We start from the raw sequence: 104,861 nt of genomic DNA on the forward strand, positions 1-104,861 counted from the left end.
CGAATCCGGGCTGCGCGTGCCGTTCCGCCGCATCGAGCTGACCAACGGTGAACACCTCGACGTCTACGACACGTCAGGGCCGTACACCGACGAAAACGCCACTGTGGACGTCCACAGTGGACTTCCTCGAACGCGAGCGGGATGGCGCGACGGACGGGAGCACAACACCCAGCTGGGCTGGGCGAAGGCGGGCGCGATCACCCGCGAGATGGAGTACATCGCGCACCGCGAAGGGGTTTCGCCGGAGTTCGTGCGCGACGAGGTCGCCTCGGGCCGCGCGGTGATCCCGGCGAACCGGTGCCACCCGGAGAGCGAGCCGATGATCATCGGCAAGAACTTCCTGGTCAAGGTCAACGCCAACATCGGCAACTCCGCGGTCACCTCCTCGGTCGAGGAGGAGGTGGAGAAGATGGTGTGGGCGACCCGCTGGGGCGGCGACACCGTGATGGACCTGTCCACCGGCAAGCGCATCCACGAGACCCGCGAGCGCATCCTGCGCAACTCCCCCGTGCCGATCGGGACCGTGCCGATCTACCAGGCGCTGGAGAAGGTCGACGGCGATCCGGCCTCGCTGACCTGGGAGATCTACCGGGACACCGTGATCGAGCAGTGCGAGCAGGGCGTGGACTACATGACCGTGCACGCGGGCGTGCTGCTGCGCTACGTTCCGCTGACCGCCCAGCGCGTGACCGGGATCGTCTCGCGCGGCGGGTCGATCATGGCGGCCTGGTGCCTGGCGCACCACCGGGAGAGCTTCCTCTACACCCACTACAGCGAGCTGTGCGAGATCCTGCGCGCCTACGACGTGACGTTCTCGCTGGGCGACGGCCTGCGTCCGGGCTCGATCGCCGACGCCAACGACCGCGCCCAGTTCGCCGAGCTGGAAACCCTCGGCGAGCTCACCCACATCGCCCGCGAGCACGACGTGCAGGTGATGATCGAGGGACCCGGCCACGTGCCGATGCACAAGATCGCGGAGAACGTGCGGCTGGAGGAGGAGCTGTGCGGTGAGGCGCCGTTCTACACGCTCGGCCCGCTGACCACCGACATCGCACCCGCCTACGACCACATCACCTCCGGCATCGGCGCGGCGATGATCGCCCAGGCCGGCACCGCGATGCTCTGCTACGTCACCCCCAAGGAGCACCTCGGCCTGCCCAACCGGGACGACGTCAAGACCGGCGTGATCACCTACAAGATCGCCGCGCACGCCGCCGACCTGGCGAAGGGACATCCCCGCGCCCAGGAGCGGGACGACGCGCTGTCCACCGCCCGCTTCGAGTTCCGCTGGACCGACCAGTTCAACCTGTCGCTGGACCCGGACACCGCACGCGCCTTCCACGACGAGACGCTGCCCGCGGAACCGGCGAAGACGGCCCACTTCTGCTCCATGTGCGGCCCGAAGTTCTGCTCGATGAAGATCACCCAGGACGTCCGCAAGTACGCCGAGGAGCACGGCCTGACCAGCGTCGAAGCCATCGAGGCCGGCATGGCGGAGAAGTCCGAGGAGTTCACCCGCACCGGCGGCGAGGTCTACCTGCCGCTCGCGGCCAACGACTGATCGCGAGGGCCGGGGCGGCTCCAACCGAGCCGCCCCGGCCACTCAGAAGTCGTCGGTGGAGGTGCTCAGGCCGAACGGCGCGGGGAGTTCTTGCGATCTGCCTGGTCACGAGCCTGTCCGGAAACGACCGAGGAGTCAGCAGCTGCGCGATCGGAGGCGATCACGCGGCACGTAGCATTCTGGGAATGCACGACGAGACCGCTCCGCCCACCGCGCTGACCATCGCCGGATCGGACTCCGGCGGAAGTGCGGGCATGCACGCCGACCTGCGGACCTTCTTCGCCTGCGGGGTGCACGGCATGACCGCCGTGACGGCGGTGACCGTGCAGAACACCGTCGGCGTGACCGGCCTGGTGGAGATCCCGCCGGAGACCGTGGCCGCGCAGATCGACGCGGTGGCCTCCGACATCGGCGTCGGCGCGGCCAAGACCGGGGTGCTCGCCTCCGCCGCCACCATCGACGCCGTCCTGGACGCCTGCGACCGGCACGGGATCGGCCGCGGCGGCCGGACGCCGTTCGTGGTGGATCCGGTGGCCGCGTCGCGCAGCGGCGAACCGCTGCTGCGGCCGGACGCGCTCGACGCGCTGCGCCACCGGGCGTTCCCCCGGGCCACGCTGGTCACCCCGAACCTCGACGAGGTGCGGCTGCTCACCGGCATCGACGCGCGCACCCGCGAGGACCTGCTGGACGCGGCCAAGGCGATCCACGCCTTCGGACCGGAGTGGGTGCTGATCAAGAGCGGGCACCTGCCCGACGACCCCGAGTGCGTCGATCTGCTCTTCGACGGCACGGAGTCCATCGAGCTGCCGGGCCCGCGCTACGCCACCGAGCACACCCACGGCGCCGGCGACGTGTTCGCCTCGGCGATCACCGCCGCGCTGGCCAAGGGCGCCTCGATGCCGGACGCGGTGCGCGGCGGCAAGCGGTTCGTCACGCGCAGCGTCGCCGACGCCTACCCCCTCGGCTCCGGCGTGGGACCGGTCTCCACCTTCTGGCGGATCAGCCCTCGCTCGTACTGACCAATCATTTGAGTGATTCTCGTCGGCATCCTGTAACCCGATAGGTGCTACTCGTCGACATAGGTCGGAGAGGGGCGTAATTCCAGGCGCGGAACCTGGAGGGCGCGGCGAGGGACGACAGGGGTTTGCGAGAGCGTGGCTAGAGCGGTGTTGACAAGGGCACGGGGATGGATGGCCACCGAGGCGGGTGCGCCGGATCCTCGGCAGCGCCAATACGTGCTGCTGGTGGTGCTCGCCGTGATCGCCGGAACGTTCGCGGGCTGGTTCTTCGAGCTGCAGACCCCGGTGCTGCTGGGAGCGCTGACCACCGTGCTGGCGCTGACCGCCACCAGCGGTCAGGCGCTGCGCTCCGATCTGCGCAGGTTCATGTGGCTGACGCCGGCGCTGGTGCTGATGATGGCCGTCGGGCCGATGCTGACCAAGGTGCCGGTGCTGGCCGGGCTCGCCGTCGCGGTGGTCGTGTTCGGCACCGGGATGCTGCCCGCGCTGGGTGAGCACTACCGCATCGGCGGGCAGATCTTCGCCGCCGCGACCCTGGTGACCACCACGACCGGGATCGGCAACGACCAGCCGTTCCTGATCCTGCTGGCCTCGACCATCGCGGGCGGGCTGTTCGCGCTGCTGCTGCGGGTGATCACCGGGGTCGCCGACCCCGGGCACGCGACCCGCGTCGCGGTGGCCCGGACGCTGCTGACACCCGGCCCCGGCGTGCTCGAATCAGCCGCTGCCGCGTGGCGCGCCGACGGTTCCAGCACCTGGCTCGGACAGGTCCTGGCGGGTTCGGCCCGGTTCCGCGCCGCCCGCGAGACGCTGCTCGCGCAGGCTCAGCAGAGCGACCGGATCGAGGCCGAACGGCTCCGCGAGATCGTCGCCGAGGCCGACCAGGTCGCCGCCGAGCTCGCCCGCGCGATCCGCTCCCGCGCCTGCACCGGGCTGCCGATGGCCGCCCGCCGCGACCCCGCCCAGGCCGTCATCGCCCGGGGCGGGCGGCAGGACGTGCCCGACGCCGTCGGCGGCGTGAACCAGGGCCTGGACCGGATCCGCGCCGCCGTGGTCAGCCGCGACGAGAGCCCGGTGCCGCCCGCCGAGGACGGCGCCCTGCGGGAACGGCTGCTGGGCGCGGTGCGCGCCCACCTGTCGTTCCGGTCCTCGCTGTTCCGGCACGCGCTGCGCTGCACGCTGGCGGTCGCGGTCGGCATGGTGATCGTGCTGCTGCTGCGCGACCCGTCGGCGTCGAGCCTGCTGCTCGCGCTGTACGTGGTGCTGGCTCCCGCGGCCCGCGACAGCATGACCGGCGCGCTGGAACGCACAGGTGGCGCGGTGCTGGGCGTGACCGCCCTGGCCATCCTGATCACCCTGCTGCCGGGCGCCTACCTGCTGGTCCCGCTGGTCATCGGCGGGATGCTGCTGAACATGCCGAGGCTGCGCGCCGAGTACCAGGTGGTGCTGGGCTGCCTGATCGTGATCACCGTGGTGGATCAGGCGATGGCGCTGGACCGCCCGCTGGTCAACGTCGGGATCAGCTTCGCCGCCAACACGGCCGTGGGCGCGGCGATCGCGCTGATCGTCGGCTACGTGAGCTACCTGGTGCTGCCGAGCAGCATCGTCCCGGACGTGCGCGGCGCGGTCCGCTCCACCGTCTGGTCCGTCTCGGAGCTGCTGCGCAGCGTCCGGGCCTCCGGCCAGGGCGCCGATCTCCCGACGGCGCTGCAGGCGGCGAACGTGCTGGCGCTGCGCCGCACCCAGGACCTGCTGGGCATGCCCGCGCTGCTGGACGGCACCGGCGAGGAGACCGACGACAACCACGCCACCCGCGCCGCGGCGATCGCGCTCGACGCGCTCCGCCAGGACGTCGCCACGCTGGCCTTCCGCCCCGCCGAGGAGCGCAAGGTCGCGGTCCCGGCGCTGCGCGCGGTCGACGACCTGCTGGGCGGCAAGGCCACGGCGAAGATCCCCGACATCCCGGCGGGCGGCGCCCCGGCCTCGGAGCTCCTGGCGAGCTCGCTGGTCGAGAACGCCCTCCACGCCCGCCAGGCCATCGACCGGACCTTCGGCTACGACAACCCCTGGAAGAGCTACACGATCAGCTTCGTCCGCCCCGAACGCCTCCACATCCGCTGAGGCCGGGTTTTTCGAATTTCGCGCGAAATTCGAACGCCGACGTTCCGACTCGAATTTCGCGCGAAATTCGAATACGGCCCGAAACTTCGGGCTTTGACCTGGGAAGACACGCCCGGGCGCGGGGGCCCGTTCGAATTTCGCGCGAAGTTCGAAGGCTGCGCCCGGGCTCGGGAGTGCTGTCGGGGTGGGTGTAGGGGTGTCAGCCCATCGGGGTGCCGGGGCTTGAGGCTTGGGCCCAGAAGCGTTGGGCGATTCTTCCCGCTTGCGAGGCCAGGCGGCCCGCTTCGACGGCGCTGCGCATCGCCGTGGCCATGCGCTCGGGGTCCTGGGCGCGGGTGACGGCGGTGGCCAGGAGGACCGCCGAGCAGCCGAGCTCCATCGCCAGGGCCGCGTCGGAGGCCGTGCCGATGCCCGCGTCGAGGACGATCGGGACGGTGGCGCGGGAGACGATCATCTCGATGTTGTGCGGGTTGCGGATGCCCAGTCCGGTGCCGATCGGCGAGCCCAGCGGCATGACCGCCGCGCAACCGACCTCCTCCAGCTTCAGCGCCAGGACCGGGTCGTCGTTGGTGTAGGCCAGGACGACGAAACCCTGGTCCACCAGCTGCTCCGCCGCGTCCATGAGCTCGATCGGGTCGGGCAGGAGGGTGTCCTCGTCGGCCACCACCTCCAGCTTGACCCAGTTGGTCCCCAGGGCTTCGCGGGCGAGCTGCGCGGTGAGCACCGCTTCGGCCGCGGTGCGGCAGCCCGCGGTGTTGGGCAGCGCCTCGATGCCGAGCTTGCGCAGCAGGTCGAGGACACCGGTGCCGCCACCTGCGTCGGCGCGGCGCATCGCGACGGTCGTCAGCTCGGTTCCGGAGGCGATCAGCGCGCGCTCCAGCACGGCGAGGTTGTTCGCCCCGCCGGTCCCGGTGATCAGGCGCGAACCGAACTCGCGGCCGGCGATCAGCAATGGGTCGTCCACGGTCACCCTCCTTGCACTGCGGTGAGGACTTCGATGGTGGCGTCGGCGTGCAGCGCCGTGGCGGGCCACGACGCGCGCGGCACCACCGCGCCGTCCAGCGCCACGGCCACGCCTCGTTCCGGCACGCCGAAGTCGTCCAGCACTGACGCGAGGGTGGCGCCCGCGGCGACCTCCCGCGCGTCGCCGTTGATCACGACGTTCACTGCTGTCCTCCCAAACGGCTCGGATCGGTGGCCTTGATCAGCGGTTCCGGTTCTTCGCCGCGCAGCAGCGCCAGCACGGCGTCGACGGTGACCGGCGTGAGCAGGAACCCGCCTCGGTGGTGCCCGGTGGCGGCGAGCACTCCCGGCTCCAGCCAGCCGATCACCGGCAGGTTGTCGGTGGTGCTCGGGCGCAGCCCGGCGGTGGCCTCGACCAGCGCGTACTCGGCGATGCCCGGCATCACGGTCTCGGCGTTGGCGAGCAGGTCGCGGACGCCCCCGACGGTGACCTCGGTGTCGAAGCCGACCTCGTGCTGGGTGGCGCCGAGCACCACTCCCCCGTCGTCGCGCGGCACCAGGTAGCAGGGCCTGCCGCGCACCGGGCCGCGCACGGTGCGGGTCGGCGGTGGCAGCGCGGTGGCGCGTCGCCGCAGCCGCAGGATCTCGCCCTTGACCGGGCGGATCCGGTCGGCGAGCGCCGGGTGCAGCGAACCCGAGTGCGCACCTGCGGAGATCACCGCGACATCGCACTCCACAGTGGACTCGGCGAGCTCGACCGCGCCCTGCCGGACCGCCTCGGCGCGTTCGGCGATGAACTCCACGCCCGCGGCTTCCGCCGCCGCCCGCAGCGCGGTCAGCGCGAGCCGGTTGTCCACCGCGAGATCACCGGGCACTTCCAGACCACCGCGTACCGCGGGACCCAACGAGGGCTCTCGCCTGCGCAGTTCGCGGCCCGTCAGCCGAGTGACGCTGCGGCCCAGTCCGGCCAGGTATCCGGCGACGTTGTCGAGCTCTTCGCGGTCGGCGCCGTCGACGCCGAACATCAGCGTTCCCTCGGTGCGCAGCCCGGACGGCAGACCGGCCGCGCGGCTGAGCTCGTCGGCGAAGTCCGGCCAGCGGTTCAGCGACGTCGAGCCCAGTTCGAGGAGTTCTTCCTCGCCGGGCCAGGCCTCGGCGAGAGGTGCGAGCATCCCGCCCGCGACGTACGAGGCACCCGAGGCGGGGGCCGGATCGACCAGGCTCACCCGGTTGCCGGCCGCGGCAGCGCGCCAAGCCACCGACAGGCCGACGACTCCGCCGCCCACCACGACGACATGATCGGTTCGTTTCTCAGACAACTCCACGCTCCCTGCGCCGGCATGACCCGGATCAGGTTCGACGGTCGGAGCCCTGCGCTCCCTCTCAGCCCGGTCCGCCGGGCTCCCGTGCTCACCGCCATCCACAGTACCCGCCCGCAGATCGCAACGTCAGCGCCTGGTACGGGATCTCTTGAGGGGGATCACCCCGCTCAGCGGCGCGGGAGGCGCTGCCCGTTGCGGTGCGAGCTGAGTCCCTCACCTGAAACAGCGGCTACGCCGCATTTTCGCAACGGCTAGGGTGGGGGACATGCCTGGATTGGACGGCTTCGGGATTCGCGCGCGCCTCGCCGAGGCGAAGTTGTACCTGTGCACCGACGCTCGCAGCGAGCGAGGTGACCTCGCGGAGTTCGCCGACGCCGCGCTCGCCGGAGGTGTCGACATCATCCAGCTGCGCGACAAGGGCCCGGGCGGCGCTCCGCTGGAGGCCCGCCACGAGCTCGCCGCGCTGGAGGTGCTGGCCGAGGCCTGCGTGCGGCACGGCGCCCTGCTGGCGGTCAACGACCGCGCGGACGTCGCGATGGCGGCGGAGGCCGATGTCCTGCACCTGGGCCAGGACGACCTGCCGGTGGACATCGCCCGCCGCGTGGTCGGCGACCAGGTGGTAATCGGCCGCTCCACGCACGACATCGCCCAGGCCGACTCGGCGGCGACCGAGCCGGGCGTGGACTACTTCTGCACCGGACCGGTGTGGACGACCCCGACCAAGCCCGGCCGTCCCGCCGCGGGCATCGACCTGGTCCGGCACACCGCCGAGCACCGGGGGCACGGCCGTCCGTGGTTCGCCATCGGCGGCATCGGCCCGGAGAACCTCGACGAGGCCATCGAGGCGGGTGCCGAGCGCATCGTGGTGGTCCGCGCGATCACCGCCGCCGACGACCCCGAAGCCGCCGCCCGCGACCTCCGGGCACGGCTCGCCTGACCTGACGACGAACGACCCCCGGGAATCCCGGGGGTCGTCGTGCGTGAAGTGGTGTCAGCGGGAGCCGCTGTCACAGATCACTGGGTCAGCAGGGAGACGCCGTAGGCCGAGAGGGCCTCGTTGACCGGCTGGAAGTAGGTCGTGCCACCGCTGGTGCAGTCGCCCGAGCCACCCGAGGTCATGCCCTGGGCCTGGTCGCCCGAGATGAACGAGCCACCGGAGTCGCCCGGCTCGGCGCAGACGTCGGTGCGGGTCAGGCCCTCGACGGTGCCCTGCTCGTACTGAACGGACTGGTTCTTGGCCTCCAGCGTGCCGCAGTGCCAGCCGGTGGTGGAACCGGAGCGGCAGATCGACGCGCCCTCCGAGGCCTCCGTGGAACCGGCCACGGCAACCGTGCCGCCGTTGTAATCGTTCACCGCGGCCTGCGGGCTGTCGTCGGTGCCGACGGAGATGAAGGAGTGGTCATCACCGGGGAAGGACGAGCCCTCGAAGGTGCCGCTGGGCTCGGTGGTGGTGTCGCCGGTGCCGCCGCAGTGGCCGGCGGAGACGAACCCGCCCTCCACGGCGAAACCGACGGAGCAGCGAGCGCCGCTGCCGATGTAGTAAGCGTTGCCGCCCACCACGTCCATCAGCGTCCGGGGCTGCTCCTGCGACTCGACGACCTTCACGGCCTCGGCGGGCACGCCCGCGTCCTGCGCGAACTGCGCGGCCTCGGCCGCGGCACCCGGCTTGGCGGTGACGACGACGGCGTTCTGCTTGTTGCTCGCGTACCAGCCGGTGACGCTCTTCGGCGCCTGGGCCTTGCCCGCGTTGAGACCGTCGACGACCCCGTTGAGCTGCTTCGTGCTGAAGGCGACCTGGCGGACCTCGGCACCGGCGGCGCGGACCTGCTCGGAGCGGGCCGCGCCGGTCACGCCGACGACGAGCTTGCCGGTGGCGGAGTCGAAGTAGGCACCGCCGAAGGAGTCGGCCAACGCGCCGCGCAGGGTGCTCTCGGTGCGCTGAGCGGCGGATTCGAGCTGAAGCCGACCGAGGGCCTGCTGCTCGGTGAGGCCGAGGTCGCGCTGCATCGCCTGGAGCAGCGTGCCCGCCACCGGGACGGCGGTGGGTGCGGTGGCGGTGGCCGGCATGGTCAGCGCGGCGACCGTGCCCGCGGTGACCAGAACGGTCCCGGCGATGCGAGCCGCGAGTCTACGTTTCATCTCGTGTCTCCCTTGTAATGACCTGATCTCTCAAGGCCCCGTCGCCGGTCCAGTATCAGATTTTCTCAGGGGAATCACATCCAGCTTTTAGCGCAATGTGCGGAAAACAACTCCGATTGTTCCTTGATCAGCACCGGAATCAGGATCATTTCACCGTTTTTCGCAGTTATCGGAGCGGCAGTCCTGGAGCGATCGACTCGGAGGTCGGTTCGGTGGTCGAGGATTGCGTTGTGGGCGAACCGGTTTCGCTCGGCTGCTGCGTCGGCGGCCCGCTCGGGGCGGGTGGCTGCGAGCTGGTCGGCGGAGCGGATGGTTCCGGCGACGGCGTCTCGCTGGTCGGCGCCGGTTCGCTGGTCGTGGGCGCGACGGGCGCGGTCTTGACCGGAGCTCGCGGCGCAGGCTGGAACACCTTCCCGAGCGTCGTGCCGTCACCGCCCGACAGCGGGCGGCCGGTGAGTCCCTCGAAGCCGGTCACCAGCAGCATGCTCACCGCGAACACCGCCGCGCAGGTCGCGCCGACCAGGGTCCAGCGTCCCCACCTGCGGCGCGGCACCGGCGGGGAGAGCACGGCCCGGGTGCCGGAGCTCTCGGCGGAGGACTCCTCGACGGCTTCGCCACCCGGCCACTGCAAGCCCGTGACCTGGATCTTCCGGGTCGCTTCCTCGGTGCCCGTGACCTGGGCGGACTGGGTTCGGCGCTGCCGCAGCACCGAGGCGCGCGCGGCGGCGACCACCGCCTTCTCCCTGGTCTTCTCGATCGACCGCTGGTAGAGCGCGCCGCCGATCGTGATGATCACGCTGGTCAGGCCCGCGCCCACGACGGTTCCCGCGACCCCGAGCCGCGAGCCCAGGAACGCCGCCGTCACCGACGCCAGCGCCGCGCCACCGACCTGCGCCGGTGACACCTGCGTCTTCTTCTCGCTCTGCTTCTCCGGCTGATCTTCAGCCGAATCCGCTCCGCCCCTCGCCATTTCCCTCACACACGCAATTGGAGTCGCACATCTGCATCACCAACGCGCGTGCCGGGCCGGATTTCTCCGCCTCGGCGGCTTTCGTGAGGACTCCCACGACGTGTAACGAAAAGCGGTGTCACTGCGCGAAAACGCGATTGCGCACAGTTATGGAATCAGGCCGGAGGGTTGAGTCGCGCGACGAACTTGTACCGGTCACCGCGGTAGATGGAGCGGACCCATTCGACCGGGCGGCCCTCGGTGTCGAACGAGTGCCGGGACAGCAGCAGCATCGGCAGGCCGACGTCGGAGCCGAGCAGTTCGGCCTCCTCCGGGCTGGCCAGGGCGGTCTCGATGGTCTCCTCGGCGTGCCCGAGCTCGACCTCGAAGGTCTCCCGCAGCACCTGGTAAAGCGACCCGCCCGACTCCAGCTTCGCGGTCAGGCCGCGGAAGCGGGCCAGCGGCAGGTGCGTGGTCTCGATCGCCATCGGTTCGGCGTCGGCCAGCCGCAGCCTGCGCAGCCGCAGCACGGCGGAACCGGCCTTGGTGCCCAGCAGGACGGCGAGCTCCTCGTCGGCGGCCTCCTCGACGACCTCCAGCAGCCGGGAGGTCGGCTGCCTGCCCTGGGCCCGCATGTCCTCGGTGTAGGAGGACAGCTGGAGCCGCTGGGCGACCTTGGGCTTGGCGGCGAAGGTGCCCTTGCCCTGCACGCGGAGCAGCCGGCCTTCGACGGTCAGCTCGGCCAGCGCCTGGCGGACGGTAGTGCGCGAGACGTCGAACTCGGAGGCCAGCGAGCGCTCGGTCGGAATCGGTGAACCGGGCGGCATCGACCGGAGCAGGTCGAGCAGGTGCTGCTTGAGCCCCCAGTACTTCGGTTCCCGTGGTGCGCGGCCCTGCGAATCCGCCCCGCCGGACACGGTCGTGTCGAGCATCGTTCCTCCTACCCGCCGCAGCCTGACCTCCGAGCATGCCCGACTGCGCGGCCCCGCGAAACGCGTCTCCGGCAGATCGTTCGCACTGATCAATTCAGACTTTGGTGTGCGTGCACACTAACGCCGATTCCTGTTGACAATGAGTGTCGCTCACCACAATCCGTGACGCTCCAGCGGCCGTGCTGAAGCCGACCATCGGACGAACGATGCTGCTCTCCGGTTCCGGACCGGGTAGAATTGGTCTGGACCTTATGGAAGGGATGGGCCGAGATGTCCGCCACCCCCGGCACCCACATGAAGCACGAGATCGGCCAGCAGCCCGCGATCTTCGCGGACCTGCTGGCCGGGCAGGCGCAGTTCGCCGAGGTCGCGGCGGTCGTCGCCGAACGCCGCCCGCGCTTCGCGCTGCTCGCGGCGCGCGGCTCCAGCGACCACGCCGCGCTCTACGCGAAGTACCTGATCGAGGTGCTCCTGCAACTGCCCGTCGGCCTGACCTCGCCCTCGACCACCACGCTCTACGGCGCGCGACCCGACCTCACCGACGTGCTGCTGCTGACCGTCAGCCAGAGCGGCGGTTCACCTGACCTGGTCGCGGTCACCGAGTCCGGCCGGGCCAGCGGTGCGCTCACCGTGGCGGTCACCAACACCACCGACTCCCCGCTGGCCTCGGCGGCTGAGCTCTCGCTGAACATCGGCGCCGGCGCGGAGCAGGCGGTAGCCGCAACGAAGACCTACAGCGCCACGCTGCTCGCGCTCTACCTGCTCGTCGATGCCATTCGCGGCGGAGACGCCACCCTGGTCCGAACCCTCCCGGACCTCGCGGCCACCACCCTCGCCGACGCGGCCGACCCGGTCGAGGAGGCCGTGCAGCGGTACCGCTTCGCCGGCCGGATGGTCACCACCGGACGCGGGTACTCGCTGGCCACGGCGCACGAGACCGCGCTGAAGCTGGCCGAGACCAGCTACCTGTCGGCCCGCTCCTACAGCGGCGCGGACCTGCTGCACGGACCGGTCGCCGCCATCGACGCCGAGACCGCGGTGCTCGCGCTGTGCAGCGCGGGTCTGGGCGGCGAGTCGACGCGCGAGGTCGTCGAGGCCGTGCACCAGCGCGGCGCCGACATCTGCGCGATCGGCTCGGCGGCGTCGAAAACCCCGGCCGCGCACCGGATCCCGGTCCCGGAATCGGCCGAGGAGGTCGCTCCGATCCTGGAGATCCTGCCCGCCCAGCAACTCGCCCTGGGCCTGGCGCTGGCCAGGGGCATCGACCCCGACAACCCCCGCGGCCTGCAGAAGGTCACCAAGACGACGTGACCCCCGAGGATCAGAGGTTGTAGATCTCGCGGGCGGTGGTGTCGAAGACCGCCGCCCGCTCCGCATCGCTGAGCCCGGCGGTGAGCTCCTTGGCCACACCGAGGACCTCGGTGTAGGAGGCGGCCAGCAGGCAGACCGGCCAGTCGGAGCCGAAGATGATCCGGCTCGGTCCGAACGCCTCCAGCACCACCTCGGCGTAGGCGCGCAGCCGGGACGGATCCGGCTGCGCCGCCCAGTCATCCTGGGTGACCAGCCCCGACAGCTTGCAGACGACGTTCGGGTGCGCGGCCAGCGCGCGGATCCGGCTCGCCCACGGTTCGAGCTCTCCGGCGGCCACGTCCGGTTTCGCGCAGTGGTCGAGCACGAACGTCATCTGCGGGAACTGCCCGGCGACCTTGATCGCGGCGGGCAGCTGGTGCGGGCGGACGAGCAGCTCGTAGAGCAGCCCGGAGTCCTCCACCGCACCGAGCCCGGCCAGCACGTCCGGCCTGATCAGCCAGTCCGGGTCGGGCTCGTCCTCGACCTGGTGCCGGATGCCGCGCAACCAGCCGCCGGAGGGATGGGTCTGCAACCGGCCGATCCGCTCGCGGGCGTCCTTGGCGGTGAGGTCCACCCAGCCGACGACCGCGGCCACCCGGTCGACGGTCTCGGCCAGCACCAGCATCTCGGGGGTCTCGTCCGGATCGGCGACCGTCTGCACCAGCACGGTCGCGTCCACCGAGGTCCCGCGCATCGCGGCCTGCAGGTCGGCCGGCCGGAAGTCGCAGCGCAGCGGATCCATCTCCGAGCCGGTCATCCAAGGCTGGTCGCGGACGTCGAGATCCCACAGGTGATGGTGGGTGTCCACGGTCATCGAGCGCCTCCGCGAATGTCCACAGCAGACCGAACGCGGCAGGCGCTCGTACAGGAGTCGCCCATGTTTTCTCTTCTCCCCGACGGATGAAACGACGTGTCGATGTATAGCTGCTCACCGCTTCGGAGACCAGGGCTCGAATTGGCCACTTCCCGTCGCGGCGCCCGCCGATCGCGCCGCGCGAGAGTACAAAGAGCCCATGCACGGTGATGACAGGGCCCTCGTCCTCGGTCTGGACGTCGGCGGCACCAGCAGTCGCGCGCTGATCAGCGACCTGACCGGCCGGGCGCTGGGCACCGGTGAAGCGGCGGGCGGCAACCCGAACTCGCACCCCGCGCCCGACGCGGTCGCGCAGATGGCCGCCGCCGCCCGCGAGGCGCTGGGCGGCCACGACCCGGCCGCAGTGCGCGGATGCGTGCTCGGCATGGCCGGGGTGAGCAGAATGGCCGATCCCGCGTTCGGCGAGTTCTTCCGCAGCGAGTGGGCCCGCCTCGGGCTGGGCTGCGAGACCACGCCCGTCAGCGACGGCGTGGTCGCCTTCGCCGCGGGGACCCCGGAGCCGAGGGGCACGGTGCTCATCGCCGGCACCGGCGCGGTCGCCGAACGCGTCGAGGACCACCGCACGGCGGCCACCATCGGCGGCTGGGGCTGGTTGCTGGGCGACGAGGGCTCGGCCTACTGGCTGGGCCGCGAAGCCGTTCGCGCCACCCTGCGCGCGCTGGAGCGCGGTGCTCCCGTGGAGGGGCTGGTCGCAGCGGTGTGCGGCCACCTCGGCGTTGCTCCGGAGCGCAAGGCGGTGATCGTGGCGGCCAACGCGAGCGAGCCGATCCACCTCGCCGAGCTCGCACCGCTGGTCACGGGCGCGGAGGACGACGCGGCCGAGGACATCGTGCACCGCGCCGCCGTCCTGCTGGCCGACACCGCGGCGACGGCTCGGCCCGATCAGCACTCCCCGGTGGTCCTGGCCGGTGGCCTGCTCCACCCGGACAACCGCATCGGTCAGGCCCTGCGCGCCGAGCTCGAAGCCCGCTCCTGGCCGGAACCCCGCACCGCGGGCCCCGGCGCAGCTGCCGCAGCCTGGCTAGCCGCCCTCCCCCTCGCACAAGACCCCATCACCCTCCACAAAACCCTCCTCCCCCAAGCCTGACCAACCCGGATTACGGCGGTAATCAGGTACCCGATTACGGCGGTAATACGGGTTGGTCACCGAACACCCCGGTAATCGGGTCCCTGATCACGGGGTGTTCCGGGGCACCAGACGGACACGGTCGATCACGCCTGGGGCGGCGTCGGGGTTGGGGCGGGTTGGAGTTCGGTCAGAGGAGGCCGACCTCGGCGAGGGCGTTGCGGATGACCTGGAGTTCGGACTCGTCCGCTTCGACCAGGGGGAGGCGCGGGGCTCCCACCTCGTGGCCGAGTAGGTTGAGGGCCGCCTTGACCGGGATGGGGTTGGTGGTGACGCTCAGAGCCGAGTAGAGCGGCTTGAGGGAGGCGTCGATCTCGGAGCGGCGGGCCGGGTCGGTGACCATCTGCTTCATCCGGGGGCCGACCAGGTGGCTGGCGACGAGGATGCCGCCGACGGCGCCCAGGTCCAGGGCCTGCGCCAGGCCGTCGTCGTTGCCCGCGTAGAGGCCGAGGCCGTCGATCTGCGCCAGGGCGTCGTTGTCGGCCTGCTTGACGTAGTCGAGGTTGTCGATCTGGCCGAGCTCGGTGAGCAGGTCGTGATCGAGCGACAGGCCGATCCGCGACGGGACGTTGTAGAGCACCACCGGCTTGTCGGTGGCCTTGCCGATCTCGGTGAAGTGCCGGACGAGTCCGCGCCGGTTGGGCTTGTTGTAGTACGGGGTCACCGACAGGATGCCGTCGGCGCCGATCTCGGTGGCGCGCTCGGTCATCCAGCAGGCGTGCGCGGTGTTGTTGGAGCCCGTCGAGGCGATCACCGTGACACCTTCGGGACGTTCACCGACGGCCAGCTCCACCAGCCGCAGGTGCTCGGCGTCCGACAGCGTCGGCGCCTCGCCGGTGGTGCCGCACACCACGATTCCGTCGGAGCCGTTGGCCAGCAGGTGTCGGAACAGGTTCAGGAACGCTTCTTCGTCGACCTTCTGCCGGTCGTCGAACGGGGTCACGATCGCGGTGATCACGCTGCCGAGAGACATGAGCGCATTGTGCGCCCGCGCCCCGGAGGTGTCACATCGCGGGTTCCCTCGGATGGCCCATGCCCGGGTGATCGTCGGGCAGCGACCTGCGCAGCACCCACCAGCTCGCCGCGACGCACACCGCCACCAGCGGCCAGGTCAGCACGACCTGCGCGATGGTCAGGGCGCCGGTGGCACCGGCCAGCCACAGCGGGATGAACACGACCAGCCGCACCACGTACTGGCCGACCCACACCCAGCTGGCCCGGCTGTAGGCGCGCATCAGGTCCGGGTCGCGCCGCCACTTGCGGCCTTGCCGGAGCGCGACGCCGACGACCACGCCGAGCAGCGGCCAGCGGATCGCGATGCTGGTCATCCAGGCCAGCGCGCTCAGCGCGTTGCTGGCCAGGCGGGGCAGGAAGAAGTCGGCGGCGTCGCCGGTGCGGATCGCGATGAGCGCTCCCAGCATCACCGCCAGCAAGCTGATCAGGACCGCGAGCGGGCGGGCGCCCTTGCGGAGCCGGTAGCCGCCGAGGACGGCACCGACCACCACTGCCGCCGCGCCGCCGATCACGATGGACTCGCCGCCGAAGAACCAGCCGGCGCCGAAGGCGACCGGCGGCAGGCTCGCGTCGATCGCGCTGCTGCGCCCGCCGAGCAACCGCATGAACGAATCGCGATCGTCCCGGCCCGTGTCCGTCTGCCCCTGCGTCACGACACTAAGCCTGCCCTAACTTTCACGGGGGGCCAAACCCCGGCCTCTCGACCGGGTGGCTCTCCCGGCGAAACGGTCACCCCACCTCTACCCGAGGCGGCGGGCTCGTTCCACCAGGGTCGCGATCTCGGCGGCGATCGTCGGCTTGTCGGCGGGCTGGCAGGCCACGGCGTCCTGGCCGTCGACCCGCTCGCCCCGCATCGCGTAGCGGCCCTGGTCGGTGTCGAACCAGATGAGGTTGGGCACGCGCGCCCGCCGGGCACCCGCGACGACGAAGTGGCCGAAGCGGAACTTCGGCCGCGACGTCACCGCGCGCAGCTCGGGCAGGCCCTCGATGTCGGCGTCGGCGGGCATGCCGCCGCGCCGGTCGGCGACCGCCCGCAACGCCGGGCCCGCACCGACCGGGGCGTCCGGCAGCAGGTCGGCGGCGGTGCGCGGGAGGTCGCTCGGGGGCAGGAAGGTCATCCGCATGCCCCGGCCGTCGAAGATGCCGAGCACGCCGACCTCGCCGGTGGCCACCACGCGCGCCGCGAGCCGGTGCCCGGCGCGGATGTCGAGCAACCCGGCCGCGGCGATCGACACCTCCGAGCTGCACAGCAGGTACAGCGCGTCCTCGACCTCGGGTTCCGGGCGCCCGTTGCGGGCCAGCCCGGAGGACTCCAGCTCCTGCCACACCCGCTGAGCGACGACGTTGCGGTCCTCCGGGAGCTCCGCGATGCGCGGCAGCTCGAACGGGTACTGCCGAACGGTGAGGTTCAGCTGCTCACCGAGCAGATCGACCGCGGGGGCCGACAAGGTGATCGTCTCAACCATCACAGCTCACATTTCGCATCAGCGGTAGCCAGTGTTAACAGTGCGTCCCCGAGCGACCGGCCCGAAGGCCGGTTCGCCACGGGTCTCGCCGCGTCAGAAGTCCCGGAAGCTCGCCGGTGACTCGCCGAGCACCGGCGGTGCCACGAGCCGACCGCCGTCATCGTCGTCCCACAGCTCGTCGGCCTCGATGAGGAACTGCGGGACGGCACCGCTGCCGGTTTCGCCCGGCTTGTAACCGGAACCGGCGCGCAGGTCGTCACCACCCTCGCGGCGCTCCTCCTTGAAGTCGTCGGCCGACCACGAGGTGTTGCGCCCGTACCCGGCGCGACCCGTGCCGTTCGACCAGGCGCCGGCCGAACCCATCGGGCCGAACCCGCCGTCGGCGCGTTCGCTGATCTTCGGCGTGCGCAGCGTCCTGCTCTTGGGACGCTGCTGATCCGGCTGCTGCTGGGGCGGTTCCGCCGGGTGCTGCTCCGGCGGGCGCGGAGGCTCCGGCCGACGCGGCGGTTGCTGCGCGACCGGCTGCTCGGGCTGCTGCTGCGGAACCGGCGGAGGTCCCGGTCGTGGCGGCGGCGCCATCGGCGGCGGGCCCTGCGGACGCGGCGGGCGCTGCGGACCGCCATTCGGCGGCGCGGGCGTTCCCGCAGGTGGCGAGGGCTGCGGCGGAGGCGGAGGCCCGGCCGGGGCCTGGTGCCCCGGTGGCGGGCCTGCCTGCGGCATCGGGCCGCTCGGCGGACCGGGCGGCGGACCCTGCGGGCGCGGACCGGGCGGCGGACCGGCCGGAGGCATCCCGGCGGGCGGGCTCGGCGGCGGGCCGTCCGGGCGCTGAGCGGAGTCCGGGCGCGGCGGTGACGACGCCTGCTCGTCGAAGGGCGCTTCCGGCGGCTCTGGCCTCGGCGGCTCAGCCATCGGCGGATGAGCCATCGACGGCTCGGACATCGGCGGGTGAGCCATCGACTGCTCAGGCAGCGGTGGCTCTGGCCTCGACGGCTCGGACATCGGGGCCTGGGCCATCGGTGGCTCAGGTAGCGGCGGCTGGGCCATCGGCTGCTCGCGCATCGGCGGCTGGGCCATCGGCGGGTGGGGCGGTCGCGGTGCCTCCGCGGGTGGCGGCGCCTCGGGGAGCTGCTGCGGAACCGGGCCGCTCGGCGGACCGTCGGCCAGCGGGCCGCGCAGGACACCGTCGCGCACCTGCGGCTGCGGACCGCCGTCCGGAGCCGGATTCGGCGCGGGGCGGGTGTTCTCGGCGGGCGGGAGCAGCGAACCGCTCAGGCTCGCGCTCTCCGGGCGGCCGTGACGCGGTTCGTCGGGCTCCAGGGAGCCGGACATCTCGGCCGGGCGCGCCGGAGCGCCACCGAGATCGCCCGACAGCGAGGGCAATCCGCCGGTGGACGGGCGCGAGGGTTCGGTGACGGGCCTGCTGACCGGTCCCGACCCGCGCTGCTCCTGCTCGAAGCGGTCGGGAAGTTGTTCCGCCCGCTGCCAGAACGCGAACGGGTGCGGTTCGGCGGCGAGCGCGGCGAGTTCGGCGCGCACGTCGAAGTGCCCCGGGCGCTGCGCGGGCGGAGCCGGGCGCGCGGGAGGTGCGGGCGGCGGACCTCCGGGTCCGGCGTCGCTCAGCGAACCTCGCAACGGCGGGTCCGCACGGCGCCTGCCTCCCGGTTCCGGAGCTCGCCGGTTCGGTGCCTCGAAGCCCGCCGGCCCCGGCGCGGACGCCGGATTCTGCGGTGCCGTCACGATTCCCCCAGATCTGCAGGACGGTTGCGGAGACCGACGATCAGAGTCGCGGCCCTCGTGGAATCGACGCAATGCCCCATGTCGTCGTTCCCCATCAACCGGACACGACGAAGAGCGCGCGGAACACCCGCTCCGGCGTCCTGCGAGCGGACGCGCGTCGAGCTGTGACCTGCAGCGATCGCGTCATCGTGAGCCCCCTTGTCACTTCTGCTACCGCCGAAGGACATTAGCAGCTGACGTTCACCCGTATCGGTGTTTCCCGCCAAGATCCAGGTTCTCGGCCCGTGACGAGCGGATACACCGCACATCAAGGAAGAGCATCGTTTCGGCAAAGTCAACAGACCAATCGGACATATTTTCTAGACTGTCCAGTGCCGTTTGTCACTTGGCGGGAACCTTCGGTGGCGTAGGTACGTTCCCGAGGGCCACTGTTGATTTCGCACCACCACGGGCGTGCGGGATGAGCAGGAGGGACGAGTCGAATGGGATCGGGGCGCTGGGACAGCTTCGTCGCGCTGGGAGACAGCTTCACCGAAGGTCTGGCTGATGCCACTGCCGAGACCGACGTCTACCGGGGGTGGGCGGACCGGTTGGCGCTGCACATCGCCGAGCACAACCCCGACCTGCGCTACGCCAACCTGGCGGTGCGCGGCAAGCTGATCCGCCAGATCGTCACCGACCAGGTGCCGCACGCCATCGAGCTCGAACCGTCGCTGGTCGCGCTGACCGCGGGCGGCAACGACATCATCCGACCGGGCAGCGACCCCGACCTGGTGGCGGCGCTGTTCGACGACGCCGTGAGCCGGATCCGCGCGACCGGGGCCGACGTGCTGATCGGCACGGGTTTCGACACCGCGCGCACCCCCGTGCTCAAGCACGTCCGGGGCAAGGTCGGCACCTACAACTCGCACCTGCGCTCGATCGCCGACGCGCACGGCTGCTACGTGATGGACCTGTGGTCGATGCGGGTCCTGCAGGACCCGCGCGCGTGGTGCGAGGACCGGCTGCACCTGTCGGCCGACGGCCACCGCCGGGTCGCGCTGCGCGCCTGCGAGACCCTCGGCCTGCCGACGTCGGAGGACTGGAACGAGCCCTGGCCGGACCTCGACGAGCGCAGCTGGCAGGAGCAGGCCGCCGACGACATCAAGTGGGCCCGCGAGTACCTGGCCCCCTGGATCAGCCGCCGCCTCCGAGGAGTCTCCAGCGGAGACGGCCGCACAGCCAAACGCCCCTGCCTCGAAAAACTCCCCACCAACTGCGGCTAGGGATCACGAAAGATCGTCAGGCAAGCGGCGAAGCCGCTTTCTCCTTCACCACCTGAGCAACCTGCACCGCCGGGGGTTCTGAGCCGTGCTGTGGCGAGCACGCCGCGACGCCGTGCATTGGCATGCATCAGGAGTGGCGCGCGGAGTCCACAGCGCGGCTCAGGTTCCCCCACCCGCACCGCCCAGCAGGGCGACCACGGTCAGAAGAGAAGAAGAAACAGGCGCTCGGGCGGCTCCCCCGAACCGTCCGAGCGCCTGCACACCCCCACACCCGGGAGTCCCGGATGCCCTTGACCCCCTCGTGGTCGTCCCGACCGCGTACGGCCGGGACGACCGGGGCGACAATCCCCCCTAGGACTTCCCCCAGAGCCGCCCTTGTGCGGATCAAGCACACGGATTGATCCGCACGATCAAGTTCCCAGCCGGGACTACACGTCCGCTAAACGCGGACTAAACGCCCTGTCCAGCGATCTCGTCGAGGCGCTGGCGGACCTCTCTGACCTTGGGAGATCCCTCCATCTCGAAGATCGCGAGGGCGGTCTCCCAGCGGGTGCGCGCGACCGAGATCTCGCCGCGCAGCCTCGCCGCGTCGCCGAGTCCGAGGTTGGCCGAACCCTGGCGCACCACCGACCCGCACTGCCGGGCGACGTCGAGGGCTTCGTGGTGGAAGCGCTCGCCGTCGTCGAGCCTGCCGAGCTCGATGCTGACCTCGCCGCAGTTGTTGAGCACCATGGCCAGGGTTTCCAGGTCGTCGGCCTCGCGGTAGAGGTCCTCGGCCTCGCGCAGGTACCGCAGCGCGGCTTCCAGCTCGCCGTTGACCTGCTCGACCATCGCGAGGTTGTTCAGCGCGCCCGCCACGAAGTAGCGGTCGCCGAGCGAGCGGTAGACCTTGAGCGCGTCCTTGGAGTGCACCTTGGCCTCTTCGTAGCGGCGCAGCCGGAACAGCACGCTGGAGAGGTTGACCTGGGTCATCGCCAACCGCTCGGAATCCCCCGTCTGCACGGCGACCCGGTAGGACTCCTCGTAGTGCGCCAGGGCCTCGTCGAGGTTGCCGGACCGGGCGCAGGCCACGCCGAGACCGGCGGACATGAGCACCTTGCCGACGGGATCGCCGACGGCGCGGGCGGAATCGGCGCCGTCGGAGTAGACGCGCATCCAGTCCTCCCACGGGCAGCGGACCATCAGGTAGTTGAACTGCAGGCGGGCCAGCGGCCAGGCCAGGTCGTGCAGCCCGGCGGCGTTGGCGGCGCGGACCGCGGTGACGAGGTTCGGCCACTCGGCATCGAACCACTCCAGGGCCTGCGAGCGGGACCCGATCTCGGGGTGGTGCTCGCTGGCGTCGGAGAAGTCGAGCTCGTCGCGGGCCGGGCGCAGGAAGCGGCGCGCGTGGTCGGCGGCGCACAGGTAGTAGCGCAGCAGCCGGCGCAGCGCCTCGGTGTCGCCTTCGCCCACCGGGAGTTCGCGGGCGTAGGCGCGCAGCAGGTCGTGCATGCCGAACCGGTCCGGTTCCGGCTCGGTGACCAGGTGCGCGAGCGCCAGAGCGCGCAGCCGGCGCTGGGCGCCCGCCGGATCGGTCGAGCACAGCGCCGCCACCGCGTGGGCGGTGAAGGTCTGCCCGGGGACCAGGCCCAGCATCCGGAAGGTCTCGGCGTGCAGGGGCGGCAGGCTGCGGTAGGAGATGTCGAAGGCGCGGCGCACGCTGGTGTCGGCGTCGTCGTCGATGTCCAGCGCCTGCAACCGGGTTCGCTCGTCGGTGAGCTCGTGCACCAGGTCGGAGACACCGCGCGCGGGGTTGACGGCCAGCCGGGCGGCGGCGATGCGCAGCGCCAGCGGGAGTCCGCCGCAGAGCTCGGCGAGCTCGGCGGCGGCGTCGGGTTCGGCGGCGGATTTGCCCGGCACGCCCGCGCGGTCGAGCAGCTCGATGGCGGTCTCGGTGGACAGGGTCTCCAGCGGCAGCACCCGGGCGCCCGAACGCACCACGAGCCCGTCGAGCCGCCGCCTGCTGGTCACCACGACCACCGAGGCGGCGCTGCCGGGCAGCAGCGGCAGCACCTGGTCGGAATCGCGGGCGTTGTCCAGCAGCACCAGCACCTTCCGCTTGGCCAGCAGCGACCGGTAGAGGGCGGTGCGGTCGTCGAGCTCGACCGGGATCGCGTCGGCGGCCACGCCGAGCGCCTTGAGCATGCTGGTCAGGGCCTCGCCGGGGGTGAGGGGCTCGTGCTCGGAGTCGAAGCCGCGCAGCGAGGCGTAGAGCTGGCCGTCGGGGAACTCCTCGGCGACCCGGTGCGACCAGGTCAGCGCGAGCGCGCTCTTGCCGACGCCCGCGGTGCCGGTGAGCACCGTGATCAGGCTGAAGCCCTCCTCGTTGGTCGCCCGCATCGCGTCCAGCGTCGACAGCTCCAGGCGCCTGCCGACGAAACCCGCCGGGGCGGGCGGCAGTTCGGCGGGCACGGGACGGCGGATCCCCAGGCCGGGTTCGACGCGGCTGGGGTGGTTGCGCAGCGCGGGGTCGTCGCGCAGCAGCTTCTCGTAGAGCTCGCGCAGTTCGGGGCCGGGATCGATGCCGAGCTCGTGGGACAACCGGTGCCGCAGCTCGTGGAAGCGGGCCTGCGCCTCCGCCCGGTGACCGGCGCGGTAGTTGGCGAGCATCAGCTGACCGGTGAGCCGTTCCCGCATCGGGTGCTGGTCGACCAGAGTGGACAGTTCGGCGATCAGCTGGTGGTGCCTGCCGAGTTCCAGGTCGGCCGCGATCCGCTCCTCCAGCGCCAGCAGCCGGAGCTCGTCGAGGTTGGGCGCCACCATCCGGTAGAGCCTGCTGCCTGCGATATCGGCGAGCACCGGCCCGCTCCACAGCGACAGGGCCTCGGTGAGCAGGCGTGATCGTTCGGCGGGTTCGAGTCCGTGGGCGCGGTTGATGAGGTTGCGCGCGCGGTGGGCGTCGATCCGGTCGCCGTTGACGCGCAGCAGGTATCCGGGAGCCCGGGTGATGATCTCGGGACCGTCGTGGCCGAAGAACTTGCGCAGCCGGGAGACGTAGCCCTGGATGATGGTGCGCGCGCTGGCGGGCGGTCCGTCGTCCCACAGGGTGTCGATCAGCCGGTCCATCGGCACGACCTGGTTGGGCTCCAGCAGCAGGCAGGCCAGCAGCGCCCGAACCGGCATGCGCCCGGTTTCGAGGGGGACGCCGTCGAGGTGCACCTCAAGCGGACCCAGCAGGCGGAATTCGAACCCTGCGGTCCCCTCTAAGCTGCCGTGCGGCGTCATCTTCACCCAAATTCGACTTCCGGCCCGTCCCCCGCGCCCGACACACGGTAGCGATCAGCCCTGCACGCGAGGTCGAGGCGTTCACCAGGCTCACACCAATGGAGTATGCCCGAAATGCCAGGTGGAAGATCCAATTCCTCTTCTTCGCGCGCGTTCGCGCAGGGCGCGAGTCCTGGAACCTCTCCCAGCGGGAAAGGCGGGCAAGTAAAGTCTGAGAGCGTCGATCACCCGAACGAGTGGCGCGCAGGACGCCGCGGAAGGAGCACCACCCGTGCCGACGACGTCCACAGTGGTCGATCGGGCGGTGGGCTGCCTGCTCGGCGGCGCCCTCGGCGACTCGCTCGGCACCCTGGTGGAGTACGCCCCGCTGGAGGACATCCGCGCCGAGTTCGGCCCCGACGGGCTCACCGAACCCGCTCCCCAAGCGCTGCTCGGCGACGCCACCCAGATGGCGCTCTTCGCCGGTGAGGGCTACCTGCACGCGTGGACCACGGGCAACAGCGGCGGGCAGTGGCGACCGGTCGAATCCACCGCCGCAGCGCTCCGGCGCTGGCTGCTGACCCAGCAGGAGGACAAGCCCGCCCCCGGCGCCACCGGACTGCTCGCCGAACCCGAGCTCTACGTCAGCCGCGCACCCGGGCTGACCAGCCTGCGCGCGCTCGAAGAACCCGAGCTGGGGACGCCTGACCGGCCGCGCAACACCTCCAAGGGATGCGGCGGCCTCGACCGCAGCACCCCGATCGGCTTCTCCCCCACGCCCGAGATGGCCTACCAGCTGGCCTGCCAGTGCGCGTCCCTGACGCACGGAGGTGTCGGCGGCTGGGCCTCAGCGGGTGCGCTGGCGCTGATCGTGCACCTGGTCGCGGTGCAGCAGCGCCGGTTGCCCGCGGCGGTCGACCAGGCCGCGGGCCGGGTGCTGCGGGAGGACTTCGAGACCGCCAACGCCCTCGCCGAAGCCGCCACCCTGGCCCGGCTCGGCGCCAGCGTCGGACACATCGAACGCCTCGGCCAGGGCTGGGTGGGTCCGGAAGCGCTGGCCATCGGCGTCTACTGCGCGCTCGCCCTGCCCAAGCCCGAGCAGTTCACCGACGCCATCCGGCTGGCGGTCAACCACTCCGGCCACAGCGATTCCACGGCGGCGGTCACCGGCAGCATCCTCGGTGCCCGCCACGGCACGGCCGTCCTGCCCCGCCCGTGGCTGGCCCGGCTGGAACTGGCCGACGTCATCGAACGCATCGGTCACGACCTCGGCGCCTCCTGCTCGGGAGAGCACTTCAACGAACGCCGCTACCTCGGTCTCGCCTGACCCCGCTCACTTCTCCTGCTGCGCAGGCAGGGTTGGTCGGAGCGCGGCGAGGGCTGTGCCGAGGTAGGCGATGTTGAAGGCGATGTGCAGCGCCACGAGGGCCCTGGCCGGTTGGCTCACGGCGTGGATGTCGCCGAAACCGACCGTGCCCGTGATCGTCAGCGAGAAGTACAGCGCATCGGTCTTGGTGCTCAGCCCCGCCACCGCGTCCGGGAAGTGGGCGGCCATGGCGTAGTAGACCGCCGCGAAGAACAGCACCGCCAGGTAGAAGGCCGCCACCACCCAGGCGATCGACGTGCGCCCGGAGCGGAACCCGCGGACATGGAAGTAGATCAGGGCGGCGATGACCACCAGACCGATCGCGAAGCCGACCACCGCGAACACCGTGCTCTGCAGACCGTGCACGCCGACCGGCAGCAGGTAGTAGCCGGTGGTGCACAGCACCACCGCGAAGGCCGTGCTGGCGAGGTTGTACGTCCTGGGCACGGCCGCCAGCGTCGGTCAACGCCGACGACCGCGCCAGTCAGGCCGGGACGGGAGCTCGGGATGCCTGGGCGAGTCGGCGGGCGCCGACGGCCCGGCAGACGAGGTAGATCACGAACGAGATGATCGTGACGAAGGCGCTCACCGGGGCTCCGGGAGCCAGCGAGAGCAGGATGCCGCCCAGCACCGCGACCTCCGCGAACACCACGGCCAGGACCGTCGCCCGTACCGGGCTCGCGGTCACCCGCGCGGCGGCCGCTCCGGGCGTGACCATCAGGGCCAGGACCAGCAGAGCGCCGACGGTGTAGACGCCCAGCGCCGTCGCGACGCCGACCAGCACCGCGAACAGCGGGGTCAGCACGCGGGTCGGCACGCCGCGCGCGGTCGCCACGTCGGGGTCGACGCTGGCGAACAGCAGCGGCCGGTAGACGAAGGCCAGCACCAGCAGCACGACGATCGCGGAGCCGCTGAGCAGCAGCACGTCGGAGGAGTCCACCCCGACGATCTGCCCGACCAGCAGGCTGAACTTGTTCGCCGTGCGCTCCGGGTTCAGCCACAGCAGGAAAACGCCCACACCGAGGCCGAAGGACAGGATCGCGCCGATCACCGAATCGCGTTCGCTGTGCTTCTGCCCGAGCAGGCCGAGCAGCAGCGCGGCCACCACCGCGCCCGCCAGCGCGCCGACACCAACGCTCGCGCCGACCAGCAGCGCGGCGGCCGCGCCGGTGAAGGCCAGCTCGGCGGTGCCGTGCACGGCGAAGGACATCTTGCGGGCGACCACCAGCGGCGCCAGGCATCCCGACACCAGGCCGAGCGCCGCGGCGGCCAGCAGCGCCTGCTGCACGAACGGGTAGCCGAGCAGGTCGATCATGGTGTCGAAGTCGAACACCCTGCTCAGCGACTCCATCACGTCGTTCACGCTTCTTCCGCCCCCACCACGTGGTGATCGTCGTTCTCGGCTCCGGCCACGACCAGCCGCCCGCCGACGCGCGCGACCTCGACGTCGGTGCGGTAGAGCTCCGAGAGCGTTCCGGAGTTCATCACCTCGTCGGGAGTGCCGATCCGGAACCGGCCGTCGACCAGGTACAGCACCCGGTCCACCAGCGGCAGCACCGGGTTGATCTCGTGCGTCACGAACAGCACGCCCGCGTCGGTGCGGCGGGCCTGCTCGGCGATCAGCCGGGAGACCTTGCGCTGGTGCGAGAGGTCCAGCGACAGCAGCGGTTCATCGCACAGGAGCACCGAGGGGTCGCTGACCAGCGCCTGCGCCACCCGCAGCCGCTGCTGCTCACCGCCGGAGAGCAGCCCGACCGGCATCTTCGCGTACTCGGTGGCCTCGACCGCGCGCAGCGCGTCGGCGACCCGGCGCTTGCGCTCGCGGCGACCGCCGAAGCCCAGGCCCCAGTGGTGCCCGTCGAGACCGAGGCCGACGAGGTCGCTGCCGCGCACGGTCACGTTGGCTTCCAGCGCGCGCTGCTGCGGGATGTAGCCGATCCGGTCGCTGCCGCGCCGGGCCGGTTCCCCTCCGATGTGGACGGTCCCGGAGTTGAGCTCCTGCAGACCGAGCAGCACGCGCAGCAGGCTGGTCTTGCCGGACCCGTTCGGGCCGAGCACGGCCACAAACTCGCCCGGCGCGACGTCCAGGTCCAGGCCGGACCACAGGGTCCGCTCGCCGTAGGCCAGCGTCGCGCCTCGCAGCGAGACGGCCGGAGACCCGGCGGCGGCCTCAGCCGCCACCGGGTCCGGGGTGGTTTCCGCGACTTGTTCTGAGGTCATCGGGTGAGCGCACCTTGCAAGGCGGTGATCTGCGCGTCCATCCACTGCACGTAGCTCTGGCCCTGCGGCAGCGTCTCGGTCAGCTCGACGACCGGGATGCGCTGCGAGTCGGCGGCGGCGCGCACGTTGCGGGTGACCGGCGATTCGGTCTGCGGGTTGTAGATCACGGCAACGGCCTGGCGGGCGTTGATCGCGTTCTGGATGTCGGCGACGGCGGCGGCCGACGGGTCGGTCTCGGCCTCGATGGCGTTGACGAACGAGGGCGGGGTCACGTCGTTGAGCTTGGCGGCCTCGACCATGTAGTGCGCGACCGGCTCGGTGACGATCACCGGCTTGCCCTGGTGAGCTGCGGCGATCTCGCCGACGCGGCTCTCCAGCCCGGCGACCTGCTGCTCGAACGCCGCGGCGTTGGCCTCGAACTGCTGGGCCTTGGCGGGCTGGATCTTGCCGAGCTCGGCGGCGACCTTGTCGGCGACCTCGTGCACGGCGTGCAGGTCGTACCAGACGTGCTCGTTCACGGAGTGGTCGTGCCCGGCGTGCTCGCCGGCGTGGGGCTCGCCCTGCGTCGGCGCGGGCTGCTCACCGGCGTGCTCGCCGACGTGGGGTTCACCGGCGTGCTCGCCCTGCGGCGGCGCGGGCTGCTCGGATTCGACCGCCTGCACGGTCGGCTTGGGCTTCTCGCCCAGCACCTGGGTCATGAACTCGTCGTAGCCGCCGCCGTTGAGCACCACCAGGTTCGCGTCGCTGATCTTCGCGGCGTCCTGCGGGCTGCTCTCGTAGGAGTGCGGGTCGGCCCCGGCATCGCTGATGATCGACTCGACCTCCACGGCGTCGCCGCCGACGGCCTGCGCGACGCTGCCCCACACGCTCGTCGACGCGACCACCTTGATCTTGTCGTTGGGTCCGGGGGCTGCTGTCTCACCGGAGGAACAGCCGGTCAGCGCGATGGCGCCGGCGGTCAGTCCGGCTAAAGCGGTCACAGCGGTGCGGCTGCGGACGGTCATGGATGCACTCCCGGGTGATCAGGTCAGGACGCTTTCGAGCGACTCCAGATGCGAACGGTAACGGAAACCGTTGTCAACTACAGTCTAAGCACCCTTCAGCCGAACGCTCCAGCCCCAGATGCATTCCCGAACGCGACATCGACCACATGCAGCAACAACGCCCCCGCCCGGAAACCGGACGAGGGCGTTGGCGCGATCACCGACCCCGCAGGAGACGGCGGTGATCGAGCTGCTTTCGGATATCAGGCGGCGGCCAGGCGTTCACCCGTTTCGGGGTGGAACAGGTGCACCTCGCCCGCGTCGCGCAGGGCGACCTTGACCTGCTGGCCCAGGGCCGGAGGCGTGCGGCCGTCGGCGCGGACCACGAAGCGCTCCGAGGAGCCGCCGACCGACATCGAGCCGTGGATCAGCGCGTCCGCACCGAGCTCCTCGACCAGCTCGACGGTCATGTCCAAACCGTCGGCCTCGCTGGAGGTCAGCTCCAGGGCCTCCGGGCGGACGCCGAAGGTGACCTCCTTGAGGTCGCCGGCAGCGGCCAGCGCCTCGCGGGACAGCGGAACCGTGGTGCCGTCGAGCACCGCGCCCTCACTGGTCAGCGGGACCGTCTTGAGGTTCATCGCCGGTGAGCCGATGAAGCCCGCGACGAACGCGTTGGCCGGGTTCTCGTAGAGCTCGCGCGGGGTCGCCACCTGCTGCAGCAGCCCGTCCTTGAGCACCGCCACGCGGTGGCCCATCGTCATCGCCTCGACCTGATCGTGGGTGACGTAGATGGTCGTGGTGCCCAGCCGCTTCTGCAGCGCGGCGATGTTGGCGCGGGTTTCCACTCGCAGCTTCGCGTCCAGGTTGGACAGCGGCTCGTCCATTAGGAAGACGCTGGGTTCGCGGACGATCGCGCGGCCCATCGCGACCCGCTGGCGCTGACCGCCGGAGAGCGCCTTGGGCTTGCGGTCCAGGTACTTCTCGAGGTCGAGCATCCGCGCCGCCTCGGTCACCTTCTCGTTGATGACCGCCTTGGGCGCCTTGCGGAGCTTGAGCGCGAAACCCATGTTCTCGGCGACCGTCATGTGCGGGTAGAGCGCGTAGGACTGGAACACCATCGCGATGTCCCGAGCCTTGGGCGGAGTGTTGGTGACATCGTTGCCACCGATGGAAATACCACCCTCGTCGATGTCCTCAAGTCCGGCCAGCATGCGCAGCGCCGTGGACTTTCCGGAACCGGAGGGCCCCACCAGAACGAGGAACTCGCCATCAGCGACGTCCAGTTCCAGCTGGTCAACCGCCTTGACCGGCGGGCTGCCGGGGTAGACGCGGGAGGCGTTGACGTACGCGACCTCAGCCATTTGTGACACCCTTCACTACAATCGGTCCCCGAGAAAGTAGCGTCGTTTTGACCGAACGTCACCCCACCGACTGTCCCAATTCCGGAGCGTGATCACTCCGCGTCGCTCCGTGTTCACCATTCGAACATCAGTGGGACGTAGGTCATGCTCGCTTCACGCTCGGGTTCTGAACCGTTACGGTTCCTCCATGGCGCGGTCAACGAATGCCCGGCGGCCTGCGACCCTCGCGTCGCTCGCTGCGGAACTCGGGGTTTCCCGGACGACGGTGTCGAACGCCTACAACCGTCCGGATCAGCTGTCCCCTGAGCTGCGCAAGCGCGTCCTGGAGACGGCGCGGCGGCTCGGCTACCCGGGGCCGGACCCCGTCGCACGCTCGCTGCGCACCCGCAAGGCGGGTGCCGTCGGCCTGCTGCTCACCGAGAACCTCTCCTACGCCTTCCGCGACCCCGGCGCCGTCGGATTCCTGGAAGGACTCGCTCTCGCCTGCGAGGACGCCGGCCAGGGCCTCACCCTCATACCGGCCAGCCCGGAGCGCGAGGACGTCGCGGCGGTGCACCGCGCCGGTGTCGACGGGTTCGTCGTCTACTCCGTTCCCGAAGACGACCCGCACCTGGCCGCCGTGCTGGAACGCCCTGTGCCCGTGGTGGTCTGCGACCAGCCGCGCCTGGACAACCTGGACTGGGTCGGACCGGACGACCGCAAGGCCATCAAGGCCGTCGCCGACCACCTGATCGGACTCGGGCACCGGCGCATCGGCGTGCTGTGCATGCGCCTGGCGCGCGGCCGCAACGACGGCCCGGCCACCGTGCAGCGGCAGGCCAACGCCAGCTTCCACGTGCAGAAGGCCCGCTTGACCGCGCTCGCCGAGGAGTTCAGCGAAGCCGGCGTGGACTGGACGACGGTGCCCGTGGTGGAGCGCTTCGACCACACCCTCAACTCGGGCGCCTCCGCCGCCGCTCAGGCGCTGGAGATCGACCCGGAGATCACCGCGCTGGTGTGCACCTCCGACATCCTGGCGCTCGGCGCGCTGCGCGAGGCCGGGAACCGCGGTCTGCGCGTGCCGGAAGACCTGACCATCACCGGTTTCGACGGCATCCCGGACGCCGAGCGCGCCGGGCTCACCACGGTCCGCCAGCCCTGGCTGGAGAAGGGCCGCGCGGCGGGCCGCCTCCTGCTGGAGACCGCCGAACCGAGCCGTCCCCGGCACATCCAGCTCGAAACGCAGCTGATCACCGGCTCGACGTCGGGTCCGCCCCGCTCCGGCGAGGAGTTCTGGTTCGGACCGTAGTCCCTGACCAGCCCTATTCGAATTTCGCGCGAAATTTGAACGCCAAAGTTCGGACTCGAATTTCGCGCGAAATTCGAATTCCCCACCCGGTGGGGTGACTGCGGGTGTCAACCCGGCCAGCTGCGCGGGTCAGTAGTTGGCCCACTCGCCCTGGGCGTAGTCGAGGATCGTGGGGTGCATCAGCGTCGAGGGCGTGAGATCCGGGAGCCGGGCGCGGTCCGGCGGGAAGGTCTGGGCGGCGCGCAAGGTCTCGGCGTCGAGCGAGCGCAGCGGCGGAACGTCCTGCGGCAGACGCGGTTCCGGCGGCTCCTCCCCCTGCGTGAACAGGTGGAACCCCCACTCCCCGAACGCGGGAACCGACACCTCGTAGGGCGTGGTGCGCAGGCCCAGCGAGCGCAGCGTGGCCTCGACGCACCAGTACGCCTTCGGCGCGAAGTACGGCGACCCCGCCTGCACGACCGCGCGGGCGTGATCGGACATGGCCTGGGAGACCAGGCCGTAGAACTCCGCCGAGTACAGCTTGGCCGTCGCGGTCGAGTCCGCGTCGGGCATGTCGACCAGGACGACGTCGTAGCGCTCGCGGTTCTCCCGCAGCCAGCTGAAGGCGTCGCCCGCCACCGCGCGCACCCGCGGGTCGTCGAAGGCGTTGCGGTTCAACGAGGACACGCGCGGATCCGTGCGGGCCAGCTCCAGCACCGCCGGGTCGAGGTCGACCAGCGTCACGTCCCGGACGTCGGGGTAGCGCAGGATCTCCCGCAGTGCCAGGCCGTCTCCGCCGCCGAGCACCAGGACCCGCCCGCGCGGGCCGTTCATCGCCGGGTGGACCAGCGCCTCGTGGTAGCGGTACTCGTCGACCGAGCTGAACTGGAGATCGCCGTTGAGGTACATCCGGGTGTCCTTCGCCCCGCTCAGCGACACCGACTCGGTGAGCACCACGTCCTGGTAGGGCGAGCGCTCGGCGTGCACCACGGGATGGGCGTAGAGCGCCTGCCGCGCGGTGACCTCGAAGTCGTCGGCGTACGCGTACGCCCCCAGCAGCAGACCGCCGACCAGCATCGACGCGCCGATCAGCAGCAGCCGGGCGCGCTTGGTCAGCTCGCGGCGGAACACCGTGAGCACCAGTCCCAGACCGGCGGCGGCGTTGAGCATCCCGACCAGCAGGGCGCCCTGCACCTGCCCGAACAGCGGCAGCAGCAGGAACGGGAAGGCCAAGCCGCCCACGAGCCCACCGACGTAGTCGGCGGCGAACAGGTCGGCCACCGCCGAACCCGCGTCCTGCCTGCGGATGCGCTGCAGCAGCACCATCAGCAGCGGGATCTCGGCGCCGATCAGCAGTCCCAGCACCAGCGCCGTCGCGATCAGCGCCGGGAGGTACAAGCTCAGCCACGCGAACGCCGCGTACAGCCCGAGGACGCTGAGCCCGCCGAGCAGCGCCAGCAGCAGCTCGATGCCGGCGAAGGCGGCGGCGGCCCACGGTTGCAGGGGTTTCGCGGCCAGCGCGCCGATGCCCATCGCGAAGACCATCAGCGACAGCACGATCGACGCCTGCCCGATGGTGTCGCCGATCAGGTAACTGCCGAGCGCGACCAGCGCCAGCTCGTAGACCAGTCCGCACGCGGCGCAGACGAAAACCGCCACCAGCACCGCGAACCGCGCGGTGCGGCCTCGCGGTGCTTCGGCGGTCTCGTCCCGCGCCGGAGCTGCTTCGGTCGTCGTCAATAGATCGCTGCGGCCATGAGGACCGCGAGCACGACGTGCGCAGCAGCCGACACCCAGGTGGCCGGGTGCATGTTCGGCGAGGCCAGTTCGTCACCGAGCTTGCCCGGCGTGATGGCATCGATGAGCAGGAACGACAGGCTCATCAGCACCAGTCCGAGCAGACCGTAGGCGACCGTGCCGACCAGGCCGAGCAGCAGGTCGTCGGCGCTGGCCATGATCGCGGTGGTGAGGATGACCCCGACGCCCAGCAGCCCGGAGACCAGCAGCAGCGCGGCGTTCGGGTTGCGGTTGACCCAGATCAGGTCGCGCAGCTTGCCGGGGGTGGCGAGGTCGACGAGCACGTAGCCGAGGGCCATCATCGCCACGCCGATCACCCCGTAGGCGACCGCGGCGAACAGGCCGGCGAGCAGTTCGTTGAGCAAGGTGGTGTGCCCTTCCCGTGTCGTGGTGCGTCAGCGCGGGAGCCCGGCAGGAGCCGCCCGCGGAGGTCGTGGTCGGTGCGCGAGTCCGCTCATCATTTGCCGACTCCCGGTCCGCCGCCGCGGAAGCTCTCGCCGCGCGTGGACGTCCAGCCCCACACGTGCCCGACGTGGCTGTGGTAGCGGTGGTAGGCGCGGTCGGCGTCCATCAGGTGGATGACCGATCCGACCTGGTGCGGCTGGATGATCACGGCGTCGTCGGAGTAGCGCAGGTAGGTGCCCGAGGCGTCCGAGGACTGCGCCTGCGGACGCCACTTGGCGGTGATCTCGGCGGCGACGGTCTTCGGCGGCTTCGGGCTGGTGTAGGCCTCGTTGTCGTCGTCACCGGCGATGTCGAGGTGCGCGGCGCGCGTGTAGTTGCTCGCGACGTAACCGCGCGCCCCGCCGCCACCCGCGAAGATCATCACGAGCCCGACGATCAGGGCGATCACCACGGCCACCGCCGCGATGACGATCCAGTACCTGGGTTTCATCGATCAATCCGCCGTCGGGTAGATGAGCACGTCGTAGCGGCCGAGCCTCTCGCCCGCGGTGGCCTCCCACGCGGCGCCGCCGTAGGACTCGAAGCCCAGCAGCGCGCCGTCGGAGGTCTCGTAGTCGTGGTAGCGCACGGTTCCCTCCGCATCGAGACCCGTCGTGGCCTCGCTGCGGAAGTTCGCCGAACCCGACTCGCCCGAGCGGTAGGTGCGGCCGTCGTGCTCGACGGTCGGCTCACCCGGGGCGCCGACGCCGGTGACCGGCGTCCACAGCGTGAGGATCAGGTCCGGGTCCTCCTCGACCGCCAGCCACACCTGCGTGCCCTTGGCGTCGTCGAGCAGGTGCTCCGACCAGCCCCAGCCGCCCTCGTCGAGGCGGAGGCTCCCGCGCACGGTGTAGGTGGTCGAGCGGATCTCCACGATGTCCCCGGCCTTGAGCGCACGGGGATCACCTCGCAACGAGTCCTGGTCGCCGGTCCCGAAGGGGTCCTGCGGCACTCCCGCCCTGGACTCCCCCTGCCGGGCCGCTCGCCGCGCTCGCATCCCGAGCACCACGGCGACGACCGCGACCACGACCAGCAGCAACACCAAGACGACCAGCAGCACGGTCATTCCGGTACGCCCCTTCCGCACGTTTTCGCGCCGAGGTTATCTCCCGGAGATCACCCGAGTGGCCCAAAACCCCGAAACGTGACCAACGACGGCGGAAAAAGCGAACGGGCCGCTCACCGAAGCGGTGAGCGGCCCGTTCCGGGGGTTGTTCAGGCGGACAGCAGCTGGGCGCAGCGGATCAGGCCCAGGTGCGAGTACGCCTGCGGGTGGTTGCCCAGGGAGCGCTCCGCGATCGGGTCGTACTCCTCGGACAGCAGGCCCGTCGGCCCCGCGGTGTCCACGATCTGCTGGAAGAGCTCCTCCGCCTCGGTGCGGCGACCGGTGAGCAGGTAGGACTCGATCAGCCACGCCGCGCAGAGGTGGAAACCGCCCTCGTCACCCGGCAGACCGTCGTCCCGCCGGTAGCGGTACACGGTGGAGCCGCTGCGCAGCTCCGCCTCGATCGCGGTGACGGTGGCGCGGAACCGCTCGTCGGACGGGTCGATCAGCCCCGACAGCCCGACGTAGAGCGATGCCGCGTCGAGGTCGGAACCCTCGTAGGCGGTGGTGAACGCCTGCACGTCCGGGTGCCAGCCGTTCTTCACCACGTCCTCGGAGATCTGGTCGCGCAGCGAGACCCAGCCGTCCTCGACCTCGCGGCCGTAGGCCCCGGCGATCTTGATCGCGCGGTCCAGGGTCACCCAGCACATCACCTTGGAGTAGACGTGGTGCCGGGGCGCGTCGCGCTCCTCCCAGATGCCGTGGTCGGGCTCGAACCAGCGCTTGCTGACCGCGTCGGCCATCGCCGTGACCAGTTCCCAGTCGTTGTCCCGGACCGTGCCGGTGGCCTGGGCCAGGTGCGCGATGAGCTCCACGACGGGACCGAACACGTCGAGCTGGACCTGCTGGTCGGCGAGGTTGCCGACGCGCACCGGACGCGATCCGGCGTAGCCGGGCAGGCTGTCGATGACGGCCTCCGGGCCCAGACCGGTGCCCTGCAGCGAGTACAGCGGGTGCAGCCGCTCCGGGCCGGGAACGGACTCCAGCACCCGGTGCAGCCAGTCCAGGAACGCCTCCGCCTCGGCGTTGGAACCCAACGTGACCAGCGCCTGAGCGGTCATCGCGCCGTCCCGCAGCCAGCAGTAGCGGTAGTCCCAGTTGCGGACGCCGCCGATCTCCTCCGGCAGCGAGGTGGTCGCGGCCGCCATGATCGCTCCGGTCTCGGAGTGCACCAGGCCGCGCAGCGTCAGCGCCGAGCGGGCCACCAGTTCGCGCTCGACCTCCGGCAGCGACAGCGTCTTCATCCACTCCGACCAGTACGCCTCGGCCTCGGCCCGGCGGGCGGGCTCGTCGGTGGGCATGAGGTCTTCGGTGCCGCCGCGCATCTCCAGCACGACCGGCTCGCCCTCGGTGAGCTCGATGACGGCCGTCGCCGACTGGTGCATGCCGTCGGAGGCGATCTCCCACTGCACGCCCGGCGAGTACACCACCATCGGCTCGGAGGTGCCCTGCACGCGCAGGCCCCCGGCCTCCGGGGTGATGCGCACCGGCACCTGGCCGAACTCGGGACGTGGCGCGAACTCCACCGACACCGTGGCGCTGCCGCTGATGACCCGCACCAGGTCGGTGCGGTGGTTGTCGGTGCCGTGCGCGAGGTAGTCGGTGACCAGCAGCCGCGACCAGCGCGTCTCGACCGTCATGGTGTTGGGCACGTAGCGCTGGCCGAGCGGCAGCGGGCTGCGCTGCCCGCCGTTGCCGCCGACGTGCGGGCGGATGCTGAAGTGACCGGCGGCGGGCCCGCCGAGCAGGTCGGCGAACACGGCTGCCGAGTCGGGCCCCGGGTGGCACATCCAGGTCACCCGGGCGTCCGGGGTGACCAGGGCGATGTTGCGCTCGTTGGACAGCATGGTCAGCCGCTCGATGGGCGGCGCCTGCTCGCCGTAGAGCCAGGTGCGCCGCTCCTCCATGAGGAACGCCAGCACGGTGGCCACGTCGGTGGTGCTGCTGATTCGGTGCGCGGCCAGCGAGTCGCCCTCGCCGACCTTGATGCCCAGGTCAGGCCCCTGGAGCCGGGCGAACGCCTTCTCGTCGGTGACGTCGTCGCCGAGGAAGATCGCGGCGGTGGCGCCGACCTGGTGGCGCAGCGCGTCGAGGGCGTTGCCCTTGTCGGTCTGCACCACGGCCAGCTCGATGACGGCCTTGCCCTCGGTGACCTGCACGCCGTCCCACTGCGCGGGGCCGTTGCGGACGGCGTCGAGGACGGACTCCGAGACGTCGTGCTCGGCGCGGCGGACGTGCACCGCGACGCTGGCGGGTTTGGCCTCCAGCGTCACGCCGGTCTGGCCGCGCACGATGTCCTGGACGGCCACCTGGAGCTCGGTGCGCAACTGGGTGGCCTCGGGTTCGAGGCCGTGCACGAAGCCGACGTCGAACTCGGATCCGTGGCTGCCGACGAGGTGGACCTCGGCGGGCAGCCTGGACAGGGTGGCCAGGTCGCGCAGCGCGCGACCTGAGATCACCGCCGTGGTGGTGGCGGGCAGCGCGGCGAGCGACCGCAGCGCGTGCACCGATTCGGGTAGCGGTTTGGCCTGAGTCGGATCGGCCACGATCGGTGCGAGCGTGCCGTCGTAGTCACAAGCGACCAGAAGTCGAGGCGTCCGCGCGAGCTGCACGATCACGCGTCGCAGCTCCGCAGGCAGGGCTTCGGCGGTCAACGCCATACTCCTTGGGGGCGGGTCAAGTCTGGATGGATCGATCCGGTTCGCCGCGGCGATGACCGACTGCTGGCGACCGGTTCTGCTCAGTATCGCCGACGTCGTGCGATCCGTGTTCCGGACCGGTTACCGCCGGCTACTCCACGAGGGGTGCGCCCAACGCTTCGAGGAACGACCGCGCCCAGCGGTCGACGTCGTGCGTGAGCACTTGCCTACGCAGAGCGCGCATCCTACGGCGACCCTCCGCCTCGTCGATCTCCAGGGCGGCGAGCAGCGCGTCCTTCACGCCGTCGAGGTTGTGGGGGTTGACCAAGAACGAGCTGGTGAGTTCGGCGGCGGCTCCGGCGAATTCGCTGAGGACCAGTGCGCCGCCCAGGTCGTAGCGGCAGGCGACGTACTCCTTGCAGACGAGGTTCATTCCATCGCGCACCGGGGTGACGACCATGACGTCGGCGGCGGCGTAGAGCGCGACGAGGTCCTTCTTGTTCACCGACGTGTGCAAATAATGCACGGCCGGGTGACCGACTCGCCCGAAGAGTCCGTTGATCCGGCCGACCTGACCTTCGATGTCCTCGCGCATCTGCTTGTAGTGCTCGACGCGTTCCCGGCTGGGCGTGGCGACCTGGATCATCGTCACGTCCTCGGCCTTGATGTGGCCCTCGGAGAGCAGCTCGTGCATCGCGTGCAGCCGCACGTCGATGCCCTTGGTGTAGTCCAACCGGTCCACGCCGAGCATGATCTTGCGGGGGTTGCCCAGATCGGCGCGCAGCTTCTTGACGCGCTGCTGAACGTCCTTGCTGCGCGCCAGCTTGTCCAGCTCGGTGGAGGCGATGGAGATCGGGAACGCGCCCACCCGCACGGTCCGGTCACCGACCTGCACGACACCCGGCCGGTTGCGCACGCCGACCTGGCCGCGGCTCGGCTCGAAGCCGGCGAGCCTGCGGGCCAGCCAGAGGAAGTTCTGCGCGCCGCCGGGCCGGTGGAACCCGACCAGGTCGGCGCCGAGCAGGCCGCGCACGATCTCGGTCCGCCACGGCAGCTGCATGAACAGCTCGACCGGCGGGAACGGGATGTGCAGGAAGAAGCCGATCCGCAGGTCCGGCCGCAGTTCGCGCAGCATCGCGGGCACCAGCTGGAGCTGGTAGTCCTGCACCCACACGGTGGCGCCTTCGGCGCTGACCTCCGCGGCCGCTTCGGCGAAGCGGCGGTTCACCCGCTGGTAGGCGTGCCACCAGGAGCGGTCGAACACCGGCGGCACGACCACGTCGTGGTAGAGCGGCCACAGCGTGGCGTTGGAGAAGCCCTCGTAGTACTCGGCGAACTCGTCGGCCGACAGCCGGACCGGGTACAGCTGCATCTCGTCGTCGTCGAAGGGCTCGACGTCGACGTCGGCGACACCCGGCCAGCCGACCCAGGCTCCGCGACGAGCCCGCAGGAACGGCTCCAGCGCGGTGACCAGACCACCCGGGCTGTGCTTCCAGCGCTCGGTGCCGTCCTCCAGCTTCTCCAGGTCGACGGGAAGTCGGTTGGCGACCACTACGAAGTCCGCCCGGTTGGAACTCCTGTTGGGCCCGTCGCCCTCGCTCACCGGAAACCCTCCTGCCGTGTATCCACCTGTAGTTGTGAGGCTACTTAACCCGCACCGCCGCCGCGTGCTTCGTGTGGACCAAACACACCCGCGTGTTTCGGTCCGGATGGGGCCTTAACTTCGGCCCCGTTGCGGAACGCGGCAAGTCGGCGTTCAGTCCAGGCGCCGCCTGCTGGGACGCAGCGGGCCGGACAGCCTCGGTCCGGAGATCCGCCGCTCCAGCCGGCCGAGCCTGCTGCGCACCGGCTGCGCCAGGTACTCACCGAGCACCACGCCCGCACCGAGGGCGAGCCCGGTGGCCACCGCCAGCATCAGCGTCGCCACACCGGTCGGGCTGCGGAGCACCGACAGCTCGAACAGGCCGCGGTAGGTCGCCAGACCGGGCAGCAGCGGCGACACGGCGGAGACCGCGACGACCAGCACCGGGATCTCCAGCCGACGGGCGACGATGCCGCCCGCGAAACCGACGACGGTCGTCGCCACGGCCCCGGCCAGCACCGGGTTCAGCTCCACGCCGCCCGGCACGATCAGCGTCGCGTGCACCCCGGCCGCCACACCGCCGCCGATGCCCGCGATCAGCAGCGGGCGCGGCGGCGCGTAACTGGCCAGCGCGAAGCACGCCGAGGTGGAGGCACCGGCGAGGATCTGCACCGACAGCAGCAGCGCCGGCGTGCTCACCTGGGCTCTGCCCAGCGACTGGGCGTCCAGCCCGGCCACGTTGTCGCCGCCGATGCGCAGTCCCACGTACAGCGCCAGGACCACGCCCGCGATCAGCCCGGCGGTCATCATCGCCAGTTCGGCCATCCGGCCCGCCGCCGTGACGTTGTAGCCGGTGATGGCGTCCTGCATGGAACCGACGACGGTCATGCCGGAGAGCAGAACGATGATGCTCGCGGCGATCGCCAAGGGCGGGTCGTGCAGCATCCCGGCGGCGTAGGCGCCCAGCGCGAGGCTGGTGGCGATCGCGCCGCCGACGGCCTGCTGGAAGAAGAACGGCAGGGCGCGCTTGTTGAGCAACCGCCCGATGCGGTCGACCAGGGCGGTGGTGCCCGCGGCGACCAGCGGCAGGAACGGGTCCTCGCCGCCGCCGAGCAGCACGGCCAGCGACGCGGCCATGCCCGCCCAGGCCAGGGTCGCCACCCAGCGCGGGAACGGGTGCGGGGCGGTGGTGATCCGGTCCAGCTCGGCGTAGGCGTCGCTGGCGCTGATCTCGCCCGCGGTGATCCGCCGCAGCAGCTTCTCGACGTCGGCGAGCCGGGTGTAGTCGATGGAGCGGTTGCGGACCACGCGCAGCGAGGTGATCGGCGGCTGCTCGGTGCCCCGGTAGCAGGAGACGGTGATCGACGTGTAGATCACGTCGACCTCGCAGTGCGGCAGACCGTAGGCGCTGACCACGCCGATGATGGTCGCGGTGACGTCCGAGGCACCGGCACCGCTGGCCATCTGCACCTCACCGATGCGCAGGCCGAGGTCCAGGACCAGGTGGACGGTTGACTCGTCGGGCAGCGAGGGCCCGAAGACGACGTTGCGAGAGCCCGGGACGATCGTCTGCTCGGGGTCGCGCCGCCGCAGCACACCACGCGCGCGCTGCGTGATTCCCACCGCGGTCTTTCCTTCCTGCCGCACCCCGCGAACGGGGCGCCGCCGTGGCTGATCTTCCCCTCGGGCATCGCCTGTCATGAGCGGACCGTTGCACTCGGCATCTGTGGCTTCCATCACCTGGTCGTCGAGGCAAGCGCGGCCGCTTCCCAGCACGGGTGCGGCGGCGCTTACGATGTTCGCGCACACATCGTTCGTGCGTCGCCGCTGTAGCTCAGCTGGTAGAGCGCCCGCCTTGTAAGCGGATGGTCAGGGGTTCGAGTCCCCTCAGCGGCTCCGAGCGTACCTGACCAGGGCTTTTAACTGACCGGGTACGGCTGTGTCCGTTCCGCCACAGCCGTCGGGGTGAAATTTGGTCCCAAGACCAGCAAAAAAGTAACGACCTGCCCCCAACCTGCGATTACGACCTGGCTTTTCGACGGCGGAAGATCACTTCCACAGGGGCGCTGGACATCGGACGACCTCGACCTATACCGTTCCAGCGGATTTCGATCGTGAATTCTGGTGGGGTTTTGCTCGTGCGCATTATCGTTGACGATCTGACAGGTCCGGAGATCGAGGCTTTCCTGCACGGCCATCTCAGCGAGATGCGGGCGATCTCCCCTCCCGGGAGCACGCACGCTCTGGAGCTCAGTTCCCTGCGCCGACCTGGGGTGACGTTCTGGTCGGCGCGCGAGGGGAACGCGGTGCTGGGATGCGGAGCGATCAAAGAAATCGATCTTGAACACGCCGAGGTCAAATCAATGCGAACCGACCCCTGGCACAAGAATCGCGGAATTGCATCTCAACTGCTGAAGCACATCATCGGCGAATCGAAACTCATGGGATACACCCGGCTGAGCCTCGAAACGGGTTCCGCCGAATTCTTCGAACCGGCGCGCAAGCTCTACCTCAAACACGGCTTCACCTACTGCGATCCGTTCGCCGAATACCGCAAGGACCCCAACAGCGTCTTCATGACCAAAGTCCTCTGACCCACCGGGCAGGGACTCCTCGGGGCGCGGGACTTCACCAGCGGGCGGTCTTGGTCCGAACCCCCGAGACCCCGGAGCCCACGAGACCCCGGAGCCCGCGAGGCCCCGGCGGCTCCGCGCGTCCGCCTCGGCGATGCGGCACATCATGGGGGCGTGGGCGCTGAGGTGACGATGACCGATCGGCTGTTCCGCGCGGCCGTGTGGCTCAAGGGGCTGGACGCCGTGGGCCAGCTGGCCGGCGGCGTGCTGCTGATCTTCTTCCCACCGCGCGCGCTGACGCGGATCGCGCACGGGGTGGTGACCCGCGACCTCCTCGGCCCGCCGGCCGGTCCGCTGGCCGGGCACTTCGAGGAGGCCGTGCGCCACTTCACCGGTGGCGCCCGCGCTTTCGTGATCGGCTACCTGCTGGTGCACGGCCTCATCAAGCTCGTCCTGGTCATCGCGCTGCTCCGCAAGGCCGTCCGCTGGTACCCGGCCGCGATCACCGCGCTCGGGCTGTTCGTGCTCTTCGAGCTCGTCCGCGGCGTGCAGACGCACTCGTGGGTGCTGCCGGTGCTGACCGTGCTGGACATCGTCATCATCGTGCTGGTGATCAAGGAATACCGGGAGTTGCGCCGAAATCCCGCCTGACGGAACGATCTCCACGACTCCCGGTCGCCGGTCGAGATCGGCGGAGTCCGAATTCCGTTGGGAAATACGTGGAATTGCCACGCGGGTATTTCCCGGTAATTGGCGAGTTGTGCTCAAGCAATGGACAGCGCCACTCGGTCGAGTGAAGGTCGATTTCGGTCCTCGCCCAATCCGCGAACCGAAGGAGACCAACGTGTCGCTCGTCCGCAATCTCGCCGGACTCGCCGGTGCCGTGATCGCCGGCGGCCTGCTGGCGGTGCCCGCCCAGGCAGCAGCTGATACCACTCCGCAGGACGTCCAGCCGTACATCATCGATGGCCGCGAGGTGGACAGCGCGCCTTGGGCGGCCCGCCTGTTCGTCGACGACCAGGAGACCTGCACCGCGTCCATCATCGCCCCCGAGTGGGTCCTCACCGCTCAGCACTGCGTCGCCGACGCGGCCGACGGCAACGGCCTGAGCTTCAACATCGGCGACGTCGACCAGACCAAGGGCGAGCGCGCCAACGCCATCCCGGGCGAGGTGCACATCCACGACACCGCCGACATCGCGCTGGTCAAGATCGACCACGCGGTGCAGACCGACTACGCGCCGCTGGGCGACGCGGGCACCGTCAACACCGGCGACACGGTCCAGACCTACGGCTGGGGCGCGACCTGCACCGACAAGCCCGAGATCGAGTGCCAGGCGCCGATCCTCAAGGTCGCCGACGTCAACGTGACCGGCGTCAACGGTGACTGCACCGACTACCGCGGCGGCCAGGCCATCTGCGCCTCGCGCGGTGACGGCATCCCGGCAGGCGGCGACTCGGGCGGCCCGATGTTCGCAGGTGACAAGCAGGTCGGCGTGGCCTCCACGAGCGACCGCGCGACCTCGACCGCCTACGTCAACATCACCGAGTACCGCGACTGGATCTCGTCGCTGGCCGGAGTCTGATCGACCTCCCCCCACGGGGACCCGGACGCAGGCACGGGTTCCCACACGCGGGCGCACTCGCCCGGGGCGTGCCGGCCCCGGAGAGTGCGCCCGCTGCCATTTCCACCGGATCTGACGGTATTCGCAACACCGGAAGATTTCCTGCCCGGCGCTGATCACTCACTCGCCAACTCTCCGTTTGCGCAGGTCAGAGCATGCCGGAAATTGTCCTGCAAATCCCCGAAGATAGGGGCTAGCACCGGCCGAGACGACGGATCAACGTTTCTGTAGTGCTTCTCACGTGTAAAATTGCGAATCGCCTGGTAGATGCCGGAAGAAAGGCGCCAGAACCTGACTCAAGACGGATGTTCTGTTAAGTTGGCAAAACATGACCGGCGATAAACCGAGCCATAAGCACGAAGATCGAAATGGCGGAAGCGGTTCAGCCGGACGGTTGGAGATCGACGCTCCGGTCGTCGCGGACGGCCCAGAGCTCTACCGGATCACCCAAGATTCGGCAGTGCTCGATGTGAACTCGTCCTACGCATATTTGCTGTGGTGCCGGGACTTCTCGCAGACCTCCGCGGTGGCGCGTGTCGACGGTGCGGTCGTGGGCTTCGTGACCGGATTCATCCGGCCCGACGCCCCGGACACCATCGTGGTGTGGCAGATCGCCGTCGACGCCTCCCAGCGCGGGGGTGGCGTGGCAGGCAAGCTGCTGAACCACCTGCTCGACCGCGTGCAGGGGCGCGGCGTGCGGTTCCTGGAGACCACGATCACCCCGGACAACGCCGCGTCGATCAAGCTATTCAGCGCACTGGCGCGCGACCGAGCCGCAGAGATCAACAGCAGCGAGTTGTTCACCGCTGACCTGTTCCCCGACTCGCATCTGGGGGAAGACCTGTACCGCATCGGGCCGCTCGACGCCGCCTGACTCAAGCACCCAATCTTGTTCGTCCCTGAAGCGCCGGGCGCCCGCGCGCCGTCGGCCGAACGGAGGATCCGTGAACGACATCTTCGCCACCCTTGAATCGGAAGTCCGCAGCTACAGCCGAACGTGGCCGACCACGTTCGACCGCGCGGTCGGCAGCTACCTCTACGACGTGGACGGCACCGGCTACCTCGACTTCTTCGCGGGCGCCGGAGCCCTCAACTACGGCCACAACAACCCGGCCCTGAAGCAGAAGCTGCTGGACTACATCGCGCGCGACGGCGTGACCCACGGCCTCGACCAGGCCACCAAGGCCAAGGCCGAGTTCCTGGAGAGCTTCAGCTCCAACGTGCTCCAGCCGCGCGGCCTCAACTACAAGGTCCAGTTCCCCGGCCCGACGGGCACCAACTCGGTCGAGTCGGCGCTGAAACTGGCCCGCAAGATCACCGGCCGCGAGTCGATCATCAGCTTCACCAACGCCTTCCACGGCATGACGCTGGGCTCGCTGTCGGTCACCGGTAACTCGATGAAGCGCGGCGGCGCGGGCATCCCGCTGGTGCACGCCACCCCGATGCCCTACGACGACTACTTCGACGGCCAGGTGCCCGACTTCCTGTACTTCGAGCGCATGCTCGAGGACAGCGGTTCGGGCCTCAACGAGCCGGCGGCGGTCATCGTCGAGACGCTGCAGGGCGAGGGCGGCATCAACTCGTCCCGTCCCGAGTGGCTGCGCGGTCTCTACGACCTGTGCCAGAAGCACGGGATCCTGATGATCGTCGATGACGTGCAGATGGGTTGCGGCCGGACCGGTCCGTTCTTCTCCTTCGAGGAGGCCGGCATCAAGCCCGACATCGTCTGCCTGTCCAAGTCCATCGGCGGCTACGGCATGCCCCTCGCACTGACGCTGATCAAGCCGGAGCACGACGTGTGGGAGCCGGGCGAGCACAACGGCACCTTCCGCGGCAACAACCCGGCCTTCGTGACCGCCAGCGAGGCGTTCCGCCTGTACTGGTCCGACGACACGCTGGAGAAGGCCACCATCGCCAAGGGCGAGCGCGTCGGCCAGGTGCTGGAGGAGATCGCCGCCGAGCACGGTGGCGCGATGGCCAAGGGCCGCGGTCTGGCCCGCGGTCTGGGCTTCGAGGACACCAACGTGGCGGGCAAGATCTCCAAGGCCGCGTTCGACCGGAAGCTCCTGATGGAGACCTCCGGTCCGTCCAGCGAGGTCCTGAAGATCATGCCGCCGCTGACCATCTCCGACGAGGAGCTGGAGAAGGGCTTGGCGATCGTTCGCGACTCCGTCAAGTCCGTTCTCGCCTGATTCGACGTTGAGCTCACGGGGTCGGGAGGGTGAAAAGGCCGTCGATCGGCTTTCACCTCTCCCGGCCCCGGCACGTCGTGCGGCAAGCTGCGTGTGGGCGAGTACCCGCGCAGTGCACCACTGAACAAAGATTCGCAGGAGGAAACGTGATCGTCCGGCACCTCTCGGATATCGAGGACACCGACGCCGACATCAAGACCGAGAACTGGCGCAGCAAGCGCATTCTCCTGGCCAAGGACAAGCTGGGCTTCTCGGTGCACGAGACCACGCTCTACGCCGGCACGGTGAACGACTTCTGGTACGCCAACCACATCGAGGCCGTGTTCATCACCGAGGGTGAGGGCGAAGTCGAGAACAAGGCGACCGGCGAGGTCCACCAGCTCAAGCCGGGCTCGATCTACGTGCTCAACGACGCGGACAAGCACCAGGTCCGCCCGAAGACGACCATGAAGACCGTGTGCGTGTTCAACCCGCCGGTCACCGGTCGTGAGGTCCACGACGAGAACGGCGTCTACCCGCTGATCGTCGAGGACGACGTCGCCAGCTGAGTTAAGCGACGCGCGCGGCGGGTACCCGGAGAATAGGGGGACCCGCCGCGCTGTCTTTGACCACCAGGGTTTTCCCCACGCGTTGACGTGGGGGAACGCGGGCACTTGACGTGTGCCGCTTCTTACCGAGGAACCGAGAACGGCGGGCGGTGTCCACCAGGGCATCGGCCCGCTCCGGCGGGAATTCGCGAAGGAGGCGCAACCCATGACCCTCGCTGATCTGAGCACCACGGACCGCTACCCCACCCGGGGCTCCGATTCGACGCTGCTCGATCGGACCGATCCGACCGTCTGGTCCGGTGTTCGCACCGGCCCGGCGGCGCGCGACGAACTGGCCGCTCACGATGCCAAGGGCTTCCACGTGGTGGAGGGACTGCTGTCCCCCGCCGAAGTGCAGGCGCACTGGCAGGAGTTGGAGAGGCTGATGCGCGATGAGAGGGTCCGCAACGACGAACGCACCGTCGTCGAACGTTCGTCGAACGAAGTCCGCTCCATCTTCGAGGTCCACAAGATCAGCGACCGGATCGGGGAGCTCGCCCGCGATCCGCGAGTGCTGGACCGCGCCCGGCAGATCCTGGGGTCGGACGTGTACGTGCACCAGAGCCGGATCAACTTCATGCCCGGCTATCGCGGTACGGGTTTCTACTGGCACTCGGACTTCGAGACGTGGCACGCCGAGGACGGCATGCCGGCCATGCGCGCGGTCAGCATCTCGATCGCGCTGACCGACAACTACCCGTTCAACGGCGGACTGATGATCATGCCGGGTGCGCACCGCACGTTCGTGTCCTGCGCTGGTGAAACCCCGGAGGACAACTACAAGTCCTCGCTCAAGCAGCAGAAGGTCGGTGTCCCGTCCGAGGACAACATCACCAAGCTGGCCTACGAGCACGGGATCGAGCAGTTCACCGGCCAGGCGGGCTCGGCGCTGTGGTTCGACTCCAACTGCATGCACGGCTCGGGCAACAACATCACGCCCTACCCGCGCTCGAACATCTTCATCGTGTTCAACAGCGTGGACAACGCCCTGGTCGAGCCCTTCGCGGCCAAGTCCCCGCGACCGAACCACGTCGCCTCCAGGGACTTCACCCCCATGAGGCGCTGATCCGGAAGGGTTGGTCGCCAAGGGGCGGTTTTGGTCCGAACCGGCCATGATCGACGTCCGTTTTGACCGGTCGGTTCGGACCAGAACCGCCCACTGCCCTCACCTCACGGGGTGAGCGGCGAGGACCCCGCCGACCTCCGCTGCCGCAGCCGGGTCCAGGAGGGGGTACCTGCCTCCGGCCACGAAGCGCTCCGAGAGCTCGAAGGTGATCGTCTCGCCCTCCGCCAGGAAGTTCGCCGTGGCCTGGGCGTTCGTCGTGACGTTGTCGGGGTGCGTGATCGCGATGTCGGTGTGGGTCGCGGCGAGGTACGGGCTGGCGAACTGGCTGAACGAATCGCCCACCACGCGCACCGGCTTGGTGATCATGCCCGGCTTGGGCGAGGACTTCAGGTGCAGCGGCTGGTGGAAGTCGCTGGGCTTGAACTGCGTGTTGTCCTCTCCCCCGTCCGGCGCCAGCGAATAGGCCTGGATCGGCACCGTGCGGTCCTGCCCCAGCAGGTCAGGGATGTCCGCGGTGTGCGGGTACTGCCGCGACGGCGCCATCTTCCACGTGCCGGTGATCCCCGGGGACAGCCTCTCCGCGAGCTGGTAGACCATCGTCGCGCCGCCCTCGTGGGTCCAGTGCGTGTCGATGTCGTGGTAGATCGGGCGCCCGTTGCGCTCGGCGGCCTGCCGCAGCGGGGCGCGCAGATCGATCGCCCCGGTCGCCTTCGGGACCTCGCGCCAGAACGCCTCCCGCTCGGCGACGGAGCAGTCCTCCCCCGGGTAGGTCTCCGGCAGGTGCTCCGGGTACACAGTGGACTTGTCCGGGGCGATGACCAGCTGGAACCTCCGCCCCGACGACTCCACGGCCTTCCGCCAGGCGCGCAGCCCGGCGATCACCTCCTGGGTCGAGCGGGACGGAACGCAGCGGTAGGACACGTCGTGGCCCAGGTACAGCCAACCGTTCTCGCCCTCGATGACCGGCGGGAACACGCTCTCGTCGATCGGCGGCTTCGCGTCCACCTGCCCCGCGCCCACCGGCGAGCTGTGCGAGCCGCCCGCCAGCGGAGCCGGTTCGCCGAACACTCCCCTGCTGATGGCGTTGACCGCCTGCACCGCGCCCTTGCGGAACGGCAGGTGATCGGTGGCCCACCCGTTCAGACCGGTGAAGAAGCCGAAACCCTCGGTGACGCTGGGGAACTCGGCCAGCGGCCGGTTCTCCAGCTGCTCCGGCCGCGCGCCGAACAACCAGCTGCTCAACGGGGCGCTGAAGAACGCCAACGCGCAGATCAACGCCACCAGCTGGCGCCTGCCGTGGCGAGGCCGGTGCAGCGGGTGTTCCCGCGGCAACCACGCCTCGTGCACCGGCGGCAGCTCAGGAATCCTCACGTCGCTCACGCCCTCTTGGAACCTGATCCATGAACAGCTCCTAGAACTGGTAGTACAGACGGCCAGCAAATCACGACCAGGGCAAAGCCCGGTGAGTAAGCCTGTCACCTGCGGACTTCCGTCGCTGGCGGTTGGTGAAATTGGTTGTTGTTGGGTGGTCTCAGACGGCCTGCCGACGGCCTGACGGCCTGTGGACGGCCTCGGCTGATGGAGGGGTCAGCCGATCAGACACCGCACGACAAACCGAGACTTACCGGTGCGGTTCGTCAGTTCGAAGGTTGCGAGCGCCCACCAGTCGCCGACGCACGTCTGATGCCAAGCCAGTAGTACGCCTGGCACGGTCGTGGCGATATCGATGCCGCCCGTTCTCAAAGAACAGGGCCAGGAACGTCACCGAGGTGCTGGCTGAGGCGCTCACGCAGGAGGAGATACTCCTCATGTCGACGAAGTGGGCCCGGCGGGCGCTCAACCACACGGTCCGCGGTGACAGTCTGGCCGAGCTGGAACTGCTCGCGCGTCAAGTCAATCTCAACGCCGGTGGGAAGCCGGTTCCACCAGTGGAAGCCGTGCTGTTCCCCGTTGAAGTGGACCTCGCCAAGCACAAGGTCTCCGCCAAAGATGTCGTTGACGATCAACGCTGTGATGTCGCAGTGGCCCCACGCCGGATTGTCGGCCTGCCAGCCAGCGCGTTCAAGGTCGTCCGGGGAACAGGTATCAGCCGCCCAACTGGCGCGAAGGGCTTTATCGAGGACAAGAAGATTCCAAGGGCTCATGTCGGCAGCGTCGCAGCCTGCACTGACATTGCTCGCCGTGATTGACCTACGGTTCACGTTGGCGCTATCTACATGCAAGGGAGGGCCTCTGTCCTCACCCCGTCGACCTGGCGAAGCCCTCATCAGGCCGTGTCAAGGGGGCAACCGGCGATGTCAGCGGGAGATGCCGGCACTCAAGCTTGCCCCCTTGACGCGGGCTGATAGCCCTTGTGGAGGTCGATGGGGTGAGGACAGAGCAGCCACGACCGAACCGCAGCCGATGTGCCTGTCCCCCTCACCCTGTTGGCCTGCCCGTCCGGCGAGGACATCTCTTTGCGCCTGAGCGTGGACCCTTCTGGCGGTGCGGGGCCGCCTGCCTACCCGTTTGGCCGGGGCGCGGGCGCCGGGACCGGCCGGAGGCCGCACGCCCGGTGTCCCGCTGCCCCGGCCAGAGAAACAGCAGGTAGGCGGCCCCGCAGGGGCCGCCCTTGATGAAGAAAAGAAACTCTGAACACACGCGCAGTGCATCAAAATCAAGATCTGGGGTCGGGTCCTCGATCCGGTCGACGACTGCGTCGGGGTTCAGTTACAGCATGCGGTCGTGGGGCGTCCTGGCCGGGGGCTTACCTGAAGCGGACAGCAGCGATGGCCTTGTCGTCATGCCGCTTAGAGCGCGGAAAGAGCTTCCCGTCCGGATCATCGGTCTCTTCCCATTCGTGCAGGCGATCAAGCAATGCCAGCAGCGCGGACTGACCGGCTGCCGCTAGGTCCGGCCAGTTGTCGAGGCCAGTATGACGCGCCGTGTTTAGAGCACCGTCGGTCAGGAGAATCGCCCAGGGCGTCGACTGGACCGGGTGAGTCGCAGTGAGAGCGTGCGCTGCTGCGGCGGGGTCGGCTTCGGCGATCCAGTATCCCCCGGACTGGTTTCGATGCTTCGCCTGTTGATTCTGGAGTTCACGCAACAGCTGCGTGTGATCTTCGTCGTAGCCAGTCCCTTGGGCCAATCGCTCTTGGTACCGGCTCCGCTCCCCCAGGTTCAGGGCGTCGATCCGCCCATCGGTGACAATTCCGCTCGGAAGCACGATCGCGCTGTCACCGAGCACGAGCGTGTCGACCAGATCACCGCGCTGACGAACGATGGCCACCGTGCTTGATGGAGATTCCCCAGCACTCAGGTTCAGTTCCGCTGCCGCCTCTTCGATCGCGACCGCCAGAAGATTGGAGAGGTCTGCCTCGGGGGCTTCCTCCAGGGAACGGCTGAGGCGGCTGCCCAGGGTCGCCGCATACCTGCTCGCCGAGACCGGAACCGGTATGAACGCGGATGCTCCGTCTAGGACGAGGACGGCATTCCTGGTCACGAAGATCTTGTCGTCGCTGTTCTCGGAACCAGGAAGTTGGGCGGTCGCTACAGATGCGACCTCACCAGGCATAAGGGCCTCCTACGAGTTCGCTCTTGGTGATGGTGAGGCCGTCGTAGGTTGCGCGCACAGCTCCGCTGAAGGACACGTCGCCGACCCGGCGGTAGAGGTCGGCGAGGTTGCCCGTGAGGTAGTGAGCGACTCCAAGCGACCCGATAGCGTGGATGCCGGCGATGTGCACGACGACCCGACCGTCATAACGATGACGCGCGAAGTACCCGAGGTCTGCGTGCTGCGGCGTCTCGTCATCTGCAGGCGAGCCGAACCGCTCCCCTGAATCGCGGTGTTCGAACCACCACCGACCGCCGTCCTTGATAAGCGTCGCGACGGGGTCTTCATCAAGCAGTTCGGCACCGATTGGGGCGGACTTCGGGCCGCAGACCACGACACCGTCGCCTTCCGGCGCGGCTTCGGTTTCCGGACCGATCTGGTATCGATCGACCGTGAATGACAGTGCGGCCAGCAGCGATTCCAGCTGCTCCCCCGTCTCCGCGTCCTCGGCGGCAATGAGCGGGCGTTCGCGGTCGGTGACCTGGTACCGGTACGGAATACCGATGCTCACTGGCCCCACACCGAAGAAGGCGCGCTGAGCAGCCGCAGCCGACTGCTTGATCTGTGTGACACGGCCCTTGGTGATGCCGAGACCCGCTGCAATCTCCGTGTAGCTCATCCCCAGCTCACGGTGGGCCTCTTCGATCGCTGCCTTGCGCAGCCGGGCGAGCTCCGTAGCACGCTGCTGATAGATCGTGATGAGATCTGTGGCGCGCTGACCTCGGCGGATGGGGTCAGTCTCCCTCCGCACGGCTTCGAACTCGTCCTTGGTGGTCACACCCGGAGTTTAGACCCCTTGACAGCCGAGGGCCAACGCCCTACCTTGGTGTTTAGACCCCCTCAACAACAGATTGCGCCGCAGGTGTTTAGGGGGGTAAACACAGCCGAGAAGATCTAGCTGGAGGCAGAGATGCTGAGGAACATCCCGGTCAACATGCAGGGCTACAAGCTGATGGTCACCGAGGCTCCGCAGGAGAAGACCCGCGAGAAGGACGGCGTGCAGGAGTTCGTGAAGAACCGCGAGGGCGTGCAGCAGTTCGTGGTGTCGCTGTTCGCGAAGCGCCGGGTGCAGCCGGGCGAGTTCCCGGGCAAGGGTGAGGAGATCAAGGTGACCTTGACCGCCGACCCCGGTGAGGGCTTCGAGGAGGGCGTCTACGTCCAGCTGATCGACGCGACGGTCAGCCACTGGGAGAACGACAACGGCTCGGGCCTGGCGTTCAAGGCCAACGGGCTCGCCCCGGCGAACGCCCAGATCCCGGCCGCTGCCTGACCAGCCCCGCATTCTGACCATTCCCATCTGACTTTTTCTAAGCCTTATTCAGGCTGCTTGTTGTTTGAGAATTCAAGAGTGGGCCGAGCTATGCCTTTTTCGGCGCGAAAACGTGCGCCGGAGAGGCCTTATTGGCCCCGGGGGAAGCAGTTTCCCGGGGCCTTTATGGACTCTCGCAAGGGCTAGCGAGAAAGGGGGTGAATTCGATGCCGCCTTACCAGGAGAGCAGCACCGCGTCGTGCGCGAATGGCTGCGGAATGCCCGTGTGGGGTTCGCAGGTGATGTGCACGTTGTGCGCCACGAAGTGATCAATTAATAAGAGAAGGAAGTGGTTTCAAGTGTCTTTGTGCTATTGCCCGGCTTGCCACATCGACCCGATGCGGTATCGGCACTCCGGCGACCAGTTCTGCAACCACGAGGTGAACGGAGGTGAGGGTCATGGGTGGGTTTGATTTCCACGGCTCCGGCTGCCTGGGCTCCGAGAAGGGGTGAGCAGGGATGGACGGTGAAACGGATCTGTTCGGCAACCCGGTGGCCCCGCTGCCAAAGCGGGAGGAGTCCCGGCCACCGATTAACGACATGGACCTGATCGAGAAGGTCCTCCGGTCGGCCTCGCGTATCGGGTTCGTGCTGGTCGGGATCCGGGAGGACGTCTACAAGCGCCTCAGCAACGACGAGGTGGAGAAGGTCCCGGACCACATCGACGCGGCCGTGCACCAGCTGATCGAGGCGCGCTGGCTGGAGATCGGCGGCACGCACCACGTGCGCTACGGCCGCTACCAGGGCTCCGCCCGATCAGTGCTAGTGCCGCGCAGATCAAAGCAGGCCGCCTACCGCTGGGAGGCACTGGCCAATCCCTGGAACAGCAGCGACGAGAGAGAAAGGGGGCGGGTGGCGTGAGTGGGTGTGCGCACTGGTTCTACTTCGTTGATCCCGACGGCACCGCGCAGTGCCAGGACTGCCCGCATTCATGGAAGGTCAATTGAGTTCAGAACGAGCACCGCCTTTCGCTCCGGATCAGGCCGGAATGAAAGGAGAACGAACTAACGAAAGGAAGGGTTAGGCAATGCAGGTTCAGGCTGCGAATCGCCACGCCATGAACAAGTACCGCGACCTGATGGCCGCTGTTGCTTTGGTTCGCACGGCGTTGGATGAGGCTAAAAAGCTCCACAAGAAGATCCAAGAGCCCGGCGAGACCGACTGGCGGGTTCCGGGTCGCGATGAGGTCGACGGCGCGCACGCAAAGGCGGCTGTGCAGTTGACCGCGTTTCACGCGTCGACGGTGAAGTGGGAAAAGGAACTCGTGTCGAAGGGTTGGAGGGTCTGAGGATGAGCAACAACAGCTATCAGGTCACGGCGGTGATCGAGGACATCGACAAGGCCATGAGCAAGCTTCGCGAGGCCATGAAGGGCTTGCAGGTGCGCACGGCGGGGTTCAAGAAGGACCACGACGAGCTGGCGCGCACGGTGGCGAACTACAAGGTCGACCTCGAAGACGCCCAGATCAACAACTCGAAGTAACCCGCATTTCCCCGAGGGGCTCGGCTGCTGGCTTCGTGCTGGTGGCCGAGCCCCTTTTTCTGAATGGAGTTGATCCGCAATGGCTTTGGTGAACCGACGCAAGGGCATGGAGTGGCGTGCGGCCTCGTGGATGGCCCGGCACCCCGGCATGACCGGCACACCCGCCGCACTGGCCGCCAGCGTGGTCGAGCTCGGACCGGTCACCACCGGAACCGCCCTGGCCGGAGTAGGGGCGGCTGGGCTGTCGTGGTATCGCGGACACCCCGAGACCTTCGACCGCTTCGGCGCCCCCGTGCTGCGCTCGTTCCGCCGCAGATGGCTGCGCTACGTGGGCCGTCGCTGGCGGGGGCTGATGATCGATTGCGAGTTCGGCCGGGAGAACCGCCGGACCGGCCACATCGAGGTCCCCCGCCTGGTCCGCGTGCGCTCCGCCTCGCCGTCGATCGACACGCTGTACGTGAAGGTCCTGCGGGGTCAGTCGTTGAAGAAGTTCCAGGATGCCGCCGACGAGCTGTCGATGGCGCTGCGGGCCGACGCCCTGGGCATCGTGAAGGTCAAGCCCGGCCTCATCGCGCTGACCGTCGTGCGGGGCAACCCGTTCGAGCAGTTCATCGACCCGGCCGAGATCCCCGCGGACTCCTCCGACGTGGATCTGTCGGCGCTGTACTTCGGCGAAGACGAGTACGGCAACGACTGGACCGAACCGATCCTCGGCAACCACCTTCTGGGTGTCGGCGCTGCTGGGGCGGGCAAGAGCTCGCTGATGTGGAACCCACTTCGGGCGATGGGACCGGCGATCCGCGACGGCCTTGTGCGAGTCGACATGTGCGACCTCAAGGGCGGCATGGAAGCGGGCAACGCCCGACCGCTGTTCAACAAGTACGCCGACGACCCGGACAAGGCCTTGCAGGTCATCGAGGCCTTCCGCAACGACATGAAGACCACGCAGCGCTTCCTCAAAGACGAGGGGCTCCGCAAGGTCCGCGTCAGTACCGAGACGCCTCTGCGGGTGTTGATGATCGACGAGCTGGCCATGATGACCGCCCTCGGCAGCTCTAGCGTCACTCGCGCCGCTGTGAAGCTGCTGGCCGAGATCATGACCCAAGGACGCGCCTCCGGGTTCGCGGTCTGCGCCTACCTACAGGAGCCGACCAAGGACATCCTGCCGGTTCGGGATCTGTTCACCCGCCGGATCTGCCTGCGCACCACCGCCGAAAACCACGCCGACATGACCCTCGGCGACGGCATGCGCGTCAAGGGCGCCCTGACCGACGAGATCCCCGCTGATGAAGACCACGCCGGGATCGGCTTCCGCGTCGACCAGTACACCCGCCGCCCCATCCGGGTGCGGGCCGGAAATGTCGCCGACGAGGACATCGAGGAGCTCGTGCGCACCTGCCCGGCACCGACTGAGGACACCTCCAACGTTGTCGAGTTCCGCCGCGACGAAGACGAAGACGCCGCCTGAGGCAAGGAAGGAAACCCGTGAACCTGACGCCCTACTTCTACGCAGGAGCCCCGCACGCAATCGTCTCGCTCCACCCCGGCTCTGACGGGGTCACGGTCGCGATCACGTGGCCCTGCGACGACGACAAGCCCGGCGCCGAATGCCACATGAGCTTCGAGCAGTTCAAACGGCTCATCGCTGATGGCGTCCAGATCCAGACCACCGCCCTCGAAGCCAACCACCCCAATCAGTACGCGCTGTTCACCGATGAGGAAGGAACGAAGTCATGAAGCCCGTTGTCCACGTGGAACTGACCGGTAAGGCCATCAAGACCGTCCTGGTGTTACTGGCCTTCATCTCCGCGATCCTGGCTCTGGTGTGGCTGCTGGTCAGTCCCGCCTACGCCATCGCCGGAGGCATCGGCGTGATCCTGGCCGTGCGGGGCCTGTACGCCCTGTTCACCCCCAGCACCGAGTAAAGGGGTGAAGGCGATGGATCAGGACACGCCCCAGAGCAAGGCGCACCTGTGGCTCTCGCCGGTCGCGCTCGGTTTGGTGGCGCTGGCGGCGGTGATGGGCTGGGCCGCGAGCTTCGTGGGACTGCACGAATACGGCATGACCTCCATGACCGGATTCACCTACTGGACCGCGTGGCTCGTGCCGGCCACCTTCGACGGAGCCGCGTTCGCCTGCACCCTGATGACCTACCGAGCCTCCATCCACGGCCGCTCCGCCCTCCGCGCACGGCTGCTGATGTGGGGATTTACGGCGGTGAGTTCGTGGATCAACTGGATTCACCAGCCCACCCTGGAAACCCGGCTGGTCGCCGCTGGGTTGCCGGTTGCGGCGGTCGCGGTCTTCGACATCGTGCTGTTGGAGATGCGGGCGGACTACGAAGCCCGTAGTGGCCGCACCAAGTTCCGGCTCCGCCCGGGGCTGCTGGTCCTGCGCTGGCTGGTCGACCGCACCGGCACCACCACGGCGTTCCGCGCCCAGATCACCGCCGTGCCTGTCCACCAGCTCATCGGGCAGGCCGCCCCGGCGGAGATCCCCGCACCGGAACCGACGCCGACACCGGCTCCAGCTCCCGACCCGCGTCCGGCCACTCCGGCCGCATCACCGGCACCACCAACGCCGGTGGCCACGCCAACCACTGAGATCCCGAAGGCGGTCAGCAAGGGGCCCAAGCTCCCGCCCCCGATGGTCAAGGCCGTTCAGGCGGCCTACACCCGCGCCCGCGACGAGGGACGCGAGTTCACCGCTGATGACGTTCACGCCGTGATCAAGGTCCCAGCCGACAAGGCGGAACAGATCGCGGCCAGCTACAGCACCACCAACGGCCACGCTCTCGCGTAAAAGCCGTTGCCGCACAACTGAACAGCACCGATCGCTCGGCGGGACATCACCGGGCAGATCGGTCAGGTGGTGTCCCGCCTCTGACCTTGTCAGGAGGTGGAGATGTCACCGACTACGTTTATGACCGCCGACGATTACCGTGCGCTGGTCGCTGACGGCTTCCAACGCCGCGCCCGCGCCGCAGGTTTTCAGCAGTGGCGCACCGAGGCCGCTATGACCGGCGGCTGCACTCACCCGATCCGCCTGTCCGGACAGTGGGCCATTCAGGACACCGCCACCGGCACGGCCTTGGCCTCCCGGTCCGGACACGTGACCGTTCCGTGCGGCAACCGCCGCGAATCGGTGTGCGTGGCCTGCTCGGATCGCTACGCCGCCGACGCCTTCCACCTCCTCAAAGCCGGGCTGACCGGCGAGACCAAGGGCATCCCGGCCTCGGTCGCGGACAAGCCCCGCATGTTCCTGACGCTGACCGCCCCGTCGTTCGGGCCGGTCCACAACCGCCGGGCCCCTCACGGCAAGGCGATCCCGTGCCGCTGCGGCGAGTACCACCACCCCGACGACCCCCGCATCGGACAGCCCCTCGACCCCGAGGGCTACGACTACACCGGCCACGTCTTGTGGCAGGCCCACGCCGGGGACCTGTGGCACCGCTTCACCACCTACCTCAAGCGCTACCTCGCCCAAGCCGCCGGGCTCCCGCAGCGCCTGTTCGCCGAGCACGCGCGGTTGTCGTTTGCCAAGGTCGCCGAGTTCCAGCGCCGGGGCGTGATCCACTTCCACGCCGTCCTGCGTCTGGATGGGCCGGAGGGTGCGGGGGATCCGACCCCGAGGTGGGTCACCTCCGATGTGCTCACCGACGCCATCCGCCTCGCCCACGCCAACACGGTCCTGACCTCCCCGGAGGTCGACGGACAGACGTGGGAGTTGGCGTTTGGGGAGCAGATCGACATCCGCCCCATCCGGCCCGCCGACGCCGGACAGGTCGAAGACGACCAGGGCGTGATCACTGACGATCGGCTTGCGTCCTATGTGGCCAAATACGCCACCAAGGGCACCGGCAAGAGCGAAGCCGTCGACCGCCGCATCCGCACCCAAGCAGACATCGACCGCCTCCGCGTCACCGAGCATCACCGGCGGATCATCCAAACCGCCTGGGACCTCGTCACCCCCGTGCCCTGCCCGGACTGCCACCCCGAGGGCTTCCACGCCCCCGAGGGCTGCGGATGCGAGCACGCCCAGTACTGCGCGACCTGCAATAACGGCGGGGAAGTCAGCCGCACCGTCCTCTGGCATCGACTCCACCCGGAGCAGGGCGACAAGCCGGACCCGCTGGACGCACTCAAACCCCGGCACTGGGCGCACATGCTCGCCTTCCGAGGCCACTTCCTCACCAAATCCTGCTACTACTCCGTGCCCTTCCGGCAGATCCGCGACGACCGCCGCCGCTACCGCCACGACGAAGTGCTTGCCGAGCTCGGGGTCACCGACGACTCGATCACCGTCATCAACGACTGGTCCCTGGTCAGCGTCGGCCACCGCACCCCCGAAGAACGCGAACTCGCCGCCGCCATAGCCGAACGCCAACGCGAAGAACGCAAGCGTCGGTTCGACAGTGAAAGGAGGGACTAGGGCCATGCGAAAAATGCTGAGCCCGGACGAGGTTGCCGACTTTTACGCCATCCCGGTGCAGACGCTTTATGAGTGGAGAAAGAAGAAGTATGGCCCTCCTGCACGAAAAGTCGGGAAACACCTGCGTTACAAGGCCGACGAAGTAGAGACCTGGTTCGACTAAAGGAGAGAACGATGGGACACGTGCAGGACCGCTGGTGGAAGCCAGCAAAGGATGAGGCCGGAAAGCCGGTGCTGGACTCGCGGGGTCGCCCAAAGCGGGAAAAGACAACGCTATTCGGTAAGGGGATGCGGTACAAGGTTCGATACTTGGACCTGGATGGGAACGAGCACTCCGTCTCATATCCGGACGGACAGAAGAAAGAGGCTGAGAGCTTCCTCGCATCGGTGGAGGCCGACAAGCAGCGTGGGTCGTTCGTCAACCCGAATTCGGGCAAGGTTCCGTTCCGCAGTGTGGCGAAGTCTTGGCTTGACTCTCGAACCTTCGACCGGTCGACTCATGAGGCTGTGGAGACCCGTCTGCGGAACCACGTCTTCCCCCACTTCGGAGACAACCCAATCAAGGACATCCGCCCTTCGCGGATTCAGGCGTGGGACAGAGGTCTTCAGAAGCAGGGGCTCGCGGACACGTACCGGCGAGTCATATTCACGCACGTCTCGTCAGTCTTCTCATTTGCGATCGACGACGAATTGATCACCAAGAACCCCTGCTCGGCAAGGTCCGTCACCAAGCCTCCGGCGAGTTCGACGAAGGTGGAGCCCTGGCCGGAGGAAACTGTGTTCAAGATCCGCGAGTCGATCACTGCCCGATACCGCATTGCGGTGGATCTGGGTTCTGGCTGCGGACTACGCCAAGGCGAGGTTTTCGGGCTCTCGCCCGACGATATTGGTGAAGACCGCTATATCACCGTCAGGCGCCAGGTCAAGCTCATCGAGGGGAAGCCCGTGTTCGCGCCTCCAAAGGGAGGCAAGATCCGGCGGGTCCCCGTTGCGAACCAGATCGAAAAGAACATCGCAAAGCACATAAACGAGTTCGGAGCGCCTGAAGTGACGCTTCCCTGGAAGGACCCCGATGAGGGCGAGCCGATGACGGTCAAGCTTCTCGTCACGAACAGGAACGAGGGTGCTGTCATCCGGTACCCGTTCAACACCGACATCTGGAAGCCTGCCGTACGACGCGCCGGGGTCGAGAAGCCGACTCGCCGTGACGGGTTTCACGCGCTCCGCCACTTCTTCGCGTCGATCCTTCTGGACCAGGGCGAGAACATCCGGGCGTTGTCCGACTACCTTGGACACTTCGACCCTGGCTTCACTCTGAAGGTGTACACGCACCTGATGCCCTCCAGCTTGGAGCGGACGCAACGTGCTGTTGACACCGTCTTCGGCCGCCACTGATCAGCGCCCCGACTCGGTACCCCCGGCTCGGGGCGCTTCTGTGTTCAGACGGCCTGGTGACGGCCTGACCCCCTCAAAAGGGGGGATTGCAGCACCAAAACCCCTGGTCATGGCGCGATGTTCGTCAGAACTGGTAGTACAGGAACGGACTGAACGTGCCGGTGGCCACCAGCAGACCCGAGTAGCCCAGGCCCGCCGTGAGGACCGTCGCGCGCACCGCGTACGCCTCGCGGGTGCGGACGGCCTCCAGGAACGGGCCGGTTCCCGAGCCCGCGGGCAGCAGCACAACGATCAGCGCGACCAGCAGGAAGAACAGCCGCTGGTGGGTCACCGAAGCCGAGACGATGTCGGTCAGCCCCGCCAGGTCCGGCACCAGCATGTGCCCCAGCATTCCCAGCGCGCTGCCCAGGTCCGGGGCGCGGAAGAACACCCAGCCGATCACCACGAGCAGCATCGTCAACGCCCGCCGCCCCAGCCGGAAGCGCCAGTCCGAGGGTGCCGTCGACCAGCCGAAACGGCGTTCCAGCACCAGCAGCGAGCCGTGGAAGAGCCCCCACACCAGGTACGTCCACGCCGCGCCGTGCCAGAAACCGGTGAGCACGAAGATGATCGTCAGGTTCCGGTAGGTCTTCGCGGTGCCCAGCCGGTTGCCGCCGAGCGGGATGTAGACGTAGTCGCGGAACCAGCGCGACAGCGACATGTGCCAGCGCCGCCAGAACTCGGTGATCGTCACCGACGAGTAGGGCCGCGCGAAGTTCTCCGGCAGCCGGAACCCCAGCATCCGACCCAGCCCGATCGCCATGTCCGAGTAGCCGGAGAAGTCGAAGTACAGCTGCATGGTGTAGCCGATCGCGCCCAGCCAGGCGATCGCGAACGTCATGTCGTGAGCGGGAGTCGCGAAGCAGGCGTCGACCATCGGCGCCAGCGTGTCGGCGATGACGACCTTCTTCGTCAGACCCCACGCGAAGCGCGGGAAACCGGCCGCGATGTCGTCGAGCCGGTGCGTGCGGCGCTGCGGGAGCTGATCGGCGATCTCCCGGTAGCGCACGATCGGACCCGCCACCAGCTGCGGGAACATCGCGATGTAGGTGATGAACGAGACCGGGTCGCGCAGCGCGGGCCGCTCGCCCCGGTAGATGTCCACCACGTAGGAGATGTGGTGGAACGTGTAGAACGAGATCCCGATCGGCAGCGCCAGCTGCAGCACCGGGTAGTCGCCGCCGAACCAGCGCGCCAGCACCGCCAGCTGCTCGGTGGCGAATCCCGCGTACTTCCAGACCAGCAGGATCGTCAGGTTGAACGCGACCACGCCGACCAGCAGCCACCTGCGGCGTTCCCGCTGGCCCGGCCATTCGGCACCCGGTTCCAGGCGACGACCGGCCAGGAAGTTCACCGCGATGCACGCCAGCAGCAACAACGTCGTGCCGCCCGCACCGCTGGCGTAGAACACGAGGCTGGCGACCGCGACCACGACGTTGCGCCCGCTTCGAGGTGCCACCAGGACGACCGCGAGCACGGCCGGCAGGAAGAACCACAGGAACAGCGGTGAAGCGAACGACATGAAGGGCCTCGGTTGCGGGAGGCCCACGCCTCCTCGGTCGGTTACCGGAGAAGGAGCCTAACCGAGGCCCGCACGCCGCATGCCCGGAATGGACCGGGCTCTCACCCTCACCTGATCCGGCGCCGCCGGGCCACCTCGGACAGCACCACACCGGCCGCGACCGAGGCGTTGAGCGACTCGACACCGGCGGACATCGGGATCGACACCGTCTGGTCGCAGGTCTCCCGCACCAGGCGGGACAGGCCCCGGCCCTCCGAACCGACGACGACCACGAGCGGGCCGGTGGCCAGCTCCAGCTCGTCGGAGGTGATGTCGGAATCGGCGTCCAGGCCGATGACCATCAGCCCGGCTTCCTTGTAGTCCTTGAGCGTGCGAGTCAGGTTGACGGCCTTGGCGACCGGCAGCTTCGCCGCCGTGCCCGCGCTGGTCCGCCACGCCACCGCCGTGATGCCCGCGCTCCGGCGCTGCGGCACGACCACGCCGTGCGCGCCGAACGCGGCCGCCGAGCGGATCACCGCGCCCAGGTTGCGCGGGTCGGTGACTCCGTCCAGCGCCACGATCAGCGGTGGCAGACCGGTGTCCGTCGCGGCGGTCAGCACCTCGCCGGGGTGCGCGTACTCGAACGGCGGCACCTGCAGGGCCAGGCCCTGGTGCATCGCGTTGCTGGTCAACCTGTCGAGCTCCAGACGCGGCACGTCGAGCACCGGGATGCCGCGGTTCTTGGCCTCGCGGACCGCCTCGGTGACGCGGTCGTCGACGTCGATGCCCTGCGCCACGTACATGCCGGTGGCCGGGACGCCCGCGCGGACGCACTCCACGACCGGGTTGCGCCCGGCGACCAGTTCAGGCGAGTTCTCGGCCGACGCCTGGCGCTTCGCGCGCTGCTGATCGGCCTTGGCGCGCTGGTCGGCGCGCTGCTTGGCCGGGTGCGTGACGCGGTCCTCGGCCTTCGGCGTCGGGCCCTTGCCCTTGAGACCGCGGCGTCGCTGCCCGCCGGAGCCGACGACCATGCCCTTCTTGTTGGTCTTGCGCACACCACCGCGGCGTTTGTCGTTGCCGGCCACGAGTTACCCGTCTTTCAATGTCCACGTCGGACCGTCGGGGGTGTCCTCGACGGCGATCCCGCCCTCCTGCAACCGGTCCCGCAGCAGGTCGGCGGTGGCGAAGTCGCGCTCCGCACGCGCCTTCTGGCGCTGTTCGAGCACCAACCGCACGGCTTCGCCGAGCGCGTCGTGCGCGGCGTTGCCGCCGTCCTCCGCCCACTGCGGCGACAGCGGGTCCAGACCGAGCACGCCGGTCATCGCGCGCACCGCGGAGGCGGCGGCGCGGGCCGCCTCGTCGTCACCGCGGTCCAGCGCGGCGTTGCCCTCGCGGACCGCCGCGTGCACGGCTGCGGTGGCCTGCGGCGTGCCCAGGTCGTCGTCGAGGGCCTTGGCGAAGTCCTCGGAGACCTCGCTCGGCTCGACCGAACCGGTGCGGTCGACGACCTTGCGGACGAAGTTCTCGATCCGGCCGAACGCCGAAGCAGCCTCTTTCAGGCCCTCTTCGGAGAACTCGATCGTCGACCGGTAGTGCGGTGTCACCAGGTAGTAGCGCAGCTCGACGGCGCGGGCGCGCTCCAGCACCGCCGGAATGGACAGCACGTTGCCGAGCGACTTCGACATCTTCTCGCCGCTCATGGTGACCCACGCGTTGTGCATCCAGTACTGCGCGAACCCGTCACCCGCCGCGTTGGACTGCGCGAGCTCGTTCTCGTGGTGCGGGAACACCAGGTCCAAGCCGCCGCCGTGGATGTCGAACTCGCCGCCCAGGTAGAAGGTGGCCATCGCCGAGCACTCCAGGTGCCAGCCCGGACGCCCGTGACCCCACGGCGTCGGCCAGCTCGGCTCACCCGGCTTGGCGGCCTTCCACAGCGTGAAGTCACGCGGGTCGCGCTTGCCGGATGCCAGCGACTCGCCCTGCTGCACCTCGTCGAGGCGCTGCCCGGACAGCCGACCGTACTCGTCGCCGTAGGAGGCGACGTCGAAGTAGACGTCACCGCCGGAGGCGTAGGCGTGACCCTTGTCGATCAGGCGCTGGATCAGGTCGATCATCTGCGTGACGTGCCCGGTGGCGCGCGGCAGCACCGACGGCGGCAGGCATCCCAGCCGGTCGTAGGCCGACTCGAAAGCGCGCTCGTGCGTGGAGGCCCACTCCCACCAGGGCCGACCGGCGTCGGCGGCCTTGGTGAGGATCTTGTCGTCGATGTCGGTGACGTTGCGCACCAGGCGCACGTCGTAGCCCGAGTGCTGCAACCAGCGCCGCAGCACGTCGAAGTTCAGCCCGCTGCGGACGTGGCCGACGTGCGGAACGCCTTGCACGGTGGCACCACAGACATAGATCGACGCCACTCCGTCGCAGCGCGGGTGGAACTCGCGCGTCGTGCGGGTCGCTGTGTCATGTAGGTGCAGGCTCACGCCCCCGATGGTACGGGGAAGCACTTCGGGGCAATCACGACAGGCCGATTGTCGTCAAGGGCGATCTGGAAGGTGGGACGCCTCAGCTCAGCAGATCTCCGACCGCGTCGATCAAGCCGGTCCGGCGCTCGGTGGTGGGAGCGGGGTCGACGATCGCGACCTTGCATCCGACACCGGCCGCGCCGCCGTCGGCCTCCACGCTGTCGCCGACCATCAGCGCCTCCTCCGGAGCGACGCCGAGGCGTTCGCAGGCCCGCAGGAAGATCTTCGGGTCCGGCTTGATCACCTCTTCGAGGTAGGACAGCAGGAACTCGTCGACGTGCTTGCTGACGTCGAGCCGGTCGAAGGCCCGGCGGATGTCGAAGGCGATGTTGCTGATCACGCCGACCTTCACGCCCTGCTCGTGCAACCGGCGCAGCACCTCGGCGGTGTCCGGGTACGGGGTCCACTGATCGGGGTCGATCAGCCGCGCGTAGAGGCTCTCGGCCTGGGCGTTCGGGACTCCGGAGCTGCGCAGCACCTCGACGTAGACCTTGCGGTGCAGCACGGGGTCGAGGTCGCGGTTCTCCCAGGCTTCGATGAACTCGTCACCGAGCTCGGTGATCCGACCGGTCGGAGCGGTCATCCGGCGCATGATCTCGGCCTGCGCGGAGAGGTCGAAAGGGCTGCCGTCGGAGTCGGTGAGGTCGGAGTACCAGGACGGGTTCTCCTCCAGGCGGAACAGGGTGCCGGAGAAGTCGAAGATCACCGCTCGCAGAGTCACACCTGCAACGGTATGCGGGTTCGGCGAAGCGGACATGAACATGCGGCCAACCTCACGACCAGGAACGAGGATTTCCCCCGTTCGCCGCGCCCCGCTCCGGGAGCAGGCCGATCCGGAGCGAACATCGACGCCCTCGTCAGGCTAGAACTGCCCGCACTGGATCCGAGATTCCGGATTGTGGAAGTGGCGGCTCTGGTCGTTCTTCATCGGGAGGACGATGGCCGCAACGCTCGCCGAGGCGCTCAGCCACAGCAGCACGACCGCCAGCGCGAGGTCGAGCTCGTCGCCGAGCGACCAGAGCACGACCGACACCGGCCACAACACCAAGGGCTGCACAACGAGCAGCCGACGCACCCACCGGTTCCGCTCGATCAACATGATTCGAGCATCGCGCGCCCGGACCCCTGATCAGAAGAGCGCGGCCCCTGAGTTTTCCCGGACTCCAACTACCCGACACACCGGGGTACCTGCCCGTTACTCAGCGGAAAACCAACGCGGTCGCGACCGCCGCGATGCCCTCGCCACGCCCGGTCAGGCCCAGCCCGTCCGAGGTCGTGCCCGCGACCGACACGGGAGCTCCGACCGCCTTCGACAGCACCTGCTGCGCCTCCTCGCGACGCTTGCCGATGCGCGGCGCGTTGCCGATCACCTGAACAGCCGCGTTGCCGATCGCGTACCCGGCGGCGTCGATCCGGGAGCGGACCTCCTCCAGCAGCTCCGCGCCGTGCGCGCCGGCCCAGCGATCGTCGCCGGTCCCGAACACCGCGCCCAGGTCACCCAGGCCCGACGCCGACAGCAGCGCGTCGCACAGCGCGTGCGAGGCCACGTCCCCGTCGGAGTGCCCGGCGCAGCCGTCCGCATCCGGCCACTGCAGCCCGGCGATCCAGCACTCGCGCCCGGCCTCGACCGGATGCACGTCGACACCCTGCCCGACGAACGGCAGACGATCAGTCACTTGGGGGAACTCTCCTCGGTGGCCAGCACGGCCTCGGCGATCGCCAGGTCGAACGCGGTCGTGATCTTCAGGGCGTCGGGATGCCCGTCGACGGTGCGCACCTTGCCCCCGACGCGCTCGACCAGCCCGGCGTCGTCGGTGGCGATGTCGCCCGCGGCGGCGTAGGCCTGCCGCAGCACGTCGATGTTGAAGCCCTGAGGGGTTTGCACCGCGCGCAGCGGTGCGCGGTCGACGGTCTCCACGACCGTTCCCGACTCGTCGACCTTCTTGATCGTGTCCGTCACGGGGAGCACCGGGATCACGGCGGGCGCACCGGCCTCCACCGCGGACACGACATCGCGAATCATGGTCGCCGGGGTGAAGCACCGCGCGGCGTCGTGCACCAGCACGACGCGGGCATCCGGAGCCACCTCCGCGACAGCGTTCAGCGCCAGGCGCACCGAGTCGGTTCGCTCGGCACCGCCTGGCACCACGTGCGCGTTCGGCAGCGTGGCGAGCTCGGCCGCCACGACCTCGACCTGGTCGGGCGGCGATGCCACCACGACGTGCTGCACGCAGCCCGAGCCCAGCAGGCCCCGGACCGCGCGCAGCAGTAAAGACTCACCCTTCACCGGAACCAGCGCCTTGGGCGTGCCCAGCCCCAGACGCACCCCGCGACCAGCTGCGGGGACCAGCGCGACAACGCTCACGCTTCAGCCGTTCCGATGATCAAACCGCGGCGGCGAGGACTTCGTCCAGCAGTGTTTCCGCCTTGCCTTCGTCAGTGCCCTCCGCCAGCGCCAATTCGCTGACCAGGATCTGACGGGCTTTCGCCAGCATTCGCTTCTCGCCTGCGGACAGGCCACGATCCTTCTCGCGTCGCCAGAGGTCGCGCACCACTTCGGCCACCTTGTTCACATCGCCGGAGGCGAGTTTCTCGAGGTTGGCCTTGTACCGCCGAGACCAGTTCGTGGGCTCTTCGGTGTGCGGGGCCCGCAGCACGTCGAAGACTCGATCCAGACCCTCTTGACCGACGACGTCCCGAACACCGACGATCTCGGCGTTGTCCGCGGGAACGCGCACCGTCAGGTCGCCCTGCGCGACCTTGAGGACGAGGTACTGCTTCTCCTCGCCCTTGATCACACGAGTCTCGATTGCTTCGATGAGCGCGGCACCGTGGTGCGGGTAGACGACGGTCTCTCCGACCTTGAAAACCATGTGTCCTCTGCCCCTTTCGCTACCCCCACTTTACCACGTAAGGCAACCGGGCTTCGACCACCTCGCCATCCGTAATCGCAGGTCAGAGCATGGACGGGACTTGACAAGACCTGCTCCGACGTGCAATGCAGCTCCTTTCGGCCCTGTGAAACCATCCACTATGGACCGTCCAGACGGGTGGTCTCCCGGGCCTGTCGGAGCTCCGCGATACGTAGTTCGGCAAGCCCCTGCACGACCCCCGGGGGGCGGGGATTAAGCTCCACGTGGTTGTCCGGCAATCAGGAAGGGACGCTGCAACCGTGAGCCGCCCTCAGCACCTCAAGGCCGTCCGCCTGCGGTTGATCCCGGCCGCACTCGGACTCGGCGCCGTCGTCGCCCTCGCTGGCTGCAGTGCCGGTCAGATCACCGAGACCGACACGCAGGTCGCCGCAGTCAACGGCGGCAGCGGTGACGCGAAGCAGGTCGCCGTCCGCAACGCCACGCTCTCCTTCCCGACCGAGGGCGCGTTCTACCGCGCCGGCTCGTCGGCACCGCTGGAGCTCGTCCTGAGCAACCAGGGCCCGAACGACAAGCTGGTGCAGGTCACGAGCCCGTACGCGGCATCTGCGCAGGTCAGCGGCACCAGCGACCTCCCGAGCCGCACCGCTCTGCACGCGACCGGACCGTCGGCGCAGCCGGCGAGCGCCGGTCAGCGCACGGTGCAGATCACGCTGAACGGGCTCAAGCAGGACATCACGCCCGGCGTGACCGTCCCGGTGACGTTCGTGTTCGCGCAGGCCGGTCAGGTCACCGTGCAGGTGCCGATCGGCGAGGACCACAACCCGCGCCCGGAGCACGGCAGCCCCACCCCCGGCGGCCACCAGGCCGGCGGCGGTCACTGACCCACCACCTCACCTGAAGCCCGGGAGCGCCCCAAGCGCCCCGGGCTTCAGCGCGTTCACACCCCTTCTCCCCCACGCCACCCAACCCCCAACCCGGATTACCGCCGTATTCCGGGACCCGATTACGGCCGTGTGGATCGCTGGGGGCGGTCGGGGGCATCGCTCTTGGGAGGTTGGTGTCCGCGAGTCGGCTGGGGTGATCGTCGGGGTGGGTGGATAGCCTCGGCGCGTGCCGCCCAAGACTCGTTCTCCTCGTCCTGCGTTCCGCTGCGCCGATTGCGGCCATGAGGTCGCCAAGTGGGTCGGCCGGTGCCCCGGGTGCCAGGCGTGGGGAACCATCGAGGAGGCCGCGCCCGCCCGGCCTGCGCTGGCGAAGGTCTCGGCCGGGGCGCCGAGCACCCCCGCGCGGCCGATCGCCGAGGTCGACCTGGACTCGGCGCGGTCGGTGTCGACCGGCATCGGCGAGCTGGACCGGGTGCTGGGCGGCGGGATCGTGCCCGGAGCCGTCGTGCTGCTCGCCGGAGAGCCAGGTGTGGGGAAGAGCACACTTCTGCTGGAGGTCGCGCACCGATGGGCCTCCGGGTCCTCCCCCGGCGCGTCCCTGTACGTCACCGGCGAGGAATCAGCGGGTCAGGTCCGGCTTCGAGCCGAGCGGACCGACTCGGTGCACCCCGAGCTGTTCCTGGGCGCCGAGAGCGACCTGTCGGCGGTGCTGGGGCACGTCGACGCGGTCAAGCCCGGCCTGCTGATCGTCGACTCCGTGCAGACCGTCCAGTCGCCCGACGCCGACGGCAGTCCCGGCGGCGTGACGCAGGTGCGCGCGGTGACCACGGCGCTGGTGGCGCTGGCCAAGGAGCGCGGGCTCCCGGTCGTGCTGGTCGGGCACGTCACCAAGGACGGCGCGGTCGCCGGGCCTCGGGTGCTGGAGCACCTGGTGGACGTGGTGCTGCAGTTCGAGGGCGACCGGCACTCCTCGCTGCGGATGCTGCGCGGCGTGAAGAACCGGTTCGGCCCGTCCGACGAGGTCGGCTGCTTCGAGCAGCGCGACGACGGCATCGCCGAGGTGCTGGACCCGTCGGGCCTGTTCATCAACCGGCAGGAAGCCGCAGTGGACGGAACAGCGGTGACCGTCATGGTCGAGGGCAAGCGCCCGCTGCTGGTGGAGATCCAGGCACTGCTGATGAAGACCGAGATGGCCATGCCGCGCCGGTCGGTGAGCGGGCTGGACTCGGCGCGGGTGTCGATGATGCTGGCGGTGCTGGGCAAGCACGGGCACATCCCGACCGGCTCGCACGACGTGTTCGCCGCGACGGTCGGGGGCACCAAGATCGGTGAGCCCGCCGCCGACCTGGCGATCGCGATGGCCGTCGCGTCCTCCCAGACAGGACGGCCGCTACCGCCGAACCTGGTGGTGATCGGCGAGGTCGGACTCGCGGGTGAGATCCGCCGGGTCAACGGCGTGGGGCGGCGGTTGGCGGAAGCCGCGAGGCTCGGGTTCGACCGCGCGCTGGTGCCACCGGATCCGGGGCCGCTGCCCAAGGGCATCAAGGTCACCGAGGTCGCGACCATCAAGGACGCGCTGAAGCTGGTCCGCCGCCGCAAGCAGGATTCGGACTAGGGGATCACCCGGAACGGGGTCGGCGCGCTGGCGATCGAGGTGAGCCGGGCGACGGCCAGGTAGTCGCCGGGCGGCACCCGCTCCTGACGGGCGGTGCAGCCCGGTTCCGAGCTCAGGCCCTGCCAGAGCACGTCGTTGCGGACCGGTTTGCCGGGTTCGAGGACCGGCCGCTCGTTGGTCGATTCCGCGTAGCAGTCGTTGCTGGACCACACGTGGCGCCCGGCCGGGGTGGTCACCTCGATCTCGCGGAGCATCCGGTTGAGGTCGCGCACGCAGGGGCGGGGGCCGATGTTGATGACGACGACGGCGAGTCCGATCCGCTCGCCCGTCCGGAACGTCGGATGCCCGGCTTCGGAGGCCACCCGCAGCGTCTGGTCCGGGCACGCCTCCGGCCCGCTGTCGGCGGCCACCGCCACGGGCTGTTCCGGCGGTCTGGCCGTGTGCTGCTGCGTCGTGGCTGACGGTTCGCCGGTGCCGGTGGTCAGGGCGACCACGCCCCACCCGAGCAGTGCCACGACTAACACGGAGACGGATATCGCCACGGCGCGGCGGCGCCAGTACACCGCAGGGGGCAACGGGCCGTTCGGATCAAGCACGAACCGACCGTAACCCGACGGATACTCTGAATGGACCCCTAGATGATCGCCCGATGGGGCGTATCCACTACTGCTGAACGTGATCAACGGGCTTCTTTCGGGCGATCACCGATCGCCTGGCAGTATCTGAAGACGCCATGAACACTCCCACCACAGGAGCCGACACCCGGCTCGACCTCGACGCCCTGGCCGACTGGTTCACCGCCACCGCCCGCCCGCTGCCCTGGCGCGCCGCGGGCGTGACGGGCTGGGGTGTGCTGGTCAGCGAGACGATGCTGCAGCAGACGCCGGTCAACCGCGTGCAGCCGATCTGGGAGGAGTGGATGCGCCGCTGGCCGCGCCCCTCCGACCTCGCCGCCGAACCGCAGGGCGAAGTGCTGCGCGCGTGGGGCAAGCTCGGCTACCCGCGTCGCGCCTTGCGCCTGCACGAGGCCGCCGCGACGATCGCCGCCGAGCACGGCGACGTGGTGCCCTCCGATGTGGACACCCTGCTCGCGCTGCCCGGCATCGGCGCCTACACGGCTCGCGCCGTCGCGGCCTTCGCCTACGGCAGGCGCGCTCCCGTCGTCGACACCAACGTCCGCCGGGTCGTGGCCCGCGCGGTGCACGGCGCCGGCGACGCGGGTCCGCCGTCGACCAACCGCGATCTCGCCGACGTGGACGCGCTGCTGCCCGCCGAGGACGCGCCCGCGGCGAGGCTGTCGGCGGCGTTGATGGAGCTCGGGCAGGTCGTGTGCACGGTCCGCTCGCCGAGCTGCGAGCGGTGCCCGATCGCCGCCGACTGCGCCTGGCAGCACAACGGCCGACCGGCCTACGCGGGCCCGCCGAAGAAGGTGCAGAAGTTCGCGGGCACCGACCGGCAGGTGCGCGGCAGGCTGCTGGACGTGCTGCGCGGCTCGACCGGCCCGGTCACCCGCGATCAGCTCGACGCCGCGTGGAACGAGGCCGGTCAGCGCGATCGCTGCCTGGACTCCCTGCTGGTGGACGGGCTCGTCGAGCAGACCGACGACGGCCGCTTCGCGCTCCCCGGAGAGCGCTGATGGCCGACGCGCTGGTGTTCCACTTCGACGACGAGACCGAGGGGCGGATCCGCGACCTCTGGAAACGCCTCGGCGAAGCCGGAATCCCCGGCGCCGGCGACCGTCCGAGGGTGACGCTCGCGGTCGCGGGCAGCATCCCTGCCCCGGCGCGCAAGGCGCTGCGCGGCGAGCTGGAGCTGCTGTCGATCCCCGATCTGTGGCTGCACACGCTGGGCACGCTGCCCGGTGACGAGCGGATGCTGCTGCTGGGCGCGGTCGTCGACACCGAGCTGCTGGCGGTGCACTCGGCCGTGCACGACGTGCTGGCGGGCAAGGTGAAAAACCCGTCGGCCTACTACTTCCCGGGTGCCTGGATCCCCTGCTGCGTGCTCGCCGAGGGCCTCGACACCGACCAGCTGGCCGCCGCCTTCAGCACCCTGCTCCCGCCCGAGCCGGTGCGCGCCGCGGTTCGCGAGATCAGCATCGTCAACACCGGCACCGGAGACGCGGAAACCCTTCTGACGACCAGGTAGTCGTCGGGTGAGCGACGGAGTCGCTTCCTCCTCGCCTCACCTGAGCAACCACGCCGCCCAGCGGGCCGACCACGATCTTTTCCGCTGAAGTTGCCGACCTTGGGTTGAACGGCCACTTTGGACGTGCAGGACCTCCACTACCGCAGGAGGAGGGTTCATGTACGTCCTCGGCGCGGGAATCCTCGCGCACGGGATCGCCGCGAAGGGACCGGAAGGCGTCGTGTTCGCCAACCTGGATCTTCGCGTCGAGCCCGGTTCGCTGACCGTGGTGACCGGGCCGAGCGGTTCCGGGCGCACGTCGCTGCTGCTGGTGCTGTGCGGGCGGCTGCGGATCATCACCGGCGAGCTGGACGTCGACGGGTTCCCGCTGCCGCGCAAGGCCCGCAAGGTGCGCAAGCTGATCCGACCGGCCCGGCTGCGACCGGGCTGCGAGCTGGAGCAGCGGCACCGGGTCCGGGAGGCGATCACCGAGCGCAGGCTGATCAGCGGCACCAACAAGGCCTCCATCGAACTGGGTCTGGATCTCGTCGGGCTGGACGTGGACCGGTCGCTGCTGGTCGGCGAGCTGCCCGCGGAGGAGCAGCTGCTGCTCGCGGTCGCTCTCGCCGCCGCCCCGGCGCCCGCCGGGATCGTGGTGGACGACGTCGACGCGGGCCTCACCCAGTCCGGCCGGGCGCGGGTGTGGGCGGCGCTGCGCGAGGTCACGCGGATCGGGATGACGGTGATCGCCAGCTCCACCGACCGCCCTCCCGGTGACGTCAACGTGGTGCGCCTGCCCGCCGGCCGGTTCTACGAGCCGACCGCGGAGATCGAGCTGGCGGAAAAGGCCGCCAGGTGAGGGCCGTTCGGCTCGCCTGGCTGGAGTTGCGGCGCTTCCGCGGCACGCTGCTCCGGCTGGTCCCGCTGGTCCTGATCCTGGTGCCGCTGCTGTACGGGGCGCTGTACCTGTGGTCGAACTGGGACCCCTACGGCAAGCTCAACCGGGTTCCGGTGGCGGTGGTCAACAACGACCGGGCGGTGGACCGCCACGGGGAGCACCTGGACGCTGGCGTGCAGTTCATCAGGCAGCTCAAGGTCAACGACGTCTTCGACTGGCGCTTCGTTCGAGGCACCGAGGCTCGGCGCGGGCTCGCCGAGGGGCACTACTACTTCGTCATCGAGGTCCCGTCCGATTTCAGCGCCAAGCTGGCGGCTGCCGCCGACGGTGATCCGAAGCGGGCGGCGGTGCGGCTGACGAAGAACGACGCCAACGGCTACATCGCCGGGATCATGGCCGACACCGTCGAGACCGAGCTGCAGAACCAGATCAACGCCGCCGCGCACGCCAGCTACGCCCGCGCCCTCTACGGCGAGCTCGGCCAGATGCGGGAGAAGCTGCACGCCGCCTCGGAGGCGTCGAAGAGGCTCGTCGAAGGCACCGAGCTGAGCAGGCAGGGCACGGCCGCGCTCACCCGGGGTCTCGGCGGGGTGCGGGACGGCACGAGCCTGGTCTCCAACGGCGTGCGGGACATCTCGGCGGCGACGGGCCAGCTGGACCGCCAGCTGAACAGCGTCGCGGACTTCACCACCGATCAGCTCCCCGGTGCGGTCAACGCGCTGGTCAACGCCAGCGGTGTCGCGGTCAGCGGGCTGACGTCGATCTCCACCGCGACGGGGCTGCTGGAGCAGCAGGCCGCCGACGGGCTCTCCGCGGTGCAGCGGCTCGGTTCGTCGCACCCCGAGCTGCGCGGTGATCCGGTCTACCAGCAGGCCCTGGACACCTCCCGCCGACTCGCCGGTGGCGCCTCGGCGGCGGACTCCCGGGCGCGGGAGTCGCTGCGGACCGCGGAGGAGGCCAGCCGCCGGGCGCGGGCGCTGCAGGCCAGCATGGGTCCGCTGCAGGAGCGGGTCCGGTCGATCACCGCGCCGGTGGACACCCTGCACTCCGGGACCACGCAGGTGGCGGCGGGGTCGCAGGGCATCACCGGCGGCTTGAACTCGCTGGTGGCGGGCGGCAACGTGCTGCAGACGGGCGCGGGTCAGCTCAACGGCGGCTCGAAGGAGCTGCAGAAGATGATCAACGACACGCTGCGCCGGATCCCGCCCACCAACCCGACCCAGGTCGCGCAGGCGGCCGACGTCCTGGGCTCGCCGACCGAGATCCGCACCGCGAACCTCAACCCCGCTCACGTCTACGGGCGGGGTCTGGCCCCGTTCTTCTTCGCGATCGCGCTGTGGGTGTTCGGGCTGTTCGCGTACCTGCTGCTCAAGCCGGTCAACCTGCGGGCGCTGGCGGACAGGATCAACCCGTTCTCGATCGCCGTCGCCGGGTTGCTGCCCGCTGCGGCGCTCGGCGTGATCGGCGGCCTGGTGCTGTTCGCGGTGGTCAACTTCGGGCTCGGGCTCGATCCGGTGCACGTGCCCTGGACGCTCGGGATCCTGTCGCTGGCGGCGGTGACCTTCGTGTCCATCGACCACCTGCTGCGCACCGCGCTCGGCGCGATCGGCGATCTGCTGTCGTTGGTGCTGCTGATCGTGCAGCTCACCGCGTGCGGTGGTCTGTACCCGATGGAGACGACACCGGGCCCGTTCCAGGCGATCCACCCGTTCCTGCCGATGACCTACCTGGTCGACGGGTTGCGGGTGACGATCTCCGGCGGCCTGGCGATGCACCTGTACCGGGACGTGGCCGTGCTGGGTGGCGTGCTGTTGGGGGTGGTCCTGCTGACGACCCTCGTGGTGCACCGGCAGCGCACGTGGACGCTGGGACGCCTGCACCCGCAGATCGAGCTGTGAACAACGGCAGTGAGATCGACGAGACACGGTGCTCGGCGGGAAACGCTCGTAGGGTTGAGCCATGGCTGTTGTGAAGATCAATGCGATCGAGGTTCCCGAAGGTGCCGGCCCGGAGCTGGAGAAGCGCTTCGCCTCCCGCCACGGCTCGGTCGACGACGCTCCCGGCTTCCTCGGATTCGAGCTGCTGCGCCCGGTCAAGGGCGACGACCGGTACTTCGTCTACACGAAGTGGGAGACCGAGGAGGACTTCCAGAACTGGGCCAACGGCCCGGCCAAGGAAGCCCACGCAGGCGAGCGGAAGAACCCCGTCGCCTCCGGCTCCAGCCTGCTGGAGTTCGAGGTCGTGCTGGGCTCGCACCCGGAGAAGTGAATCAGCCGGCGACGCGCAGGGTCGTGAACACGGCCCTGTGGTCGCTGCCTGGGATGTCGATGACCTCGTAGTCCTCCGCGCGAACGCCGCCGGAGGACAGCACGTGGTCGATGGCGACCGGTGGTGCGGTCCAGCTCGCGGGCCACGTCGGCGTCAGACCCGCGCCCACCGTGGCGGCGGCGTCGAGGTAGCCGCGGCCGATGAGGTCCTTGAGCCGGGTGTGGTCGAGGGTCGCGTTGAAGTCGCCCGCCATCACCCGCGGCTGCCCGGCCAGCGAGGGCTCGGGCAGCGCGACCAGGTCGTGCGCCCAGACCGTCGCGGTGTCGGCGCCCATCGGGTAGAGCGGGTGCACCGCCACGAACTCCACGTCCCGGCCCACCGGCACGTCCACCAGCGCTGACGGTTGCGCCAGCGTCGTCCGAGGCACCAGCGCGAGCTCGCGGAGCGGGTAGCGGGAGACGATCCCGGTGCCATCGGCCTTCGGGCCCGGCTGCAGGACCCGGTTCGGCAGCTCCGCGAACAGGCCTGCCCGATCCAGCTCGGCGACCATCTCAGGGGTCAGCTCCTGGAGGCTGAGCACGTCCACGCGCCTGCCCCGGACCTCCTCGACGATCTCAGCCGCGTCGGCGCCGCCGAAGTAGGTGTTGACCGACAGCACGCGCAGCGGTTCGCCCTCGGCCGCCACCGGGTCCGGCAGCACGCGCGGGACGACGGTGTAGATCAGCGCGGCCGTCGCCAGCAGCGCGAAGAGCACGTTCAGCCAGCGCCGCAGCAGCAGTCCCAGCAGCACCAGCACCGCCCCGGCGACCACCGCGTACGGGGTCAGCGCGGTCAGCGCCACGGTGTAGCGCTCCACGTCGAGCTCGACGATCGGCAGCGCCGCCCAGCACAGGAAGGCGAGCGTGAGCAGCGACAGCAGCGCCGTCATCCAGCCACCGCCGGGCTTGCGGGCGACGTCGTCGTCCACCGGCTCGTCGACCACCTCGTGCGCCGTGCGCGTCATCCTTGCCTCCGTCTGCTCCCCAGCCCCCGGCCATCCGGACGTCCGACGCCCCCGAATGGTTGCGTCCCAGCCCGCCGAAGATCATCGGACACGCCGAGGAGTGCCACAGGTCACACGCGCTCGGGGCGAAACACCGAAATCCGCTGGAATCATGGAATAAACGGACAAACGACCCCCGGAGTTCGCCCCGCATGGATCTGACGACGACAGCCGCCACGTCCGCCCAGCCCACCGGCTTCACGGCCTGGGTCATCGGGGTGATGGAAACCCTCGGCGGTCCCGGCGCGGGCATGATCATCGCACTGGAGAACCTGTTCCCACCGATCCCGTCCGAGCTGATCCTGCCGCTGGCCGGGTTCACCGCGAGCCGCGGCGACATGTCGCTGCTCGGGGCGATCCTGTGGACCACGCTGGGCTCGCTGGTCGGCGCCCTCGCGCTCTACTGGCTCGGCGCGAAGCTGGGCCGGGAGCGGACGCGCGCGATCGCGGCGAAGCTGCCGCTGGTGAAGCTCTCCGACGTCGACAAGACCGAGGCGTGGTTCGCCAAGCACGGGGTGAAGGCCGTGTTCTTCGGCCGGATGATCCCGCTGTTCCGCAGCTTCATCTCGCTGCCCTGCGGGGTGGAGCAGATGCGGCTGAGCACGTTCGCGCTGTTCACGACGCTGGGCAGCCTGATCTGGAACACGATCTTCGTGTTCGCCGGCTACCTGCTCGGCCAGCACTGGTACCTCGTCGAGCAGTACGCGGGGCTGCTGTCCCGGGCCGTGCTGATCACCTCGGTGCTGACCGTCGTGGTCTTCGTGGCCCTCCGGATCCGCAACAACCGCCGGGACCAGGCGATCGCTGAGGCGCCCACGGTCCAGTTCGCCCGCGTGCAGGCCGACCACCCCACGGAGGAGATCCGCCGGATCCGCTGATCTGGGCCCGGTGAAACCCGGCCCGAGACGGCGAACGGCCCCCGCACCGAGTGGTGCGGGGGCCGTTTTTCGCGTCCTGGATCAGGACTCGGTGTTGCCGTTGTCCTGCTTGTCCTCGCCGTGGGCGGAGACGCCGACCGGCGGAGCGTCCGGCACCGCGGACGGCTTGGGCTCACCGCGGAAGGTGAACTGGGCCTTGTCGTCCGGCCCTTCGCCTTCCCAGCCCTCGACGTCGACGATGACGATCTGCCCCGGCTCGACCTCGCCGAACAGGATCTTCTCGGACAGCTTGTCCTCGATCTCCCGCTGGATCGTCCGGCGCAGCGGCCGCGCGCCCAGCACCGGGTCGAACCCGCGCTTGGCCAGCAGCTTCTTCGCCGTGTCCGTGAGCTCCAGGGCCATGTCCTTGCCCTTGAGCGCCTTCTCCACGCGGTTGGAGAGCAGGTCGACCATCTGGACGATCTCGGACTCCGTGAGCTGGTGGAAGACGATCACGTCGTCGATCCGGTTGAGGAACTCCGGCCGGAAGTGCTTCTTCATCTCCTCGTTGACCTTGGACTTCATCCGCTCGTAGTTGGACTCAGCGCCCTGACCACTGGAGAAGCCCAGGCCGACGGCCTTGGAGATGTCCTGCGTTCCGAGGTTGGAGGTGAAGATCAGCACCGTATTCTTGAAGTCCACCGTGCGGCCCTGGCCGTCGGTGAGACGACCGTCCTCCAACACCTGCAGCAGGGTGTTGTAGATCTCCTGGTGGGCCTTCTCGATCTCGTCGAAAAGGACCACGGAGAACGGCTTGCGGCGGACCTTCTCGGTGAGCTGGCCGCCCTCCTCGTAGCCCACGTACCCGGGCGGGGCGCCGAACAGCCGCGAGGCGGTGTAGCGGTCGTGGAACTCACCCATGTCGATCTGCACGAGCGCGTCGTCGTCGCCGAAGAGGAACTCCGCGAGCGCCTTAGACAGCTCGGTCTTACCGACACCGGACGGACCGGCGAAGATGAACGAACCGGACGGGCGCTTCGGGTCCTTCAGGCCGGCGCGAGTGCGGCGGATCGCCTGGGACACGGCCTTGACCGCGTCGTTCTGGCCGATGATCCGCTTGTGCAGCTCATCCTCCATGCGGAGCAGACGGGTGGTCTCCTCCTCGGTGAGCTTGAAGACGGGGATGCCGGTCCAGTTGGCCAGCACCTCGGCGATCTGCTCGTCGTCGACCTCCGCGACGACGTCCAGGTCACCGGCCTTCCACTGCTTCTCGCGCTCCTCCTTCTGGCCGAGGAGCTGCTTCTCCTCGTCCCGCAGGCGGGCGGCCCGCTCGAAGTCCTGCGCGTCGATCGCGGACTCCTTCTCGCGGCGGACCTCGGCGATCTTCTCGTCGAACTCGCGCAGGTCCGGCGGGGCGGTCATGCGGCGGATGCGCATCCGGGCGCCGGCCTCGTCGATCAGGTCGATCGCCTTGTCCGGCAGGTACCGGTCGTTGATGTAGCGGTCGGCCAGGTTGGCCGCCGACACCAGGGCGCCATCGGTGATCGACACGCGGTGGTGCGCCTCGTAGCGGTCCCGCAGACCCTTGAGGATCTCGACGGTGTGCTCCAACGACGGCTCGCCGACCTGGATCGGCTGGAAGCGGCGCTCCAGAGCCGGGTCCTTCTCGACGTACTTGCGGTACTCCTCCAGCGTGGTGGCACCGATGGTCTGCAGCTCACCACGGGCCAGCATCGGCTTGAGGATGCTCGCGGCGTCGATCGCGCCCTCGGCGGCACCGGCACCGACGAGCGTGTGGATCTCGTCGATGAACAGGATGATGTCGCCGCGGGTCTTGATCTCCTTGAGCACCTTCTTCAGGCGCTCCTCGAAGTCACCGCGGTAGCGGGAACCGGCGACCAGCGAACCCAGGTCGAGCGTGTAGAGCTGCTTGTCCTTGAGCGTCTCGGGCACCTCGCCCTTGACGACCTGCGACGCGAGGCCCTCCACGACCGCGGTCTTGCCGACACCGGCTTCACCGATGAGCACCGGGTTGTTCTTGGTGCGGCGCGAGAGGACCTGCATGATCCGCTCGATCTCCTTGTCCCGGCCGATGACCGGGTCGAGCTTGCCCTCGCGCGCTGCCTGGGTCAGGTTGCGGCCGAACTGGTCCAGCACCAGCGACGACGACGGCGTTCCCTCGCCGCGGCCGCCGGCCTCCGCCGGCTCCTTGCCCTGGTAGCCGGACAGCAGCTGCAGCACCTGCTGGCGCACCCGGTTGAGGTCCGCACCGAGCTTGACGAGCACCTGGGCGGCGACGCCCTCGCCCTCGCGGATCAGCCCGAGCAGGATGTGCTCGGTGCCGATGTAGTTGTGGCCGAGCTGCAGCGCCTCCCGCAGCGACAGCTCCAGCACCTTCTTGGCCCGTGGGGTGAACGGGATGTGTCCGCTGGGGGCCTGCTGCCCCTGGCCGATGATCTCCTCGACCTGTTGGCGCACGCCCTCAAGCGCGATACCCAGCGACTCCAGCGCCTTGGCGGCGACACCCTCACCCTCGTGGATCAAGCCCAGGAGAATGTGCTCGGTGCCGATGTAGTTGTGGTTGAGCATCCGGGCCTCTTCTTGGGCCAGGACAACCACCCGCCTCGCGCGGTCGGTGAACCTCTCGAACATTCGCACTCCCTGACTGCTGCGCCGGCGGTCTAGTTCCGGGACACGGCTTTAGCGCTACGCCGCGATCCACGACGGGTTCAGCACTCTTGGGGACCACTGTAGTAGCCAACCCCGGTCGCGGTCCGTGCCCGCTACGCCACATTCTTGTCCGGCACCATGCCCAACGGCGCGTTGGCCTGCAGGATTCCTGATCTCGGCGCCGTTCCGCTGAGCGCGAACAGCGCGCGTCGGATCGTGACGCACCGTGTTCACGCCTGAGCGCCGGACCCTTCTCCGGTCCGCCTTCCCCCGATCGGGACCACCATGGGAGTACCCGCCACGGGATCGGGAATCACACGGGCCCGGAGGTCGAAGACGTCGGCCAGGAGCTCCTCGGTGAGCACCTGGTCCGGCTCGCCCGACGCGACGACGGCGCCGTCCTTCATCGCGACCAGCCGGTCGGCGTAGCGGGCGGCCAGGTTGAGGTCGTGCAGCACCATCACCACGGTCCGGCCGCTCTCGTCGTGCAGCTTGCCGACCAGCTCCAGCACGTCCACCTGGTGCGAGAGGTCGAGGTAGGTGGTGGGCTCGTCGAGCAGCAGCAGGTCGGTGCCCTGCGCCAGCGCCATGGACAGCCAGGCGCGCTGCCGCTGACCGCCGGAGAGCTCGTCGAGGGTGCGTTCGGCCAGGTCACCGATGCCCGTCATGGCCAGCGCCTCGGCCACCGCCGACTCGTCGTCGCTGGACCACTGCCGGTACCAGGACTGGTGCGGGTGACGTCCGCGCGCGACCAGGTCGGCCACCGTCAGGCCCTCCGGGGCCGCAGGCGACTGCGGCAGCACGCCGAGGACCCGGGCGACCTCCTTGGTCGACATCTTGTGGATCTTCTTGCCGTCCAGCAGCACCTCGCCGCGCTGCGGCTGCAGCAGGCGGCCGAGGGCGCGCAGCAGCGTCGACTTGCCGCAGCCGTTGGGGCCGATCACCGCCGTGATCGTGCCGCTCGCGACCTCGAAGTCGAGGCCGTCGACGACGACGCGCTCGCCGTAGGCCAGCTTCAGGTCCGAAGCCCGCAAGCGGTCGGTGACAGCCCGGGCCTGGTCCTGCTCGGGGCGGGTAGAGGCGGACGCGGTCATGCTCGGACCTCCCGGTACCGACGGATGAGCAGGTAGATCAGGTACGGGGCGCCCAGGATCGCGGTCACGATGCCGACCGGCAGCTCCAGGTCGCCGAACGCGGTCCGGGCGATCACGTCCGAACCGACCACCAACGCCGCGCCGAGCACGGCCGAGGTCAGCAGCGGTGGGCGCGAGGTGCGCGAGACCCGCAGCGCGATCTGCGGGGTGGCCAGCGCGACGAACTGGATCGGACCGGCCGCCGCCGTGGCGATGGAGGCCAGCACCACCGAGGCGAACAGCAGGAAGCCGCGCGCCAGGTCCATCCGCACGCCGAGCCCGCGCACCGTGTCGTCGTCGTACTGCAGCGCACCCAGCACGTGGGCGCCGACGAGGGCCAGCGGGACCAGCACGGCCAGCGCGATGCCGGTCGGCACCACGTGCTCCCAGCCGCGCGCGTTGAGGCTGCCGGTCAGCCACACCATGGCGCGACCGGCGTCGTTGACGTCGCCGACGGTCAGCAGCCAGTAGACGGCGTTGCCCGCCAGCGCGCTGACGCCCACGCCGACCAGCACCAACCGGTAGGAATCCACCCCTCGCCGATAGGCCAGCAGGTACACCGCGACGCCGGTGACCAGGCCGCCGACCAGCGCCACCACGGGCAGCCCGTAGTCGGACAGCGCACCGGAGAGGCTGCCCGCCGTTCCGGCGAACACGATCACCCCGACCGCGGCGCACCCGGCGCCCCAGGTGATGCCGAGCATGTCCGGGCTGGCCAGAGGGTTGCGGGCCAGGGCCTGCATGATCGCGCCCGCCAGACCCAGCGCGGCACCCACGAGCAGCGCGGTCAGGCCGCGCGGCATCCGCAGCTCCCAGATGATGATCGACTGCGCGCGGTCGCCACCGCCGAACAGCGTGCTGAGCACCTCGGTCGGGCTGATCTGGTACTCGCCGATCCCGACGTCGAGGACGAACACCGCCAGCAGCGCCACGAGCCCGCCGACCAGCGCCAGCAGCGGCCGGAGCCGGAACACGCCGGAGAACGGGCCGACGCGCAGCGGCCGCCGCCCGGTGACCTCCTCGACCGGCCGGTCCTGAACGGTCGCCGTCATAGCCGCACCAACTTCCGGCGTCGCACGAGCGCGATGAAGAACGGGGCGCCGACCATCGCCAGCATCACGCCCACCTGCACCTCGGCCGGCCGGGCGACGATGCGGCCGAGCACGTCGGCCAGCAGCACCATCGAGGAGCCGAGCAGGGCGGCGAAGGGCAGCAGCCAGCGGTAGTCGGCACCGGTGAAGTAGCGGGCGACGTGCGGCACGACCAGCCCGACGAAGCCGATAGGCCCGCAGACCGCGACCGCCGCGCCGACCAGGACGCTCACCGCGGCGATCCCGGCGCGGCGCGCCCAGGCCACCCGGTGGCCCAGCGAGCTGGCCACGTCCTCGCCCAACGACAGCGCGTTGAGGCTGGTCGCGTTGGCCAGGCCCAGCACGAGCCCGACCACCAGGAAGGGCGCGACCTGCGGCAGCACCGACGCATCGGTGAGGGCGATCGAGCCGACCTTCCAGAACCGGTAGGTGTCCAACGTCTGCTGGTCGGTGAGCACCAGGGCCGAGGTGATCGCGTGCAGCAGCGAGCTGATCGCCATGCCCGCCAGCGCCAGCGTCACCGGAGTGGCGCCGCCGCGGCCCATCGAGCCGATCGCGAACACCGCCAGCGCGCCGATCAACGAGCCGGCGAAGCCGAACCAGATGAAGCCGAACAGCGTGGTGATGCCGAAGGTGTAGACGGCGAGCACGACGCCGAGCCCCGCGCCCTGGGTGATGCCGAGGATCCCGGGGTCGGCGAGCGGGTTGCGCGTGTGGCCCTGCATCAGCGCACCGGCCAGGCCGAGCGCGGCACCGGCCAGCACGCCGGCGAGGGTGCGCGGGATCCGCAGCTCTCGGATGATCAGGTCGTTCTCGCTGCCGCCGGGCGCGACCAGGCCGCTCCAGACCTCGGCCAGCGGAATCGTCTTGGCGCCGACCGCGATGCTCAGCACGACGCTGGCCAGCAGCACGAGCAGCAGGATCCCGATGCCGGTGAGGCGGCGGGAGCGTCTGCGCTTCAAGCGCTCACCAGGTGCGGCGGACGCGGTTTCCGACGTGGGCGGCTCGGCGAGAGCCTCCGTTCGAGCCACGTCCCACTCCCCTTCGGTGTTCACCCGGACGTTGCCCAGGTTAGGACAACCTAAGCCGCACCAACAGGGCGGGTTCGGATGTTGGCCATCACAGCCGCGGCGGAGGGAGTTGTTCGATGCCTCGGACGAAAAGTTGAAGACCTGTTGCGGTCGCGCCACCCGGGCCGTTATGGCAGCGGTTTTCCAGGAAGAGTTGATCAATCGGGGGAAACCGCGTAAATGAGTTATCCGAACGCAACAAAAGGCGTTTACCGGGCCCCGACGACCCGGCAAACGCCTCTTGAAACCGACTTTCAGTTCGCCTGGTGGTACTGCTCCACGATGTCGGCCGGGATACGGCCGCGGTCCGACACCTTCAGGCCGCGCTTGCGCGCCCATTCCCGAATGGCCTGGTTCTGCTCGCGGTCCGCACTGGTGGAACCACCAGTGGAACGCGCGGCCGCACCCGGACGCGGACCCGGCTTCTTCCGGCCACCGGCGCGCCGCGCGTTGGAGACGTAGTTCGCCAGCGCCTCCCGCAGATCTCCGGCATTGTCGGCGGAAAGGTCGATCTGGTACGACACGCCGTCCAATCCGAACTCAACGGTTTCATCGGCCTGCCCACCATCCAGATCGTCGACAAGGGTGACAGTGACCTTCTGCGCCATCTTCGAAGTCCTCCCCGAGCAAAAAATTGTGCTTTGGCGGGACAGCAACCATCTGCCGGGAGCGGAAACCCCCTCGCCAGAACGCCAGCCGCACTTGGGCAAGTACGGCAGCGACACTTGGAAGTGCGCCAATAGCCGTCGCCGACACATTCTGGGGTCAGGTTAGCGCAGGGACTCCGATAATGCACTCATCCTGTCCACAAAATTCTGTTGAGCCACCCTGATCGGGTCATTCCGGGCGGACCAACGGGAACAGGATCGTCTCCCGGATACCGAGACCGGTCAACGCCATCAACAACCGGTCGATACCCATTCCCACCCCACCGCTGGGAGGCATTCCGTACTCCAGAGCGCGCAAAAAGTCCTCGTCGACCGGCATGGCCTCGACATCTCCGGCCGCCGCGAGCGCGGCCTGCTCCTCCAGCCGCTGCCGTTCCACAACCGGATCCACGAGTTCCGAGTAACCGGTCGCCAGCTCGAACCCGCGAACGTAGAGATCCCACTTTTCCGCAACGCCCGCCTTCTCGCGGTGCTGACGGGTCAACGGCGAGGTCTCCACCGGGAAGTCGCGGACGAAGGTGGGAGCCGTCAAATGGTCACCGACGGTGTGCTCCCACAGCTCTTCCACCAGCTTGCCGTGACCCATCTTCGGATCGACCTGCAGCCCGAGCGCGTCCGCGTGCTTGCGCAGCGCTTCAGCCGGAGTTTCCGGGGTCACCTCGGATTCCAGCGCTTCCGACAACGACTCGTACATCGTCAGCGTCGCCCACTCACCGGAGAGGTCGTACTCGGTTCCGTCGAACCACGTGACGACCTGAGAACCGGAGACTCGTTCGGCCGCTTCCTGGATGAGAGACCTGGTCAGATCGGCCATGTCGTTGTAATCGGCGTACGCCTGGTAGAACTCCAGCATTGCGAACTCGGGCGAGTGGGAAGAATCACTGCCTTCGTTCCGGAAGTTTCGGTTGATCTCGAAAACCTTCTCGATCCCACCGACAACGCAGCGCTTCAGATACAACTCCGGCGCGATGCGCAGGAACAAGTCGATGTCGAAGGCGTTGGAATGCGTGGTGAAGGGGCGAGCGGCGGCACCGCCCTGCAACGTCTGCAGCATCGGGGTTTCCACCTCGATGTATCCGCGCTGTTCGAAGGAATCACGCAGCGAGCGCTGCACCGCGGCCCGGGTGCGCACCGTTTCAGCGGCCTGCTTGCGCACGATCAGGTCGACGTAGCGCTGGCGGACTCGCATTTCCTCGCCGAGTTCCTTGTGCATGACCGGAAGCGGGCGCAGCGACTTCGCCGCCATCCGCCATTCATCGGCCATCACCGAAAGCTCACCGCGCCGGGAGGTGATCACCTCACCGTGCACGAAAACGTGGTCGCCGAGGTCCACCTCGCCCTTCCAGGACGTCAGCGACTCCTCACCGACCTGCTTGAGGCTCAGCATCGCCTGCAGCTCGGTCCCGTCGCCGGCGCGCAGCGTGGCGAAGCAGAGCTTGCCGGTGTTGCGCAGGAACATCACGCGGCCTGCCACGCCGACCTGCTCGCCGGTCGCGGTGTCCGGCTCCAGGCCCCCGTGGGCGGAGCGGATTTCGGCCAGCCCGTGCGTGATGGGCAGCGTCACCGGGTACGGGTCGACTCCGGCGTCGAGCAGGCGCTCCCGCTTCTCCCGCCGGATCCGCATCTGTTCCGGCAGGTCTTCGACGCCGTCAGCGCTTGCCGGGGGATTGGAAGTGTCCTGGTCAGTCACGCAAAACAGGGTACGTAGTGGTGTTAATCGGGATTCGAGCGGCCTGCTTAGCGGTGCGGGTGGGGGACCTCAGACGTCGTCTGAGAACCCCAGGCGGTGCGAGTTGCTCGGGTGGTGAAGGAGAAAGCGGCTTCGCCGCTCGCCTGACGGTGGAGGCTTTGCCACTCCGTGGCTTTTTGGTCAGCGGAAGTTTCGGTCGTAGACGAGGCGCAGGCCCAGGAGCGTCAGGTCCGGGACGTGGTGGGTGATCGTGGTGGATTCGGAGAAGACCAGCGGGGCGAGGCCTCCGGTGGCCAGCACCGTGGTGGGGCCTCCGTGGGTGGCTTCGAGCTCCTCCACGATTCGGCGGACGAGTCCGTCGACTTGGCCCGCGAATCCGAAGAGAATTCCGGATTGAAGGCATTCAACGGTGTTCTTTCCGATGACCGAGCGCGGCCGGACCAACTCCACCTTGCGCAACTGCGCCGCCCGGGAGGCCAACGCGTCGAGCGAGATCTCCACGCCCGGGGCGAAGGCGCCACCGAGGAATTCGCCCTTGGCGGAGATGACGTCGATGTTCGTCGAGGTGCCGAAGTCCACGACCACGCAGTTCGTGGCGTGCAGGTGGTGCGCGGCCAAGGTGTTGATCACGCGGTCCGCGCCGACCTCCTTCGGGTTGTCCACCAGCAGCGGAACGCCCGTGCGCACGCCCGGCTCGACCACCACCCGCGGCACGTCGGTCCAGTAGCGCTCCAGCATCACCCGCAGCTCGCGCAGCAGCGCTGGAACCGTGGACAGCGCGGCGATGCCGGTGATCCGCTCGGCGTAGTCCCCGATCAGCCCCCGCATCGTCAGCGCCATCTCGTCGGCCGTCATCCGCGGCTCGGTGCGCATCCGCCAGTCCCGGACCAGCGTCGCGGCGAGATCCGGTGGGTCATCGACGTCGTCGTACAGCCCGAGGACGATGTTGGTGTTCCCGACGTCAATGGCCAGCAGCACGAGCTATCCCTTCACAAAAGCAGACGTCAGGCAAGCGCCGAAGGTGCTTTCTCCTCAGCCCACCTGAGCAACCGGCACCGCCGCGGGTTCGCAGACGTTCTCCGGGGAGGACAGCCGTAGCGCCGCGCATTGCAGTTCTTGATCAGTTCTCCGGTTGCTGGAGCAGGGCATCCAGCTTCGCGGCGTCGTCCGTCTCAGCGTCGGCCTGGGAGGAGAGCAGACCCGACCCCTCCGGCGCATGACCGGGGTTGACCCCGAGATCGACCGGCTTGTTGTCGGCGTCGACGAAGATCACCTTGGGCTTGAAGTTGCGGGCTTCGAGCTCGTCCATCACGCCGTAGGCGATGAGGATGACGATGTCACCAGGCTCGATCAGGTGCGCGGCGGCGCCGTTGATCCCGATCACCCCGGAACGCCGCTCGCCGGTGATCACGTAGGTCTCCAGCCGGGCGCCGTTGGTGACGTCGACGATCGCGACCTGCTCCCCTTCGAGCAGGTCCGCGGCCTCCATCAGGTCCTTGTCGACCGTCACCGAACCGACGTAGTGCAGGTCGGCCTGGGTGACGGTGGCCCGGTGGATCTTGGACTTCAACATCGTGCGGAACATCGCTGACCTCCTAGGGGCCGGTTCACTCGCCGAGCAGGACCATCGCGTTGTCGATCAGCCTGGTGGCGCCGACCTTCGCGGCGACCAGCAGTCGTGCCTCACCCGAGGCCGGAGCCGGGCCCAGCTCGGGATCCCGCAGCTCCAGGTAGTCGGGCTGCACCAGGGGCTCGGTGGCCAGCACCTCGTGCGCGGCCTTGAGCACCGCCTCCGGGCCTCCGACGGCGGCGTGCGCACCCGCGGTCAGCGACGCCGAGATCGCCAGGGCGGCACGCCGCTGGTCCTCGTCGATGTAGACGTTGCGGCTGGACAGCGCCAGGCCGTCGGACTCGCGGACGGTGGGGATTCCCTGGATCTGGGGGTCCAGGTCGAACTGCCGCGCCATCTTCCGGATCAGGACCAGCTGCTGGTAGTCCTTCTCGCCGAAGAACGCCAGGTCCGGGCGCACGATGTTGAGCAGCTTGAGCACCACGGTCAGCATCCCGTCGAAGTGCCCCTTGCGGGTCGCGCCCTCCAGCTCCTCGCCCAGCGGCCCGGCGTGCACCGACAGCTCACGTCCGCCGCCGTACATCGCGTCCACGGTCGGCGCGAAGACCAGGCCCACGCCTGCTTCGCGGCACGCCTCGACGTCGGCGTCGAAGTTGCGCGGGTAGCGGTCGAAGTCCTCGTTCGGGCCGAACTGGAGCGGGTTGACGAAGATCGACACCACCACGACGGCGTTGATGTCCTGCTTCGCCCGCTTGATCAGCTCCAGGTGACCGCGGTGCAGCGCGCCCATCGTGGGAACCAGGTGCACCTTGCGGCCGGTCGCCCGCAGGGCGCGGGTGACGCGCGCGAGCTCCGCCGGATCGGCGTGCACGGTCAGCTCACCGCGCTGGTAGCCGGGGTTGTTGGTCATCGTCGACTCCATGTCTCCGCCGCGAAGATCGCGGATCAAGCCTGTTCCTCGTCGAGGGCCTCGTGCACCCGCGCGGCGACGTCACCGCGCAGCAGGCCGCTGCGCTCGGCCCGGACCGCCGTGCGACGAGCCAGCTCCCGGTAGCCGGGAACGACGTCCGGATCGGCGTCGGACAGCGCGCGCAGGTGACCGCGCACGGTTCCCGAATCGCCGCGCACCACCGGACCCGTGTAGGCCCGGTCGCCGAAGCGCAGCGCGTTGTCCAGCGACGCCGACAGCAGCGGCGCCATGACCCGGCCCGGGACCTCCACCCCGGCGTCGCGCAGCAGCTGCTGGCACTCGTTGACCAGCGTGATCAGGTGGTTCGCGCCGTGGGTGAGGGCTGCGTGGTACAGCGGGCGGGATTCTTCGGGCAGGCGCACCGGCTCCATGCCCAGCTCGATCGCGATGCTCTCCGCGACGCTCCAGCCGGTGAGCTCGTTGGCGGTGATGACCATGCAGGCGTCGGAGAGGCGGTGAACGTCCTCGGCGCGGCCGGTGAAGGTCATCGCGGGGTGCATGGCCATCGGCAACGCGCCGATGGCGGCGGCCGGCTCCAGCGCGGTCACGCCCTGCGAGCCCGAGGTGTGCATGATCAGCTGCGATCCGTGCAGCGCGTCGGCGGTGACCAGGCCCTGCACCATGCCCGGGATCGCGTCGTCCGGGATCGCCAGGACCAGCAGCTCGGCCTTGCCCGCGACGGCGTCCGGCGGCTCGACCGGCACACCGGGGAGCAGCTCCTCCGCGCGACGCAGCGAGGCGTCCGAGACGGCGGAGACCGCGACGACCTCGTGCCCGACCCGCTGCAGCGCGGCGCCCAGCACGGCGCCCACACGACCAGCGGAGATCACTCCTACGCGCAGCCGTGGGCCCGTGGGTTCAGCAGACATCGCCACGTGTTCCCTCCAATACCGTTCCAGTCCCGCTACCGGGTACCAGACAGCGCCGCGAGAGTAGCCCCAACACCCGGTGCCGGGGCTACTCCGAGACCGTGAAAGGTGGCGAGAACCACCCTTTCAATACTTCGTTCGATCACCCCGCGAAGCGGCGCCGCTCGCTGGTGCTCACTCGCGCGGCTTCGGGACTCGGCGGGTCAGCTCGCCGATGTTGATCCTGGCGGTCTGGATGGCCTCCTGGCGCCCCGCCGCCGAACGGCGGGCCTGCTTGAGGTCGGCGATCAGCTTCTCCCGGCGGGCGCGGCGGGCGGCGCTCGTGGTGCGGCCGGCCTCCGAGCGGTGCTGCAGGAACGCCAGCTCGGTGACCGCGATCTGGTAGTCGCGCACCGACTTCGCGGCTTGGCTGCCCGCGTGCCGCTTGACCTTGCGCAGCCAGCCCTGCCTGCCGGTCAGGCTCGCCAGCAGGTCGATCTCGCTGCGCGCGACCAGTCCGGCCCGCTCCAGCTTCGGCAGCTGCGCGATGACGATGCGCTGCTCCCGCTTGCGCTGCCACACGATCAGCGCGAACGTGCCGAGGAACACCGGCACCATGATCAAGAAGTAGACGTTGATGAAACCGGCCCCGCCGAGGAACGTCGCCGAGTTCCACACCGCGTGCAGCAGCACCGCCACCAGGTAGCCGGCGATCAGCCAGCCCAGCTGCTGGATCCGGGTGCGAGCGCCCCAGGCGAAACCGACGGCAATGCCGAACATCGCGGTGAACAGCGGGTGCGAGAACGGCGCCAGCACACCGCGCAGCACGAACAGCGCCACGACCGCTCCCCCGGTCACACCGCCGTCGGCGAAGGCCTTGCCGAAGTACAGGATGTTCTCGGTGAAGGCGAAGCCGGCCGCGGTCAGCGACGCGTAGACGATGCCGTCGACCAGGCCGTTGAACTCCGCGCGGCGGCGGATCCACAGGCCCACCACGAACACGGCCTTAGCGGCCTCCTCCACCAGCGGCCCGATCACCGCGGTCAGGAAGAAGCGATGATCGGCCTGGCCCAGCAGCAGGTGCGCCACCGACTGCGAGGTGTTGTTGAGCAGCAGCGAGCAGGCCGTCGCACCGCCGGCGCCCCACAGGAACGCGCCGACCATCAGCATCGGCGGCTCGGGCTCCCAGCGGTCGATCCAGACCGTCGCGGCCACCACGACACCGACCGGCAGCAGCGCGGCGACCGCGCCGAACACGGCGGGCAGCGCGCCGACCTTGGACGTCGTGATCCCCAGCATGACCAGCCCGATCATCCCGAGCAGGATCAAGCCGGCGATCGGCCAGCCCACGGCGTGGTGCTTGCGGCTCTGCAACCGGCGCGCGCGGGAGACGTCAGCGATCGGCTCCGCGTGATCATGACTCGACACGCCCCAGACCCTAGAGAACCCGATTCGCGACTGACCGAATGGTTCGCTTTTGTTCCCCTGACCGTTGTCCGGCGTGGAACTCACGACCGACGACGGCGACGGGGCTGGCCGTCGGCGCTGCCGCCGTAGGCGGCGAGGAGGTCGTTGACCGACGTGCCCGCCGTGTGCGCGCCCGCCGGTTCGGGACTCGGCTTCTCGTAGGCCGTGCGGTCGGGTCGCTGCGGCGCCGGACGACTCGGAAAGGCCTGGGCCATCTGCGGTTTCGGAGCCTGCGGCTTCGGCTGGTCGAGCGGGACCTCGCCGGACAGCCGGGCCATCACGTCCGTCTTGGCCGCGGCCGGAGCCGGGGCCGGAGCCGGGGCCGCCTGCTGCTTGACCGGCTGCTGGACCGGCTGCTGGATCGTCTTCGGCCGCTGCGGGCGGTGCTGGACGAGCTGCGTCTCGCCCTGCGGACGCTCGGTCAGCGAACGCACCCGAGTGGACTCCGCGCGCAACGCGACCCGCTCGAAGAGCACGTCACCGCCGATCACCTGCTCCAGCGTCGTGCGCAACTTCGCCAGCTCGGCCTGCAACGCGCGGATCTGACCGTCGGACTCCTCGGACGCGCGACGCCGAGCCTCCGCCTGCGCCTCCAGCTCGTACTCGCGCCGCGCGGCGATCTCGCGCTCCAGCTCCAGCTCGTAGATCCGCTGCCGATCGGCGGCGGCCTGCTCGCTCTCCAGGACCCGGTGCCGCAACCGCGCCACCGCGAACGCGCCCAGCAGCGCGGCCCACAGCGCGGCGATCAGGCCCAGGCGGAGCATCCGAGCGTCGTCGCTGAGGACCAGCAGCGACGTGGCAGCCGCCGCGAGCACGAGCGCACCGCCCCAGAGGAGGGTGGATCGCCCGTTGCCGGGGTCGGACTCGGTAGTGCCGCGCTCGGACATGGCGCCCACCGTACAAGGCGTTTACCAGTTCGAGATCTGAAGGTGCGCCAATCCATTCGGACATTGCTCGCGGCAGCGGAACGGTGACTGCTCCGAACAGCCCAGGGGGTGGGCGGTCTCACTCGTCCTCGTGAGGATCGTCCGGCTCATCGGGATTCCGCAGGCAGTGCTCCAGCCACAGTCCCGCGCCGATCAGGGCTCCGGCGCTGATCAACCCGACGATGGCGGCGAAGGTGTCCGACCGCGCGGCCTGCACCGAGCTCATCATCGGCAGCAGGTGCGCCAGGAGTCCGATCCAGGCACCGGCCATGATCGCCCCGGCCAGCGATGACGCCTTCGCCAGCGCCACGGCCCGCGCCGCCGTCAGCGCCTCGACCGGCTCCACCCCGGGCTTGCGCCGCACGCGGGGCCGCAACACCGCCGCCAGCACCACGTCGACCACGGCGATCAGCAACAACGTCGCTCCCGCCAGCAACGGCAACGGCGGCAGCTCGCCGTACATCAGCTGGGAGAGGAGGAACACCACCACGGCCGCCACCAACCCCGCGGCCACCAACTGCCCGGGCTTGGTGAACGACATCTGCTCAGTGCTTCGCGGCGACACCCCACCAGCATCCCACCTCCTCCAACCCGGCGGTCAGCTCCCCAGAAGACGGATTTCAGTGGAACTCGGGCACCGGAGTTCCACTGAAATCGGGAACCGGAGATCCACTGAAATCTGGGAGACCGCGGGAGTGATGGCGTGAGGACAGGACTCAGTGGAGCGAACGTGGGCGCCTGCGGGAGGTGGGTCCTGAGTGCGTCCCTAGTGGAGGGTGAGGTCGTCTCTTCGGCGGACGTCGTCGCGGTCCGACTCGGGGAGGGCGGCGAGGAGGTCGGCCACGCTGCCGTGACCCGGGAGGTGGGCTTCGGGGTCCAGCGCGAGCCATGGGATGAGGACCGTGGCTCGGGTGGGGGTGCCCGGGTGCGGGAGCACGAGGTCAGGGTGGTCACTGCGGACCTCGTCCACCGCGACCACGTCGACGTCGAGGGTGCGCGGGCCCCAGCGCTGCTCCCGGATGCGCTCGGCCTGCTGCTCCAGGGCCTGGGCCCGGCGGAGCCAGCCCCACTCGTCGACGTCCGGGGACTCGACGATGAGGACCGCGTTGAGGAAGTCCGGTTGATCGGTGACGCCCCACGGCGCGGTCTCGTAGACCGGCGAGGCCGCCACCAGCTCCTCGGCGAAACCCTCGACGGCCAGCCCCAGGTAGCGCAGCCGGTCACCGAGGTTCGAGCCGAGGGACAGGACCGCTCGGCTCACGCCGGCACCACGTTGCCGCGGCCGCCCCGTCGCGAGCGGCGGATCGTGACCGCGACGTCGGCGAAGGACAGCGGGATCGGCGCGTGCGGTTTGTGCAGCGTGACCTCGGCGGCGTAGGCCCGCTCGTCCTTCATCACCTCGTCGGCGATCTCGGCGGCCACCGCCTCGATGAGGTCGCGCGGCTCGCCGCCGACGATCCCGGCCGCCATCTCGGCGAGCTCGCCGTAGTGCAGCGTCTTGGTGAGGTCGTCAGTCGCCGCGGCGTCGCCCAGATCGAGCCAGACGGTGATGTCGACCAGGAAGTCCTGGCCGTCCCGCTTCTCGTGGTCGAACACGCCGTGGTTGCCGCGCACCTGCAAGCCGGTCAACGTGATCCGGTCAGCCAACGCACTCGCCTCCGCTCCGCCAGGCGGCCGTCACCGCCACCGCGTCCAGCGAGCGCCGCACGTCGTGCACCCGCACACCCCACGCTCCCCTGTCGGCGGACAGCGCCGAGACCACGGCCGTGGCCGTCTCGCGGCCTTCCGGCGGGCGCGGCGCGCCCTCGTCGGCCAGCAGCGCTCCCAGGAACCGCTTGCGAGAGGCACCCACGAGAACCGGGAAACCCACGTCGACGAGGCCGTCGAGGTTCTGCAGCAGCTGCCAGTCGTGCCTGCCCGTCTTGGCGAAGCCCAAGCCCGGGTCCAGCACGATCGCTTCCTCGGCGACACCCGCGCGCACCGCCACGTCGACCTGCCGCAACAGCTCCTCGCGCACGTCGGCGACCACGTCGCCGTACTCGGCGAGGGAGTTCATGTCCTTGCTGTGACCCCGCCAGTGCATCAGCACCCACGGCAGCCCGGTGTCGGCCGCGACGTGCGCCATCGCCGGATCGGCGAGCCCGCCGGAGACGTCGTTGATCACCGCGGCACCCGCTCCCGCGGTCGCCTCGGCGACCTTGGCGCGCGTGGTGTCCACGCTGACCGGCACACCCTCCTCGACCAGCTCGCGCACGACCGGCAGCACCCGCTCGATCTCGGTGGCCGCGTCCACCCGCTCCGAACCGGGCCGGGTGGACTCACCGCCCACGTCGATGATGTCCGCGCCCAGCCGGTGCATCTCGACGCCGTGCGCCACCGCCGCCGCGCGGTCCAGGTAGCGCCCGCCGTCGGAGAACGAGTCCGGCGTGACGTTGAGGATGCCCATCACCGCGCAGCGCGCCGGGTTCGGCAGCTTCGGGTGCATCAACGCCCCCTGATCAGCGACAACGCCTCGGAGCGGGAGGAAGCCGAACTGCGGAAGATGCCGCGCACCGCCGAGGTCGTGGTCGTCGAACCGGCCTTGCGCACCCCGCGCATGCCCATGCACAGGTGCTCGGCGTCGATCACCACGATCACGCCGCGCGGCTCCAGCCTGCGCACCAGGGCGTCGGCGACCTGCGAGGTCAGCCGCTCCTGCACCTGCGGGCGCTTGGCGTAGAGGTCGACCAGCCGGGCCAGCTTGGACAGCCCGGTCACCCGGCCCTGCGAGTTCGGGATGTAGCCGATGTGCGCGGTGCCGTGGAACGGCAGCAGGTGGTGCTCGCACTGCGAGTACACGGGGATGTCGCGCACCAGGACGAGCTCTTCATGCGCCTCGTCGAAGGTCTTGTCCAAGACCTCGTCCGGATCGGTGTAGAGCCCTGCGAACAGCTCCTGGTACGCGCGGGCGACGCGCTGCGGCGTCTCCCTCAGGCCGTCGCGCTCGGGGTCCTCACCGGCTGCGATGAGCAGTTCCCGGATCGCGGCCTCAGCGCGCGCCTGGTCGAACTGTGGAAGGTGGGAAGAGCCGTCGGGGCGGGAGTCCCCCGCCCCGATCGGCTCGTCGACCGCACTGGTCACTGTTGCTTTCCTCCACTGGCTTGGCAGCGCCCTGGCGGGCGCTGCGCCCGCCAGTATCAGCGGCCGTTGTTGCCGCTGCCGTTATCCCTGCCCGAGTCCTGGCCCTCGGGCCGCTCGGACTGCGATTCACCCTGCTCGGACGACTGCTGACCGCGCTCCCAAGAAGGCGTCCAGTTGTAGTTCGAACCGGACGGGTTGGTCGCCGGGGTCCATCCAGGAGGTGCACCGTAGTTGGGCGGGACCGCGGAGGGAACCTGCTGGCCCGACTGCGGCTGCTGGATCTGCACCGATCCCTGGTTGGCGCCCGCGCCCGCCGGGGTCTGCTCCTGAGCCGGAGCAGCGGTCCCGTTCTGGACGTTCTGCGATGGCGCCGGGGTCGGCTCCTCCACGACCGGGGGCCACGGCTCGCCGCGCTCCTTGGCCAGCTCACCCGGGGTCTTGACCGGCGGCTTCTCCGACGGGGTGCGCCCGCCGAAGTCGTTGAACGCGGTGATCCGCGGCCGCTTCTCGACCCGCGAGAAGACCCGCTCCAGGTCCTTGCGGTTGAGCGTCTCCTTCTCGATGAGCTCCAGCACGAGGTCGTCGAGCACGTCGCGGTAGGTGTTGAGCACCTCCCACGCCTCGGTGTGCGCGGCCTCGATCAGCCGGCGCACCTCCTCGTCGATCTCGTGCGCGACCTCCAGCGAGTAGTTCGGCTGCTGGCCGGCGGTGCGACCCAGGAACGGGTCGCCCTCCTCCTTGCCGTACTTGACCGCGCCCAGCCGGGCGGTCATGCCGTACTCAGTGACCATCGCGCGGGCGATCTTGGTCGCCTGCTCGATGTCGCTGGAGGCGCCGGTGGTCGGCTCGTGGAACACGAGCTCCTCCGCGGAACGGCCACCGAGCGCGAACACCAGGCGACCGATCATCTCCGAGCGGGTCATCATGTCCTTGTCGTCCTCGGGGACGACGAGCGCGTGACCGCCGGTGCGGCCGCGCGGCAGGATCGTGAGCTTGTAGACCGGCTCCAGGTCGGGCATCGCCCACGCGGCGAGGGCGTGTCCGCCCTCGTGGTAGGCGGTGATCTTCTTGTCCCGCTCCGAGATGATCTTGCTCTTGCGGCGCGGGCCGCCGACGACGCGGTCCACCGCCTCTTCCAGCGCGGCAGCGTTGATCAGCTGGCCGTTCTCGCGGGCGGTGAGCAGCGCGGCCTCGTTGACCACGTTCTCCAGGTCGGCACCGGAGAAGCCGACCGTGCGCTTGGCGAGTCCGTCCATGTCGACGTCCTGGGCGAGCGGCTTGCCCTTGGAGTGCACTCCCAGGATCGCCTTGCGGCCCCGCATGTCCGGCGCCGAGACCGGGATCTGCCGGTCGAAGCGACCGGGACGCAGCAGCGCCGGGTCCAGGATGTCCGGGCGGTTGGTGGCGGCGATCAGGATGATGCCGCCGCGCGAGTCGAAGCCGTCCATCTCGACGAGCAGCTGGTTCAGCGTCTGCTCGCGCTCGTCGTGACCACCGCCGAGGCCGGCGCCGCGCTGGCGGCCGACCGCGTCGATCTCGTCGACGAAGATGATGCACGGCGCGTTCTGCTTGGCCTGCTCGAACAGGTCGCGGACGCGGGAGGCACCGACACCGACGAACATCTCGACGAAGTCCGAACCGGAGATCGAGTAGAACGGCACCCCGGCCTCACCTGCGACCGCGCGGGCCAGCAGCGTCTTACCGGTACCGGGCGGGCCGTAGAGCAGCACGCCCTTGGGGATCTTCGCGCCCAGGGCCTGGTAGCGGCCCGGGTTCTGCAGGAAGTCCTTGATCTCGTGCAGTTCTTCGACGGCCTCATCGGCGCCGGCGACGTCGCCGAACAGCGTCTTGGGCATGTCCTTGGTGAGCTGCTTGGCCTTGGACTTGCCGAAGTTCAGGACACGGTTCCCGCCGCCCTGCACGTTGTTCATCATCCACATCAGCAGCAGCACGAGCAGGCCGATGGGGACGAGGTAGAAGAGCATCTGCACCCAGAACGAGTCCTGGGTGACCTTGGTGTTCCAGGTGGGCACCTGGGAGTTGCGAATCTCGCCGACCACCTGCTCGGTGGCGCCGGCGGGGTAGTTCGCGATCAGCTGGTTGCTGCCCTGGAAGTTCTGGCCGTCGTTGAGGGTCAGCCGGACCCGCTGCTCCTTGTCCTCGATGGTCGCTTCTTTGACCTTGCCCTGGGCGATCTGTTCCAGGGCCTGCGAGGTGGAGACTTCGCGGTAGGCACGAGTCTCGTCGAAGAGCACGCTGAACGCGTAGATCAACAGAAACGCTGTCAGGATCCACAGCAGCGGGTTGCGGAGCAGGCGCTTTCGGTCCATTCACTTGCGGCCGACGGGCGGCCTCGACCCTCCCTGACTGTTACTTCGGGTGACGGCACCCGATGCGGACACCCCGCCGTCAACCCCTTCAGACCAGCGTACCGGCCGATGCGCGGGCACGACCATGCCGCGCCCAGCACAGGGCGCCCAGCCTACTAGGATCGCCCCGCCCCGAGCGGGCGGGACGATCGAAATCTCCGCATCACACGCCTGAGGTGTAGACCTTGGGGTCGAGCGTGCCGATATAAGGCAAATCACGATAGCGCTCTGCGTAGTCGAGACCGTAGCCCACGACGAACTCGTTCGGGATGTCGAAACCGACGTAGCGCACGGGCACGTCCACCTGCACGGCGTCGGGCTTGCGCAGCAGCGTGCAGACCTCCAGCGACGCGGGGTTGCGCGACCGCAGGTTCTTGAGCAGCCAGGACAGCGTCAGGCCGGAGTCGATGATGTCCTCGACGATCAGCACGTGCTTGCCCGCGATGTCGCGGTCGAGGTCCTTGAGAATGCGCACCACACCCGACGAGGACGTCGACGAGCCGTACGAGCTGACCGCCATGAACTCCAGCTGCGCGGGCTGCGGCAGCGCGCGGGCGAAGTCGGTCATGAACATCACCGCGCCCTTGAGCACGCCGACCAGCAGCAGATCACCGCCCTGCTGGTAGTCCTCGTCGACCTGCTTGGTCAGCTCCGCGACCTTGTCCTTGATCTGCTGCTCGGTGATGAGCACAGAAGCGATATCGCCGTCGTACACGGCTCGGCTTCCCCTCTTGTCGGATCAACAATTCCCCAAGCCGGAGACCCGCCCCGACGATCGTGCCGGTGCACCCTCAGCCATTCGGCGGCTTGCGGTCCGCCGTCTCCACCCGCAGCCTGCCATGCGCCCGGCGCAGCACAAAGTCACCCGGCAGCGCAGGACCGCCCTGACCCCGCCACTCGGCGATGAGCGCGTCAGCCGAGCGCAGGTGCGCATCAGTCATTTCGGGCACCCCCTCGGATCGGAGCCAGTCCCGCAGCACGCGCCGCCGGACCGCCGCCGGGACGAGCCTCAACCGCTCGCAATCCAGGCCGTGATCGGCGCCGACGCGGGAGAGTTCGGCCGCGGCGACGGCCTCCAGGGCGTCGGAGTCCTCGCGCAGCTGGCGGGCGGTGCGGGCCAGCGCCTCCGCGACCCCGCCCTGCAACGCGTCTTCCAGCAGCGGAAGAACCTCTGTGCGCAACCGCACACGGGCGAAGCGGGGATCGGCGTTGTGCGGGTCCTGCCAGGGTTCGAGGCCCTGAGCCCGGCAGGCGGCCTCGGTGCCGGCCCGGCGGACGTTCAGGAACGGGCGGGCCCACGGCGGGTCCAGCGGGCGCATCCCCGCGATCGAGCGCGGTCCGGAGCCGCGGCCGAGCCCCAGCAGCACCGTTTCCGCCTGGTCGTCGAGGGTGTGGCCGAGCAGCACCAGCGAGCCGCTCGGGCGCTCGGCCCGCAGCGCCGCGTAGCGCGCCTTGCGCGCCGCCGCCTCCAGACCGCCCATGCCATCCACTTCGACCTCCACGACCTGCGCGGGAAGGCCGAGTCCGGCCAGCTGCTCCACGGCCCGCTCTGCGACGACGTCGGAGCCCACCTGCAAGCCGTGATCCACCACGATCGCCTGCGCGCTCGCCCCGGTCCGGCGCGACACGTGCGCCACCGCGGCGGCCAGGGCCAGCGAATCCGCTCCACCGGAGCAGGCCACCACCAGCGGCGCGCCTTTGAACGGAGCCGCTTCCGCGGATTCCAGCAGCCGCCGCACGGCGGTCCGGGTCTCGCTCACAACGGGCTCAGGCGGCATCCTCCGATTCTCCCCACCCGGCCCGGATCCGCGCGGGAGGCCCGTCAGCCGTGGACGCGGCGGATCCAGCTGTCCGGTGCGGTGATCTCCGCCCTGGTCGGGAGGTTGTCCGGGTGCGCCCAGACGGCGTTGAAGCCGGTCATGCCGATCCGGTCCACGACGTGGTCGGTGAAGGCCGCGCCCTGGGCGTACTGGCGGATCTTGGCGTCGACGCCGAGCAGGCTGCGCAGGATGCGGTCGAGCAGACCACCACCGTTGCGGCGGTCGGTGAAGCGCTGGCGGATGGTGCCGACGCTGGGCACGACCTGCGGTCCGACGGCGTCCATGACGTGATCGGCGTGGCCCTCCAGCAGCGTGGAGATCGCGATGATCCGGTCCAGCGCGGCGCGCTGCTCCGGTGATTGCAGCAGTTCCAGGACACCGAGCATCCCCGGGCTGGATTCGGAGCGGCGAGCCGTGCGGGCCTCGCGCACCACGTTCGGCAGCCTGGTCAGCAGCTCGGCGGAACCGCCCTCCATCTGCGAGAGGAGCTGTCCGAGGCTCGCCGCGAAGTGCTCGCGCAGCCACGGCACGGCGTTGAACTGCAACCGGTGCGTCGACTCGTGCAGGCACACCCACATCAGGAAGTCGTCCGCGGGCACGCCCAGCGACTGCTGCGCGGCCACGATGTTCGGCGCCACCAGCAACAACCGCCCGCGTTGGCCCTCGACTCGGGACTCGCCGTAGGGGTCGAACTGGCCGAGGACCTTGCCGCCCAGGTAGGCCAGCACCACCCCGGCCTGCACGCCCGCGCTGCGCGCGCTGATCTCGCCCAGCAGTTCGCCACCGCGCGGCGGGAGCGAGTCCGCGGCCGACAGCGCTGCCCCGGTCAGCTCGGCCAGGCCGAAGGCCGCACCGCGCACCCAGGCCGGCCGGTCCACCACGTCACCTTCGGCGATCGGCAGGTCCAGGCCCAGGCCGGTCGTCTCGCGGACGTGCGTTTCGGCGTCGACGCTGAAACGCCGCAGCGAGCGGACCGCCCGCGCCGCCTCGGCTCGCGGGATCTCCGGCCCCGGCTTCATCAACCGGACGGCGGTGCTCACGGCGACGTTCCAGTCCAGCGCCCGAGGCACCTCGGCGGACGACGGCAGGGTGGCAGGTCGGGCGTTCACATCACCGACCGTACTTCCAAAATGGCCGGTGGTCACCTTGCGGAACTGGTCAGGTACCGGAACGTGCGGAGGATTCTCCCTGGACAGGCGCGCCCGCTCGGCGAGACCTAGCGGCAGCCGCAGCCCCGCAGGGCGTCCGCGAGCGCGTCGAGAGCCGGGCGGGCGACCGACGAGCCGGTGCCGTTGGACATCATCGCGAAGACCAGGAGTCGACCGTCCTGGGTGACCACGGATCCGGCCAGGCTGTTCGCCCCGTCGAGCGTGCCGGTCTTGGCGCGCACCCAGCCCTGGCCGGCACTGCCCTGGTAGCGGTCGGCGAGGCTGCCGCTGCCGCCCGCGATGGGCATGCCCGGGAGCAGGTCGCGCAGCTTCGCCGAGGACTCCGGCAGCGCGCCGTCCGGCCCGGCCGGTGCGGTCGCCCTGTGCAGCAGCTGCCCGAGCAGCTGCGGGGTGATCCGGTCGTCCATGGACAGGCCGCTGCCGTCGGCCATCGAGGTTCCGGTGACGTCGAAGCCGTTGCGCTGCAACACCTCGAGGACCGCCTTCGTCCCACCGGCGAACGACGGCTCCTTGCCGGTGGCGATGGCGACCTCGCGGGTCAGCGCCTCGGCCAGGATGTTGTCGGAGTGCAGCAGGACGTTCTCGACCAGCTCGCTCACCGGCGCCGACTGGACCTGACCGAGCACCTGCGCGTTGGCCGGGGCGTTGCCCTGCGCTGCGGTCGCGCCGCCCAGTCGCTTCGCCAGTTCCTGAGCGGTCTGCAGGGCGGGAGTGGAGGTGCGCGGGCTGTAGTCCTTCGTCGGATCCGCCCGGCCGCCGTCGAGCATCACCGGCTCCATCGGCGAGTAGAACCCGGCGGCCACGTCCTGCGGCAGCCACCCGGAAGCCGCGGTCGGCCCCCGGTAGCGGCTCGTGTCGACCAGAACCGTGTTCACGTTCCCGCCGGAAGCGGCTTTGACCTGCGAGACCAGGTCGTCCAGCTTCGCCGCGCCCGGGTACACCGACTCCTGGTCGCCGGACAGCGAGGACAGCGTGGGGTCGCCGCCGCCGACGAGCACCACCGTGCCCGGCTGGTTCCCGCGCACGACCTTGGTCGTCAGGCGGGCGTCGTGGTCGAGGGTCAGCAGGGCCGCGCTCATCGCCAGCAGCTTCCCGGTCGAGGCCGGCATCAGCGGCTGACCGGGGTTCTGCTGCCACAGCACGTTGCCGGTGCGGGCGTCCATGACGACGCCACCGAGCGTGCCCAGCGCCGGGTTGGCCGCCGGAGCGGCCAGCGCGGCGCTGATCCCGGACTGCGCCGGGGCGGGTGCGTTCTGCCCCAGCGGCTTGATCTCGGGGTCGAGCCGGACCGGCGCGGGCGGGTCGGCGATCTGCGCCTTGCTCAGCGCGTCGACCAGCGACGGACCGAACGCGACACCGGCCCCCAGCAGCACGACCAGGGCGATCGCGATGCCGATCAGCGGGCCGCGTCCCTTGCGGGCGGTCTTCGTCCCGACCGGCTGCTCCTGCGGGACGTGCTGCGGCACGGCGCGCGGGGCGAACGGGTCGGTGGTGTCGTCGGGCTGGTACGGCGCCTGCGGCGTCGCGAGCCCGGCGAAGTCCTCCGGCCGCGCGTAGGACTGCTGGGCCTGCGGCGGCTGCTGGGCCCGCGGGCCGGGCGCGGGCGGCGCGATCCCGACCGTCGGCTCGGCCTGCGGGGCGGCGAGACCGGCGAAGTCCGACGCGGAAGCCGTGCGCAGGGCGTCCACGTCGATCTGGTCGATCCACTGCGTCTGCTCGGCCGAGGATTCCGGCGGAGCCGATGCCCGCAGGTCCTTGAGGTCGATGCGGCTGGTCTGCTCGGCTGCGGATTCCGGCGGCTCCTGCTTGCCACCGGGCTCGGCCAGCGCCTCGTCGAGCGCGGACCGCGAGATCTGCTGCGTCCTCTCCGCCGGACGCTCTTCCGGCTCGACCGCCGGCTTCGCCTCGGCCTCGGGCATCTCCGCGGGGACCACGGCGATCATCTGCGTCTGCTCAGCAGGCCACTCGGGCTCCACTTCGGACGGCGCAGGTTCCGGTGCCACCTCGGACGTCTCGTCCTCGACGGTGTCCGGGGAGGTTGCTTCCCCCTCCTCCGTCGAGTCGTCGGCCTCTGCGACCTCGTCTTCAGCGGGTTCGGGCTCGTCCTCGCCCTGGGAACCGGAGGGCTCGGTCGACGCTTCCGGTTCCGACGCGTCCTCGGCGGGCTCGTCCTCGGGCACCGGCTCCGGTTCGGTCCGCTCCTCGGCCGCCTCGTCCTGGGGCGCCTCGTCCTGGGAGTTCTCGTCCTCGGAGGTCGTGGCCTCGGAGTCCTCGGCGGCCGGTTCCTCGCCCGGGGCCTCGGCACTCGCGTCTTCACCCGAGTCCTCGGCAGTCGCTTTCTCGGCGGTCTCGTCCTCGGTCGTGTCCTCGGCGGTGGTCTCCGAGGACTCGTCCTCGGAGGTCTCGTCCGACGACTGCTCCTGGGCAGTCGCGTCCGACGGCTCGCCTTGAGCGGTCGGCTCCTCGGCGGCCTCCGCCTCGTCCGCCGGCTCGTCCTCCGGGGTCACCTCGTCGGAAGTCCCTTCAGGGCCTTCCTGATCAGCGGTTTCGTCCTCGGAATCCGCTGCGGTCGCGGCTTCCTCGTCGGCTCCAGCATCCTCGGCCGCGGGCTTGGTGAGCTTCTGCGTCTCGGCGACGGAGCTCTTCACGTCGGCCTTGGCGAGCTTCACGGTGCTGCTGGCGCCGTTGCCCTCGGAGTCGTCGCCGAAGAGGCTTCCCGCGACCCGGACGGTGGCGGTGGGCGCGTCGGCGGATGTGGTCTTGGTCCCAGAATCGGGCGCGCTCGAACCGGTCTTCCCCGCGTCGGGTTCGGCTGAGCCGGGTCCTGCGGCGTCGCCGACTTCGGTGCTCGCCTGGCGCTCCGCCGGGTTGCTTGCGGGCGGGGTGTTCTCCGACGTCTCAGCAGCTCGATCCGGGGACGGCGCAGCGGTGCGCGGCCGGTCATCCTCGCCCGGCGAGGCCGCTTGGACGTCGGTTTCGGACACCTCACCCCGGGTGTTCTGGGGTTCGGGCACGTGCTCCTCCTCGACTGGAGGTCAGACTGCCAGATTGCGAGCTCTCGCACTGCGGTGGGGCCAGGGCGCCGAGCGTGGTCCACACTAGACGTGGTCGCGCGCGCGAGCGTGCGGACTGCATCCGACGCAAGACGAGTGAGGAACCGCGTGGACTTCGACGTCACGATCGAGATCCCCAAGGGGAACCGGAACAAGTACGAGGTGGACCACGAGACGGGCCGTATCCGTCTCGACCGGACGTTGTTCACCGCCACGCAGTACCCGGCCGACTACGGGTTCGTCGACGACACCCTGGGTGAGGACGGCGACCCGTTGGACGCGCTGGTGCTGGTCCAGGAGCCGACCTTCCCGGGTTGCCTGATCAAGTCGCGCGCCATCGGCATGTTCCGCATGCGCGACGAGAAGGGCGGCGACGACAAGGTCATCTGCGTTCCTTCGGACGACCCGCGTCAGGAGCACCTGCGGGACATCCACCACCTCTCCGAGTTCTACAGGCTGGAGATCCAGCACTTCTTCGAGGTGTACAAGGACCTGGAGCCGGGCAAGAGCGTGGAGGGCGCCACGTGGGTCGGCCGTACGGAGGCGGAGGCCGAGATCAAGAAGTCCTACGAGCGCGCCAAGGAGACCGGCCACTGACGCCACTCCTGGGCAACACCGGAAGACCCTCCTCGCGGACGCGTGGAGGGTCTTTTCGTGTCGGAAGAGTTCTCCACAGTCTGTGGACAGTTCTCCCCACCCCTGTGGACAACTGGGGACAACCTGTGGAAGACCGCTCATCGATGCCGTGTTTTCGCAGGTCGCGGCACACTCCCCAAGGGTGAGCCGTCGATCCGCCGCAGCAACACCACGGGGTCGGCCGACGCGTGTTTTCCACAGCCCCGGACGTAGGGCCGCCGCTCCTGCGGTTGGTAGAACCAGTTCATCTCGACCTTCGCGCGCGCCACCGCACGCCGGCGCGCCAGGTACCGCCGCAGCCACCGCGCCACTCCCACCGCCGCGACTCCCGCCACGGCCACCATCAGCCACGTCATCGCACTCCTTCCTCCGAGGAAGGGATGCCCGTGCGGCGAGATCATGATGGCGGCCCGGCCGGAGATCACCCTGATGGCCCCAAATTCAACGGGTGTTGATTTCATGGGCGCAGCGGAGTTATCTTCGAGCTGACTCACGAGGGGGTGGTCGCCGTGCCGGTGCTGCGACTCGACGAGGTCCGCGCGGGAACGGGCGAGGTGGTCGGCGGCAAGGCCGCCAACCTCGGCGAACTGATCGGGGCGGGGTTCCGGGTGCCGCCGGGATTCGTGATCACCACCGCCGCCTACGAGGAGGTCTGCCGCGTCGCGGACCTCCTCGACGGGCTGCCGGGATCAGCGGCCGAGATCCGCGACCGGATCACCGCCACCGCTCTCCCACCGGGACTGGCCACCGCGATCACCGACGCCTACGCCGAGCTCGGCGCGGGCCCGGTCGCGGTGCGCTCCTCGGCGACCGCCGAGGACCTGCCCGACGCGAGCTTCGCGGGCCAGCAGGACACCTACCTCAACGTCGTCGGCGCCGAAGCGCTGCTGGACGCGGTCCGCCGCTGCTGGGCGTCGCTGTGGACCGACCGCGCTGTCTCCTACCGCGAGGCGAACGGGATCGACCACTCCTCGGTGCGGCTCGCGGTCGTCGTGCAGGAGATGGTCGACGCCAGCGCCGCCGGGGTGCTGTTCACCGCCGACCCCGTCACCGGGAACCGGGCGTCCTGCGTGATCGACGCCAACACCGGGCTCGGCGAATCGGTGGTCTCCGGCGCGGTGACCCCGGACCACTTCGTGGTTTCCGGCGACCGGGTGACCAAGCGGCTCGGCGACAAACCCACCAGCGTCCGCGCGGTCGCGAGCGGCGGGGTGGAGACCGTCGCCCAGGAGTCCGGGACCGCGTCGATCAGCGACGAGCAGGCCCGCGAACTCGCCGAGCTCGGCCAGGACGTGGCGCGGCACTACGGCCCGCCGCAGGACCTGGAGTGGGCGATCGGGGCCGACGGCGTGTGGCTGACCCAGTCGCGGCCGATCACCACGCTGTTCCCGCTGCCCGCCGAGACCGAGGACGGGCTGCGGATGTACCTGTCGGTCAACGTCGCGCAGGGCGTCTACCGGCCGCTGACGCCGATGGGCGTGGCGACTCTGGGTCTGCTGGCCACCGGTGTGCTGCGCGAACTCGGCCTGTCCGCGCCGGCTGAGCGGCCGGCGCCGTTCCGGCCCGTCGACGGGTGGCTGCTCCTGGACATCACCGGCACCACCGGGAACCGGGTCGGCCGCTGGCTGCTGCCCCGGTTGATGGCGGCCGCGGAGGCGCGCACCGGTCGCGTCTACGAGTCCCTGCTGAACGATCCGCGGCTGCCGCGCAAGCCCGGCGCGACCGCGCGAACGCTGCGCGCGTTCGGCCTCCTGCTCGCGCGCAACCGGATTCCGCTGCTGTTCGCCGGGGTACTGCGCGATCCCGCAGGCGCACGAGCCGAGGCGTTCCGCCGGGTCGACGAGCTCCGCGCCGAGCTCTCCTCGCCAGAACCGAGGACCGCGCGAGAACGACTGGACACGGCCAGGCACGCGCTGCTGCGGAGCACCGCCCCGCGCATGGCGTGGGTGGCTCCCCGGATGATGCCGATCCTTCTGCTCAGCCGGCTGCTGCCGAGGCTGGTCCGCGCGACCGAGGCGGAGATCCACGAGGTCCTGTCGGGAATCCCGCACAACGTGACCACCGAGATGGACCTGGAGCTGTGGGCCATCGCGCAGCACATCGGACCCGACGTCGCCGACTTCCCCGCCCGCTACCGGGACCGGGCCCTCCCCGCCGACGTCCTCCGCGCGCTCGACGACTTCCTGGCCACGCACGGACATCGCACGGCGGGAGAGATCGACGCGGGACTGCCGCGCTGGTCGGAGGAACCCGGCCAAGTGCTTGCGCTGGTCGAGAACTACGCGCGCACCGGCGAAGCCGGGCACGACGCGGCGGAGCGCTTCCGGCAGCGCGCCGAAGAGGCCGCGGTGAAGGCGAGCGAGATCGTGTCCCGGCTGCACAACCGCGTGCACGCCGGGCTCGCGAACTTCCTGCTCGACCGGGTTCGGCAGCTGACGGGGATGCGCGAACTGCCGAAGTACTGCGCCGTCCTCGGAATCGCCGCCGCGCGGAGACACCTTCGGAACATCGGCGACGAACTCGCTTCGGACGAACGGATCTCAGATCCGTCGGACGTGTTCTTCCTGGATTACGAGGAACTCTCGGAGCTGATCGACGGCGTCGACCACCGCGCGCTGATCGCCGCCCGGCGGTCGACCCACGAGCGCGAGCTGCGCCGCAAGCACCTGCCCAGGTTGCTGCTCTCCGACGGCACCGAGCCCGAAACCCTGCTTGTCACGGCGGAAAGCGGGAACGCGCTGCGCGGAACGTCCGCCTCGGCGGGCACCGTGACCGGGATCGCCAGGGTCGTCCGCGACCCCGCGAACGCCCGGCTCACCCCGGGAGACGTCCTCGTCGCCCCGTCCACCGACCCGGGCTGGACCCCGCTGTTCCTGACCGCCTCCGGGCTGGTCATGGAGATGGGCGGACCCAACTCCCACGGCGCCACCGTCGCCCGCGAGTACGGAATCCCCGCGGTGGTCGGGGTTCCCGACGCCACCGCGCGCATCACCGACGGCCAGACCATCACCGTCAACGGCTCGGCGGGCGTCGTGGAGCTGTGAAACCGTCGCCGAGCGGGCACGAGCGCGAAAAGGGCGGCGCGCGCCGGGAAGCGCGCACCGCCCTTTAGGTCACGCCCTCGCCGGGAGGGGTGTGGCGAGGCGTGAAACTCGTTGCTTCGGGGGACGTTCGCCCGGTTCGACCGGCGGGTAGGAGGCGCGCCGGCGCGTCGACGGGCGGGCAGGATCGGGGATGTCAGTTGCCGAGCTGAGTGGTGGAGCCGAGCGGGCCGTGGGAGACGACGTCGTTGACCTTGTCCAGCGGGGCACCGGTCTTGCCGGTCAGACCCTGGACATCGCTGACGACGGGGAGGCCACCGGCCAAGCCGCCGACCGGGTCGCTCTTGCCCGTCATCCCCTGGACATCGCTGACGACGGGGAGGCCACCGGCCAGGCCGCCGACCGGGTCGCTCTTACCGGTCATGCCCTGAACGTCGCTGACGACGGGAAGGCCACCGGCCAGACCGCCGACCGGGTCGCTCTTGCCCGTCGGCAGCGGAGCGCCACCGAGCTCGGTGTTGCCCTGCGCCACGTTGCTGACCGTGTCGCCGACGACGTTGGTGGGGAGCTGGCCGGGCTTGGTCTGCGGGGACTGGGTGACCTGCTGCAGCGTGCCGGTCAGGGTGGTGGGCAGGGCACCGGTCGCACCGCTCTTGCCGACGGGCAGCGCGTCGGCGACCGGCAGGCCACCGACGACGTCGCTCACCGGGCCGAGGGCGTCGAGACCGGGCAGTCCGCTCTTGCCGACGGGCAGCGCGTCGGCGACCGGCAGGCCACCGACGACGTCGCTCACCGGGCCGAGGGCGTCGAGACCGGGCAGTCCGCTCTTGC

At 69.7% G+C, this 104,861-nt stretch carries 98 protein-coding genes, 1 tRNA gene, 1 pseudogene and 1 riboswitch (1 of these 101 only partly in view); of the genes and pseudogenes, 39 read left to right on the forward strand and 61 right to left on the reverse strand.

What is annotated here, in order from left to right; all coding sequences use genetic code 11:
- The 3 genes from thiC to AB0J78_RS25915 all read left to right on the forward strand — a co-directional run.
- Positions 1-1,561: the 3' portion of a phosphomethylpyrimidine synthase ThiC gene (gene thiC, locus AB0J78_RS25905; RefSeq protein ID WP_363793329.1), read on the forward strand. 77 nt of this gene lie to the left of the window's left edge; 1,561 of the gene's 1,638 nt are visible here — the last part of the coding sequence; its start codon lies beyond the left edge, outside the window; its stop codon occupies positions 1,559-1,561.
- A 185-nt stretch (positions 1,562-1,746) separates the two neighbouring features.
- Positions 1,747-2,580, forward strand: coding sequence for a bifunctional hydroxymethylpyrimidine kinase/phosphomethylpyrimidine kinase (gene thiD / locus AB0J78_RS25910; RefSeq protein ID WP_363793331.1), 834 nt, complete (start codon positions 1,747-1,749; stop codon positions 2,578-2,580).
- Positions 2,581-2,751: 171 nt separating this feature from the next.
- On the forward strand, positions 2,752-4,701 hold the full coding sequence (locus AB0J78_RS25915; protein WP_363793333.1) for an FUSC family protein: 1,950 nt from the start codon (positions 2,752-2,754) through the stop codon (positions 4,699-4,701).
- 199 nt (positions 4,702-4,900) lie between these two features.
- On the opposite strand, the gene AB0J78_RS25920 is transcribed toward AB0J78_RS25915, so the two are convergent.
- The 3 genes from AB0J78_RS25920 to thiO all read right to left on the reverse strand — a co-directional run bounded on the left by AB0J78_RS25920 (position 4,901) and on the right by thiO (position 6,983).
- The gene (locus AB0J78_RS25920; protein WP_363793334.1) at positions 4,901-5,665 is read right to left on the reverse strand and encodes a thiazole synthase; all 765 of its coding nucleotides are present in this window, start codon (positions 5,663-5,665) and stop codon (positions 4,901-4,903) included.
- Between the two features lie 2 nt (positions 5,666-5,667).
- Positions 5,668-5,868 (reverse strand): sulfur carrier protein ThiS, encoded by a 201-nt coding sequence (gene thiS / locus AB0J78_RS25925; RefSeq protein WP_363793335.1) that lies wholly within the window; start codon positions 5,866-5,868, stop codon positions 5,668-5,670.
- Positions 5,865-6,983: a glycine oxidase ThiO gene (thiO, locus tag AB0J78_RS25930; protein ID WP_363793336.1), complete on the reverse strand. Its 1,119-nt coding sequence runs from the start codon at positions 6,981-6,983 to the stop codon at positions 5,865-5,867. Before thiO ends, thiS begins: the two co-directional genes overlap by 4 nt.
- A riboswitch (TPP riboswitch) is annotated at positions 6,975-7,082 on the reverse strand. Its footprint overlaps the gene before it by 9 nt.
- Before the next feature lie 169 nt (positions 7,083-7,251).
- Here thiO and thiE point away from each other — a divergent pair.
- Positions 7,252-7,923 (forward strand): thiamine phosphate synthase, encoded by a 672-nt coding sequence (gene thiE, locus AB0J78_RS25935; RefSeq protein WP_363793338.1) that lies wholly within the window; start codon positions 7,252-7,254, stop codon positions 7,921-7,923.
- 77 nt (positions 7,924-8,000) lie between these two features.
- Here the strand turns inward: thiE and AB0J78_RS25940 are convergent, their stop codons facing one another.
- From AB0J78_RS25940 to AB0J78_RS25950, 3 genes are all read right to left on the reverse strand, one after another.
- Complete coding sequence (locus AB0J78_RS25940) at positions 8,001-9,125, reverse strand: S1 family peptidase (protein ID WP_363793339.1); 1,125 nt, start codon at positions 9,123-9,125, stop codon at positions 8,001-8,003.
- A 166-nt stretch (positions 9,126-9,291) separates the two neighbouring features.
- Positions 9,292-10,029 (reverse strand): hypothetical protein, encoded by a 738-nt coding sequence (locus tag AB0J78_RS25945; protein ID WP_363793341.1) that lies wholly within the window; start codon positions 10,027-10,029, stop codon positions 9,292-9,294.
- Positions 10,030-10,250: 221 nt separating this feature from the next.
- Complete coding sequence (locus AB0J78_RS25950) at positions 10,251-11,006, reverse strand: GntR family transcriptional regulator (RefSeq protein ID WP_132676617.1); 756 nt, start codon at positions 11,004-11,006, stop codon at positions 10,251-10,253.
- Positions 11,007-11,276: 270 nt separating this feature from the next.
- Between AB0J78_RS25950 and AB0J78_RS25955 the strand changes: the two genes are divergently transcribed.
- The gene (locus AB0J78_RS25955; protein ID WP_363793343.1) at positions 11,277-12,317 is read left to right on the forward strand and encodes an SIS domain-containing protein; all 1,041 of its coding nucleotides are present in this window, start codon (positions 11,277-11,279) and stop codon (positions 12,315-12,317) included.
- Between the two features lie 10 nt (positions 12,318-12,327).
- On the opposite strand, the gene AB0J78_RS25960 is transcribed toward AB0J78_RS25955, so the two are convergent.
- On the reverse strand, positions 12,328-13,170 hold the full coding sequence (locus AB0J78_RS25960; protein WP_363793346.1) for an amidohydrolase family protein: 843 nt from the start codon (positions 13,168-13,170) through the stop codon (positions 12,328-12,330).
- 199 nt (positions 13,171-13,369) lie between these two features.
- Between AB0J78_RS25960 and AB0J78_RS25965 the strand changes: the two genes are divergently transcribed.
- Complete coding sequence (locus AB0J78_RS25965; protein ID WP_363793348.1) at positions 13,370-14,317, forward strand: BadF/BadG/BcrA/BcrD ATPase family protein; 948 nt, start codon at positions 13,370-13,372, stop codon at positions 14,315-14,317.
- 169 nt (positions 14,318-14,486) lie between these two features.
- Here AB0J78_RS25965 and dapA read toward each other — a convergent pair whose 3' ends face one another.
- The 4 genes from dapA to AB0J78_RS25985 all read right to left on the reverse strand — a co-directional run bounded on the left by dapA (position 14,487) and on the right by AB0J78_RS25985 (position 18,468).
- Positions 14,487-15,329 carry a 4-hydroxy-tetrahydrodipicolinate synthase gene (gene dapA, locus AB0J78_RS25970; RefSeq protein WP_363793350.1) on the reverse strand — a complete coding sequence of 281 codons (843 nt, stop codon included), beginning with the start codon at positions 15,327-15,329 and terminating at the stop codon, positions 14,487-14,489.
- Positions 15,330-15,360: 31 nt separating this feature from the next.
- On the reverse strand, positions 15,361-15,975 hold the full coding sequence (locus AB0J78_RS25975) for a DUF3159 domain-containing protein (protein WP_363793564.1): 615 nt from the start codon (positions 15,973-15,975) through the stop codon (positions 15,361-15,363).
- Positions 15,976-16,110: 135 nt separating this feature from the next.
- Positions 16,111-16,836, reverse strand: coding sequence for an ESX secretion-associated protein EspG (locus AB0J78_RS25980; RefSeq protein ID WP_363793352.1), 726 nt, complete (start codon positions 16,834-16,836; stop codon positions 16,111-16,113).
- 93 nt (positions 16,837-16,929) lie between these two features.
- Positions 16,930-18,468 (reverse strand): hypothetical protein, encoded by a 1,539-nt coding sequence (locus AB0J78_RS25985; RefSeq protein WP_363793354.1) that lies wholly within the window; start codon positions 18,466-18,468, stop codon positions 16,930-16,932.
- A gap of 587 nt (positions 18,469-19,055) precedes the next feature.
- Here AB0J78_RS25985 and AB0J78_RS25990 point away from each other — a divergent pair.
- Positions 19,056-19,838 (forward strand): SGNH/GDSL hydrolase family protein, encoded by a 783-nt coding sequence (locus AB0J78_RS25990; protein WP_363793356.1) that lies wholly within the window; start codon positions 19,056-19,058, stop codon positions 19,836-19,838.
- Between the two features lie 450 nt (positions 19,839-20,288).
- On the opposite strand, the gene AB0J78_RS25995 is transcribed toward AB0J78_RS25990, so the two are convergent.
- A complete protein-coding gene (locus AB0J78_RS25995; protein ID WP_363793566.1) occupies positions 20,289-23,102 on the reverse strand; it encodes a BTAD domain-containing putative transcriptional regulator in 2,814 nt (937 codons plus the stop codon).
- Between the two features lie 271 nt (positions 23,103-23,373).
- Between AB0J78_RS25995 and AB0J78_RS26000 the strand changes: the two genes are divergently transcribed.
- Positions 23,374-24,408, forward strand: coding sequence for an ADP-ribosylglycohydrolase family protein (locus AB0J78_RS26000; protein WP_363793357.1), 1,035 nt, complete (start codon positions 23,374-23,376; stop codon positions 24,406-24,408).
- 6 nt (positions 24,409-24,414) lie between these two features.
- On the opposite strand, the gene AB0J78_RS26005 is transcribed toward AB0J78_RS26000, so the two are convergent.
- The 5 genes from AB0J78_RS26005 to ugpC all read right to left on the reverse strand — a co-directional run bounded on the left by AB0J78_RS26005 (position 24,415) and on the right by ugpC (position 29,011).
- Positions 24,415-24,894: an ion channel gene (locus tag AB0J78_RS26005; protein WP_363793359.1), complete on the reverse strand. Its 480-nt coding sequence runs from the start codon at positions 24,892-24,894 to the stop codon at positions 24,415-24,417.
- Between the two features lie 37 nt (positions 24,895-24,931).
- Positions 24,932-25,798: a metal ABC transporter permease gene (locus AB0J78_RS26010; protein ID WP_363793568.1), complete on the reverse strand. Its 867-nt coding sequence runs from the start codon at positions 25,796-25,798 to the stop codon at positions 24,932-24,934.
- A gap of 8 nt (positions 25,799-25,806) precedes the next feature.
- Entirely contained in the window at positions 25,807-26,667 is an 861-nt protein-coding gene (locus tag AB0J78_RS26015) for an ATP-binding cassette domain-containing protein (protein WP_363793361.1), read from the reverse strand.
- Positions 26,664-27,671, reverse strand: coding sequence for a zinc ABC transporter substrate-binding protein (locus tag AB0J78_RS26020; RefSeq protein ID WP_363793363.1), 1,008 nt, complete (start codon positions 27,669-27,671; stop codon positions 26,664-26,666). The genes AB0J78_RS26015 and AB0J78_RS26020 overlap by 4 nt, the downstream gene beginning before the upstream one ends.
- 242 nt (positions 27,672-27,913) lie before the next feature.
- Positions 27,914-29,011 (reverse strand): sn-glycerol-3-phosphate ABC transporter ATP-binding protein UgpC, encoded by a 1,098-nt coding sequence (gene ugpC / locus AB0J78_RS26025; protein ID WP_363793364.1) that lies wholly within the window; start codon positions 29,009-29,011, stop codon positions 27,914-27,916.
- A gap of 187 nt (positions 29,012-29,198) precedes the next feature.
- Between ugpC and AB0J78_RS26030 the strand changes: the two genes are divergently transcribed.
- Positions 29,199-30,299, forward strand: a complete 1,101-nt coding sequence (locus tag AB0J78_RS26030; protein WP_363793366.1) for a LacI family DNA-binding transcriptional regulator — start codon at positions 29,199-29,201, stop codon at positions 30,297-30,299.
- Positions 30,300-30,428: 129 nt separating this feature from the next.
- Here AB0J78_RS26030 and AB0J78_RS26035 read toward each other — a convergent pair whose 3' ends face one another.
- The 7 genes from AB0J78_RS26035 to AB0J78_RS26065 all read right to left on the reverse strand — a co-directional run bounded on the left by AB0J78_RS26035 (position 30,429) and on the right by AB0J78_RS26065 (position 39,468).
- Entirely contained in the window at positions 30,429-32,018 is a 1,590-nt protein-coding gene (locus tag AB0J78_RS26035) for a polyamine aminopropyltransferase (RefSeq protein WP_363793368.1), read from the reverse strand.
- Positions 32,015-32,440 (reverse strand): DUF350 domain-containing protein, encoded by a 426-nt coding sequence (locus AB0J78_RS26040; protein WP_363793371.1) that lies wholly within the window; start codon positions 32,438-32,440, stop codon positions 32,015-32,017. The genes AB0J78_RS26035 and AB0J78_RS26040 overlap by 4 nt, the downstream gene beginning before the upstream one ends.
- Before the next feature lie 92 nt (positions 32,441-32,532).
- Complete coding sequence (locus AB0J78_RS26045; protein WP_363793373.1) at positions 32,533-32,970, reverse strand: DUF4247 domain-containing protein; 438 nt, start codon at positions 32,968-32,970, stop codon at positions 32,533-32,535.
- Between the two features lie 3 nt (positions 32,971-32,973).
- Positions 32,974-33,585 (reverse strand): DUF4178 domain-containing protein, encoded by a 612-nt coding sequence (locus AB0J78_RS26050; protein WP_363793375.1) that lies wholly within the window; start codon positions 33,583-33,585, stop codon positions 32,974-32,976.
- A 149-nt stretch (positions 33,586-33,734) separates the two neighbouring features.
- Positions 33,735-36,284 (reverse strand): trehalose-phosphatase, encoded by a 2,550-nt coding sequence (gene otsB / locus AB0J78_RS26055; protein ID WP_363793377.1) that lies wholly within the window; start codon positions 36,282-36,284, stop codon positions 33,735-33,737.
- Between the two features lie 130 nt (positions 36,285-36,414).
- Positions 36,415-37,866, reverse strand: a complete 1,452-nt coding sequence (locus AB0J78_RS26060; protein WP_363793379.1) for a trehalose-6-phosphate synthase — start codon at positions 37,864-37,866, stop codon at positions 36,415-36,417.
- 153 nt (positions 37,867-38,019) lie between these two features.
- Complete coding sequence (locus tag AB0J78_RS26065) at positions 38,020-39,468, reverse strand: threonine/serine exporter family protein (RefSeq protein WP_363793381.1); 1,449 nt, start codon at positions 39,466-39,468, stop codon at positions 38,020-38,022.
- Between the two features lie 200 nt (positions 39,469-39,668).
- Between AB0J78_RS26065 and AB0J78_RS26070 the strand changes: the two genes are divergently transcribed.
- The 8 genes from AB0J78_RS26070 (at position 39,669) to thpD (ending at position 45,887) form a co-directional block, all read left to right on the forward strand.
- Positions 39,669-39,741 (forward strand) — tRNA-Thr (locus AB0J78_RS26070).
- 242 nt (positions 39,742-39,983) lie between these two features.
- Entirely contained in the window at positions 39,984-40,439 is a 456-nt protein-coding gene (locus AB0J78_RS26075) for a GNAT family N-acetyltransferase (protein ID WP_363793383.1), read from the forward strand.
- Between the two features lie 153 nt (positions 40,440-40,592).
- The gene (locus tag AB0J78_RS26080; protein WP_363793385.1) at positions 40,593-41,069 is read left to right on the forward strand and encodes a DUF2127 domain-containing protein; all 477 of its coding nucleotides are present in this window, start codon (positions 40,593-40,595) and stop codon (positions 41,067-41,069) included.
- A 193-nt stretch (positions 41,070-41,262) separates the two neighbouring features.
- The gene (locus tag AB0J78_RS26085) at positions 41,263-42,003 is read left to right on the forward strand and encodes a trypsin-like serine protease (RefSeq protein WP_363793387.1); all 741 of its coding nucleotides are present in this window, start codon (positions 41,263-41,265) and stop codon (positions 42,001-42,003) included.
- Positions 42,004-42,436: 433 nt separating this feature from the next.
- Positions 42,437-42,916 (forward strand): diaminobutyrate acetyltransferase, encoded by a 480-nt coding sequence (ectA, locus tag AB0J78_RS26090; RefSeq protein WP_363793390.1) that lies wholly within the window; start codon positions 42,437-42,439, stop codon positions 42,914-42,916.
- Between the two features lie 70 nt (positions 42,917-42,986).
- Positions 42,987-44,234: a diaminobutyrate--2-oxoglutarate transaminase gene (gene ectB / locus AB0J78_RS26095; protein ID WP_363793392.1), complete on the forward strand. Its 1,248-nt coding sequence runs from the start codon at positions 42,987-42,989 to the stop codon at positions 44,232-44,234.
- Between the two features lie 146 nt (positions 44,235-44,380).
- Complete coding sequence (locus tag AB0J78_RS26100; protein WP_132678446.1) at positions 44,381-44,782, forward strand: ectoine synthase; 402 nt, start codon at positions 44,381-44,383, stop codon at positions 44,780-44,782.
- Between the two features lie 205 nt (positions 44,783-44,987).
- Positions 44,988-45,887, forward strand: a complete 900-nt coding sequence (gene thpD / locus AB0J78_RS26105) for an ectoine hydroxylase (RefSeq protein WP_363793394.1) — start codon at positions 44,988-44,990, stop codon at positions 45,885-45,887.
- 99 nt (positions 45,888-45,986) lie between these two features.
- Here the strand turns inward: thpD and AB0J78_RS26110 are convergent, their stop codons facing one another.
- Entirely contained in the window at positions 45,987-47,267 is a 1,281-nt protein-coding gene (locus tag AB0J78_RS26110) for a hypothetical protein (protein WP_363793396.1), read from the reverse strand.
- A gap of 428 nt (positions 47,268-47,695) precedes the next feature.
- Between AB0J78_RS26110 and AB0J78_RS26115 the strand changes: the two genes are divergently transcribed.
- Positions 47,696-48,076: a hypothetical protein gene (locus AB0J78_RS26115; protein ID WP_363793398.1), complete on the forward strand. Its 381-nt coding sequence runs from the start codon at positions 47,696-47,698 to the stop codon at positions 48,074-48,076.
- Between the two features lie 557 nt (positions 48,077-48,633).
- Here AB0J78_RS26115 and AB0J78_RS26120 read toward each other — a convergent pair.
- Together AB0J78_RS26120 and AB0J78_RS26125 are read right to left on the reverse strand one after the other, a co-directional pair.
- A complete protein-coding gene (locus AB0J78_RS26120; RefSeq protein ID WP_363793401.1) occupies positions 48,634-49,440 on the reverse strand; it encodes a hypothetical protein in 807 nt (268 codons plus the stop codon).
- Positions 49,430-50,257: a hypothetical protein gene (locus AB0J78_RS26125; RefSeq protein WP_132671899.1), complete on the reverse strand. Its 828-nt coding sequence runs from the start codon at positions 50,255-50,257 to the stop codon at positions 49,430-49,432. The genes AB0J78_RS26120 and AB0J78_RS26125 overlap by 11 nt, the downstream gene beginning before the upstream one ends.
- A 132-nt stretch (positions 50,258-50,389) precedes the next feature.
- Here AB0J78_RS26125 and AB0J78_RS26130 point away from each other — a divergent pair, with 132 nt between their 5' ends.
- The 11 genes from AB0J78_RS26130 (at position 50,390) to AB0J78_RS26180 (ending at position 58,096) form a co-directional block, all read left to right on the forward strand.
- The gene (locus AB0J78_RS26130) at positions 50,390-50,749 is read left to right on the forward strand and encodes a hypothetical protein (RefSeq protein ID WP_363793403.1); all 360 of its coding nucleotides are present in this window, start codon (positions 50,390-50,392) and stop codon (positions 50,747-50,749) included.
- Positions 50,750-51,247: 498 nt separating this feature from the next.
- Positions 51,248-51,649, forward strand: a complete 402-nt coding sequence (locus tag AB0J78_RS26135) for a hypothetical protein (RefSeq protein WP_363793405.1) — start codon at positions 51,248-51,250, stop codon at positions 51,647-51,649.
- Between the two features lie 166 nt (positions 51,650-51,815).
- Positions 51,816-52,076, forward strand: coding sequence for a hypothetical protein (locus tag AB0J78_RS26140; RefSeq protein WP_363793406.1), 261 nt, complete (start codon positions 51,816-51,818; stop codon positions 52,074-52,076).
- 2 nt (positions 52,077-52,078) lie between these two features.
- Positions 52,079-52,270, forward strand: a complete 192-nt coding sequence (locus AB0J78_RS26145) for a hypothetical protein (RefSeq protein ID WP_132621665.1) — start codon at positions 52,079-52,081, stop codon at positions 52,268-52,270.
- A 79-nt stretch (positions 52,271-52,349) separates the two neighbouring features.
- A complete protein-coding gene (locus AB0J78_RS26150) occupies positions 52,350-53,738 on the forward strand; it encodes a cell division protein FtsK (RefSeq protein ID WP_363793409.1) in 1,389 nt (462 codons plus the stop codon).
- Positions 53,739-53,755: 17 nt separating this feature from the next.
- Entirely contained in the window at positions 53,756-54,007 is a 252-nt protein-coding gene (locus AB0J78_RS26155) for a hypothetical protein (RefSeq protein ID WP_363793412.1), read from the forward strand.
- Entirely contained in the window at positions 54,004-54,195 is a 192-nt protein-coding gene (locus tag AB0J78_RS26160) for a hypothetical protein (protein WP_363793414.1), read from the forward strand. Before AB0J78_RS26155 ends, AB0J78_RS26160 begins: the two co-directional genes overlap by 4 nt.
- 13 nt (positions 54,196-54,208) lie before the next feature.
- A complete protein-coding gene (locus AB0J78_RS26165; protein WP_363793416.1) occupies positions 54,209-55,072 on the forward strand; it encodes a DUF2637 domain-containing protein in 864 nt (287 codons plus the stop codon).
- A 120-nt stretch (positions 55,073-55,192) separates the two neighbouring features.
- Complete coding sequence (locus AB0J78_RS26170) at positions 55,193-56,701, forward strand: replication initiator (protein ID WP_363793418.1); 1,509 nt, start codon at positions 55,193-55,195, stop codon at positions 56,699-56,701.
- A 13-nt stretch (positions 56,702-56,714) separates the two neighbouring features.
- Positions 56,715-56,864: a helix-turn-helix domain-containing protein gene (locus tag AB0J78_RS26175; protein ID WP_363793570.1), complete on the forward strand. Its 150-nt coding sequence runs from the start codon at positions 56,715-56,717 to the stop codon at positions 56,862-56,864.
- An 11-nt stretch (positions 56,865-56,875) separates the two neighbouring features.
- Positions 56,876-58,096, forward strand: coding sequence for a site-specific integrase (locus AB0J78_RS26180; protein WP_363793420.1), 1,221 nt, complete (start codon positions 56,876-56,878; stop codon positions 58,094-58,096).
- Between the two features lie 124 nt (positions 58,097-58,220).
- On the opposite strand, the gene AB0J78_RS26185 is transcribed toward AB0J78_RS26180, so the two are convergent.
- The 8 genes from AB0J78_RS26185 to AB0J78_RS26220 form a co-directional block, all read right to left on the reverse strand.
- Complete coding sequence (locus AB0J78_RS26185; RefSeq protein WP_363793422.1) at positions 58,221-59,657, reverse strand: MBOAT family protein; 1,437 nt, start codon at positions 59,655-59,657, stop codon at positions 58,221-58,223.
- A gap of 107 nt (positions 59,658-59,764) precedes the next feature.
- A complete protein-coding gene (gene rlmB, locus AB0J78_RS26190; protein WP_363793424.1) occupies positions 59,765-60,721 on the reverse strand; it encodes a 23S rRNA (guanosine(2251)-2'-O)-methyltransferase RlmB in 957 nt (318 codons plus the stop codon).
- A 3-nt stretch (positions 60,722-60,724) separates the two neighbouring features.
- Complete coding sequence (gene cysS / locus AB0J78_RS26195; protein ID WP_363793426.1) at positions 60,725-62,113, reverse strand: cysteine--tRNA ligase; 1,389 nt, start codon at positions 62,111-62,113, stop codon at positions 60,725-60,727.
- Positions 62,114-62,195: 82 nt separating this feature from the next.
- On the reverse strand, positions 62,196-62,876 hold the full coding sequence (locus tag AB0J78_RS26200) for an HAD-IA family hydrolase (protein WP_363793429.1): 681 nt from the start codon (positions 62,874-62,876) through the stop codon (positions 62,196-62,198).
- Positions 62,877-63,017: 141 nt separating this feature from the next.
- Positions 63,018-63,254: a hypothetical protein gene (locus AB0J78_RS26205; RefSeq protein ID WP_363793431.1), complete on the reverse strand. Its 237-nt coding sequence runs from the start codon at positions 63,252-63,254 to the stop codon at positions 63,018-63,020.
- A gap of 100 nt (positions 63,255-63,354) precedes the next feature.
- Positions 63,355-63,831 carry a 2-C-methyl-D-erythritol 2,4-cyclodiphosphate synthase gene (ispF, locus tag AB0J78_RS26210; RefSeq protein WP_363793433.1) on the reverse strand — a complete coding sequence of 159 codons (477 nt, stop codon included), beginning with the start codon at positions 63,829-63,831 and terminating at the stop codon, positions 63,355-63,357.
- Complete coding sequence (gene ispD / locus AB0J78_RS26215) at positions 63,828-64,520, reverse strand: 2-C-methyl-D-erythritol 4-phosphate cytidylyltransferase (RefSeq protein ID WP_363793434.1); 693 nt, start codon at positions 64,518-64,520, stop codon at positions 63,828-63,830. The genes ispF and ispD overlap by 4 nt, the downstream gene beginning before the upstream one ends.
- Before the next feature lie 19 nt (positions 64,521-64,539).
- Positions 64,540-65,028 carry a CarD family transcriptional regulator gene (locus tag AB0J78_RS26220; protein ID WP_132623361.1) on the reverse strand — a complete coding sequence of 163 codons (489 nt, stop codon included), beginning with the start codon at positions 65,026-65,028 and terminating at the stop codon, positions 64,540-64,542.
- A 299-nt stretch (positions 65,029-65,327) separates the two neighbouring features.
- Between AB0J78_RS26220 and AB0J78_RS26225 the strand changes: the two genes are divergently transcribed.
- Together AB0J78_RS26225 and radA are read left to right on the forward strand one after the other, a co-directional pair.
- Positions 65,328-65,909 (forward strand): hypothetical protein, encoded by a 582-nt coding sequence (locus tag AB0J78_RS26225; protein WP_363793436.1) that lies wholly within the window; start codon positions 65,328-65,330, stop codon positions 65,907-65,909.
- Between the two features lie 229 nt (positions 65,910-66,138).
- Complete coding sequence (gene radA, locus AB0J78_RS26230) at positions 66,139-67,527, forward strand: DNA repair protein RadA (protein ID WP_132623363.1); 1,389 nt, start codon at positions 66,139-66,141, stop codon at positions 67,525-67,527.
- Here the strand turns inward: radA and AB0J78_RS26235 are convergent.
- Positions 67,524-68,123, reverse strand: coding sequence for a hypothetical protein (locus AB0J78_RS26235; protein WP_363793438.1), 600 nt, complete (start codon positions 68,121-68,123; stop codon positions 67,524-67,526). The two genes, radA and AB0J78_RS26235, sit on opposite strands and share 4 nt — an antisense overlap.
- Positions 68,124-68,260: 137 nt before the next feature.
- Here AB0J78_RS26235 and AB0J78_RS26240 point away from each other — a divergent pair, with 137 nt between their 5' ends.
- The 5 genes from AB0J78_RS26240 to AB0J78_RS26260 all read left to right on the forward strand — a co-directional run bounded on the left by AB0J78_RS26240 (position 68,261) and on the right by AB0J78_RS26260 (position 72,820).
- Positions 68,261-69,163: an A/G-specific adenine glycosylase gene (locus AB0J78_RS26240; RefSeq protein WP_363793440.1), complete on the forward strand. Its 903-nt coding sequence runs from the start codon at positions 68,261-68,263 to the stop codon at positions 69,161-69,163.
- Positions 69,163-69,675: a 2'-5' RNA ligase family protein gene (locus tag AB0J78_RS26245; protein ID WP_363793442.1), complete on the forward strand. Its 513-nt coding sequence runs from the start codon at positions 69,163-69,165 to the stop codon at positions 69,673-69,675. The genes AB0J78_RS26240 and AB0J78_RS26245 overlap by 1 nt, the downstream gene beginning before the upstream one ends.
- 157 nt (positions 69,676-69,832) lie before the next feature.
- The gene (locus AB0J78_RS26250; RefSeq protein ID WP_363793443.1) at positions 69,833-70,513 is read left to right on the forward strand and encodes an ATP-binding cassette domain-containing protein; all 681 of its coding nucleotides are present in this window, start codon (positions 69,833-69,835) and stop codon (positions 70,511-70,513) included.
- Positions 70,510-72,450: a YhgE/Pip domain-containing protein gene (locus tag AB0J78_RS26255; protein ID WP_363793445.1), complete on the forward strand. Its 1,941-nt coding sequence runs from the start codon at positions 70,510-70,512 to the stop codon at positions 72,448-72,450. Before AB0J78_RS26250 ends, AB0J78_RS26255 begins: the two co-directional genes overlap by 4 nt.
- Before the next feature lie 61 nt (positions 72,451-72,511).
- A complete protein-coding gene (locus AB0J78_RS26260) occupies positions 72,512-72,820 on the forward strand; it encodes an antibiotic biosynthesis monooxygenase (RefSeq protein WP_132674481.1) in 309 nt (102 codons plus the stop codon).
- Position 72,821: 1 nt separating this feature from the next.
- On the opposite strand, the gene AB0J78_RS26265 is transcribed toward AB0J78_RS26260, so the two are convergent.
- Positions 72,822-73,823: an endonuclease/exonuclease/phosphatase family protein gene (locus tag AB0J78_RS26265; protein ID WP_363793447.1), complete on the reverse strand. Its 1,002-nt coding sequence runs from the start codon at positions 73,821-73,823 to the stop codon at positions 72,822-72,824.
- A 191-nt stretch (positions 73,824-74,014) separates the two neighbouring features.
- Here AB0J78_RS26265 and AB0J78_RS26270 point away from each other — a divergent pair, with 191 nt between their 5' ends.
- Positions 74,015-74,740: a DedA family protein gene (locus AB0J78_RS26270; RefSeq protein ID WP_363793449.1), complete on the forward strand. Its 726-nt coding sequence runs from the start codon at positions 74,015-74,017 to the stop codon at positions 74,738-74,740.
- 81 nt (positions 74,741-74,821) lie between these two features.
- Here AB0J78_RS26270 and AB0J78_RS26275 read toward each other — a convergent pair whose 3' ends face one another.
- The 22 genes from AB0J78_RS26275 to dacB all read right to left on the reverse strand — a co-directional run bounded on the left by AB0J78_RS26275 (position 74,822) and on the right by dacB (position 100,314).
- On the reverse strand, positions 74,822-77,371 hold the full coding sequence (locus tag AB0J78_RS26275; protein WP_363793451.1) for an ATP-dependent Clp protease ATP-binding subunit: 2,550 nt from the start codon (positions 77,369-77,371) through the stop codon (positions 74,822-74,824).
- A 248-nt stretch (positions 77,372-77,619) separates the two neighbouring features.
- Positions 77,620-78,483 carry an ABC transporter ATP-binding protein gene (locus AB0J78_RS26280; protein WP_363793453.1) on the reverse strand — a complete coding sequence of 288 codons (864 nt, stop codon included), beginning with the start codon at positions 78,481-78,483 and terminating at the stop codon, positions 77,620-77,622.
- Positions 78,480-79,574 carry an iron ABC transporter permease gene (locus AB0J78_RS26285; protein WP_363793455.1) on the reverse strand — a complete coding sequence of 365 codons (1,095 nt, stop codon included), beginning with the start codon at positions 79,572-79,574 and terminating at the stop codon, positions 78,480-78,482. The genes AB0J78_RS26280 and AB0J78_RS26285 overlap by 4 nt, the downstream gene beginning before the upstream one ends.
- Complete coding sequence (locus AB0J78_RS26290) at positions 79,571-80,644, reverse strand: iron ABC transporter permease (RefSeq protein ID WP_363793457.1); 1,074 nt, start codon at positions 80,642-80,644, stop codon at positions 79,571-79,573. Before AB0J78_RS26290 ends, AB0J78_RS26285 begins: the two co-directional genes overlap by 4 nt.
- 293 nt (positions 80,645-80,937) lie before the next feature.
- Entirely contained in the window at positions 80,938-81,291 is a 354-nt protein-coding gene (locus tag AB0J78_RS26295) for an Lsr2 family protein (RefSeq protein WP_132623387.1), read from the reverse strand.
- A 229-nt stretch (positions 81,292-81,520) separates the two neighbouring features.
- Complete coding sequence (gene lysS, locus AB0J78_RS26300; RefSeq protein ID WP_363793572.1) at positions 81,521-82,975, reverse strand: lysine--tRNA ligase; 1,455 nt, start codon at positions 82,973-82,975, stop codon at positions 81,521-81,523.
- A 246-nt stretch (positions 82,976-83,221) separates the two neighbouring features.
- On the reverse strand, positions 83,222-84,019 hold the full coding sequence (locus tag AB0J78_RS26305) for a type III pantothenate kinase (protein ID WP_363793459.1): 798 nt from the start codon (positions 84,017-84,019) through the stop codon (positions 83,222-83,224).
- A gap of 142 nt (positions 84,020-84,161) precedes the next feature.
- Positions 84,162-84,626, reverse strand: a complete 465-nt coding sequence (panD, locus tag AB0J78_RS26310; protein ID WP_363793461.1) for an aspartate 1-decarboxylase — start codon at positions 84,624-84,626, stop codon at positions 84,162-84,164.
- Positions 84,627-84,648: 22 nt separating this feature from the next.
- Positions 84,649-85,521 carry a pantoate--beta-alanine ligase gene (panC, locus tag AB0J78_RS26315; protein ID WP_363793463.1) on the reverse strand — a complete coding sequence of 291 codons (873 nt, stop codon included), beginning with the start codon at positions 85,519-85,521 and terminating at the stop codon, positions 84,649-84,651.
- A gap of 35 nt (positions 85,522-85,556) precedes the next feature.
- Complete coding sequence (locus tag AB0J78_RS26320; RefSeq protein ID WP_363793466.1) at positions 85,557-86,450, reverse strand: DUF2520 domain-containing protein; 894 nt, start codon at positions 86,448-86,450, stop codon at positions 85,557-85,559.
- A gap of 174 nt (positions 86,451-86,624) precedes the next feature.
- Complete coding sequence (locus tag AB0J78_RS26325) at positions 86,625-87,857, reverse strand: PrsW family intramembrane metalloprotease (RefSeq protein ID WP_363793469.1); 1,233 nt, start codon at positions 87,855-87,857, stop codon at positions 86,625-86,627.
- Between the two features lie 80 nt (positions 87,858-87,937).
- Positions 87,938-88,783 (reverse strand): DUF6779 domain-containing protein, encoded by an 846-nt coding sequence (locus AB0J78_RS26330; protein WP_363793471.1) that lies wholly within the window; start codon positions 88,781-88,783, stop codon positions 87,938-87,940.
- A 118-nt stretch (positions 88,784-88,901) separates the two neighbouring features.
- A complete protein-coding gene (locus tag AB0J78_RS26335) occupies positions 88,902-89,363 on the reverse strand; it encodes a DUF3180 domain-containing protein (protein WP_363793574.1) in 462 nt (153 codons plus the stop codon).
- 225 nt (positions 89,364-89,588) lie between these two features.
- Positions 89,589-90,083, reverse strand: coding sequence for a 2-amino-4-hydroxy-6-hydroxymethyldihydropteridine diphosphokinase (gene folK / locus AB0J78_RS26340; protein ID WP_363793473.1), 495 nt, complete (start codon positions 90,081-90,083; stop codon positions 89,589-89,591).
- A complete protein-coding gene (gene folB / locus AB0J78_RS26345) occupies positions 90,080-90,469 on the reverse strand; it encodes a dihydroneopterin aldolase (RefSeq protein ID WP_363793475.1) in 390 nt (129 codons plus the stop codon). The genes folK and folB overlap by 4 nt, the downstream gene beginning before the upstream one ends.
- Positions 90,462-91,307: a dihydropteroate synthase gene (folP, locus tag AB0J78_RS26350; RefSeq protein ID WP_363793477.1), complete on the reverse strand. Its 846-nt coding sequence runs from the start codon at positions 91,305-91,307 to the stop codon at positions 90,462-90,464. The genes folB and folP overlap by 8 nt, the downstream gene beginning before the upstream one ends.
- Positions 91,307-91,918, reverse strand: coding sequence for a GTP cyclohydrolase I FolE (gene folE, locus AB0J78_RS26355; protein WP_235876739.1), 612 nt, complete (start codon positions 91,916-91,918; stop codon positions 91,307-91,309). Before folE ends, folP begins: the two co-directional genes overlap by 1 nt.
- Before the next feature lie 80 nt (positions 91,919-91,998).
- Positions 91,999-94,272, reverse strand: coding sequence for an ATP-dependent zinc metalloprotease FtsH (ftsH, locus tag AB0J78_RS26360; RefSeq protein WP_363793479.1), 2,274 nt, complete (start codon positions 94,270-94,272; stop codon positions 91,999-92,001).
- Positions 94,273-94,474: 202 nt separating this feature from the next.
- A complete protein-coding gene (gene hpt / locus AB0J78_RS26365) occupies positions 94,475-95,026 on the reverse strand; it encodes a hypoxanthine phosphoribosyltransferase (protein ID WP_132684056.1) in 552 nt (183 codons plus the stop codon).
- A gap of 76 nt (positions 95,027-95,102) precedes the next feature.
- Positions 95,103-96,089 carry a tRNA lysidine(34) synthetase TilS gene (tilS, locus tag AB0J78_RS26370; protein WP_363793481.1) on the reverse strand — a complete coding sequence of 329 codons (987 nt, stop codon included), beginning with the start codon at positions 96,087-96,089 and terminating at the stop codon, positions 95,103-95,105.
- Between the two features lie 44 nt (positions 96,090-96,133).
- Complete coding sequence (locus AB0J78_RS26375; protein ID WP_363793483.1) at positions 96,134-97,240, reverse strand: zinc-dependent metalloprotease; 1,107 nt, start codon at positions 97,238-97,240, stop codon at positions 96,134-96,136.
- Positions 97,241-97,347: 107 nt separating this feature from the next.
- Complete coding sequence (dacB, locus tag AB0J78_RS26380) at positions 97,348-100,314, reverse strand: D-alanyl-D-alanine carboxypeptidase/D-alanyl-D-alanine-endopeptidase (RefSeq protein WP_363793485.1); 2,967 nt, start codon at positions 100,312-100,314, stop codon at positions 97,348-97,350.
- A 147-nt stretch (positions 100,315-100,461) separates the two neighbouring features.
- Between dacB and AB0J78_RS26385 the strand changes: the two genes are divergently transcribed.
- On the forward strand, positions 100,462-100,950 hold the full coding sequence (locus AB0J78_RS26385) for an inorganic diphosphatase (protein ID WP_363793487.1): 489 nt from the start codon (positions 100,462-100,464) through the stop codon (positions 100,948-100,950).
- 137 nt (positions 100,951-101,087) lie between these two features.
- On the opposite strand, the gene AB0J78_RS26390 is transcribed toward AB0J78_RS26385, so the two are convergent.
- Positions 101,088-101,483, reverse strand: coding sequence for a hypothetical protein (locus AB0J78_RS26390; RefSeq protein WP_363793489.1), 396 nt, complete (start codon positions 101,481-101,483; stop codon positions 101,088-101,090).
- A gap of 15 nt (positions 101,484-101,498) precedes the next feature.
- Here AB0J78_RS26390 and AB0J78_RS26395 point away from each other — a divergent pair, with 15 nt between their 5' ends.
- Positions 101,499-104,033 carry a PEP/pyruvate-binding domain-containing protein gene (locus tag AB0J78_RS26395; RefSeq protein WP_363793491.1) on the forward strand — a complete coding sequence of 845 codons (2,535 nt, stop codon included), beginning with the start codon at positions 101,499-101,501 and terminating at the stop codon, positions 104,031-104,033.
- A gap of 193 nt (positions 104,034-104,226) precedes the next feature.
- Here the strand turns inward: AB0J78_RS26395 and AB0J78_RS26400 are convergent.
- Positions 104,227-104,861 (reverse strand): annotated as a pseudogene (locus tag AB0J78_RS26400) (hypothetical protein); the annotation flags it as partial.

It is taken from the genome of Saccharopolyspora sp. NPDC049426, from assembly GCF_040676935.1.
Classification (GTDB): Bacteria; Actinomycetota; Actinomycetes; order Mycobacteriales; family Pseudonocardiaceae; genus Saccharopolyspora.

Coding starts and splice junctions, on each gene's coding strand:
- AB0J78_RS25915 (WP_363793333.1), top strand. CDS start 2,752: ATGGCCACCGAGGCGGGTGCGCCGGATCCTCGGCAGCGCCAATACGTG.
- AB0J78_RS25960 (WP_363793346.1), bottom strand. CDS start 13,170: ATGACCGTGGACACCCACCATCACCTGTGGGATCTCGACGTCCGCGAC.
- AB0J78_RS26320 (WP_363793466.1), bottom strand. CDS start 86,450: ATGTCTGCTGAACCCACGGGCCCACGGCTGCGCGTAGGAGTGATCTCC.
- AB0J78_RS26260 (WP_132674481.1), top strand. CDS start 72,512: ATGGCTGTTGTGAAGATCAATGCGATCGAGGTTCCCGAAGGTGCCGGC.
- AB0J78_RS25990 (WP_363793356.1), top strand. CDS start 19,056: ATGGGATCGGGGCGCTGGGACAGCTTCGTCGCGCTGGGAGACAGCTTC.
- thiD (WP_363793331.1), top strand. CDS start 1,747: ATGCACGACGAGACCGCTCCGCCCACCGCGCTGACCATCGCCGGATCG.
- AB0J78_RS26140 (WP_363793406.1), top strand. CDS start 51,816: ATGCAGGTTCAGGCTGCGAATCGCCACGCCATGAACAAGTACCGCGAC.
- AB0J78_RS26180 (WP_363793420.1), top strand. CDS start 56,876: ATGGGACACGTGCAGGACCGCTGGTGGAAGCCAGCAAAGGATGAGGCC.
- AB0J78_RS25955 (WP_363793343.1), top strand. CDS start 11,277: ATGTCCGCCACCCCCGGCACCCACATGAAGCACGAGATCGGCCAGCAG.
- AB0J78_RS25940 (WP_363793339.1), bottom strand. CDS start 9,125: ATGAAACGTAGACTCGCGGCTCGCATCGCCGGGACCGTTCTGGTCACC.
- AB0J78_RS26030 (WP_363793366.1), top strand. CDS start 29,199: ATGGCGCGGTCAACGAATGCCCGGCGGCCTGCGACCCTCGCGTCGCTC.
- AB0J78_RS26165 (WP_363793416.1), top strand. CDS start 54,209: ATGGATCAGGACACGCCCCAGAGCAAGGCGCACCTGTGGCTCTCGCCG.
- AB0J78_RS26130 (WP_363793403.1), top strand. CDS start 50,390: ATGCTGAGGAACATCCCGGTCAACATGCAGGGCTACAAGCTGATGGTC.
- tilS (WP_363793481.1), bottom strand. CDS start 96,089: ATGCCGCCTGAGCCCGTTGTGAGCGAGACCCGGACCGCCGTGCGGCGG.
- AB0J78_RS26280 (WP_363793453.1), bottom strand. CDS start 78,483: ATGACCGCGTCCGCCTCTACCCGCCCCGAGCAGGACCAGGCCCGGGCT.
- AB0J78_RS26220 (WP_132623361.1), bottom strand. CDS start 65,028: ATGGTTTTCAAGGTCGGAGAGACCGTCGTCTACCCGCACCACGGTGCC.
- AB0J78_RS26010 (WP_363793568.1), bottom strand. CDS start 25,798: ATGGAGTCGCTGAGCAGGGTGTTCGACTTCGACACCATGATCGACCTG.
- AB0J78_RS26115 (WP_363793398.1), top strand. CDS start 47,696: ATGTCGACGAAGTGGGCCCGGCGGGCGCTCAACCACACGGTCCGCGGT.
- AB0J78_RS25965 (WP_363793348.1), top strand. CDS start 13,370: ATGCACGGTGATGACAGGGCCCTCGTCCTCGGTCTGGACGTCGGCGGC.
- AB0J78_RS26135 (WP_363793405.1), top strand. CDS start 51,248: ATGGACGGTGAAACGGATCTGTTCGGCAACCCGGTGGCCCCGCTGCCA.
- AB0J78_RS26265 (WP_363793447.1), bottom strand. CDS start 73,823: ATGACGCGCACGGCGCACGAGGTGGTCGACGAGCCGGTGGACGACGAC.
- AB0J78_RS26015 (WP_363793361.1), bottom strand. CDS start 26,667: ATGACCTCAGAACAAGTCGCGGAAACCACCCCGGACCCGGTGGCGGCT.
- AB0J78_RS25950 (WP_132676617.1), bottom strand. CDS start 11,006: ATGCTCGACACGACCGTGTCCGGCGGGGCGGATTCGCAGGGCCGCGCA.
- AB0J78_RS26175 (WP_363793570.1), top strand. CDS start 56,715: ATGCTGAGCCCGGACGAGGTTGCCGACTTTTACGCCATCCCGGTGCAG.
- AB0J78_RS26170 (WP_363793418.1), top strand. CDS start 55,193: ATGACCGCCGACGATTACCGTGCGCTGGTCGCTGACGGCTTCCAACGC.
- AB0J78_RS26240 (WP_363793440.1), top strand. CDS start 68,261: ATGAACACTCCCACCACAGGAGCCGACACCCGGCTCGACCTCGACGCC.
- AB0J78_RS26330 (WP_363793471.1), bottom strand. CDS start 88,783: ATGTCCGAGCGCGGCACTACCGAGTCCGACCCCGGCAACGGGCGATCC.
- AB0J78_RS26295 (WP_132623387.1), bottom strand. CDS start 81,291: ATGGCGCAGAAGGTCACTGTCACCCTTGTCGACGATCTGGATGGTGGG.
- AB0J78_RS26050 (WP_363793375.1), bottom strand. CDS start 33,585: ATGACCGTGCTGCTGGTCGTCTTGGTGTTGCTGCTGGTCGTGGTCGCG.
- AB0J78_RS26145 (WP_132621665.1), top strand. CDS start 52,079: ATGAGCAACAACAGCTATCAGGTCACGGCGGTGATCGAGGACATCGAC.
- AB0J78_RS26120 (WP_363793401.1), bottom strand. CDS start 49,440: ATGCCTGGTGAGGTCGCATCTGTAGCGACCGCCCAACTTCCTGGTTCC.
- AB0J78_RS26150 (WP_363793409.1), top strand. CDS start 52,350: ATGGCTTTGGTGAACCGACGCAAGGGCATGGAGTGGCGTGCGGCCTCG.
- AB0J78_RS26045 (WP_363793373.1), bottom strand. CDS start 32,970: ATGAAACCCAGGTACTGGATCGTCATCGCGGCGGTGGCCGTGGTGATC.
- AB0J78_RS26245 (WP_363793442.1), top strand. CDS start 69,163: ATGGCCGACGCGCTGGTGTTCCACTTCGACGACGAGACCGAGGGGCGG.
- AB0J78_RS26335 (WP_363793574.1), bottom strand. CDS start 89,363: ATGTCGTTCACCAAGCCCGGGCAGTTGGTGGCCGCGGGGTTGGTGGCG.
- AB0J78_RS25995 (WP_363793566.1), bottom strand. CDS start 23,102: ATGACGCCGCACGGCAGCTTAGAGGGGACCGCAGGGTTCGAATTCCGC.
- AB0J78_RS26285 (WP_363793455.1), bottom strand. CDS start 79,574: ATGACGGCGACCGTTCAGGACCGGCCGGTCGAGGAGGTCACCGGGCGG.
- otsB (WP_363793377.1), bottom strand. CDS start 36,284: ATGGCGTTGACCGCCGAAGCCCTGCCTGCGGAGCTGCGACGCGTGATC.
- AB0J78_RS26160 (WP_363793414.1), top strand. CDS start 54,004: ATGAAGCCCGTTGTCCACGTGGAACTGACCGGTAAGGCCATCAAGACC.
- thpD (WP_363793394.1), top strand. CDS start 44,988: ATGACCCTCGCTGATCTGAGCACCACGGACCGCTACCCCACCCGGGGC.
- AB0J78_RS26205 (WP_363793431.1), bottom strand. CDS start 63,254: ATGTTGATCGAGCGGAACCGGTGGGTGCGTCGGCTGCTCGTTGTGCAG.
- AB0J78_RS26185 (WP_363793422.1), bottom strand. CDS start 59,657: ATGTCGTTCGCTTCACCGCTGTTCCTGTGGTTCTTCCTGCCGGCCGTG.
- dapA (WP_363793350.1), bottom strand. CDS start 15,329: ATGTCTCTCGGCAGCGTGATCACCGCGATCGTGACCCCGTTCGACGAC.
- panC (WP_363793463.1), bottom strand. CDS start 85,521: ATGACCAACAACCCCGGCTACCAGCGCGGTGAGCTGACCGTGCACGCC.
- AB0J78_RS26250 (WP_363793443.1), top strand. CDS start 69,833: ATGTACGTCCTCGGCGCGGGAATCCTCGCGCACGGGATCGCCGCGAAG.
- panD (WP_363793461.1), bottom strand. CDS start 84,626: ATGTTCCGCACGATGTTGAAGTCCAAGATCCACCGGGCCACCGTCACC.
- AB0J78_RS25980 (WP_363793352.1), bottom strand. CDS start 16,836: ATGGTTGAGACGATCACCTTGTCGGCCCCCGCGGTCGATCTGCTCGGT.
- AB0J78_RS25975 (WP_363793564.1), bottom strand. CDS start 15,975: ATGCGGTTGCTCGGCGGGCGCAGCAGCGCGATCGACGCGAGCCTGCCG.
- AB0J78_RS26020 (WP_363793363.1), bottom strand. CDS start 27,671: ATGACCGTCCGCAGCCGCACCGCTGTGACCGCTTTAGCCGGACTGACC.
- ugpC (WP_363793364.1), bottom strand. CDS start 29,011: ATGGCTGAGGTCGCGTACGTCAACGCCTCCCGCGTCTACCCCGGCAGC.
- ftsH (WP_363793479.1), bottom strand. CDS start 94,272: ATGGACCGAAAGCGCCTGCTCCGCAACCCGCTGCTGTGGATCCTGACA.
- thiE (WP_363793338.1), top strand. CDS start 7,252: ATGCCTGGATTGGACGGCTTCGGGATTCGCGCGCGCCTCGCCGAGGCG.
- folP (WP_363793477.1), bottom strand. CDS start 91,307: ATGCACCCGAAGCTGCCGAACCCGGCGCGCTGCGCGGTGATGGGCATC.
- lysS (WP_363793572.1), bottom strand. CDS start 82,975: ATGCGGATCCGGCGGGAGAAGCGGGAGCGCCTGCTCGACGCCGGAGTC.
- AB0J78_RS26275 (WP_363793451.1), bottom strand. CDS start 77,371: ATGTTCGAGAGGTTCACCGACCGCGCGAGGCGGGTGGTTGTCCTGGCC.
- AB0J78_RS26270 (WP_363793449.1), top strand. CDS start 74,015: ATGGATCTGACGACGACAGCCGCCACGTCCGCCCAGCCCACCGGCTTC.